This is a genomic window from Phaeobacter italicus (assembly GCF_019801785.1).
GTDB lineage: Bacteria > Pseudomonadota > Alphaproteobacteria > Rhodobacterales > Rhodobacteraceae > Phaeobacter > Phaeobacter italicus.
Genome location: NZ_JAHVIJ010000006.1, coordinates 115,344 through 229,944, shown reverse-complemented (window position 1 = coordinate 229,944; position 114,601 = coordinate 115,344). Strand labels below are relative to the sequence as shown.

Sequence of the window (114,601 nt, the reverse complement as noted above, 5' to 3'; positions counted from 1 at the left end):
CCAGAGGGAGAGCGATTTGTCTTTTTCGACACCGACACACTGATCACCGGCCCGATTGACCAAGTGCCGTTTGAATTTCACCGCCCCTCTGCCTCTCTTCGGCGCGAGGGCACCTGGCCCAAGCCCACGCTGTATGGGCCGGACATGGCAGGCATCTGGCAGGCACTTTACGATCGCTTCGGGCTTGATTTCGAGACAAGCCAGGACACGACCCAGCCGGAAAACTACTGGAAGCGATATCTCTATTTCAACGCGGGTTTCTTTTTTGGGGCATGCCCCCGGGCATTTGGACAGCGTTTTCTGGAATATGCCGTATCCATCCGCGATGATCTGCCCCCTGCCCTGATCGGCCAGAGCCTTGATCCATGGCTGGATCAGATAGCCTTGCCTCTCGTCATTCACAGCTTTGGCGGTGCGCGGGATGTACTGCCCGAGGGGCAGCTGGACGGGGATATCAGCTGCCACTACCGCAGCTTCCCTCTGCTTTACGCCCGTGAAAGCGACGCCGTAGTCGCCGCACTTGAGGAGGTCACCGCGCCAAACAAGATCAAAAAGGTCCTGAAACAGTACGAGCCAATGAAGCGGATGATCTATCAGGGCCGTGGCGCTAAGGTCCGGGCCCTATTTGATCGTGACAACCTGCCAAGGCGTGAACAGGCATTGCGCAACAAGATCAAGTCAGCCGGTTTCTGGATGCGCTAAGCGCCGCACGCCTGCCGACGCAGAAGACAAGCAGGAAAGACAAGGATGGACAAATTGCGCCTTGCCTTACGTGCCGTGGCAGAGTGTTCTGTCTGGCGACGAATTTAGACCACTCAGGGAGCATCACCATGTCTGAAGCGGCAAACTACGGGTTCGACACCCTTCAAATCCATGCTGGCGCCAAGCCAGACCCGGCAACCGGCGCTCGCCAGACCCCCATTTATCAGACAACGGCATATGTATTCCGCGATGCAGATCACGCCGCAGCGCTGTTCAATCTGCAGGAAGTTGGGTTCATCTACTCGCGCCTGACCAACCCGACAGTTGCCGTCCTGCAAGAGCGCATCGCGACGCTCGAAGGGGGTGTTGGCGCCGTGTGCTGCTCCTCCGGTCACGCGGCTCAAATCATGGCGTTGTTTCCGCTGATGGGGCCGGGTTGCAATGTGGTTGCATCGACCCGTCTTTACGGTGGGACGGTCACGCAGTTCAGCCAGACCATCAAGCGCTTTGGCTGGTCCGCAAAATTTGTCGATTTTGACGACCCCGAGGCGGTTGCAGCTGCCATTGATGAAAACACCCGCGCCGTATTTGGCGAGTCGGTCGCAAACCCGGGCGGCTATGTGACCGACATCCGCTCGATTGCGGATGTTGCGGACGCAGCAGGTGTGCCGCTGATCATCGATAATACCTCGGCCACGCCCTATCTTTGCAATCCAATCGCCCATGGGGCGACGTTGGTTGTCCACTCGACCACCAAATACCTGACCGGCAATGGCACCGTGACCGGTGGCGTAATTGTCGATTCCGGCAAGTTTGACTGGTCGGCCAACGACAAGTTCCCGTCCCTGTCCCAACCCGAACCCGCCTATCACGGCCTCAAGTTCCACGAGACCTTTGGCGCGCTGGCCTTCACCTTCCACGGTATTGCGATCGGTCTGCGCGACCTCGGCATGACAATGAACCCGCAGGCAGCGCATTACACGCTGATGGGGATCGAAACCCTGTCCCTGCGGATGGAGCGTCATTGCGAGAACGCCAAAAAGGTTGCGACCTGGCTGGAGCAGGACGAGCGCGTGGACTATGTCACCTACGCCGGCCTGCCGTCCTCGCCCTATTATGATCGCGCAGAGGCGCAATACCCCAAGGGCACGGGCGGTCTGTTCACATTTGCCGTCAAGGGTGGCTACGACGCCTGCGTCAAACTGGTGAACGCGCTGGAAATCTTCAGCCATGTCGCCAACCTTGGCGACACGCGCTCTCTCATCATCCACTCGGCATCGACCACCCACCGCCAGCTGACACCAGAGCAACAGGAAGCCGCAGGCGCCGGTGCAAATGTCGTGCGTGTCTCCATCGGCATCGAGAACGCCGAAGATCTGATCGCGGATTTGGATCAGGCGCTGAGCAAGGCCACGGCCTGAAACGAATAAGCGTGAACAAAAAAGGCCGGGATGTTCCCGGCCTTTTTTATTTCTACCAGAGACTTAGTCAGCGTCTGGCAAAACGATATCGTAAACAACCGAGACGCTGTGACTAAAGCTCAGCTCGCCCGCCTCAATCGGCATCGCGACATCCGCGCGCGCCATCTCCATCGCCATCTTGGGATATCCGCCTCCACCATCTCGGTCGCTGATCACCCGCACCGGGCCAAGCACCACGCCTGCCGCCTCGGCCAGCTGTTCCGCCTTGCGCCGTGCATCCTTGACGGCGGCGCCACGGATCTGGTCCTGCACCTCAGAGGGATTGTCGACCCCAAAGCTGAGACCGCGGAATTCGTTGGCGCCCACCTTCAGCACCTGATCCAGCATCTCGCCGACGCGGTCCAGGTCGCGGATGCGCAAGGACAGCGTGTTGGAGGCCGCAAAACCGGTGATGCGGCTGCGCCCGTCCTCGTAGTTCCGGTTCTGGGACCAAACCGGGTTCAGCGAGACCTGCTGCGTCTGCATGTCCTCGGCCGCAATGCCAGCCGCACGCAAAGCATCGATCACTTCAACCATCTTGGTCGAAACTGCCCGCATCGCAAGGCTAGCCTCCTCGGCTTCTTCGCTCACCCCCAAAACGATGGTCGCAAGGGTTGGCGCCACCGAGATCTGGGCCTGCCCAGAGACAGAAATCTGACGGTCAATCCGGGTTTCATCCGCTCGTGCAACACCTGCGGACACAGCCATTGCCATGACCGCCGCAAGGAAATGTTTTGCTTTCATCGAAATGCTCCTTTTCTAAATGGCAACATGGGGATGGCAAAACCCTGCCTGCAAGGGGGAATAACCGTCTTTTCCTTTCACTCGGCAACTGTCTGCCGTATGGTCTGCACCAAAGCCTCAGCGCAGGGAACAGGCGCAGGCGAAATCGAGTTGAAGGCGCGTTTGCATCATGAAACCGGGGTTTGCACTCTCACTTTCCTCCCTTGGCGTTACCCTGCTGCAGCGGGCAGCGGGCGGATGGCACGAGGTTGGGTTTGTCTCTTTGGATGTCGACGATCTCGCGGCAGCCTTGGCAGAGCTTCGTGAAACCGGTGAGCAGCACGCCAACGGCCCGATTGCCTGCAAGGTCGTCATCCCCAATGATCAGATAAGATATCTGTCGCTCGATGCCTCGGGATCAGAGGCTGACAGACGTGCTGCAGCTGAAATCGCACTGGATGGCGCAACCCCTTACCGCGTGGATGAGCTGGTCTTTGATCTGAGCAATGAGGCCGAGCGCACGCATGTAGCGGCCGTTGCCCGTGAAACCCTGCAGGAAGCTGAAGATTTCGCTGTCATGCACGGCTTCCTGCCTGTCAGTTTCGTTGCAGTCCCGGATGACATGCCCTTTTTGGGAGAACCGTTTTTCGGCCCCTCACAGACGCTTGTTTCATCTGGTGAGGACACGGTGGAGCCGGATGGCATTGCTGTCGTGAACATCGGCCCAGCCGCAGCCCCCCAAAGCGAAGCTCCGGATCGAAAGCCCGACGCGGGCACAAGCGAAGCCGCGAGCAACGAGACATCAGTGCCGGATTTGCCAACGGCTGAGAAGGCTAAGGATCTCTCCGAGCCTGCAGCAGAAGTGGCAACGCACAAACCCGCCGTCACGGCCAAGGACAAGCCTGATGCCGGTGATAGCGACGCCCCTGACAAAGCACTTCAAGACGCAGAACCAGCGGAGACCGAGGCAAAGGACGACGCCTCAGCCGAGCCGAAACTCACGGCCAGCGCCGGTTTCTCCACCCGTCGGCGCAAGGATGCTGGCGTATCCCCAAGCCTGACACCGACCCCACCGACAGAGGGCCTTGCACCAAAGCTCGGCGCAGCAGGTGACAATGGAAAGACGGCGAAAGCGCAGAAGATTGCCCCGCCAGAGCCTGCGAAAGCCGCGACCAGCGCGCCTGTTGTCCCACATGCGGCCTTTGGCGCGATCCCATTGTCGGAGAGCACAAGCGCAGACGCAAAAGCGGCTGGCCCCAAACAGGCCCCTTCCCCTTCCAGCCCCGCACCCATCAAGATCCCCCGTGCACCGCAAGCCCCCGCTCCGACGCCAGTCCTGCCACGGGACGATGGCGATACTCTGGACCTGAGCGACGCACCGAAGGACAAGAAATCCCTCCACGAAGCAGGCAAAGCCAAGCTTCTGGCTGGCGTTTCTCAAGGCAAAGTAGGTGGCAAACCCCGCTTTCTTGGCTTGATGCTGATGGGGGCACTGCTGCTCTTCATGGCCATCGTCGCCGTCTGGGCCATGGCGGTGTCCGGGATCGAAGACGCTGATAACACCGCCCAGCCCACGGCCGAAAACCAGCCGCAGGAGGCTGTTGCGCTCCTTGAAGATGGAACAGAACTGGCACCAGCAGCAGACGATGCGGTCGAGATTGCGCCGCAGGTCAGCGTGATCCCACAGCTCGCTGATGGGGATATTCTGCCAACCGAAGACCCTTCAGAACCGCTCACGGATACGCTGTCCAGCACCGACACCGCTGTTCTTGATGCCCTGCGCGACACGCAAGAGACATCCGATGACACCTTGGCCGAGCCAGAGACAGCGGACGCTGCAAATGGCCCTGATGCCGCCGAACTCTCGGACGAAGGGCCAGAGGAACTGGCCGCAGAGACACCAGCTGATGACCCACTGGCACGCGCCGCCCAATACGCTGCAACCGGAATCTGGCAGGACGCCCCGGCCGTGCCTGAAACACCATTCGCAAATGCGCTTGATGATCTCTACGTGGCATCGATCGATTCCACAGATCTGTCAGAAGACGCGATCGCCCTGCCCGATGCCGATCGATTTCGCACCGACCTCGAACTGGATGTGGTCAGTAACCCGACCGCTGCAGGTCAGCAATTTGACCTTGATGAGCGGGGGCTTGTCCGCGCCACACCCGAAGGAACGCTCAGCCCTGAGGGGGTGATGGTGTTCCTGGGCCGTCCAGAGAAGGTGCCGCCGCCGACACCAAACCGCCCCGATCAGGCTGAAATCGCGGCAGAGGCAGCGCGCCTTGCTGCCCTATCCGAATTGCGCCCCCGCAACCGCCCCACCGATCTGGTCGAACAGAACGAACGCGCGCAACTTGGTGGGCTGAGCCGTGCTGAATTGGGTGCCCTTCGACCCAAGCTGCGCCCCGCAGGCCTGAAGCCCGCTGAAGAAAACAGCCTGCCTGCCACAGCCCAAGCGGTTGCGCTATCGGTCATGCCGCGGGCCAGACCAGCAAATTTCGCCAACATCGTGGACCGCGCGAAACGCAACAGCCAGCGCAACGCCACAGCAAGCATTTCCGAAGCCGTCGCCACGGTTGCCCCCCGCACCGTTACGCCCAACATCCCCTCCAGCGCTTCAGTTGCACGACAGGCCACGCTTGATAACGCCATCAACCTGCGCCGCATGAACCTGATCGGGGTCTACGGCACTCCTTCGAACCGCCGTGCCTTGGTCCTGATGCCAAATGGCCGCTACAAAAAGGTGAAGGTCGGTGATCGTATCGATGGCGGCCGCGTCGTTGCGATCGGAGACAGCCAGCTGCAATATCAAAAGGGTAATCGCAATCACACGCTTAAGATCCCAAGCGGGTAATTTGCAATCGCTTCGTGACACAAAAAAACCGGGCCAAGTGGCCCGGTTTTTTGTTTTGTCCGCTTGGTGGCATTACTCAGCCGCCTGGATCTCTCCGTTTGCGATCTGCTCACGCTCGATGGATTCGAACAGGGCTTTGAAGTTTCCTTCGCCAAAGCCGTCGTCACCTTTGCGCTGGATGAACTCAAAAAAGATCGGCCCGATCACGGTTTTAGAGAAGATCTGCAGCAGGATCTTGGTTTCTCCGCCATCCACAACGCCCTCGCCATCAATCAAAATCCCATGCTTCTGCATGCGCTCCAGGGGTTCTTCGTGGCCGACAACGCGCTCGTGGCTCATCTCGTAGTACGCGGCCGGAGGCGCCGGCATGAACTTGATGCCGCGATCAGAAATCTCGTCGGTGGAGTCATAAATATCTTCGGTGCCAACCGCGATATGTTGAATGCCCTCGCCCTTGTACTTCTTGAGGTAGGACACGATCTGCCCGGTCTCACCACGATCTTCGTTGATCGGGATCCGGATGCGACCACAGGGCGATGTCAGCGCGCGGCTGAGCAGACCTGTGAACTTGCCCTCGATGTCGAAGAAGCGGATTTCCTTGAAGTTGAACAGCTCGCCATAGAACTTGAACCACTTGTCCATGTTGCCTTTGTAGACATTGTGGGTGAGGTGATCGAGATAGTAAAAGCCCACACCGCGCGGCTTGGACTGCTTCAACCACTCGAACTCCTCGTTATAGGGCGAGGTATCGTAATACTGGTCGATGAAGTAGATAAGCGAGCCGCCGATCCCCTTGATGGCGGGCACATCCATCGTCTTGTCATCGCCATCATAGGCTTCGGCACCTTTCGCAATCGCATGCTCGTAAGCCTTTTGCGCATCGACAACCCGCCAGCCCATCGACGGGGCACAGGGGCCGTGTTCGGCAACGAACTTCTCGGCAAAGCTGCCCGCCTCAGCGTTCAGAATATAGGTGATATCGCCCTGCTGCCACAGTTCGATCCCAGGTTTTGCCTTGTGGCGTGCAACCATCTCATAACCCATGCGAGTGAAGAGATCGCGCAGCTCCTGCGGCTCCGGATGGGCAAATTCCACGAATTCGAACCCATCGGTTCCGGCCGGATTTTCAGCGCTGATCACGGACTTTGGTGCGTTATGCGGGAAAGGACCCATCTGGCTTCCTCCAATTGGATGACTGTTTAGCTGCATCCAAAATACCGCATATCCGATGCTTGTTTTGCGCATACTACAGTGCATAATGATGAAACCCCGCGCAGTTCACGCGCATTGGGCGTAATTTTGGGGAAAATCACGCATATGCTGGATGCAACGGATCAAAAGCTGCTCTCTGCCCTGCAAAAGGACGCGCATCTCACCGCGCAACAGCTGGGGGACTTGCTCAACCTTTCCCCCAGCCAAGCAGGACGACGCAGACAACGGCTTGAGACTGAAGGCTATATCAAAGGCTATGCCGCACGACTGGACCCAAACAAGTTGGGGTTGAGCGTGCAAGGATTCGTCCAGGTTCACCTTGGTAGCCACGGACCTGAACAATCAGAACAATTTTCACGACTTGTCCGCACCCGACCCGAGATCACTTCCGCCTGGACGATGACTGGCGAAGCTGACTATCTACTGCGGGTTTTCTGCAGCGATTTGGGGGAGTTAAACCGCCTCCTCCACGAGGTTCTCCTCCCCCATCCGACCGTCGCGCGGGTTCAGAGCCAGATTGTCATGGATCAATTAAAAAGCGACGCGCCGCTTCCGACTTAAGAGTCCGTGAAGGAACATCCTGTAGTTTCAGAGGGCACTGACTTTGAAATAGGATAAAACCGTGTCCTTTGTAGATCGCCGAATTGAAAGCCGTCCTTCCCGGGGGGAGGCACCGTTTGCGCTGAATGAAGTATTCTTTTCGCGGACAGACAGCCGCGGCGTGATCGTGACCGGGAACTATGTGTTCCGCCGGGTTGCCCATTACGAATGGGACGAACTGCTTGGCGCGCCACATAAAATTATAAGGCACCAGGATATGCCGAAAGGTGTATTTCAGGTGTTCTGGGACACCATCAAAAGCGGCAAAACCATCGGCGCCTACGTCAAGAACAAGTCCAAGGACGGTCTGTATTATTGGGTATATGCGGTCGTTGTCCCTTGCGGTGATGGCTACCTGTCGGCCCGCATCAAACCGACAAGCGCCGTTTTTGACACGGTACGCAAGGTCTACGCCGACCTTCTATCCGCCGAGCAGAATGAAGATCTCTCTCCCGAAGAGAGCGCCGAGCGGCTCACCCAGATGATCCAGGATCTGGGATTTGACGACTACACGCAGTTTTCAACCCACGCGTTGAGCGAGGAACTCCTGTCGCGCGACATCGGTCTGAAAAATGAACCCGACCGGAAAATTGCAGGCCTGCGCAAGATGCAGGAAAACGCAAAAACCCTTGTCAAAGAAACCGAAGGTCTGATCCGCGACTTTGACGCCATGCACACCATCCCGCACAACTTGCGTGTGATTGCGTCGCGCATTGAACCGGCAGGTGGCCCTGTCACGGTTCTCTCCCAGAACTACGGCTCCATGTCACGGGCAATGTCCGACTGGTTTGAGGCCCATGTGATGGGCAAGGACAGCAACTTTGCCGTTATCGAAGCCGCGGTAAACACCTCTCTCTTTGTTGACTGCATGGCGCGCATTCTCAAGGAATGCGATATCCAGCTTCAAAAGGAACGCCGTGGCCTTGGCGAGATCGACATGGAATCAGAGCGCCAGGTGCTCGCTGATCTGGTCAAGCAGCAGCTCGACGGTGCGCGCAAAGGCCTGGACCAAGTGGACCGTGAAGCGATGCGCATCACAAATGCCTGTCAGGTCATGCACCGTCATTTCCTCGGCCTCAGCTCCACCCGCGTCTTGTGCAAGATCGAGAGCGCCCGTTTGCCGGAATCTGGGGATACACTGGCCGATATCATCGACCAGCTTGGTGTCTTCCAGGAACGTATCTCACATCGCCTGGAAAAGATCGCCAAGCTGAGCACTGAAATCCGGGCTCTGGAACACTAGAACAGCTGCGCCGCCATCCGCCGGATCAAACCTGTGGTCGGGCGGCGCAACTTTTTCGGGCACATAACAAATGCAGGGCTCGCCATCTCGCAAGACCTGTAACCACTGCCAGTTTAAGATGTTAAAAGTTGCCATCCCGCAATCTGCTTGCGATATCATGGCACCATGGATGCTTTTCTCTATCAGGCGACAATTTACCTCGCCGCCGCTGTAATCGCCGTCCCCATTGCCGCGCGCTTGGGGCTGGGTTCTGTTCTTGGGTATCTGGCCGCCGGCATCATCATTGGCCCGGTTCTGGGGCTGGTCGGAAGCGAAACAGAAGACCTTCGCCACTTCGCCGAATTCGGCGTGGTGATGATGCTTTTCCTGATCGGCCTGGAGCTGGAACCACGCGCGCTATGGGCCATGCGGCACAAGCTCATCGGGCTTGGCGGACTTCAAATCCTTCTCAGTACAATTGCCCTGATGGGCGCCGCGATGCTGGCAGGTGAGACCTGGCAGGTCGGTCTGGCCATCGGTCTGGCCCTCTCCCTGTCTTCGACAGCGATCGTGCTCCAAACCCTATCTGAAAAGGGACTGATGCGAACAGGAGGCGGGCGGGCGACCTTTTCGGTGTTGCTGACCCAGGATATCGCGGTGATCCCGATACTTGCGCTTTTGCCCCTTCTGGCCGTCAAAAATGCGGCGCAGTTCAATGGCGACGGGTCAATCACCCGCGCTGCCGAAGACGGTCATGGCGCCCATGGCCACGCCACCCTGTCACTGGTCGAGGGCCTGCCGGGGTGGGGAGTTACGTTGGTGACCATCGCGGCTGTCGGCGCGATCATTCTGGCCGGTGTTTACCTGACCCGCCCCGTCTTCCGCTTCATTCACGCCTCAAATCTGCGGGAAATGTACACTGCGCTGGCCCTGATGATCGTTGTCGGGATTTCCTTTCTGATGACGCTGGTTGGTCTCTCCCCCGCACTGGGGGCGTTCCTGGCCGGTGTTGTGCTTGCCAACAGCGAATTCCGGCACGAGCTGGAAAGCGACCTCAATCCCTTCAAGGGGCTCCTGCTTGGCCTGTTCTTCATCACCGTCGGCGCTGGCATCAACTACCGGCTCTTTCTTGCAGAACCCGGTGATCTGATCGGTCTTGCCCTTCTTGTGATCGTGGCGAAGGGGGTCGTGCTTTACTTTGTTGGGAAATCCTTTGGCCTCAAGAAACGCGATCACTGGCTGTTCACGTTGGGGCTCGCCCAGGCCGGTGAATTCGGATTTGTCCTGCTGGCCTTCTCCCGCCAGCTGAATGTCGTCCCGCCTGCCCTGTCGGAAAAACTGCTGCTGATCATCGCCCTGTCGATGCTGATCACGCCGCTTCTGTTCATCCTCTATGATCTCCTGTCGAAATACAGCAAAGACACCCCGAAGGAGCATGAGGCAGACGAGATCGACGAGGAAGGCCCCGTTATCATCGCAGGCATTGGTCGCTTTGGGCAGATCGTCAACCGGCTGGTGCGCGCAAGCGGGTTCAATACGGTTGTTCTGGACAGCAACATGGAATCCGTCCAGCTGATGCGCCGCTTCGGCGTGAAGAGTTTCCTGGGCGATCCCACCCGCCCCGAACTGCTAAAGGCGGCGGGCATCTCCAAGGCCCGCGTTCTGGTTGTCGCCCTTGATGACAAAGAGGCCGCGCTGAGGCTGGTGGCGCACGCCCGCCGTGGCCATCCAGACCTTCATATCGTCGCGCGTGCCTATGACCGCAATCATGTCTATGCGCTCTATCAGGCTGGGGCCAATGATATCGTCCGCGAGGTCTTTGATGCCTCCCTGCGTGCCGGACGCTATGTGCTGGAGAACATCGGGCTCAGCGAATACGAGGCGGCAGAAGCGGAACAGACTTTCTATGCCCACGACCGTCAGGCTGTGCGCGAGCTGGCAGGCGTCTGGAAACCGGGTGTGCCGACAGCTGACAATCCCGAATACATTGCCAAGGCTCGCAATCTTGAAAAAGACCTCGAAACTGCGGTCCTTGAAATGATCGAGGCGCGCACCGCGAAGGACAAATCGGCGTAAAGGCAGTACTCAAAAACCACAAAAAAGGGCAGCCCGAAGCTGCCCTTTTTGGTTGGATCATACGTATTCAGATCAGCAGATCAGCCGTCTGCAACACCTGCTTCGGCAAATGTCGCCATGCCGCTGTGGCACGCAATTGCACCACGAACGATCTGGATTGCCAGAGCCGCGCCAGAGCCTTCGCCCAGACGTAGGTCAAGGGACAGGAACGGCGGTTTGCCCAGTTCTTTCAGAAGGGCCGCATGTGCACCTTCAGCGCTTTGGTGTCCCGCGACAGCATGATCAAGCGCATCAGGGTGGGTTTTCATCAGGCAGGCCGCGGCAGCACAGCAGATGAAGCCATCCAGAATAACAGGAATGCGCAGCATCCGCGCCGCAACCATCGCGCCAGCCATCGCCGCGATCTCACGCCCGCCCAAACGGCGCAGCGCCTCGATCCCATCCGTGATATGGTCGTCGTGAAGGGCCACCCCCTCGGCAACAACCCGCGTTTTGATTGCCAGGCCCGCATCGTCCACGCCGGTTCCACGGCCAGTCCAATCGGCTGCCTCTCCACCAAACAGCGCGCAGGCCAGTGCCGCCGCCGGAGTGGTATTGCCGATGCCCATCTCGCCAACGACCAGCAGATCGGCTTGCGGGTCAACCGCGTTCCATCCGGTCTGCAGCGCGGCCAGGAGCTCCTCCTCAGACATGGCTGCGTCTTTGGTGAAATCCTTGGTCGGGCGATCCAGATCCAGGCTGTGCACATCCAAACGCGCGCCCGCCAGCTTGGACAGCTGGTTGATCGCAGCGCCACCGTTCTGGAAGTTCCCAACCATCTGCGCCGTCACCTCACCCGGAAAGGCCGAAACCCCCTGGGCCACAACGCCATGGTTGCCAGCAAAGATGATAACCTGCGGCGCGCTGATCGTCGGACGGGGATTGCCACGCCAGCTGCTGTACCAGATCGCCAGATCTTCAAGGCGGCCCAAAGAACCCGGTGGTTTGGTCAGCTGACCGTTGCGTTCGGCGGCAGCAGTTTCAGCCTGCGCGTCAACGCCAGGTGTCTCGGCCAACTGGGCCCGAAATTGATCAAGTGAAAAGAGCGGTGACAGCATTGCAAAGCCTCATTGCATCGAAGGGGTCGTCGCAGGTAAAGCGGTTTAACCGTATGTACCCGGAACCCCTCATACCGCAAGTCCTGCCAGAGCCCTGCTTATGCGAAAAAACGACATCCTGATTACAGATATCCTGCTCTCACTGGTTTTGTTGACCCGGCTTCCCCTGCCGCACTTGAACAAAACCGACTTTGCCAGACAATCCAAGGCTGTATGGGCCTTCCCTATTGCCGGTTTTGCGGTTGCGCTGGCGGCTTGTCTCGCAGTGTCAGTGACCGTCGGGGCGGGGCTGAGCCCCGCGATTTCAGCGGGAATTGCCATCGGTGTGCAGATCCTCCTGACTGGCGCGATGCATGAGGACGGGCTTGCCGATACAGCTGATGGGTTCTGGGGCGGATTTGAGCGGGCGCGCAGACTTGAGATCATGAAGGACAGCCAGATCGGCACCTACGGCGTTCTTGCGCTTATCCTTGGCATTGGACTGCGCTGGACCGCGCTAAGCACGCTGATTGCTGGCCCGGGCATCTGGGTGCTTGTCCCCCTGGCCATGTTGAGCCGATCAATGATGCCAGTTGTGATGACTGCGCTGCCCAATGCGCGCGGACATGGCCTGTCGCAATCTGTCGGTCGCCCACAAAAGGCGCCCGCTGTGATCGGCGTCCTGAGCGCCCTGTTCGTCGGACTGTTTGTTGCAGGCTGGGCGACGTGGCTGGTGCTGCTGGTCATGGCTGTTGCGACCGGGGGCATTGTCGCCTTCGCCAAGCGCAAGATCGGCGGGCAAACTGGTGATGTACTGGGTGCGACGCAACAGATCAGCGAGATTGCAGGGCTGCTTGCCCTGGTTGCCATATGCTCCTGACGCAAGACACATCTCGCGCATGAGAAAGGGTCGCACCGTCTGGCGCGACCCTTTTTTGTTGGCTGATACGGAAATCAGGCAGCGCGGGAGGTCAGAACCTCATCCACCTGCTTGGCTGCCGAGATCTCGTCACCACCGGACACGGCTGCCACCTCGCGGGTCAGACGCTCCAACGCGGCTTCATACAGCTGACGCTCAGAGTAGCTTTGCTCACGCTGGTCATCCGTGCGGTGCAAATCGCGCACCACCTCAGCAATCGAGATCAGATCACCAGAGTTGATCTTCTGCTCATATTCCTGCGCACGACGGGACCACATGGCGCGCTTGACCTTGGCTTTCCCCTTGAGGGTCGTCATGGCTTTGGCGATCACGTCAGGCGAGCTGAGCGAACGCATCCCGATTTCGGTTGCCTTGTGTGTCGGCACCCGCAGGGTCATCTTGTCCTTTTCGAAGGTGATTACGAAAAGCTCCAGCTTGAAACCGGCCACTTCCTGTTCTTCGATCGAAATGATCTGGCCAACACCGTGGGCCGGATACACAACATAGTCGTCAGGCCGAAACTCTGGCTTCTTCGATTTGGTCATACAGGTCTTTCCTCGCTATGTGTCGGCTCTCCTGCCGACAAGGCCACAACAGCTCTCACGGCGCGTAGATCACGCGATCCGCGTCGTTCGAGATGTCGCAGAAAAGCCGCCAACAAGACCGTGCAGCACAGCGCGCACAGCCGAGGCGGGCATCCGTTGATTGCTCAATTATGAAATTACCATATCATATTTTTCGCCCTGAAAAAAGGCAGTGCCCCGCCAACACCAGCCACGCAGACCCGAAACCAAGGAGCAAATTCCTGTTTTTAGGGCAGATCGGGCAGGTTTCTGCCCAATTGCGCGATATCTGAGCGACCGACAGCACCGCAAACGACTCGGCTGATCACAGCGATCAGCCGCCGAACACGGTGCCGGAATGGCAAAGACCACCCGATTGGGTGGTCCGGAACATTTTCTGATTATCCGCCTTCGCCAGGTGCCTCGGAGAAGTATTTCTCCAGTTTACCCTCTTCGCCATCACGCTCTTCTGCGTCGGGAAGCGGGTCTTTCTTGGACACGATGACAGGCCACATCTCGGAATATTTGCGGTTGAATTCAACCCACTTGTCCATATCCGGCTCTGTGTCGGGACGGATCGCATCTGCCGGGCATTCTGGCTCACAGACGCCACAGTCGATGCATTCATCCGGATGGATGACCAGCGTGTTCTCACCCTCGTAGAAACAATCCACCGGGCAGACTTCGACACAGTCTGTGTATTTGCAGGCGATGCAGTTGTCCGTAACGACGTAGGTCATGGTGGGCGAGTCCCGTAGCTGTTTCGCGAATAGCTAATTCACAAGTCGCCCGGCTTCAAGGTGTCAAAACGCTGTATCTTTGCGACTAAGATCAAGCGCCCTGCGCTCTTTCTTGTCTGGGCGACCTTTTCCCTCGTATCGCGGATTTCGCGGCACAGGATCCTGCTTTTCAGTCAAATCGAAGTACAGCCCCTGGGCCTCTGGGGCGGGCCCACGACGTGTTCCCAAGGCCTCAACGCGCACGGTACGGATGATGTTGCTCTGCGGAAAGGTCAGAACATCACCGATGGTGACGTTCTGAGCCGGTTTTGAGATCTTCGCGCCATTTAGGCGCAAATGGCCGCCGCTGACCAATTTCGAGGACAGGCTCCGGGTCTTGAAGAACCGGGCCTGCCACAGCCATTTGTCGATCCTGATCTTTTCAGACGGCGGCGTCATGAGCGATCAGTCGCCTTGCTTCAGCCCCATGAGAGCCGCTGCAAAGGGGTTGTCCGGATCGATCTGCTTTTCCTTCTTCGGCGGACGGGCCGAATAGGTCTTGCTTCCCTGATCCTGACGCGGACCGCCCTTCTTGCCAGGCTTGCCACCGCGCGGTTTTCCACCTTTGCCACGAGGGCCGTCACCGCCACGCTTCGCGCCACCGCGGCCTTCGCCGTCGCCTGCCTGCTGGCCACGACGACCTGCGCCACGCTGGCCACCTTTGGCATTGCGAGCACGGCCCCAGGTGAAGGTGTAGAAGACTTCCATCTCCTGCTCTTCGACCTTGGCGTCTGCCGCGTCACCCACAGGGGTTTCGATTTCCGCAGTTTCCGGGATCGGATCTGAGGCGGCAGCATCGGCAAGTGTTTCCGCAACCGGAGCAGCGCCGGCATCCACGATGTTGGCGACCCCTGCCGGAACATCGGCCGGGGTCACATCTGCAACAGCGTTATCTTCCGTGACTGCTGCAGTATCGGTTTCATCAGGAGCCGCTGCGGGTGTGTTTTCCGCCTGCTGCGCCGCGTCCATGACCGGAACATCTGCAGCAGGGGTACCCGTTTCAGTGACAACAGCATCAACGGGCTTGGCTTTGACCCGCTCACCTTTGTCAGCGTTATAACCCAGCCCCTGCATCAGATCTGCGAACTGCTCCAGCGTCATGCCAGTGATCGACAGCATGTCGGGCTTCGCTTCGAAACCGCCACGGCTGTCTTCATTGCGCAGCATGTCTGCGAGACGCTCCAGCATGTCGATACGGATCATCCGTTCGCCAGCATTGCGATACCCGCACATGGTATCATAGCCCTCGGGCGCATCGGCGTTCACGGGAACTGTCACCAGACCAGCGGGCGGCGAGTCGGGGAACTCGCTCAGGCCCTGCGACAGCGCCCAAAGCACCAGACGCAGACGCGTTGGCGCGGGCTTGAGCAGAAGCGGCATGAAGATCGTGAACTGGCCAAAGCGGATGCCATGCTTGCGCAGCGCACCACGGGCGTCCTGATCCAGATCCTTGACTTCCTGCGCGACGGCAGCGCGCGGCAGGATGCCCAGTGCCTCGACCATGCGGAAGGCGAAACCACGGGCAAGCCCGGTCAGTTCTTCATCGCGCTGCAGGTTCAAAAGCGGCTCAAACAGCGCATTGATCTTGCGGGAAATAAAATGCTGAAGGCGGCGTTCGACCTTTTGGGCAACGTCAGGGCCTGCGGCCTCGTCCACGAAGACTTCGATCTGCGGGTTCAGCGGGTCTGCGCCGGCGACCAATTTGCCGACCGCATGTTCACCCCACATCAGGCCACCCTGATCGGTAAAGTCGATTTCGGTATCGGGAGCGTTGTAGAAACGATCGGCGCGCAGATGGAATTGCGGTGCGAGCGCTTGCATGGACGCGGACTTCAGCGCCTTGGCTTCGGCGCCTTGGGCGCCTTTGTCCGGCGAGAACCGGAACCCTTCGAGACGACCAACGAATTCACCTTCGACGGTCACTTCACCCTTGTCATTTACTTCGGCCAAAAGGGCCTCCTTCTGTTTGAGCCGGCGCAAAAGCACGGATGTGCGCCGGTCCACAAATCGCTGAGTCAGACGTTCGTGCAAGGCGTCCGACAACCTGTCTTCTACAGCGCGGGTTTCGCCACGCCAATGACTTTCATCACGAACCCACCCGTTGCGTTGCGCAACATAAGTCCAAGTTCGAATAAAGGCCAAACGTTTCGACAATGCGTCAATGTCACCATCAACGCGGTCAATCCGCTTGATCTGGCGGGCCAGCCAATCGTCAGGAACAACCCCAGACCCATGCAGATATTGGAATAGAACACCCAAAAGACCAGAGTGTTCCGATTGGGAAATGCCGCGAAAGTCCGGAACACGGCAAACATCCCACAGCAAGCGGACCGACTGCGCGTTGGTTGTGCGTGCCAGAATCTCGTCCTGCTGAGAAAGGGATTTGAGAGCGATCAAATCATCCGCCTCACGGGCGCGCACCAGCGTTTCGTCCTGCGGCGGTGATTCGAGCGAACGGATCAGCGCCTCTACGGTGCCAAACTGGAGCGCCGAGTTGCGCCAGTTGAGTTTTTTGAGCGGGGTGAACCGATGCTCCATGATGGCTTGGGCCACGCCATCATCAAGCGGCGGGGCGTCACCCGTTACCCCGAAACTGCCATGGCTCATGCCACGACCGGCCCGTCCGGCAATCTGCGCCAGTTCATTGGGGGCGAGCTGACGCATCCGGCGGCCATCGAACTTGCTCAGCGAAGAGAACGCGACATGATCGATATCCAGGTTCAGCCCCATTCCGATGGCATCTGTCGCCACCAGATAATCGACCTCACCATTCTGGTACATGGCGACCTGCGCGTTGCGCGTTCTGGGGCTCAGCGCCCCCATCACGACCGCAGCCCCACCTTTCTGGCGGCGGATCAGCTCCGCAATGGCGTAGACATTGTCGATAGAGAAACCAACGATCGCGGTGCGCGGCGGCATTCGGCTGATTTTCTTGGATCCCGAGTAGACCAGATCCGACATCCGTTCGCGGCGCATGAACTGCACGCCAGGCACAAGCGCAGAGATCGGCCCGCGCATGGTATCAGCGCCAAGGAACAACGTCTCACGGGTGCCACGCGCCCGCAGCAGGCGATCCGTGAACACATGGCCACGCTCTGGGTCGGCGCAGAGTTGAATTTCATCGATTGCCAGAAAATCGCAGCCCATACCCTCAGGCATCGCTTCGACGGTACAGATCCAGTACTGCGCGCGGGGCGGGACGATCCGCTCCTCGCCGGTGACCAGCGCCACAACCGAGGGCCCCCGCGCGGCGACAACCTTGTCATAGACCTCCCTCGCCAGGAGCCGCAGGGGAAAGCCCATAATCCCGGTGCGATAGCCCAACATGCGCTCGATCGCGTAGTGGGTTTTGCCGGTGTTGGTTGGCCCCAGCACCGCAACAATGCGGCGGTCACCGGAAATCTGCGCGCCTGTCATGTCTTATCCTCACACCCGGGCCGAACCGCTGTCCGGCCTCAAAGTTCCTTGCCTTCGACGGTGTCTTTTAACCGCTCAAGGGCGCTGGTTATCTGCTCGTGGTGCGGATGTATAGCCTGCGCACGTTGATAGGCCTCATAGGCCCGGTCGGGGTCGTTGAACTGTTCAAACATCGTCCCCAAGGCAAAGATGGCGTTGTAGTCATTTGGGTTGAGGGTCAGCGCACGCTCCAGATCCGCCACTGCAGGACCAAATAACCCCACAGTGAAATAGGCACGTGCGCGTTCATACCAGCCTTTGGCGAAATCCGGCGCGTGGTCCGTTAGTGCGGTCAGATGCTCCACCGCCATCCGAGGCTCTCCCCGCTCCAGCGCATCAAGCCCGCGCTGCAGCAGGAAATCCATCGCCGGCGATCCACTTTTGCGCCAGATGGCCTGCAATGCGCGGTCGATTGCAACCGCGTCCTTCGGGTCAGCGTCTGCCAACTGGGCAAGCAGATCAGTTTCGGTTTTCGCGACTTGGGCCTCAACTTGCGGCGCAAGCGAAATGAGGGCTGTCAAACACGTTGCCGCCACGATAGCTTTGAGCTTGGAGAATTTTGCAACCATGATGCATTGAGTGTAACCGCGCAGCCGGCGTTTTCCAGAGCAGAGGGCCCTTCCCTCACATAAAATTGCGGGCTGCGATCCAAAATTGAGGACGACCAATGAGCGACACGCTGACACAAGCGGCAGAAACGCTGAATGCAAAGATGGACGGCGGCTTTGACGGCTCCGCCAAATTCGAGATCACCGACATGGGTTCCATCGTGTTGGACCAGAACGGCGCGCGGGTCGGCGATGACGACGCGGATGTTACCATGACCGCAGATGCGGAGACCTTTCAGGCCATCATCGAGGGCGAACTGAACCCGACCGCCGCCTTCATGAGCGGCAAGCTGACCATCGACGGTGACATGGGCACCGCGATGAAGCTGGCGTCGGCGATGGCCTGATGGACGCCCCCCTGATGGAGCCGACCCCCGCCCCGTTCTTTGCCGACATCGCGCAGGGCCCGGCCGGTGGAGCGGCCCATTGGGTAAGAACAAGCGATGGCCTGCGGATACGTGTGGGCCATTGGCGTTCTGACGCGACAACAAAGGGCACAGTCCTGCTGTTTCCCGGTCGCACGGAATACATAGAGAAATACGGGCCAGCTGCCGCCGACTTGGCCGAACGCGGCTATGCCACACTCAGCGTTGATTGGCGCGGCCAAGGGCTTGCGGATCGGATGCTGCCCGATCGACTGCTCGGCCACGTCGAGGCCTTTCTCGACTTTCAGAAAGATGTGGAGGCCGCGGTCCGCCTCGCTGAGCGGCTTGCCCTGCCCAAACCCTGGTATCTTCTTGGTCATTCGATGGGCGGCGCTATCGGGCTGCGGGCGGCAATCAACGGTTTGCCGGTCAACGCCTGCGCCTTTTCGGCCCCCATGTGGGGCATTCAGATCCCCGCCGCGTTGCGCCCCGTTGCCCGGGTTCTCGGCGCACTGGGTCCTCGGTTCGGGCTGGCAAAGCTGCGCACCCCGACAACGACGGTTGAGGCCTATGTCCAAGCCAGCCCCTTTGAGGACAACACGCTGACCAATGATCCGGATATGTACCGCATGATGCAGGATCAACTTGCGGCACAGCCGGATCTGTCGCTGGGTGGGCCAACCGTTCAGTGGCTCACGGAAAGCATGGCCGAATGCGCAAGCCTGGCTGCCAATGCCTCGCCCGCCCTGCCCTGCGTTACCTTTCTCGGCACCAACGAGCAGATCGTGAACACTGCCGCCATCCACGACCGCATGGCCCGCTGGCCTGGCGGCGAACTGGTGATGGTGAATACCGCACAGCATGAGGTGATGATGGAAGGCCCAGACATCCGCAGAGAGGTCTTTGACAGGATGGTTCGGCTGTTTGACCAATACCCAGGCTGACCTTTCTCATTCCAGAAAACCACCATCGCGCGCCGTGGCTCGCTTGTGATCCGTCTGAACGGGCCTTAGATGTTCTGCCATAAACAGAAACAATCGAGGTGCTCAGATGTTCAAAGCCCCCTTCCTTGACCGCGACCTTCTGCGAGACGCAAACGCCAATGCCGCAGGCGGGGCCGGACCGGATGGGCTGGGCAACCTGCCTGAATGGGATCTGAGCGATCTCTACACCTCTGAAGATGCGGCAGAGCTGGACCGCGATCTCGCGTGGCTCGAAAAAGAATGCGCAGCCTTTGCAGCAGACTACGAGGGCAAGCTGGCAGAGCTCGACGCTGACGGTCTGCTGTCCTGTGTGCTGCGCAACGAAAAGATCAACGCGATTGCCGGGCGGATCATGTCGTTCGCGGGCCTGCGCTACTATCAGCTGACCACTGATGCGGGCCGGGCCAAATTCATGTCTGACATGCAGGAGAAGATTACGATCTTCACCACGCCGCTTGTCTTTTTCACTCTTGAAATCAACCGGATCGAGGACAACAAGCTGGAGGCGCATTTCGCCGCCAACAGTGACCTGGCCCGCTACAAGCCGGTTTTTGACCGCATTCGCGCGATGAAGCCTTACCAGCTGTCCGATGAGTTGGAGAAATTCCTGCATGATCTCGGCGTGGTCGGAGATGCGTGGGAACGGCTGTTTGATGAAACCATCGCCGGCCTGTCCTTCACCGTGGATGGCGAAGAGCTCAACATCGAAGGCACGCTGAACCTCTTGACCGAACAGGACCGCAGCAAACGCGAGGCGGCAGCGCGCGAGTTGGCGCATGTATTTGCGGACAACATCAAGATCTTTGCCCGCGTTCACAACACCCAGGCCAAGGAAAAAGAGATCCTGGATCGCTGGCGCGGGATGCCGTCACCACAGATGGGGCGCCATCTATCCAACCATGTCGAGCCCGAAGTTGTCGAGGCGCTCCGCGAAGCAGTTGTTGCGGCCTATCCCAAACTGTCGCACCGCTACTATGAGCTAAAGCGCAAATGGCTCGGCCTTGATCGCATGCAGGTCTGGGACCGAAATGCCCCCTTGCCGATGGAAACCAGCCGGGTGGTCAACTGGACGGAAGCCCGCGACATCGTCATGGAGGCCTACAACGCCTTTGATCCGCGCATGGGTGAGATCGCCGCCCCCTTCTTCAACAAAGGCTGGATTGATGCAGGCGTGAAACCCGGCAAGGCACCGGGCGCATTTGCGCATCCCACGGTGACCGACGTGCACCCCTACGTGATGCTGAACTACCTCGGCAAGCCGCGAGACGTCATGACCCTCGCGCACGAGCTTGGCCACGGCGTGCATCAGGTATTGGCGGCGGAACAGGGCGAGATGCTGTCCTCGACCCCCCTCACTCTTGCTGAAACCGCATCTGTCTTTGGTGAAATGCTGACCTTCCGGAAAATGCTGGAAAAGGCAAAAGACCAGAACGAGCGCAAGATCCTGCTGGCTGGCAAAGTCGAAGACATGATCAACACGGTGGTGCGCCAGATCGCGTTTTATGACTTTGAGTGCAAACTGCACGCTGCCCGCGCTGAGGGAGAGCTGACCCCCGATGACATCAACGCGCTGTGGATGTCTGTTCAGGCAGAGTCACTGGGCGAAGCCTTTGACTTCATGGAAGGCTATGAAACCTTCTGGGCCTATATCCCCCACTTCGTACACTCCCCCTTCTATGTCTACGCCTACGCATTCGGTGACGGTCTGGTGAATGCCCTCTATTCGGTCTACGCCGAAGGGGCCGAAGGCTTTGAAGACAAGTATTTTGACATGTTGAAGGCCGGTGGATCCAAACACCACAAGGAATTGCTGGCCCCCTTCGGGCTTGATGCGTCTGACCCGACATTCTGGGACAAGGGCCTTTCCATGATCTCCGACATGATCGACGAACTGGAGGCGATGGAAAGCTAACTTCTTTACATCCATCGAAAAACGGCCGGGAAGGAAACTTCTCGGCCGTTTTGTTTTCTGCACATGGCTCAGAGCATGGCGCTCACTGTTTGGGGAAATAATCCTCGCAGTCGCCGTCACGATAGACATCCGCAGTGCAGCAGTGCAGACCGCCGCCGAACGCATAGGCGTCACGCAGCTCGACCTCGACCACTTCCATCCCCAGTTTGTCCATCTGCTCGGCCTGATAGACCTCTGACTTCTCGACGCAGACGGTTTTGGGATCCAGCACCAGTACGTTCATCGACAGCCAGGTCGAGGAATAGCACAGCGGCGGCGGGGTGTTGTGGGCGGGCTGGGCTGCGTCCACGATCTCCCAGCCGTTTTTGTTGAACATCTCGCGCTGCTCCTCCGGCAGGCGGCGCTGCGGGTTGTTCAGGATCAGCCCCGGGCGCAGCGGCGTGAAGGTTGCGTCGATATGGATCGGATAGGGATCACCCGGGAAATTCACCGTGTGGACACGGTGGTCCGGGAAGTGGCGGCGCAGCCATTCGATGCCCTTGAGATTGGTGGTAAATCCGTGCTGCACCACCAGATCCTTGCCAAAACGCAGCACATCGGCTGCGTCAAACAGGGGCTCTTCCTCGGTGGTGACGAAAAACTTCTCTGCGGCCCATTCCAGCCGCTTGGCCTCGCCGATTTTGTCGCTGAGATAATCGGGATGATAATCTGCATCCGTCAGGCGCGGTTTGGGTGCTGCCTCGTGGCGGAAATTCGGGTCTTCCTCCCAGTACTGCTTCAGCAACGGGCGGTAATTCAGATACTCAAACCACCGGCAACGATAGGACATAGTGGCTTCGAGCATTTCGTGGCCAACCGTCAACAGCACATCGCGTGGCGGCATGCAGCCGAACTGGCTGTCGGTATGGAAATCCGGGGTGGTCACGGATTGCGAATGATCGATGGAGACCGGACGATCCACCCGGATACCGCGCCCCCGCAGCTGGTCGGCGAAATTGTCCAACAGCTCATTCGCACGGTCGATGGTTTCCTGCGGGCGGCGGCCCCACTGGCCGCGCATATCGCTGTCTTCCGGCACCTTTGCGTCCAGCGCGGGTTCTTCGGGCGGAATATGACAGTCGTCGGCACGCCCCACGATGACGTGGCGCAGCGTGTCCCATTCGTTCCAGCTTTTGACTTCAGTTTTTTCCGGCGACCAGGCCATCTTGGCACCCTCTTGTCGGGGGAGACCAAGGCGGGGCCTTCAATCTCCCGATTGAAAGTCCCGGCGTACAGGATCGTGTTCAGAGGCAGTTAGATCTATCTACGGCGACGCCATCGCCCATGTGCCCGCAAGCGGTATAGCACCCGCCCCGATACCGGGGAAGATGTTTTGCATCAGTAATATGCACAGCGTCGATGGCGATTATTTCAACTGACTATCCTTGGAGCCGCGACGGTTGATACCACCGCGCGCTTGAAAGGCGCTGTCGCGATCTTGTTGGCATTCAATGCAGAGTTTCACACCGGGCACAGCCTTGCGACGGGGTTCCGGGATTGGCTCGTCGCAATCTGCGCAATGAGTGCGGCTCTCTCCCTGAGGGGCCCGGCGTGATTTCATCCGGGCGAGTTCATCGCCAATGGATGCTTCGATTTGTTCGCTGACTGCCCCGTCTCGGGCCCATCCTCCGGCCATGATCTGTCTCCTGCTTCTAAGCAAGCAGCATAGCACGCCGCTCAAATCCACAGGAGACAAACGCCGACATCATCGTCTCTGTTCCGACATCGTGCCGGGAAAACCGCCCACTTGGCCGGGCAAAGGAACAAACGGGCAGTAACCTCAACCCTCCGGCGTCACCGTCAGCGCAGGCGTTGTTCGGTTGCGCCGTCAAAGAAATAGGCATCCGCATCATCGAAATTGATTGCAACCGCGGTGCCTTCGGGCAGCGCCTCATCGCCACGGGTTTCGACGATCAGCTTTTCGCCAGTAGGCGTGGTCAGATAGTCGTAAGACACTCCGCCCAGGCGCTCTCGTAGATCCAATATCAGGCTGCTATCTGCCGCCACGACACTCAGGTGCTGGGGACGCAACCCCACCAGCACTTTGCTGCCCTCTGCAGGCAAGGCAACGGATGTCCCCACACGGCGATTTTCAAGGGCGGGCACAACCACGCCGCCACCCTGCACTGTGCCTTCAAGAAAGTTCATACTGGGTGAGCCGATAAATCCAGCTACAAAACGGTTGTCCGGATCTGAATAAAGATCCATCGGACTGCCGACCTGCTCCACCCGCCCGGCACGCAGCACCACAATCTTGTCGGCAAGAGTCATCGCCTCGACCTGATCGTGGGTGACGTAGATCATGGTCGCCCCAATTTCCTTGTGAAGCCGGGCGATTTCGACCCGCATGTCCACCCGCAGCTCCGCATCGAGGTTGGAGAGCGGTTCATCGAACAAAAACACCTCCGGCCCCCGCACAATCGCGCGACCAATCGCAACTCGCTGACGCTGCCCCCCCGATAGCGCCTTGGGCTTGCGCTTGAGGTACTGGTCCAGCTTCAGGATCCGGCTGGCCTCGGCCACCTTTTCCTTGATCTCACCCTTGGGATGGCCGTTCATCTTGAGACCGAACCCCATGTTTTCCTCAACCGTCATATGCGGGTAGAGCGCATAGGACTGAAACACCATCGCCACGCCGCGGTCAGCAGCATCGAGATCGGTGACATCCCGCGCCCCGATATGAATTTGCCCGCCCGAGGTTTCCTCGAGCCCTGCAATCATCCGCAAAAGCGTGGACTTGCCACAGCCCGACGGGCCAACAAAGACGCAGAACTCGCCGTCCTCGATGGTGAGATCCACATCGTGGATCACCTGCACGTCACCATATTTCTTGACGGCCTTGGCCAATGTGACCCCAGTCATACGTCTTCTCCCTCAGATTAACTCGGAAATTGCCAGGTTTCGGCGGCTGCCGCGATCTCCTTGGCGGTTTTCATCAGTGCCGGACGCAGGGCATCCAGCTCCTCCAGTGACTGGCGCTGCACGGATGACGTGATCGACAGCCCCCCCATGACCTTGCCCGCTTCCGACAGAATCGGAACGGCGATGCAGATGATCCCTGGCTCATGCTCTTCTCGGTCAAATGCCACGCCATCTGCCCGGATCTCTGCCAGCTCAGCCAACAACGCCTCAGGTGTGGCGAGCGTGTTCGGTGTGTGGGCAAAAAAAGCCTGTCGGCGGATCGCATCCTCCTGCGCCTCTTGCGAGAGATGAGCAATCATCGCCTTGCCGACGCCCGTGCAGTAGCCGGGACCAATTTTTCCGGCCTGACTGAACATTTCAATCGGGGTGGCAGCATTGCGTTTATCAACGTAAAGCACTTGTCCGCGGTCAAGCTGCGCCAAGTGAATGGTCTCCCCCACGTCCGCCGACAACTGATCCAGAAAGGGGCGCGCAACCGGTGCCAAGGCACTTTGCCGCCAGGCCGCATGCGCCAAGCGCACAAGGCGCAGACCAGGCGCATAGGTCTGATGGGTTTCGTCATAAGACAGCATCCCCTGATTGGTCAGCGTCTGCATCAACCGATAAAGCGTCGCCTTGGGGTGACTGGACGCGGCCAGCACTTCGCCGAACCGCACAGGGCGGCCTGCTTCCGCGATCTGATCCAGCACTGCCAGCGCCTTGCCAACTGTCCCGTCAGAATCTCGCGTTTGGGGCGCAGGTTTCGTCATCAGTGTCCTTTCTCTGACCGAACCCGGCCGACGTAACTGTTGACATCCTTAGCCGAGCGCGTTCATAGTTTCAATAGTTGGTATTTGGTTCCATTATATGAAACCAAGAGACACACGTCAACAGGGAGGACGTCATGAAGACTTTGAAAGGAACAGTTGCGAGCCTTGCTCTCAGCCTTGGGCTGGCAACGGCAGCACAGGCCGAGCTGAGCGGCACGCTCAAGATTTTCTCGGACATGTCCAATCCTGCGCCGCGCGCAGTGATGGAGGGGATGGCTGCCGAGTTCGACGCCATGCACCCGAACCTGACTGTCGAGCTGACCGTAATCGACCGCGAAGCCTACAAGACGCAGATCCGCAACTTCCTGACGGCCAACGCCCCGGACGTGGCAAACTGGTATGCAGCCAATCGCATGCGGCCCTATGTGTCGGCAGGTCTGTTTGAAGACATCTCCGATCTGTGGGCCGAGCCCGAAATCGCCGACGCGCTGGCCTCGACCAAGGGCGCCATGACGCTCGACGGCAAACAGTGGGGCGTGCCCTATACCTACTACCAGTGGGGCGTCTACTACCGGGAAGACATTTACAATGAACTCGGCCTGGAAGAGCCCAAGGACTGGGAAACCTTCAAATCCAACTGCCAGAAGATTCTCGATTCCGGCCGCAAGTGCTTTACCATCGGCACCAAGTTCCTGTGGACCGCAGGTGGCTGGTTTGACTACCTGAACATGCGCACGAATGGTTATGACTTCCACATGGCGCTGACCAATGGCGAAATCGCCTGGACGGATGACCGCGTCAAGCAGACCTTTGCCAACTGGCGCGAACTGATCGACATGGGTGCTTTCATCGACAACCACCAGTCCTACAGCTGGCAGGAGGCCCTGCCGTTCATGGTCAAGGGGGAGGCCGCGGCCTATCTGATGGGCAACTTCGCGGTGGCACCGCTGCGTGAAGCAGGTCTGGGCACCGACCAACTGGATTTCTATCAGTTCCCGACCATCAATCCCGATGTTGAACTGGCCGAAGACGCGCCAACAGACACCTTCCACATTCCGTCCGGCGCCCAGAACAAGGAAGCCGCTCGCGAATTCCTGCGCTTTGTCGTTTCGGCTGACAATCAGACCAAAATCAACAGCGGGGCGGCCCTGGGCCAGTTGCCGGTGAACTCCAACTCTTCCGTGGATGACGACGAGATGCTCAACCAGGGCTTCGAGATGCTGTCCTCGAACGCGCCCGGCGGCATCGCGCAGTTCTTTGATCGCGATGCCCCCGCAGAAATGGCCTCTGTCGCGATGGAAGGGTTCCAGGAATTCATGGTGTTCCCGGACAATCTGGACGACATCCTGAACCGTTTGGAAAAAACACGCGAGCGGGTCTACTGATCCCAAGCGTCTGACGAACTGCGCGGGGTCGGCCAAACGGCCCGGCCCCGCGCCTTGCCTTTTGGGTTCTGGTTCCGCGTGCCGTCAAAACCGCCTGACCGACCCCTTATAGCCCTTGCGATCCCGCAATCGCACAAACAGACGGAGACCTGTCGTGGCTGAGATGAAACTCGCCCCCGGAAACGGGCCCGAAACCGGATCCGCAACCGCCCTGCGCGGCAGTCAGGACAGCTGGTTGCGCCGCAACAGGCAGACGCTGGCGCCGCTCTTGTTCCTTGCTCCCGGTGTCATCTTTTTCCTGTTCTACGTGATCTTTCCGATCCTGCAGAGCTTTAACCTGTCGTTCTATCGCTGGGACGGTTTGGGGGATCCGCAGTTCATCGGGATGGAGAACTACCGAGAGCTGATGGATGACCGTGCGTTTGAAGTTTCGCTCTGGAACAACCTGAAATGGCTGCTGCTGTATCTTCTGGCGATCCCGGCAGGTCTGTTCATCGCGCTGTTTCTCAATCAGACGGTGACCGGCATTCGCCTTTACAAGTCGCTGTTCTTCTTCCCATTTGTCATCAGTCAGGTCGTCGTTGGCCTGGTTTTCAGTTGGTTCTACGACCCGACTTTCGGCCTTCTCAACCAGGTGCTTGGATGGGTCGGTCTTGGGCCATTGAATGTGCTGGGGGATCCGACCCTTGTGACATACGGCATCATTGCTGCAGGCCTCTGGCCACAGACGGCTTATTGCATGATCCTCTATCTAACAGGTCTGAACGCGGTTGACCCCGAACAGGTCGAGGCCGCGCGCCTGGATGGGGCAAAAGGGGCAAAGATGCTGTGGTATGTGATCATCCCGCAGCTGCGCCCGGCGACCTTTGTGGCCTTTGTGGTGACGATCATCGGCGCGCTGCGCAGTTTTGACCTCATCTCGATCATGACCAACGGCGGCCCGTTCGGCTCCAGCCGGGTGCTGTCGTTCTACATGTTTGAGAAGGCACTCTCCGAATATGGCTTCCGCATGGGCTATGGCGCGGCTATCGCGGTGGTGCTGTTCCTGATCATGCTGTGCTTCATCGCCTATTTCCTGTGGTCCATGTACCAAGACGACAAAGGGGGCCGCTGATGTTTCCCAAACCAATCCAAAACAGCTCGCGTGCGTGGCAGACGACCTATCAGGCACTGGTTCCGGCGGCGCTGGTGATGTGGTTATTGCCACTGATCGCGGTGGCGATCTTCTCGATCAAACCCGAGGCGGATTTCACCACGGGCAATTACTGGGGGGTGCCGTCATCCTTTGAAGGGTTCAGCAACTACGGCCGGGTCTTCTTCGGCTCAGACATGCCGCGCTATCTGCTGAACTCCGTCCTGATTACCGTGCCCACGGTGATTGGCGCGGTCGCGCTGTCCTGCATGACGGGCTTTGCGCTCGGCGTTTATAAATTCCGCGGCAACCTGTTGCTGTTCTTCATGTTTGTTGCAGGCAACTTCGTCCCGTTCCAGATCCTGATGGTCCCGGTCCGCGATCTGACATTGGACATGGGGCTCTATAACACCAAAACCGGCCTGGTTCTGTTTCACATCGCCTTTCAGACCGGCTTCTGCACGCTGTTCATGCGCAACTTTATCCGCGCCCTGCCTTTTGAACTGATCGAAGCGGCCCGCGTCGAAGGGGTCGCGGAGTGGCGGATTTTCTGGTTCGTGGTTTTGCCGCTGATGAAACCTGCGATTGCCGCGCTGAGCGTGCTGATCTTCACCTTCATCTGGAACGACTATTTCTGGGCCGTGGTTCTGACACAGGGCGCCGAGAGCCAGCCGGTGACAGCAGGCATCACATCGTTCAACGCGCAATACCGGGCGGCTTACCACCTGATGAGCGCAGGCAGCATTGTCGCGGCCCTGCCGCCGGTTGCCATGTTCTTCCTGATGCAACGCCATTTCATCGCCGGCCTGACATTGGGGGCGGTGAAGTGAGCAGACGCGAAGATACCCGCTGCTGGGCGCTTGAGGATCAGAGCCAAAGCCTGATCCTTGCCGCCCACGGGGATGATCTGGCCGAGATCGTCTACTGGGGCCCGCGGCTTCCGGAAGGGAGCGACCTGAAGATGATCGCCGCAGCCTCGCGCATGGACGTCACCGGGGGCATGCTGGATGCCGTGCCGCCACTGTCGATCTGCCCCGAGGCCCGCCGCACCTTTCCCGGACAGCCCGGTCTGTCGCTTGCAGATGCTACGGGCAAGGCGCTACTGCCCCGTTTTACCTTTGATCGCGTGGAGGAAAGCAATCAGGCGCTCAGCCTGCACTACCGCGATGCGGAACACGGTCTTCGCTATCAGGCGCAATTCGAGCTGACACCCAAAACCGGCATGATCCGTGCGCAGGCCTCGCTCATTTCTGAGCGGCCTATCAGCGTGAACTGGCTGTCTGCACCGGTCTTTCCGGCCCCTCAGAACGGGCAGGACATGATCGACTTTCATGGCCGCTGGATCGGGGAGTTTCAAACCAGCCGCACACCGTGGAGCGCTGGCGCGCGTCTCAGGGACAATCCCACAGGACGCACCGGGCATGAGTATTTCCCGGGTTTGATCCTGCCCTGTATGGGCGCCACAAACACCCAGGGTTCCGCCTACGCCTTTCACTACGGCTGGTCAGGCGGCCACAAAATGCTGGCGGAAGAGCTGCCAGACGGGCGTCGCCAAATCCAATGGGGCCATGCAACCGGCAGCCGCCGCAATCCAGGCACCAGATTTGAAACTGCACCGCTCTACGCCGTGTTCTCGGATCAGGGGATCAATGGCTGCGCCGTCACCTTCCAGCGCCACCTGCGCGATGAGATCCTGCACCCCCCTGCACCCGCGCGCCCGCGGCCGGTGCACTACAACTGTTGGGAGGCGGTCTATTTCAATCACGACCACGCCACGCTCTGCGATATTGCAAGCCGGGCCGCAGCACTGGGAGCCGAACGGTTCGTGCTGGACGATGGTTGGTTCGGCAAACGCGATGACGACACCAGTTCCCTTGGCGACTGGACAATCGACGCGCGCAAATATCCCGATGGGCTGATGCCGCTGATTGAGCATGTGCATGCTGCGGGGATGACATTCGGAATCTGGTTTGAGCCGGAAATGATCAACCCCGACAGCGATCTGTTTCGCGCCCACCCAGACTGGGTGCTGGGCGATCGGGATCAGGTGCTTGGCCGACAGCAAATGGTTCTGAATATCGCCCTGCCTGAGGTTCAGGCTTATCTCTACGATCACATCTCAGCCGTACTTGCCGACCATCCCATCGACTATGTGAAATGGGATCACAACCGCGTGCTGCCGGAACCGGACAGCGCGCAGGCCGAGGCGGTTTATGCGCTGTTTGACCGGCTGCGCGCAGATTTCCCGCAAGTGGAATTCGAGAGTTGTTCTTCTGGGGGTGGGCGCATTGACTTTGGCATCCTGTCGCGCACCCATCGGGTCTGGCTTTCAGATAGCAATGACCCGATAGAGCGGCAGCGGATCCAGCATGAAGCCGCGCTTTTCCTGCCGATGGTTGTCACTGGCAGCCATGTTGGTCCGCGCACCTGCCACACCTCTGGTCGGGTGACAGATATCCGGCTGCGTGCCTGGGTCGCGGCCCAGCGTCACATGGGGTTTGAAATGGACCCGCGCGAGCTGACAGAAGAAGAAGCTGACATTCTGCGCCAGGTTACCCGTTGGTGGAAAGACAACCGCCACTGGACGGAACGGGCGGATATTCTGCGGCTCGACAGCGATGACCCTGCCGTCATCGCTGAGCTGCAGCGCGCAGAAGATGGCAGCCGCTTTGTCGCCTTTTCCGGCCTGCGCGAGCCAAGCGCGCAAATCCTGCCGCGCCCGCTGCGCCTTGCTGGGCTGGAGCCTGACGCCCACTATCAAATCCGCTTGCTGAACCGCGAGGACGCCCCAGGTCTTTCGCGCGGATCGCCTCTTTTGAAAACCGGGACCGCGACACTCAGCGGCCAATATCTGATGCACCACGGGATCACCCTGCCCTGGACATTCCCACAGTCGATCTGGGTGATTGAAGGAACACGCCTATGACCAAAGACAGACGAAATCGCGCCTGGTATGGCAAATTGGACAAAGACGGCTTCATCCACCGCAGCTGGATGAAAAACCAGGGGTTTCCGGACCATGCCTTTGACGGTCGGCCGATCATCGGGATCTGCAACACCTGGTCAGAGCTGACGCCCTGCAACTCTGGCCTGCGCGATCTCGCCGAGGGGGTAAAGCGCGGCGTCTGGGAGGCCGGTGGATTTCCCGTGGAATTCCCGGTCATGTCGCTGGGTGAGACCCAGATGAAGCCCACGGCAATGCTGTTTCGAAATCTCCTCGCGATGGACGTAGAGGAATCGATACGGGCCTATGGAATTGACGGCGTTGTCCTGCTTGGCGGTTGTGACAAGACCACACCGGGCCAGTTGATGGGGGCTGCCTCTGTTGATCTGCCGGCCATCGTCGTCAGCTCGGGCCCGATGCTGAACGGCAAGTGGCAGGGCAAGGATATCGGCTCAGGTACTGACGTCTGGAAGTTCTCCGAAGCGGTGCGCGCCGGTGAGATGACGCTGCAGGATTTCATGGCGGCTGAATCCGGCATGAGTCGGTCCAAGGGCGTGTGCATGACCATGGGCACGGCCTCCACTATGGCGTCCCTCGTTGAGGCGATGGGGATGAGCCTGCCAACCAATGCCGCCCTGCCCGCAGTGGATGCCCGCCGCATGGCTCTGGCGCATCTGACCGGCAAGCGGATCGTCGAGATGGTTGAGGAAGACCTCAAACCTTCGGACATTCTGACCCGCGACGCTTTCATCAATGCAATCATGGCCAACGCAGCTGTCGGGGGATCCACCAATGCGGTGGTGCACCTTCTGGCCCTCGCCGGGCGTGTCGGGGTTGACCTGTCTCTGGATGATTTCGGCCTTGGCAGTGATATCCCGCTGCTGGTCAACTGCATGCCCTCAGGGAAATACCTGATGGAAGATTTCTGCTATGCCGGCGGTATGCCTGTCGTGTTGAAGCGACTTGCTGACAATGGACACCTGCGCAGCAACACCACTGTTTTGGGCGGTGACATCACGGCCTATGCCGAGGGTGCGGAATGTTTCAACGATGACGTCATCAAGAGCTTTGATAACCCGGTAAAACCTGCCGCCGGCCTGCGTGTTCTGCGCGGCAATCTTGCGCCCAACGGTGCCATCATGAAACCATCGGCCGCGACCGACCATCTGCTGGAACACGAAGGCGTTGCACACGTTTTTGAGACGATTGAAGATCTGAAAGCCAATATCGATCGCGATGATCTGCCCGTCACGAAAGACACCATTCTGGTGCTGAAGGGTGTTGGCCCCAAGGGCTATCCCGGCATGCCGGAGGTCGGCAATATGCCGATCCCCCGCAAACTGGTCCGCGAAGGGGTGCGTGACATGATCCGCATCTCTGATGGCCGCATGTCCGGGACGGCTTTTGGCACCGTGATCCTGCATGTTTCACCTGAATCCCAGGCCGGTGGCCCCCTTGGTCTGGTCCAGACCGGCGACCGCATCCGGGTCAGCGCAAAGAACGGCACCCTTGATCTGCTGGTTTCACAGGAAGAGCTGACAGCACGTCGTGAGGCCTGGCAGCCAGAGCCGCCGCATTACACACGCGGCTACGCCAAACTCTACGTCGACAGCGTCCTTCAGGCAGAGAAAGGGGCTGATCTTGATTTCCTCGTGGGCAAGGATACCCGCCCCGTAACACGGGAGAGCCACTGATGAGCGACACTGCAATCTTTCCGGACCTGAAGGGGGCTTCGGTTTTCATCACCGGCGGCGGTTCCGGCATCGGTGCCGCGCTGAGCGAGGGTTTCCTGCGTCAGGGCGCCAAGGTCGCGTTTGTCGGACGGTCAGATGCTTCTGCTTTTGTTGCGCGCATGGAGGCTGAGACAGGCAACCGTCCCTTGTTCATCCAATGCGACATCACCGATATCCCTGCCCTAAAGTCAGCGATTGAACAGGCGGCAGAGGCGCATGGCCCAATCACCACGCTGGTGAACAACGCCGCCAATGATCAGCGCCACGCGACATTGGATGTGGACGAGGAATTTTGGGACTGGGCGCAGGCGATCAATCTCAAGGCGTATTTCTTTGCCTGTCAGGCGGTGTTGCCAGGGATGCAGGCTGCCGGTGGTGGTTCGATCGTTAACTTCACCTCCATCAGTTACATGATGGGCAACAGCGGCTATCCCGCCTACACGACAGCAAATGCAGGCATCAACGGCATGACACGAAGCCTCGCACGTGAGTTCGGGGCAGATCGGATCCGGGTCAACGCGCTGGCGCCGGGGTGGGTACTGACGGATAAGCAACTCGACAAATGGGCAACGCCAGAGGCGCTTGCGGCCCATCTGGAACGGCAATGCCTGAAGGACCATCTCGCGCCACAGGACATCGTGGGTTCAACGCTCTTTCTCGCCTCGGCGACCAGCCGCATGATCACCGGGCAAACGCTGGTTGTGGATGGCGGGGTTGTGGTGACAGGATGACGGCGCATCCCAATCTTTCCCCTGACACGATGCCCGGCGCCTCCGTGCCTGCGTGGATTGCGGCGGACTGGGGCACCAGTCAACTGCGCCTGTGGGTGATGGATCGCGAGGATACCGTGATCGACCGGATAACCTCGGATCGGGGCATGTCCCGACTGAGCCCGCAAGACTATGAGCCCACGCTTCTGGACCTCTTGGGCGATCACCTCCCAACGGCCGAAAACAGCCCGCTTCCTGTTATCTGCTGCGGAATGGCAGGCTCACGTCAGGGCTGGGCCGAGGCCCCCTATGCCAGCACCCCCTGCCCGCCACCAGGCATTGCAGAGGCCACCCAGCCAGCGACCAAGGATCCACGTCTCGCAGTCTATCTGCTGCCCGGCATCAAAACCACGGACCCAGCAGATGTCATGCGGGGGGAAGAGACCCAGATTGCGGGCTACCTCGCACAAGACAGAGATCCCGCCACCTCGCAAGTCATCTGCCTGCCTGGCACCCACAGCAAATGGGCCAGGCTTGAGCAGGGAGAAGTCACCAGCTTTTCAACCTTCATGACAGGAGAGCTGTTCGCCCTTCTTCAGGGTCAATCCGTCCTGCAGCACTGCGTGTCTGAGGAGGGCTGGGACGAGACCGCATTTGAACAGGCCGTCCGTGAGGCGTTTGCCAATCCAGCTGCGATCGCCGCCCAACTGTTTCGCCTGCGTGCAGATGCGCTTTTGTCTGGGCAAAGCCCCGAAACCGGACGTGCTCGCCTGTCAGGGCTTCTGATCGGGGTTGAGCTCGCAGCGACGCAAGACGACTGGTCGGGGCAACACGTCACCTTGCTGGGCGCGGACCAGCTTGCCCGTCGTTATGAAACGGCCCTGTCTACACAGGGGTGCACCGCCCGCCGCGTTGACGCCGAAACCCTGACGCTTGCAGGCCTCACAGCCGCATATGACCAATTGAAAAAGAGCCAAACGCCATGAGCCGAAACATCATTGCCATCCTGCGTGGTCTGCGCCCGGAAGAGGCGCGTGACATGACCGATGCCCTGATTGATGCGGGCATCACCAAGATCGAAGTCCCGCTGAACTCACCCCAGCCCTTCGACAGTATTGCCACGATGCTGGATCAGGCCAAAGGGCGCGCGACAGTCGGCGCGGGGACCGTTTTGAGCCCCGAGGCAGTGGCTCAGCTATCTGCAATGGGGGCACAGATGGTCGTCTCCCCCGACTGCAACCCGGATGTGATCCGTGCAACAAAATCCGCTGGCATGTTGTCCTATCCGGGGGTCTTCACCGCGTCAGAGTGCTTCTCTGCACTCCGCGCTGGCGCGGACGGGTTGAAGTTTTTTCCCGCATTCAAGCTGGGGCTCGACGGGTTCTCAGCGCTGAAGGCCGTTTTGCCAAAAGATGCAGAAACCTATGCTGTTGGCGGCGTTGGACCAGCGGACTTCGCGGACTGGCAGAAAGCGGGCATTACCGGTTTTGGCATGGGCTCTTCTCTTTATAAACCCGGTCATTCGGCCGAAGAGGTTGCCCGCCTTGCCGCAGAGACGGTCGCAGCCTACGACGAGGCGTTTGATGGCCAGTGACGTGACCACTCACCCCTCCACGGCGGAGATTTTCAGCGAAACCCGCTGCACGTTGGGTGAAGGTCCGCTGTGGCACCCAACCCGCCAGCAGCTATTCTGGTTCGACATCCTCGGACAACAATTGCTCAGTGTTGCAAATGGTAAAGAGATCCGCTGGCAATTTGATGACTGCGTTTCAGCCGCCGGTTGGGTCGATGACCATACCCTCATCATGGCCAGCGCCAGCGCGCTTTGGCGTTTTGACATCGAAACCGGTGTGCGGTCGCATCTGATAGACCTAGAGGCGGACCAGCCTCTAACCCGTTCAAATGACGGGCGCGCGGATCCTTGGGGCGGTTTCTGGATTGGAACCATGGGCTACAACGCCGAAACCGGGCTTGGGGCCATATATCGCTACTACCGGGGCGAGCTGCGCAAGCTGGTTCATTCCCAGACCATCACAAACGCGATCTGCTTTTCTCCGGATGGGTCCTGCGCCTATTTTACGGATACGGCCACTGGCAAAATCATGCGCCAGCCGCTGGCGGAAGACGACGGATGGCCGATTGGCGCACCCTCTGTCTTTCTTGATCTCAGCAGCGAAAACTTTGGCCCCGATGGCGCGGTTGTCGATGTCTCAGGTCGGTTCTGGAACGCCCAATGGGGGGCAAGCCGCGTCGCGGTATATACGCCCTCTGGTGACCTGACCGAGATCTACCCCCTTCCGACCGCGCAGGCCTCCTGCCCTGCCTTTGGGGGCACAGACCTGTCGGATCTGTTTGTGACCACCGCTGCTGACGGGCTGGATGATCCGGCTGCGGGAAAAACCTATCGCATTGAAACACGGGCCGAAGGCCAACGCGAACATCGCGTCATTCTCTGAGGACATCTATGCAGCGCACACTTGGCACCTGCTATTATCCCGAACATTGGCCCGAAGACATCTGGCAACAAGACGCCGCGCGCATGGTTGCGGCTGGCCTCACTTGGGTGCGGATTGGTGAATTTTCGTGGTCCCGGATCGAACCAACCCCCGGCGATCTGCAATGGGACTGGTTGGACCGGGCTATCGACACCCTGGTCTCAGCAGGGCTGAAAGTGGTGCTTGGCACGCCAACCGCAACGCCGCCGCGCTGGATGGTAGACCGGCATCCGGATATGTTCGCGCTTGATCAAGACGGCAAACCCCGGGGATTTGGATCCCGCCGCCACTATTGTTTCAGCCATCAGGGCTACCGCAAGGAGGCCCGACGCATCGTCACCCTTATGGCGGAACGCTATGGACCAGGCGATCGGATCGCCGCCTGGCAGACCGACAACGAATATGGCTGCCACGACACCACGGTCAGCTATTCCGATGCAGCCCGCGCAGCGTTCGTGCGGTGGTTGGAAACACGGTACGGCGGCGACATAGGCGCGTTGAACGCGGCTTGGGGCAATGTCTTTTGGTCGATGGACTACAATCGCTTCGAACAGATCGGCCTGCCCAATCTCACGGTGACAGAGCCGAACCCGGCCCATGCACAGGCGTTCCGGCGGTTTTCCTCAGATCAGGTCGTGAGCTTCAACCGCGATCAGGTTGAGATCCTGCGCGCCCATTCTGATGCACCAATTGCCCATAACTACATGGGGCGGGTGACTGATTTCGATCACTACAAGGTTGGCGAGGATCTCGAAATCGCCAGCTGGGACAGCTACCCCTTGGGCTTTCTAGAGGACAGGGTCGGGGCCAGCCCAGAGAAGCAGCGCCGCTACGCGCGGCAGGGTGATCCAGATTTTCAGGCCTTTCACCACGATCTCTATCGCGCGGTCGGACGCGGTCGCTGGTGGGTGATGGAACAACAGCCCGGCCCGGTAAATTGGGCCCCTTACAACCCTACCCCCCTGCCCGGCATGGTGCGTTTCTGGACTTGGGAGGCCTTTGCCCACGGCGCAGAGGCAGTCTGCTATTTCCGCTGGCGGCAAGCGCCGTTTGCGCAAGAGCAACTGCACGCAGGGATGCTGCGCCCGGACAGCGCCGAAGCACCAGCTATCGTCGAGGCACGCCAGGTTGCTGAGGAACTGGCCAATGCGGGGGACGTTGCCCCATCGCAGGCCCCGGTCGCAATGATCTTTGACTACGATGCAGAATGGGCCTGGCAGGTGCAACCGCATGGTCAAGGGCTTACCTATTTCGATCTTGTCCTAGAACATTACCGCGCTCTGCGTCGCGCCGGTCTGTCGGTGGACATCGTCGCGCCAACCCAAAGCGATTTTTCCGGATATGCGCTGATCCTTGCGCCGGGGCTGATGCATCTGACGGACAGTCTGCGAAAAGCGCTGGCCAAGGCCGAAGGTCAGGTACTTTACGGTCCACGCACCGGTGCGCGCGATGCAGATTTCAAGATCCCGACCAGCCCCCTCCCCCCTGCACTGGATGGGCTGAAGGTTGTTGTCGCAGCCGTAGAGAGCATGCGCCCAGATATGCCCCTGCCCCTTGCCAACGCAGACGGGGCAGTCACCGGGTATCTGGAAACACTGGAAACCGCGGCAGAGGTGCTGGTTGAAACCGCAGCAGGTCAACCCGTCGCTGTTACCGCAGCCAACCAAGTCTATTGCGCGGGTTGGCTTGATGGCGACGGCCTTGACCATCTCGTTGCGACACTCTGTGCACGCGCGGGTCTTGGGATATGCAAGATGCCCAAGGGTGTGCGGCGTCGACAGACCGCTACAGAAGAGTTCTGGTTCAATCATCTTGCCGAACCGGTTGACACCGAGGTGGGCACACTGCCCCCGGCCGGGGTCTTTAGACGCCTGCGAAAAAGCTGAACGCAAAAACCGCCAAAGCCTGCGCTCTGGCGGTTTGTTTCATTGAATATGGTTGGCCTCAGACTGTACCGCCAAGGCTTCCTTCAAGCGTGGCCAGCTCTTGTCCGCCAGCCATCATGTCCTGCAACTCCTCAGCCGAGATTTCGCCGCGCTTTGCCGTTCCGAGGGTCTGACCCCGATTCAACACGGTGAAACGATCTCCAACAGCGAGCGCATGACGGACGTTGTGGGTGATGAAAACCACCGCAACCCCCTGCTTGCGCACCTTGTCGATAGTGGCAAGGACGTTGGCCGTTTGGCGCACGCCAAGGGCTGATGTCGGTTCATCCAGGATCAGAACCTTGGCCCCAAAATGCACCGCACGCGCAATCGCGACGGTCTGACGCTCACCACCAGACAATGTGCCGACCGCCTGTTCCGGCCCCCTCAGATTGATGCCCATCTTGCGCATTTCTTCCATCGTCACACGATTTGCGTAATCGTGGTCAAAGAACCGAAACGGGCCGATCTTGCGCAGGGGTTCGTTCCCCATAAAGAAGTTCCGGCTCACCGACATCAGGGGGATCATCGCGAGGTGCTGATGCACTGTTGCAATTCCTGCCGCAATTGCATCGCGCGGGTCGGCAAAATACATGGGCTGGCCTTCAAAAAGGATGTCCCCTTTTGTTGGTTTGTGAACCCCGGACATGGTCTTGATGAAGGTTGATTTCCCCGCCCCGTTGTCCCCCAAGAGACAGTGGCATTCCCCCGGATAGATATCGACCGAGACCCCCGCCAGCGCAATGACGCTGCCGAAGTGTTTTTCGATGTTCTGCATCCGGATCAAAGGTTGAGACGACGTCATATCAGCGCTCTCCCGTGATGATGCGGCGGATGTAGGTGTTCAGGATCACGGCAAACAGCAGGATCAGACCGAGAAAGACCCGAAACAGCGAGCTTTCGACACCGGCAAAGAACAGACCCTGCTGCACCACGCCAAAAATCAGCGCCCCCAAGGCCGCTCCGATGACAGAGCCATAGCCGCCTGTCAGCAAGGCCCCCCCGATAACCACGGCGATGATCGCCTCGAATTCCTTCAACAACCCACGATCAGAGCCGGCCCCGCCAAACTCCATCACCTGACAGGCTGCAAACACCGTAGCGCAGAAAGCTGTGAACATGAACATGAGGATCTTGACGCGGTTGACCGGTACACCCGAATTGCGCGCCGCCTCTGCATCACCGCCTGCCGCAAAAATCCAGTTCCCGAACCGGGTTTTGGTCAGGATGACGTGACCGACAATGACCAGAACAATTGCCCAGACAACCAGCATCGGCAGACCGTCGACGACAGGCTGCCCCTTGCGTGTTCCACGCTCAAAGACCGCGATCCAGCCGTTGTCACCAAGCCACTGAAACAGCCCCGTCAGGATCTTGCCGCCGAACACTGCCGCCAGCCAATCCCCTTGGGCTGCGTCGGACACGCCACCGATGATGGTTTTGCGTTCGATGGTCTGTGGCAGATAGATTGCAAAGCCCCGCAGGATGAACAAAAACGCAAGCGTCACGATAAAGCTGGGCAGACCTGTGCGCACAACGATGTAACCGTTGAGTGCCCCAATCGCGAGTGCGATCACAAAGGTGACGATGATGGCCATCCAGACAGGCCAACCAAGCGTCACGCTGAAGATTGCAATCAGCATACCTGCAAAGCCGATCATGGAGCCGACCGACAGATCAAACTCTCCGGCGATCATCAGCAGACAGGCGCCCACGGCGATAATCATGAATTGTGCCGAAATCTGCCCCCAGTTCAGCACCCCCTGGCTGTTGAACATCCCGCTGTCTCCAGCGAAAATCAGAAACATGGCAAAGACGAGGATGGTGCCGATGATCCCGCCCAGCTCTGGGCGGATCAGGGCTTCGCGAAAGCGGGAACGATGTTTGATCCGCTCGTCTCCCGCGACCTGAGTTTGTACGTCAGTCATGGTAATCTCTCTGAAAAAAGGCGGCCAATCGGAATCGGCCGCCCAAACAAAAGACAGGTGATCAGCGGTATTCGCCCGCGAATTGTTCAACCTTTTCCAGGCCGTCCTTTGTCACGAAACCGGGGCCGGAGTTGATGTTGTTGCCGGGCAGCACGCCATAGCGGTGGTAGTTGGTCAAAACCACAACCGGCAGATAGGCCTGCAGGAACGGCTGCTGATCAATGCCCCAGTTGATCACACCGGATTTCAGTCCTTTGACGATCTCTTCACCCAGGTCGAAGGTGCCGAAGTAAATGTCACCGGCCATACCGTTTTCTTCCAACGCCAACATGGTCGGATCCGCCGAGGTCGGGCCAAGCGTCAGGATCGCGTCAGTTTCCGGATTGGTGTTGAGATAGGCCAAAACGCGGTTCTTGATCTCTGCCGGATCCTGGCCGCTGTCGATCATCTGATCGCCAAGTTCGATGCCAAGCCCATCGGCAAAGCCCTGGCACCGCTCTGTCGAGGAGGGCGAGCTGATGTAGTGGTTCACACAAAGAAAGCTGCCGACTCCGTCACCCTTTGCACGCACACCCGCGGCATAGCCCGCGTCATATTCGGGCTGACCCACGTACATGAGCGCCCCAACTTCACGGGCCTGATCCGGGGTGCCAGAGTTCATGATGATCACGTCCACGCCGCTGTCGACAGCCGCCTTAATCGGGCCGGACAGGACATCATAGTCGGACAGCGTCGTGATGATCCCATTCGGGCCAGAGGCCGCGGCCTGTTCGATGATGCGGGCCATGTCAGCAAGGTCACCCGTCGGCGGATTGCGGTACTCCACCTCAACATTCATCTGCTCTCCGGCGAGCGCGATGCCGTTCTTGATGGTGTTCCACCAGCTGTCACTGTCGGGCGCATGGCTCACAAGGATGTATTTCTCACCCTCCGCAGAAGCAGCCGTCGCGGCCATCAGCGGCGCTGCGGCAACGGCGGTGGCCATCACAAATGTCTTGATTACGGACGTCATTCTTTCCTCCCAAAGTTTTTGGTCACGATCGCATCGGGCCGTTCCCCGCGCGTCAGCTTAACCAAAACACGAATCGCAAAAATTTGCAACCGGTTGCAAAATGTGCCAAGATTTTCCTGCTGAAATCACTGCAGATCCGCGATAAACAACCTGATCTCAGAATCTGAGAAGATCAAAAAGGCGCTGGCCCGCCGGGACGTCGGGCCGCAGCAAGAGGAAGTCAGAGCAATGGCGGTCACGCTGAAAGATGTTGCAGAACGGGCCAAGGTATCGCGGTCAGCGGTTTCGCGCACCTTCACCGACGGGGCATCGGTTTCTGAAAAAATGCGACGCAAGGTCGAGAAAGCCGCGCAAGAGCTGGGCTATAGCCCAAACGCTCTGGCATCCTCGCTAACAACCGGGCGTACCAAACTGATCGGGCTGGTCTCCAACAACTTCCACAACCCAATTTTTCTGGAGGTCTTTGACCGGTTCACCCGTCGCCTGCAGGACAAGGGGCTGCGCCCGCTTCTGGTCAATCTCAGCGACGAAACCGACCCGGAAAACTCCGTTCGGATGTTGCGGCAGTATTCTGTAGATGGCGTGGTCGTTGCCTCGTCAACCCTGCCAACGGGCTTTGCCAAGGCATTCCGCGACGCCGGCGTCCCTGTTGTGCACAGCTTTGGCCGGGCTTCATCCAGTCCGCAGGTGCATGTTGTGGGCATCGATAACGTCGAAAGCGGAAGGATGGCGGCGCAGACGCTTGTGGCGCGCGGCTACACAGAGGTTGCATTCATGGGCGGGCCGCAAAATGCGACTTCTACCCAGGACCGTTTTGAAGGATTTTGCGCCGAGATGGCGAAACATCCGGATCTGAAACATAGCCACAGCTTTGCGGATGCCTATTCGTTTGAGGCCGGCCGCAAGGAAATGCTGCGCCTATTGGAACACAAGCCAGCCCAGGCCTATTTCTGCGGCGACGATGTTCTGTCCCTTGGCGCGCTGAGCGCCATCAAAGACCGTGGCCTGAAGGTGCCCGAAGACATTGGCATCATCGGGCTAAATGACATGGAAATGGCCCGTTGGGAGAGCAACAGCCTCACCACCATTCACCAGCCGATTGAACAGATCGTCAACTCATCCATCGAACTGGTCGTAGCCATGCTCGACGAACCTGATCGCTACCCCGAGGCGCGGATTTTTCCCTGCCGTGTCGTTGAGCGCAGCACCCTGCGCCCGTTGCCCTCTAGCTAAGCTGGAAAGCCGATCCAGATGCCGGGGGGGCAGCTCAACACTGCCCTCGCGGCACGGATCAGGTCAGCGGAACATCGGTGGGCGGGCATCAACCCAGGCGCCATCTGCCTTGCCGCTTTCAGCAACGGCAAATACCGCAGCCATAGACCGTAGCCCGTCAACGGCACGCGGATAGAGATCCGCGGCCGGATCCATCGCACGCCCCTCTTTATCAGCGCGGATTGCCTCGGCCAGATCACTATAGATATTGGCGAAGGCAAGCGGCATGCCCTCGGCATGGCCGATGGTCACGCGGCTGGTGCGGTCGGCTTCGGGGCTCAGCCCAGCCTCTCCACGTTCGATCACCTGCAACCGGTCCCCAAGGGGCATCCAATAAAGCTGGTTGGGTTGCTCTTGCGCCCACCGCAGGCCCCCCTTTTCTCCAAAGACCTGCAAAGTCAGGCCGTGCTGGCGGCCAATCGCAATCGAAGAGGTCCAGAGCCTGCCAACCGCGCCACCATCGAAACGCAGATTGACCATCGCGTCATCCTCCAGTTCACGGCTGGCAATGCAGCTTACGGTATCGGCAGACAGGCGCTCTGCCTCCTGGCCGATCACAAAACTCGCCATGTGCAGGGCATGGATTCCGCAATCGGCAAACTGTGCCGACACCCCAGCCTGAGCCGGATCATACCGCCAGCGCACACGAGGATTGTCTGCATCTTCCGCATCAGCATGGTGGCCGTGGGCGAATTCTGCCTTGACCATGCGGATCTTTCCCAGATCTCCCCGCGCGACCATCGCTTTCATGTGCCGCACGAGGGAGTAGCCGCTATAGCCATAGTTCACTGCGCAAATCTTGCCCGTGGCTTGTGCGATGCGAACGATGTCTTCGCCCTCCTCCACGGTCATCGTCATCGGCTTTTCGCACAGCACGTGAAAACCCGCTTCGAGAAAGGCCTTGGTTATTTCGAAATGGGTGGCGTTTGGTGTCGCCACCGTCACGAGGTCGACACGATCCTCGCGACTGCGCTCTCCTGCGAGCATTTCTTGCCAGCTGCCATAGGCCCGATCCGCTGCCAGTCCCAACCGCTGGCCGTACACGCGCCCCTCATCAGGGCGATGATCCAAGGCCGCCGCAGCGAATTCAAACGCACCATCCAAGCCAGCACCCAGGCGATGAGCCGGGCCGATCTGGCTCCCCTCTCCGCCGCCGATCATGCCCCATTTCAGTTTCGCCATGATCGCCTCCCTCAATTAAAACCAATAGATTCAAGATATTCACGGTTCAGGCGGGCATCACCCAAAGGATCAGGATCAAGCGTCGGATCGCAATCCTGTTCAACCGTACACCAGCCGGAGAACCCCGCCCCGACAAGCACATCACGAACGGCCGCGAAATCAACATCCCCCTGCCCGAGATTGCAGAAAATCCCCTGCCCGCAGGCATCATAAAACCCTGTCCGCTTGTCGATCACATCGGCCTTCACCTTGGGGTCGATGTCCTTGAAATGCATATAGCTGATCCGCCCGATATGCCGTTTCATAAAGGCGACCGGATCAAACCCCGCATAGGAATGATGACCCGTGTCAAAACAGATCTTCAGGATGCCTTCATCGACCTCGTCCAGCAACCGCTCCAACTCCGGCTCGAAATCCATGAAGCCCGCAGCATGAGCATGTATCCCAACGGTCAGCCCATAGTCCTCTGTTCCGATCCGGGCGATGGTTGCCAGGCGATCACGAAAGGCGCTCCATTCGGCATTGTCCATCTGCTCAGCCTCAGACGCGCGGCCAGCAGTTGGCGCGCGCCGCTCTGAAATAGAGTCGATCAGCACCAGATGCTCTGCACCGTGCGCCCTAAGCGCGGCGCACGTCCGATGGGCCGCATCCAGAACCTCGTCCCATTTCGCAGGATCATGGAACGGGCGAAACACCACGCCGCCAATCAGCTCCAGACCATTCTCCGCAAGCGCCTCTGAGAGCACTGCGGGATCTTCGGGCATAAAGCCGACAGGCCCAAGCTCAATTCCCTTGTAGCCAGCCGCAGCACATTGCTTCAGCACGGTTTGCCAAGACGGATTGCGCGGATCCTGAGCAAACTCCACCCCCCAGGAACAGGGCGCATTGCCAATTCTGATAGTCATTTCGGTGATCTTTCTCGGAAATTTCAGAAATCTGATACGGCCTGCCAAGCGCGCGTTCTGGATGCGGTCATGGCCGCCGTGATGACCTGATTGACCGCCATACCATCTTCGAAGGTCGGCCAAATCGGTTGTCTTGTCTCAATCGCCCTGAGGAAATCCCGCGCTTCGATCAGGATCTGGTCCTGATAACCCGTCCCATGCCCCGGTCCCTGACAAAACGGCAGGTAATCGGGATGCGACGGGCCTGTCAGAATCTTGCGAAAGCCGCGCTGCGCTTCATCGCCCTCGGCGAGATAGAGCCAAATCGCATTCTGATCTTCCTGATCGAACCGAATGGCCCCCTTGGTGCCGGTGATCTCATAGGCATATCCCATCTTGCGACCGGTCGCGATCCGGCTGAAGAACATCTGGCCCATTGCGCCATTGGCGAAACGACACATCATCTGTCCCTGGTCGTCATTCGTGACCGACCCGCCGGGCCGTTCGTGGTGAACCGTCTCGATTTCGGCGATCACCTCCGCAATCGGCCCGATCAACGCCATTGCACCATTGATCATATGCGGCGCCAGATCGCCCATCGTGCCGTTGGCGTCTCCTTGCGTGCGCCAAGTCGCCGGAGCGTCCGGATCGGCATAGAAATCCTCGGTATGCTCGCCCCTGAACCAGGTGATGTCGCCGATCGCCCCCTGCGCGATCAGATGACGGGCATACTGGCTGGCGGGAGTGCGGATATAGTTGAACCCAACCATGTTGGGGCAACCAGATGCGGTTGCGGCGGCCACCATTGCGCGGCTGTCCTCTAGCGACGCCCCCAGCGGTTTTTCGCAGAACACCGGCTTGCCAAGCGCAAAGGCCGCTTCGGCGACCTGCCTATGGGTTTCCTGCGGCGTTGCAATCACGATTGCCTCGACCTTCGGATCCTCAACCAATGCCTGCCAGCGGTCAGTTGCACGAGAAAAGCCATAGGCCAGCCTGTATTTCTCGGCGCTCTCAGGGCTGGAGGCACAGACCATTTCCAACCGCGGGCGCAGTGCCGTGTTGAACACGGCACCGACGGCCGACATGGCCACCGCATGGGCCTTGCCCATATAGCCGCCACCAAGAATTCCGATGCCGATCTCGGTCATCCTTGCCTCTCCCTGTTTGAAATTCAATTTGCAACCGGTTGCAAAACTTGTATCTTGGGATTCGAAATCTCGCAAGACGAAATCGTCGCGAGCACGGATCACCTGCAGGGACACTTTCGAATGACGCCGCCGCCCGAAACACTCAGACTGACGACCGCACAGGCCATTATCCGCTGGCTTTCCAACCAGTTCATCGACATCGACGGCGAAGAATATCGTCTGTGTGGTGGCGGCTTTGGCATCTTTGGCCACGGCAATGTGACCTGCCTCGGCGAAGCGCTGTATCAGGCGCAAGAGGCCCTGCCTCTCTATCGCGGCCAAAACGAACAGAGCATGGGATTTGCGGCTGCCGGATATGCCAAACAGTGGTTGCGGCAACGGTTCATGTTCTGCACCGCCAGCGCCGGGCCGGGCACATCGAACCTGTTGACCTCGGCCGCCCTCGCCCATGCCAACCGTCTGCCGATGCTCATGCTCTGCGGGGATGCGTTTCTGACCCGGCTTCCGGATCCCGTGCTGCAGCAGATGGAGAATTTTGGCGACCCGACCTTTGGCGTCAACGATGCCTTCAAACCGGTCTCACGCTACTGGGACCGGATTACGCACCCTGCCCAGGTCATACAGTCTCTGCCCGCGGCAGTGGCGACCATGCTGGATCCCGGTGACTGCGGCCCTGCCTTTCTGGGGTTGCCGCAGGACGTACAGGGCTGGACCTACGATTACCCGGCTGTCTTCTTTGAAAAGAAAGTACATCGCATCCGGCGCACAACACCAGATGCAGCCGAGATAGACGACGCGGTTGCCTTGCTGCGATCCGCCCAGCGCCCCATGATCATTGCCGGCGGAGGCGTTCAATACAGCCGCGCAGTGCAAGAGCTGACCAAGTTTGCCGAAGACCATCAGATCCCCGTGGTTGAAACCATCGCGGGGCGCGCCAATCTCACCAATGATCACCCGCTCAACATCGGTCCCATCGGCGTCACCGGTTCAGACAGCGCCAACGCAATCGCAGCGCAGGCGGATGTCATCCTGGCCGTCGGCACACGCCTGCAGGATTTCACCACCGGGTCGTGGACTGCATTTGCTCAGGACGCGCGCTTTATCTCGGTGAATGCCGCACGTCATGACGCGGGCAAGCACCGCGCTTTGCCGGTTGTCGGTGACGCCAAATGCGCGATACGTGCCCTCGCAGCCAATCTGGGGGACTACCGCACACCAGAGAATTGGGTACAGCTCGCGCGGCAAGAGCGACGCAAATGGTCCGCCTATGTTGCCGAAAACGTCAGCTATGGGGACAACCGGCCCAATTCCTATGCGCAGGCTATCGGGGTCGTGAATGCCTTGTGCGATCCGCGCGACCGGATCGTCGCCGCCGCTGGCGGGCTGCCCGCTGAGGTCACGGCCAACTGGCGCACGCTGTCCCCTGGCACTGTCGATGTGGAATTCGGTTTTTCCTGTATGGGCTATGAAATTGCCGGGGCCTGGGGCGCCCGCATCGCGCAGTGCGAACAAGAGCCTGGAAATGACACCATCGTTTTTGTTGGTGACGGATCCTACATGCTGATGAATTCCGACATCTACTCAAGCGTTCTGAGCCAGAAGAAACTGATCGTTCTGGTGCTGGATAACGGCGGTTTCGCCGTCATCAACAAGCTTCAGAACAACACCGGCAACGCGAGCTTTAACAACTTGCTGTCCGACTGCCCCACAATCCCGGATCCTTTTGGTGTCGATTTTGCCGCCCACGCCCAAGCGATGGGTGCAGAAACGGAAACGGTTGCCAACCCGACAGAGCTGGCAGCAGCGTTCCAGCGCGCGCAAGCGTGCGAGCGGACATCTGTCATCGTCATGCGGGTTGACGCCTACGAAGGCTGGACCACCGAAGGTCACGCCTGGTGGGAGGTCGGCACCCCGCATATCACCGACGATAAGAACGTGGAGGCTGCCCATCTGGACTGGGAAGAAGGTCGCAGCCGTCAACGGCGGGGGGTGTGATGGCTGATAGCTCCCTCATGCTGAACGCACGTAATATTCTGGTTATTGGCAGGGTCGGGATGGACCTGTCTCCGACACCGCCAGGAACCGCGACAAAAGACGCCACAGAGATGATGGTCGCAATGGGTGGCAGCAGTGCCAATATCGCGGCCGGTCTAGTAAAGCTGGGGTGTCGCACAGCATTGGTCACAAGCGTTTCTGACGATGCGGTTGGCTGGTACTGCCTGAATCAGCTGGATCGCTACGGCGTTGACCGCCGCCACGTGAAACGCATCACAGGCGAGCACCGGACATCCCTTGCAGTCTATGAAACCCGCGTAGAGAACCACCAAAGCGTCATCTACCGCAACAATGCCGCCGATTTTCAGATGACGGTGAAAGACATCGACGCAATCGATCTTTCCCCATTCGACGCCCTGGTCACCGCTGGCACGGTATTTGCCGCAGAGCCGTCACGCGGCGCGGCCTTCCGAGCGTTTGAACGGGCACGCGACGCAGGGATGCCAGTGATCTTCGATGTTGATTACCGCCCCTATAGTTGGCCCTCCGCAGAGGTCGCTGCCGATGTGTTGTCGCGCGCAGGCGCAATGGCAGACATCATCGTGGGCAACGACGAAGAGTTCGGCTTCATGGCTGGCGCCTACGATCAGGGGTTGGGCAAAGCCCGTGCACTCGCAAACGAGAACGCAGCCATTGTTGTCTACAAAATGGGCCACAAGGGCGCGGTCACCTTTGCGGGAGAGGCCGAGATCTCGACCGGCATCTTCCCAGTTGAGGCGCTTAAGCCAACAGGCGCAGGCGACAGTTTCATGGCGGGATTTCTCGCCGGGCTGGCAGAGGGGCGAGACATGAAGGACGCGATCCTGCGCGGCTCCGCCTGCGCCTCGATTGTTGTTTCGAAACCGGGTTGCGCCCCAGCGATGCCAGACACCGCCACCTTGGAGGCGTTTCTCGAAACGCACCCGGGGCCCACAGAAACCTAAGAGGACCGCAATGCACATCGCTCCCCATGACAATCTGAACAAACCCATTGTTGATGCGGATGACGCTCGGGTCCCGCTCAATTACTTCAACATCGTCAAACTGACAAAGGACCAGAGTTTTGAATATCAGGTGCCGGGCTATGAAACATGCATCGTGCCCGCAACCGGCACGGTCACGGTTGAGGTCGAAGGCCTGACTTTCGCCAATCTTGGCAACCGCGGCGCAGACGTCTGGGACGGCGAGCCAGAAGGCGTCTACATTCCCGTGGGTGCAAAGGTGACCATCACCTGCCTCTCGGACAGCACAGAGACCTTTGTGGCCGGCGCGCGCTATGACAAGGTACTGACACCGTTCGAGGTGCGGGCCGATGGTATTGATCTGGTACAATACGGCTCTGACGACACCAAAACCCACCGAAAGATCAAACATATCCTTGGCCAGAAGCAGCACGACAAGGTGGGGCGTCTTCTGGTGTCGGAACTGTTTACAGTCGGTCAGGGGGGCTGGTCTGGTTTCCCCCCCCACAAACACGACACCGACCGGACAGATCCCAACGGCACGATTATCGAAACCCGCCACGACGAAACCTACAACTTTCGCTTTCGCCCCAACCACGGCTCTGCGGTGCAGGTCTTGCAAAGAGAAGAAGGCAAACCCGGCGATGCCTATCAGCTTATGGATGGCTCAACCATGGTGATCGACAAAGGCTATCACCCCTGCGTGGTCATGCCCGGCTATGAGATGTACTATTTCACCATCCTTGGTGGGCTGAGCCAGCGCAGCCTTGTCCAGTTTTTCCAGCCCACCCACGCCTATCAGGTGGAGACTATTCCCGGCATCAAGGACATGGTGGCAAAGTTCAAATGACCCTCGCGACGCTTTCCGATGTCCTCCAGCCCGCCTTGAAGGGCGGCTATGCGGTGGCAGGTCTCGTCACCCTTGGCTGGGAGGATATGCGCGCCTATGTCACCGCCGCGGAGGAAGAGAACGTCCCGGTGATCCTGCAGGCAGGCCCCTCCTGTCGTCTCCACACGCCCCTTCCGATCCTTGGCAAGATGTTCACACATCTGGCAGAGGCCGCATCCGTTCCGGTGGTCGCACACCTCGATCACGGCTACACCGTCGAGGACTGCCGCATCGCGATCGACAGCGGCTTTACCTCGGTTATGTATGACGGCTCGCGCAAACCGCTGGCTGAAAACATCGACGAAACCGCCGCAATCGTCGAAATGGCGAAGGCCGCTGGCGTGTCCTGCGAGGGAGAAATCGGATTTGTCGGCTATTCCGGTGGCGAAGGGTCAGCGGGCACCGATCCAGAGGAAGCCCGCAGGTTTGCAGCAGAAACAGGCGTCGATGCGATGGCGATTTCGGTTGGCAATGTCCATCTGCAACAGGACAAGGAAGGCGGGCTGGACATTGACCGCATCCGCGCCATCGAGGCCGTGACGGATACACCGCTGGTCATTCACGGCGGGTCCGGCGTTCCGATCGCGCAGCGCATGATGCTGGCTCGACACTCAAAGATCTGTAAGTTCAACATCGGGACTGAACTGCGCATGGCATTTGGCGCCGCTCTGCGGCAGGCCGTGAACAAAGATCCCGCGCGGTTTGACAGGGTCAGCATCCTGTCTGAAACGCATGCCCCCCTCGTCTCTGCAACCCGCAAGGTTCTGAAGGCCTTTAAGGGAGAAACACCATGCTAAAGATTGGACTTCTTGGCTGCGGGCGGATCGGGCAGGTTCATGCCCGCTCGGTTGGTCAGCTGGATGACGTGCGCATCACTGCCCTGAGCGATGCGAACCCCGAAGCGGCACAGGCGCTTGCGCTCAAGACCGGAGCCGAGGTGCGCAGCAGCGACGCCGTGATTGCAAGCGAGGATGTCGATGCAGTTGTAATCGGGACGCCAACGGATACCCACTATGACCTGATCCACAAGGCAGCGGCAGCTGGCAAGGCGATCTTTTGCGAAAAACCCGTGGACATGTCCGCCGACCGCATTCGCGATTGTCAAAAGGCGGTTGCCAAGGCAGGCGTGCCCTTTCTGACCGCGCTCAACCGTCGTTTTGATCCCAGCTTCTCCAACTTGCAGAAACGCCTGCGAGCAGGCGAAATCGGAGATGTCGAGATCGTCTCGATCCTGTCGCGCGACCCTGCCCCGCCACCGATCAGCTATATCAAGACATCAGGCGGCCTGTTTCGCGACATGATGATCCATGACCTTGATATGGCGCGGTTTCTGCTGGATGAAGAGCCCGTACTGGTGTTTGCGGTTGGTGCGGCATTGGTTGACCCTGCGATTGGCGCAGCCGGGGACGTGGACACCGCAACGGTCACTCTCACCACGGCCAGCGGCAAGATTTGTCAGATATCAAACTCCCGCAGAGCCACATATGGCTATGACCAGCGGATCGAGGTTCACGGCTCCAAAGGGATGCTGCGGGCAGCGAACGTGCTGGAAAACACCGTGGAAAGCGCAGGCAGCAGCGGCTTTACCACAGCCCCGGCGCAGCATTTCTTCCTCGAACGTTACGAGGCCGCTTACCGTATCGAAATGGCAACCTTCGTGCAGGCCGTGACATCTGGAACCCCGCTCTCTCCCAGCATCGAGGACGGGTTGCGGGCACAGGTCCTCGCGGATGCGGCGGCAAAATCGCTGGAAACAGGCGCGCCTGTCAGGGTCTGATCAAGACCGCCTGAGAGGTTGATCGACTGCGCGACTCAGCTGGTTCGCCCTACCCCGCACTGCAAGGACAGAAGAAACAGACAGCATGGCTTGGCGACAATCCCACCTTTCCTGTCGCTTGTACGCTTTTGCTGCAACGCAACAATTTTCGCCGCCTGCCCTGTCACACGTGTAACCAGATTCTTCCGTGCATCAGCGTCGATTTTCTTTGCCTTCCAAGGCGATCTTGGAAAGCCTTTCAAAAACAGCCAGCAGGGAGAGCGGCATGAAAGTTGGATTTATCGGCCTGGGCAATGTCGGCGGCAAGCTGAGCGGCAGTCTCTTGCGCAATGGAGTGGAGCTGAGTGTCTATGACCTCAATCCAGACTTGGTTGCCAGCTTTGCAGAGCGGGGCGCCACGGCAGCCAGCGGTCCTGCTGAACTGATGCGCGACTGTGATGCTGTCATCACCTGCCTGCCCTCACCGGCCGCCTCTGATCAGGTCATGCAGATGATGCTGCCGGAGGTGCGCGAGGGCAAGATCTGGATGGAGATGTCGACCACGGATGAAGCCGAGATCAAGCGACTTGGTGCGTTGGTTCTGGCCGCAGGAGGCGCAGCGGTGGACTGCCCCGTGTCCGGCGGCTGCCACCGTGCCGACACCGGCAACATCTCAATCTTTGCAGGCTGTGATCGCCCCACCTTCGAACGCATCTTGCCCCTCTTGACCAAAATGGGCCGCCGTATCCTGCATACAGGAGAGATGGGCTCTGCGTCGGTTCTGAAAGTGATCACCAACTACCTGGCAACCGCAAATTTGATCACCTGCTGCGAGGCATTGGTCACGGCAAAAGCCGCGGGCATGGATCTCAACACCACATATGAGGCGATCAAGATTTCATCCGGGACATCCTTTGTTCATGAAACGGAAAGCCAGGTGATTTTGAATGGCTCGCGCGACATCTCTTTCACCATGGACCTCGTGTCCAAGGATATCGGCCTGTTTCAGGCAGTGGCCGATCGCCACAACGTCCCGCTTGAGATGAACCCGCTGATGATCGACATTTTCAAGGACGGTGAAGCCCGGTTTGGCAGTCGGGAACTGTCTCCCAACATCATCAAACGTCTGGAGGAGGCAACCGGCCTCGACATCCGTGCGCCCGGTTTCCCGGCCGAAATGACAGATGATGAACCGGAAGAGCCAGGGTATGAAATCGTGCCGGCCGGGCGCGGCAGCTAGGCCGCGGCCCCGCATCGGATCCGGAACTGACGAATCACCCAACATCACCTCCGAATCGATACGGAGGCTCTCCGAATCGCACGAAACATCCTGTCTCCAGCCTGCAGGGGACGGGTAATTTTCCGTCTTCACCCGCAAATTATGCGATTTGTGCATGGTTAATTCTTCGGAAACATAAGCCTTTCGGGATGCCTCCTTACCCGCTGTGATATACTTCTGGGACACTTCGTCACAGGGGTGACGCAACAATGGGAGGGGCACATGGCCTCAAAAATCGTAGTTGGCTACGACGGCAGCACAAGTGCGCGCTCTGCGCTGGACTTTGCGCTGAATGTGGCACGGGCACAGGGCGGCAGCATAGTCGTTGCGCATGTTCTGGAATGGTCGCCTTATTCGTTTCTGTCTGCTGAAGAGCTGGCTGAACGCCACAAGCGGCGCAGCGAAGAACTTGAGCGCGCAGAGCAGGCACTCATCAAACCGCTGTTGAAAGACATGGAAACAAGCGGTGTCGATGTGACCGCCGAGGTAAAATACGGCAACATCGCAGAGGTGCTGGTGAAAATCGCCAAATCCGAAAACGCCGATCTGATTGTGATCGGCCGCACAGGCCACTCCGCACTTTCATCGCGGCTGTTCGGCTCGGTCGCGGGGACGCTGGCGCAAGCGGCTCCGGTTCCCGTCACCATCGTTCCATAACATTGTCAGGGTTCAACATGGGTACTTTTACCAAATCGGCCACATTGGCCGTGCCGGGTTTGCTTGCAGCATCCGGCCCGCTGATGGCCCAGTCCATCGACCAACAAGTGAACGAGCTGTTTGCCAGCTCCACCGGCTGGTTCGTCAACTTCATCTTCAGCCCCTTCCCCGGCACCAGCTTTCCCTGGATCGTCGCCTGGCTGGTGATCGCGGCAACCATTTTCACGCTGTACTTCGGGCTGATCCAGTTCCGCGCCTTCCCGCATTCGATCGCACTGGTCAAAGGGGACTATTCCGATCCCAATGACGCGGGCGAAGTCAGCCATTTTCAGGCACTGGCAACGGCGCTCTCTGGCACTGTCGGCCTTGGGAATATTGCGGGTGTGGCGGTTGCCGTCAGCATCGGTGGTCCTGGGGCAACCTTCTGGATGATCCTTGCCGGCCTGATGGGCATGGCATCGAAATTCACGGAATGTACGCTCGGCGTAAAATACCGCAACGAATATGACGACGGCACCGTCTCCGGTGGTCCGATGTACTATATGACCAAGGGCTTTGCCGCACGCGGCCTGCCCGGTGGCAAGTTCCTTGCGGTTATGTTCGCGATCTTCTGCATCCTCGGCGCATTTGGCGGCGGCAACATGTTCCAGGCCAACCAGGCACATGCGCAGCTGACCAATGTTCTGGGCGACTATCCGGGCTGGATCACGGGCATCATCTTTGCAACCATCGTGTTTGCCGTGATTGTGGGCGGCCTGAAATCCATCGCGCGCGTCACCGAAAAGGTCGTGCCTTTCATGGGTGTCCTCTATGTGCTGACTGCGCTTGTCATTCTTGCGATGAACGCTGACAAGATCGGCTGGGCCTTTGGTCAGATCTTTGACGGAGCCTTCACCGGGCTGGGCGTCGCAGGCGGCATGGTAGGTGCCCTGATCCAGGGCTTCAAACGGGCAGCGTTCTCAAACGAGGCCGGCGTTGGCTCTGCAGCGATTGCACACTCTGCGGTGCGTACCAAAGAGCCGATCACAGAGGGCTTTGTGTCCTTGCTGGAGCCGTTCATCGACACCGTCGTGATCTGCACGATGACCGCACTGGTGATTATCATCACCGGCCAGCTGATCGCCGATCCGGAAACCGGCCTGTATCTGCTGAACGAATCCGGCAGTGCAATCCAGACTGTTGACGGGAACTCCGGCGTTGCGCTGACGTCTGCGGCCTTCTCCTCTGCCTTTGGTTGGTTCCGCTACGTGCTGGCTGTCGCGGTGATCTTGTTCGCCTTTTCCACCATGATCTCCTGGTCCTACTACGGGCTGAAGGCATGGACTTTCCTCTTTGGCGAAGGCAAGACGACTGAGCTGATCTTCAAGCTCATCTTCTGCTTCTTTGTGGTCGTCGGCGCCGCAGCAAGCCTGGGCCCTGTGATCGACTTCTCTGACGCGGCCATCTTTGCGATGGCGGTGGTCAACATCGTCGCGCTCTACTTCCTGATGCCAATCGTGAAGGCAGAGTTGAACAGCTACCTGGCGCGCCTGAAATCGGGCGAAATCCAGAAGTTCCAATAAAAAAGCATCTCCTGGCGGTCATTGCCGCCGGGAGACCCCACCTGCCCAGTCACGCGAAATCGCGCATTCCCGCAGCAGGCCAATCCCCCGGACATTCAATCGCCAGCCTTACTGCGCCACCGGCCAGTCCTGCGCAGTTCGCGAAAATGCGTCAAGTCAGCGCAAAAAAACCGTGACCTGCGCACAAGACCTGCGGCTAAACTGAACTGGCTGCGACCGGGCATTCCTGTGCGCACCCATCACACCAACAGGGACAGAAAACATGATTCAGGAATTCAAGAATTTCATCGCCAAGGGCAACGTCATGGATATGGCTGTCGGCATCATTATCGGTGCAGCCTTCACGGCCATTGTCAAAAGCATGGTGAGCGATCTGATCAACCCCATCATCGGTCTCTTTACCGGTGGGGTAGATTTCACCAACTCATATCTCGTCCTCGCAGGTGAAGTGCCCGCAGGCGCCAGCCTCGAAGCCGCCCGCGAGGCCGGTGCTGCCGTGTTTGCCCATGGTGCCTTCATCATGGCCGTCATCAACTTTCTCATCATCGCCTTTGTGGTGTTCATGCTGGTCAAGGCCGTCAACAACATCAAAGACGCTGCGATCAAAAAGGAGGCAGAGCTGCCCGCCGAAGAAAAACCCGCAGGTCCGACGGAACTGGATGTCCTGTTGGAAATCCGTGACTCTTTGCGCCGTTGATTGACGCTCTCCGGAAGAGCCCTTTTCCCTCGCGGCCAGTCAGACTAAGCCGCGGGGATCACAGGCCTGTTTGTCTCGCAAGGCCAGCAAAACGACACTGACAAGGAAATTTACGGATCATGGAAGATTTGATCGCACAGGCCGGCCTGCTCTGGCCGCTTGCCATCACGGCAACAAAGGCACTGGTTGTTCTGGTAATCGGCTGGATTGCCACCGGCGTTATCAGCGGCGCGGTTCGTCGTCGGATCAATGCAACCCCGCAACTGGATCAGACCTTGGGTAACTTCGCCGCCAGCGCCGTACGCTGGGTTCTGCTGGCGATCGTACTGGTTGCTGTATTGGGCATCTTTGGCATCCAGGCAACCAGCCTTGTCGCGATGCTTGGCGCTGCGACCCTGGCTATCGGCCTCGCTCTGCAGGGTACGCTAAGCGACCTGGCAGCGGGTTTCATGCTCGTGCTCTTTCGTCCTTACAAGCTTGGCCAGTTTGTCGACATCGGCGGCACATCGGGCACGGTCAAGGATCTGAACCTGTTTTTCACCGAACTGGTCACTGCCGACAACGTACAGATCATCGTTCCCAACGGTCAGGCCTGGGGCGCGATCATCACCAACTTCTCGGCCCACAGTACCCGTCGCGTGGATATCGTGTTCGGCATCGACTATGGCGACGACATCGAAACCGCCAAGGCCGTGATCCTGCGTCTGGCCGAGGCCGACGAGCGGGTACTGCCGGATCCGGCCCCGTGGGTGCGTGTCACCAACCTGGGCGACAGTTCCGTCGACATCACCACGCGCCTGTGGTGCAACGCTGCGGATTACTGGGAACTGAAATTCGCCATGACGCAGGCGGTGAAAGAAGCGTTCGACAAAGAGGGCATTTCCATCCCCTACCCGCACAGCGTGGAAATCAAGAAAGCCGGCTGATCACGGGGCGCGCAGCAAACGCATACGTCCCAAAAACACTCAGGCGCTCCGCAGGTCATGCGGGGCGTTTGTCATTTCTGCAACTCGGGCACCAGCCCGCTAACCAACCCGCTAATCAGGACGAGCGGATTGGCTGGTGCGATTGCTCGCGAGCCGGGCGCGGGCCAGTCGCTCGCGCTCCAGTCCGCGATCTTCAACCTCGACCGGTGGCCAGCCACACGTTCGTTTGTAGCCATCAAGATCGGTGAATGCCCATTGCGCCGCAAGGAGTTGATAGCTCTTCACTTCCCAACCGGAATCATCTCGCTCAAACCGCAACCGCCATGCGCCACGGACCTGCACAGGCAAACGCATACGCCGGATGTTGGCCATCGCTTCATGCCCGTTCGTTGCGGTCCGCACGGCTTGGGCTCGCAGCACTTTCATCCTCTCGACCAGCGCAACCGCCTCGTTCAGGCGACGACCGGCAAAGACGACCTCAATCTCGGCTTCCGGGCGGACAACGCCCTGAACAATCAGGTCACCGCGACTGCTGCGGTTCATGACCGGAATGAGCTCGACCACAACATCGCGTACCTCACGCTTGAACAGCCCGGTATCCTCGATCAGAGGTGTGATTTCTGAAGGTGGTCTGCGCCGATTTGTCATTGGTCTCTCTGGTCCCGACCAAGCAAAGCGGAAATGGTCGCAATTCAACACCGCCAAGAATACCGGAGAAGAAGTTAACAGTCGCTTGCGGGCGCGCGCTGCAAGTCGTGTCCCGCCCACAAAAAAAGGTCGACTATCGGTTGACGTCGCGCCACATGACAAAGGTAGGATCACCCTTGTAGGTGGTCTGCCCATGAGGGCGATAGCCAACTTTTTCTGCCAATCTGCGAGAGGCGTCGTGATCCGGCGCCATGATGCAAGCCGTGGCACTCCAGTTCGTCTCGCAGCTGGCCCAATCGTGCATTCGCTGAACGGCTTCGATCCCAAACCCCTGACCTTGGGCATCGGTCACAAAACCCCAGCCAGCCTCTGGAACGGGCTCAATGGCAGGCTCAAGGCTGCGCTGATAGTCTGCAAAACCAACAGAGCCGAGATAACGCCCGTCCTCCCTGCGCTCGACAGCCCAGTACCCAAATCCCAGCGCGTTCCAATGTCCGATATAACGCAGCAAACGCGCCCAACTGGCCTCTCGATCAGCGGGCGTACCGGTGATATGGCGAACCACCTCCGGATCGCCCCACATCGCTGCCACATCCTCGAAATCATCGACAACATGCGCGCGCAGGATCAATCTAGCTGTTTCAAGCCGCGGGGCGTCCCGATGCTGTGTCTCCCTCACTTTGGCAGGTGACCAGTCAGAACGTACCGCAGAATGTCCACGACCTGACCGGGCTCTTGCGCGACGGCCAGCGCGGCAGCGTGGACCTCTTTCAGGGCGTGTTGATGCTCGTCCTGGGACAACACAATAAGGGATTTCCCCAAAGCGGCAGCATAGCCCGCGTCAAAGGCGGCATTCCACTGCTTGTACTTCTCGCCAAAGCGCACCACGACGACATCGGCCTCTTCGATGCCCTTACGGGTCCGGATTGCGTTGATTTTCGCACCTTTGTGGTCATGCCAGAATTTATTCGGCTCAGCCCCAAGAATGGCCACACCGCAGTCGTCGCTCGCATCGTGATCCGTTACCGGGCTGTCAAATTCCACATCAAGCCCAGCTGCGCCATCGCGGATCTGCTCGCGCCAGTCGGTGTGGATTTCGCCAGAGAGATAAACCTTGAATGTCATGTCGTGTCCTTTCCAGCCGCTTCGCAGATCAGTGTCTGCAGGGCTTCATCAGATGGAGTTGGGCAGAGTATTCACCAGCCAGCCTCTGCCGTCCACCACATGATCGCGCCCTTCAGGCCCGCTTGCGCGCAACCAGATAACGGCTGGGCACATCCACCGGATAATTCCCGGTCTCGATGATCTCAAACCCCGCCTTCTGGATCGCAGCCTCAAGGTCCGCAATCCGGGTGAACTCAACATTGCTGGGGGCTTTGCCAACAAGTTGCATCAGAGGGATCGCAACCTTGAAGAGATAGTATTTCAGGCTCCCACGCGCCTCTCCCAGGCAGGGCGTCTTGGAGATGAACAAGCCACCGGGGCGCAATGCAGCGGCGACAGATTGCAAAACCTCGTCCGTATTGGGCAACAGATGGAGCAGGTTATGAGCAAGGATCGCATCATAAGGGCCATCCGGGATCTGTTCGGCTGGGGCACAGTGGAATTCTATGTTGCTTACCCCCGCATCCCAGGCCCGCTCCTTTCCGACATCCAACATCGCGCTGGACAGATCTGTGGCCACCATCCGGGACACAGCCGGAGCAAGTTCAATCGCAGTCGACCCTGTCCCACAGCCCAGTTCCGCGACGGTGTCCCCGTCCTTCAGATAAGAGCGTGTCCGCTCCAACGTGTAGCGATAGGCAGCTTCGTCGCGGATCGGCGACTTGGCGTATTTCGCGGCAATCTTGTTCCAAAAGCGGGCGTCACTTGTCATCTCAACTCTCCTAACTGGCCCGAGATTAGCCATGCGCAAACCAATGGGAAATTGCCCAAATTCGCAGGGTTGATATACATATCTGCATGAATAGCCCTGACTGGAACCATATCCGCGCGTTTCTTGCCACAGCCGACTCCGGGTCGCTATCGGCGGCCGCGCGCAAACTCGGCCTGACGCAACCGACCTTGTCGCGCCAGGTCGCCGCGCTCGAGACAGAGCTGGGGCTGCTGTTGTTTGAACGTGTCGGCCGGTCACTGGAGCTGACACAGGCCGGACGCGAATTGCTCGATCACAGCCGGACCATGGGGCAGGCAGCAGAGGCCTTGTCCCTTTCCGCAACCGGCCAAGCCCAGTCTATCGACGGGACGATCCGGATCACGGCGAGCGATATGATGTCGGCGTATGTATTGCCCGAGGTGCTGCAACAGCTGCAGCGTCGCGCCCCGCGGCTGACCATCGATGTGGTCGCCACCAATGACATCCGTGACTTGATGCGCCGAGAGGCCGACATCGCCATCCGCCATGTTCGACCTGACCAACCAGATCTGATCGCCCGTCTGGTGCAAGAGGCCTCTGGCCATTTCTACGCCTCCCGCAGCTATCTCGACAAACGGGGCCGACCAGAGCGTTACAGCGATCTCGCCGACCACGACTTTGTCAGCTTTGGCGATACAGACAGAATGATCGAATATCTCGTTCCCATGGGCATTCCGGTCACGGCTGACCAGTTTCGCATTGGATCCAGCAGCGGACTTGTCGCGTGGGAGCTGGTGAAACAGGGCTTTGGCATTACGCCGATGTCAGATGATGTTGCCGCAAAGTGCCCGGAGGTCGAACGCGTGCTTCAGGATGCCGGGCCGATCACTTTTCCCATTTGGCTGACCACCCACAGAGAGCTGCATACCAGCAGACGCATCAGGTTGGTCTATGACATGCTGGCAGAGTTCTTTGCCGCGAAATAGCAAAAACGCGCCTCTCGACCGGGGGCGCGTTTCTTCGTTTGTCCACCGCCATCTGGCAGATGCGATCAGCCGCGAAGGGTGCCGCCGGTCGCTTTGGTGACCTTGGCCACGATCTTGTCGCTCACCGCTTCGATATCCTTTTCGGTGAGCGTCTTGTCCGTCGGCTGAAGCCGCGCTGTGATCGCAAGGGATTTTTTGCCTTCGCCAAGGCTACCGCCGATGAACTCGTCAAAGACGCGGACATCTTCGATGAGCGCCTTATCCGCCCCAGCAGCCGCATTCACGAGAGTGAGCGCCTCAACGGTGTCATCAACAACAAAAGCAAAATCGCGCTCGACGGCCTGCAGGTCGCTCTGAACCAGCGCGCCACGGCTTGCACCTGACTTGCGCGGCATTGGCACTTCGTCCGGCCAGATGGTGAAGGCGACGGCAGCCCCTTTAATCCCCATTTCGCTCAGAACCTTGGGGTGCAGTTCGCCAAAGACGCCCAACACCTTCTTCGGGCCGAGGCAGATCTTGCCGTGGCGACCCGGATGCCACCAGGGCTCTGCGCCGCGCAGGATCTGGACTTTGGCAGGCGCACCGATGGCCGCAAGCACCGCTTCGATATCGGCTTTGGCATCAAAGGTGTCCACAGCGCGGCTTGCGCCATGCACGTCTTTCGGGCCGGTACGCCCCACCAGAAGACCGGAAATCAGGTTGTGCTGTTCCCCCGGCTCGCCGCCGTGGAACGCAGGCCCCACCTCAAACAGCGCCATGTCGGCAAAACCACGCGCCTGGTTGCGCGCTGCCGCCTGCAAGAGACCCGGCAACAAGGCCGGACGCATATGCGACATTTCCGATGAAATCGGGTTGGCAAGCATGGTTGCGTCATCGCCACCACCGAACAGTGCTGCAGAGGCCTGATCGATGAAGGTGTAGCTGACGATTTCATTGTAGCCGAGGCTTGCGCAGGTACGGCGCGCGATCTGCTGGCGGCGCTGCTGCGGTGTCATCACCGGCGCAGGAATGCCATCCGTGAGACGCGGCAGTGGTTTGCCCTGCAATTTGGTCAACGAGGCAATCCGCGCGACTTCTTCGACCAGATCCGCTTCGCCCAGCACGTCGGGACGCCAGCTCGGAACATGGGCCATGTTGCCTTCAAGACGGAAGCCAAGGCGGGTCAGCGTCTGGCGCTGCTCGGCCTCGGGGATTTCCATGCCAACCAGGGACTGCACCCGTTCCGGGTTCAGCTTGTAAGCGCGCGAATGATCAGGCACCGCACCGGCAACCACGACGTTCGATGGCTCACCCCCGCAGAGATCCAGGATCATGCGGGTCGCAAGGTCGAGACCATCACGGGTGAACTCCGGGTCCACGCCGCGCTCAAAGCGGTAGCGCGCGTCCGAGTTGATTTTCAGCGCCCGGCCTGTGGTCGCGATCTGAACATGGTCCCAGAACGCGCTTTCGAGGAAGACATCGACAGTCTCATCGGTGCAGCCGGTCTCGGCGCCGCCCATGATACCTGCGATGCTCTCTGCACCGTTGTCATCGGAAATCACCATCTGACCTGCAGAGAGCGTGTATTCCTTCTCGTCCAGTGCGACCAGGGTCTCGCCGCCAGCAGCACGATGGACACGCAGGTTGCCTGCCACCTTGGCTGCATCGAAAACGTGCAACGGACGATTCAGGTCAAAGGTGAAGTAGTTGGTAATATCCACCAAAGCAGAGATCGGACGCAGACCAATCGCGGTCAGTCGATCCTGCAGCCATTTCGGGCTCGGCCCGTTTTTCACGCCACGGATCAGGCGACCGGTGAACAGCGGGCAGCCATCCAGCGTATCCTCTGCAATCTCGACCTTGATCGGGCTCTCGTAGCCGCCCTCGACAGGATCAACCGTCAGTGGCTTGAGCGTGCCAAGGCCGCGTGCCGCGAGGTCGCGCGCAATGCCACGCACGCCCAGGGCATCAGGCCGGTTCGGCGTGATTGCGATTTCAATCATCGGATCGACCTTGGAGGGGTCGTTTGCCGCCAGCCAATCCACAAATCGGTCACCAACCTCGCCCGACGGCAGTTCGATGATCCCATCGTGCTCGTCCGACAGCTCCAGCTCGCGCTCGGATGCCATCATGCCAAAGCTCTCGACGCCGCGGATCTTGCCGACACCGATCGTGATGTCCAGCCCGGGCACGTACATCCCCGGCTTACACACGACGACGGTGATGCCTTCGCGCGCATTGGGTGCGCCACAGATGATCTGCATTTCACCTTCGTCGGTGTCCACCTTACAGACGCGCAGCTTGTCCGCGTCAGGGTGTTTTTCCGCGTGCTTCACATAGCCCAGAGTAAACTCCTTGAGCCGGTCGGCGGGATTGGACACGCCCTCAACCTCAAGGCCGAGGTCGGTCAGGGTTTCAGTGATTTCCTCGACCGATGCGTCGGTCTCGAGGTGATCTTTCAGCCAAGAAAGAGTGAATTTCATCGGTCCGGTTTCCTATGGCAAGCCATGCATGTTGCAGCAGGCAATGACAAAGATTGCCCCCATGTGCAAGCCTTGCCACCGCTCCGGGCCTAAGGATAACTCGGGGTGAGACCCAAAAGCTCATCCAGCTGCCGACCAATCCAACCGTGTGGAATGAAATGCCCACCCGGATGCAGGTCAAGGATCACGTCCTTCCCCGCGCAACTCCAGCCAGTGCGGGAAAAGGTCAGGAAACTGCGGGCCTGCCAATCACCTTGCGCCCTGCCCTCGCCATTGCAGTCAAACGCCCGCCGCCAGAGCGCAACCGGATAGGTCACATCACCCCCCGGCCCCATCGGAAAATCCATGACTGTATCCGCCAGCCCATGGACATGACGCACCTCTTGCGGGGCCTCAGGGCAGGCTTCGCGCTGGTCGATGCTGCCCGCGACTGCCAGCAACGCGGCGACATCGCTCCCGCTTTGGCAGACATAGCGCCAGGCCATCGCGGATCCATAGGAATAGCCCGATACAAAAATTCGTTCCGGATCAACAGGAAAGCGCTGCGCGACATCCGCAAGGACCGCATCGGTAAAGGGGACGTCCTCTGTGCTGTCATTCCAGAAGTTCCAGCTTTTGCCGCGGCCGTTTGGCGTCACCAGTAAAACACCACGCCGCCGAGCCGAGGCACCGACGCGCTCAGACCGCTGGGCATGGACACCGGTGCGGGACCAGCCATGAAAATGCAAAAGCACCGGCAACGGTGTTTCGCCATCCCAGCCATCAGGCGTCATCACGTGGTAAGAACGCTCCCCCAGTTCGCAGGCGACATCCCCCTCACACGGGACGGCATTGCCTTTCCACGGCCCCATCGCCAGCCCAGATGTGGCTGCCAGAGCCACGGCAACAGTCAGTACAAAACGCATCATGCCCCTGACACTAGCCAAGCCCTCCGCCCTGTCACGTCACATATTTGTGGGCCAAGTGGTGATCCTGCGCACGTCGCCGCTGGACCAAAACGAAAAACGCCCACCTGAAACAGGCGGGCGCTGGTATTTTTTGACTATGCCTTTGGCTTAGCGGCTCAAACCGCCATGCAGCGTGGGCACGTCGAGGCACTGGAAGCCGTAGTGGCGCAGCCAGCGCAGGTCGCTGTCAAAGAACGCCCGCAGATCGGGGATGCCATATTTCAGCATCGCCAGACGGTCGATACCAATGCCAAAGGCAAAACCCTGATAGACCTCCGGATCGATCCCGCCAGCCGCAATCACCTTTGGATGGACCATGCCGGACCCGAGGATTTCAAGCCAGTCGTCGCCTTCGCCGATCTTCAGCGTACCATCTTTCCAGGAGCAGCGAATATCCACCTCTGCCGAGGGTTCGGTGAAGGGGAAATGCGAAGCGCGGAAGCGCAGCTCAACCTCGTCGACCTCAAAGAAGGACTTCACAAACTCTTCCAGCACCCACTTCAGGTTCGCCATGGAAATGTTCTTGTCGAGCGCGAGGCCCTCCACCTGATGGAACATCGGCGTATGGGTCTGGTCGTAGTCCGCGCGATACACACCGCCCGGGCAGATGATGCGCAGCGGTGCGCCCATCTTTTCCATAGAGCGGATCTGGACCGGCGAGGTATGCGTGCGCAACACATGCGGCGGGCGATTGTCACCCTCGGCTCGGTGCATGTAGAACGTATCCATTTCGGCGCGAGCCGGGTGGTGGCCGGGGATGTTCAGGGCATCGAAGTTATACCAATCGGTATCGATGCGCGGGCCTTCCGCGACCGAGAACCCCATTTCCGCAAAGATCGCCGTCAGCTCTTCGCTGGCCTGGCTGATCGGGTGCAGCGTCCCCGTGCGGGTCGGACGCGACGGCAGGGTCACATCCAGCCATTCGGTCCGCAGACGCGCATCCAGCGCGGCATCTGCAAGCGCTGCCTTCTTGGCCGCAAGTGCAGAGTTGATTTCATCTTTCAACGCATTCAGCGCCGGGCCTGCAACCTGACGCTCTTCCGGTGTCATCTTGCCAAGCTCACGCATTTTCAGCGCGACCTCGCCCTTCTTGCCCACTGCGGCGACCCGGATGGTCTCCAGCGCGGATTCGTCGGCGGCGTCTGCAATCTGACCCAGATATTTTGCTTTAAGATCGTCCATGACGGTCCCCTGAATTTGAGCTTAGGCTCTGCTACCACAGCAGCATCTGAAAGCAAGCGTTTGCCGCACCTGCGTGACATTCCGGCACCAACCGCGTCCCCCACGCCGCGCACGTACGACCAGGCAGATGGCAGGCAATTGGCGCGGTGATCTCTCCGGCAGACGAAACTGGCAAACGAAAACGGGCCGCTCGATTGAGCGGCCCGTCCGGAAACTTTGGCGATGCTGGGCTTATGCAGCCAGAGCGTCCTGTGCCTGCTTCACGATTGCACCGAATGCTTCGGGCTCGTGCACGGCCAGGTCGGCCAGAACCTTACGGTCCACTTCGATACCGGCCAGGTTCAGGCCGTTGATGAAGCGGGAGTATGTCAGCGCTTCGTCGTGCGCACGGACAGCAGCGTTGATACGCTGGATCCACAGCGCGCGGAAATTGCGCTTACGGTTCTTACGGTCACGGGTTGCGTACTGGTTCGCCTTGTCGACGGCCTGACGGGCAACCTTGAAGGTATTCTTGCGGCGGCCGTAGTAACCTTTAGCTGCCTTGATGACCTTCTTGTGACGGGCGTGAGTTGTGGTACCACCTTTTACGCGGGACATATCTCAGATCTCCTCTTAGCGGTCGTAGGGCATGAAGCCCTTGACGATCTTTGCGTCCGGTGCGGACAGGGTGGTGGTGCCGCGAGCGTCGCGGATGAACTTCTTGTGACGCTTGATCATGCCGTGGCGCTTGCCGGCCTGACCTGCGAGAACTTTACCGGTCGCGGTCACTTTGAAGCGCTTCTTGGCGCTCGACTTTGTCTTCATTTTGGGCATTTCCGTCTCCTTCAATGCGGGTTCGGTGTATGCGCGACTCGGCATGCCACATCGGGCCGGCCACGCGAACAGGGCTGCCGTTTACGCAAGCACGCCACCAAGGGCAAGCAGATTCTGTCCGGAAATGCCGCAAGACGCCCTGTTTCGGGCTGTCATCTTGCGAATGGCAGGTCCAATTCAGGTAAACCGCCCAATAACCCTGAAAATGGCTTGGGGGATATCATCCAGCTGATAGCCGCCAGGCTTGGCACTAAACGCATAAATCACAAGCCCAAGGGCAAGCAAAAGAAAAACCGCCGACACCCGTGGGGTGCGGCGGTCACTTGCTGCAGAGACAAGAGAGGGGATCGCAAGAAACCCGAGCACAAGTCCAAGAACCAATGCCAGATCCGTATCCATCACCTGCCCCCTTTCCTCAGAAAGCCTTGGGGCAGCTTACTCCGGATCGGTGCTGTAGATCAAACGTTCGTCACAGGGAGCCACCCGCAGAATGTTGGTGGTTCCGGGTACGTTGAACGGCACGCCCGCGGTCACGACGATCTGGTCAGTCTCTCCCGCAAAGCCACCGGAACGGGCGGCGCGGGCCGCACCGACAACAGCCCCCTTAAAGCGATCCTGATCGGTGGTCACGACACAGTTGCACCCCCAGCTCAGAGCGAGACGCCGAGCAGTACGCGCCAGCGGAGTGAGCGCAATGATCGGCACACCAGGACGTTCGCGCGCGGTCAAAAGCGCAGTGGTGCCGCTTTGGGTGTAGCAGCAAATCGCCTTGATCTCGGTCTTTTCAGCGATCTCGCGAGCAGCCGCCACAATGGCATCGGCAACCGTATCCCCTTTGGCAGAACGCGACGCTGCGATGATCTGCACGTAGGTCGGGTCAACCTCAACCTCGGTCGCAACATTGTCCATCGTCTGGACCGCTTCGATCGGGTATTGGCCCGCTGCAGATTCCGCCGACAGCATGATGGCATCTGCACCTTCATAGATCGCAGTCGCCACATCCGACACTTCCGCACGGGTCGGCATCGGGCTTTCGATCATGCTTTCCAACATCTGGGTGGCCACGATCACAGGTTTTGCTGCAGCCCGGCAACGACGCACCAGCCGCTTCTGGATTGGTGGAACCGCCGATACGGGCAGCTCGACACCCAGATCGCCGCGGGCAACCATGATCCCGTCGGATGCGTCCAGGATCTCTTCGAAGTTGTCGACCGCTGCCGGTTTTTCGATCTTGGACAGAACAGCCGCACGACCATCCGCCAGGCCACGGGCCTCAAACACGTCTTTGGCGCGCTGTACAAACGACAGCGCCAGCCAGTCGACGCCCAAGCCGCAGACGAATTCCAGATCTTTGCGATCCTTGTCGGACAGCGCGGCGAGCGGCAGGACCACATCGGGGACATTCACGCCCTTGCGGTTGGAAATGGTGCCACCAGTGGTCACAACGCAATTTGCAAAATCCTCACCGCAGGTTTCCACGCGAAGGCGGATCTTGCCGTCGTTGACCAGAAGATGCGCGCCGGGTTCCAGCGCCTCAAAAATCTCAGGATGGGGCAGACAGACGCGGTTCAGATCACCCTCTGCCTTGTCGAGGTCGAGACGGAATTTCGCGCCCTCCACCAGCTCTTCGGACCCGTTGGCAAAAACACCAACACGCAGTTTCGGGCCCTGAAGATCCGCGAGGATTGCAATGGAGCTGTCGAGATCGGCTTCGACCTTGCGGATAATCCGGTGCTTTTCCGCGATTTCCTCGTGGCTGCCGTGCGACATGTTCAAGCGGAACACATCGGCGCCCGCCTCGTGCAGGGCACGAATGGTCTCGTATGTCTCCGATGCCGGCCCCAAGGTGGCAACGATCTTAACATTGCGCGTTCTTCTCATGGGGGTCATCCTCTTCGTCGTCAGAAACTGTTATCGCAAACATTTGCTGCGGCGCTTATCGCCTAATTCCCATTTCACCGCAACTCCCCTAAACATTCATCACCAAAACGCGACGGACTGATGACATATTTACCCTTTTTCCTGGAAGGCGCTGAGCGCCCTGCGCGCTGGGTGATCAGCTGCGACCATGCCACCAATTTCGTGCCCCCTTTCGTGAACGGCGGAGATCTGGGCCTGCCGTCAGAGGACATGAACCGTCACATTGCCTATGACATCGGAGCATACGGCGTAGCACGCCATCTGGCGCGACTGCTGAATGCACCAGTGGTTGCCTCCAATTTCTCGCGACTGGTGATCGACCCCAACCGTGGTGCGGATGATCCGACCCTCCTTATGAAACTGTACGACGGTTCGATCATTCCGGCAAACCGCCACGCCGATGCAGCCGAGCGTGCGGCCCGGGTGGAGGCATGTTACACCCCTTACCACACTGCGCTGGCCGGATTGCTGAACCGCCCTGACCCCATATTGGTGTCAGTCCATTCCTTTACGCCGCAGCTGCGTGGTCGTGCGCCCCGCCCCTGGCAAATCGGCATTCTCGCGCCGGACGACGAACCCCTGTCGCCCCATATCATCCAAGAGCTGCAACAGGACCGCGACCTCTGCGTCGGGATCAATGAACCCTACACTGGCTATCTGCCGGGTGACAGCATCGACAAACATGCAACCACCAATGGCTATCCGAACACGTTGATCGAGTTGCGCAATGATCTGATCGAGGACGCCCACCAGCAAGAGGCCTGGGCCGAACGATTGGCAGACATCCTGCCGCGCGCACTGGAAAAATCGGGGCTCTAGCCCCACCTCAGATCACAAAGGTCGCAGCAGCCTGCAATCGCGGGGGTGACCGGGGCGGCACAATTGCTGCCAGATGGCCGGCCTGCTAGGCATGGCACAACATTAGTCAGGGAGCCGAACACATGGACAGCCAGACCCAAATCGAACTCGAAGCCGCCGCTTTTCGCCGCCTGCGCAAGCATCTGATGGAAGACCGCACCGATGTACAGAACATCGACATGATGAACCTCGCAGGTTTTTGCCGGAACTGCCTGTCCCGCTGGTATCAGGAAGCCGCAAACGAACGCGGCATCGACATGGGCAAAGTCGAAGCACGCGAGATCTTTTATGGAATGACCATGGACGAGTGGAAGGCGAATTATCAGACCGAGGCCTCCGCCGAGAAACAAGCCGCTTTCCAGGTCGCCTTTGAGGAAAACGTGGGCAAGCAAAACGGCTGACCAATAGCCCCACAGGAAACAGAGGCGCCGGTCTGAGGATCAGACGGCGCCTTTCTTGTCCGCATCCGTTTGGCAGGTTTCATTGCGCAAAGCGCGCAGCTCCAGCCTGCCCCTGTTGCGTTCAGATTACCCCAATCTCGGCCAGCGCCTGCGAGAGCTCTGGCGGCAGTGGCTTTTCGGCCTCTCTTCCCTTTGGCAGATCTGGCGGAGTGTCCTCGACTTTGAGATAGCGCCAGCCCTGAAACGGACGGCGCAGCGCGACCTGAGTGCGGATGATTTCAGGCTCCAGCACAATGGCGCAGCGACGCACACCGTCACCACCCATCACCTCATCAAGACGCAAAATCCGCTGGCGGCACTGGATTTGCCCCTTGATCACCCAATAGATCGACCCACCATTCAAAATCTCGGCCTCACGCTTGGGCCACATGCGTGTCACGTGGCGCGGCAGACCTTCGGGCAGTTGCTTGCGGTACTCCGCCTGCCAGGCCTCCAGCCCTTCAACTGTTTCTGTGCCAACAGAAAGCTTCACGAGGTTGATATACTTATCCACAATGCATCCACAGAGTCGTCCAGATCTTCAACCTCATATTGTAGGTCGAACTAGCCCGACGACAAGGTCTTGTGGTAGAGTGACGAAAAAATTCGATCTCGGCGCGGAAAACGCGTTGAGGATCCGGTCGGCCCTGGTGTAGTCAGGCCGCCACTCAAGACACGAGGGATTCGACAGATGAGCCGTTTTGCCGCCCCGATTGCCGAACAGATCTGGGACATGAAATACCGCTTCAAGCAGGCGGACGGAACCCCCATCGACCAGACGGTCGAGGACAGCTGGCGCCGTATTGCGCGCGATCTGGCACGGGCTGAAAAAGACCAGGACGCCTGGGAAGAGACGTTCTTCAACGCGTTGGAAGACTTCAAATATCTGCCCGCAGGCCGCATCACCGCAGGTGCCGGAACCGCGCGTCAGGTCACGCTGTTCAACTGTTTCGTCATGGGCACAGTGCCGGACAGCATGTCGGGCATCTTCGACATGCTGAAAGAGGCCGCGCTGACAATGCAGCAAGGCGGCGGAATCGGCTATGACTTCTCTACTATCCGCCCGCGTGGCGCAGATGTGAAGGGCGTCGCCGCTGACGCCTCCGGCCCCTTGTCCTTCATGGATGTCTGGGACGCCATGTGCCGCACCATCATGTCCGCAGGCTCCCGCCGCGGTGCGATGATGGCGACAATGCGCTGCGATCACCCCGATATCGAAGCCTTCATCACCGCAAAATCCGATCCCGCCCGCCTGCGCATGTTCAACATGTCTGTTCTGGTCACCGACCCCTTCATGGAAGCCGTGAAGGCGGATGGCTCCTGGGAGCTGATCTTTGACGGCAAGGTCTATCAGACAGTACAGGCGCGTGACCTGTGGAACAAGATCATGCAGGCGACCTATGATTATGCCGAACCGGGCGTGATCTTTATCGATCGCATCAACAAGGCCAACAACCTGTCCTACGTGGAACAGATCGCAGCCACCAACCCTTGTGGCGAACAGCCCCTGCCCCCGTATGGCGCGTGTCTTCTGGGCTCCATCAACCTGGCGCGTCTGGTCAAGAACCCGTTCGAGAAAGAGTCCGAGCTGGACCCGGAAGGCCTGAAAGAGCTGGTCGCCACCGCCGTGCGGATGATGGACAATGTTGTTGACGTGTCCAAGTTCCCACTCGAAGCCCAAGCGCAGGAAGCGCAGAACAAGCGCCGTATCGGTCTTGGGGTGACGGGTCTGGCGGATGCGCTGCTGATGCTTGGCCTGCGCTATGGTTCGGACGAAGCCGCGCGTCAGACCGAGGAGTGGCTGCACGCGATCGCCCGCGCGGCCTATCTGGCGTCGGTGGAGCTCGCCAAGGAAAAAGGGGCGTTCCCATTGTTTGATGCCGAAGCCTATCTGGCGTCCGGCAACATGATGAACATGGACGAGGACGTGCGCGACGCCATCCGCGAACACGGGATCCGCAACGCGCTGCTGACCTCCATCGCACCCACCGGCACGATTTCCCTGTATGCAGGCAACGTGTCGTCCGGCATCGAACCGGTCTTTGCCTACGCCTACACCCGCAAGGTCCTGCAAAAAGACGGCAGCCGCACCGAGGAAGAAGTCGTCGACTACGCAGTGCAGATGTACCGCGAGAAATTCGGCGCGGATGCTGAGCTGCCCGACTACTTCGTGAACGCGCAGACGCTGACCCCGGCAGAGCATGTCAAAATGCAGGCAGCGGCACAGAAATGGATCGACTCGTCGATCTCCAAGACCATCAACTGCCCCGAAGACATTTCCTTTGACAGCTTCAAGGATGTCTACATGCAGGCCTGGGATCTTGGCTGCAAAGGCTGCACCACCTACCGCCCGAACGACGTGACCGGATCTGTCCTTTCCGTGAGCGAAAGCGCGGACACTGCACCTGGTGAGACCGCCGATGCCCCGCATGAGGCAGATGTCAGCGAAACCGGTGCGGCCGAGGTCGTGTACATGTCAGAGCCGCTGGATCGTCCCCAGTCGCTGGAAGGTCATACCTACAAACTGAAGTGGCCCGACAGCGAACACGCGATTTACCTCACCATCAACGACATCATCATCAATGGTCATCGTCGTCCCTTCGAGGTGTTCATCAACTCCAAGAACATGGAGCACTACGCTTGGACGCTGGCCCTCACACGGATGATTTCCGCCGTGTTCCGCCGCGGTGGCGATGTCTCCTTCGTGGTCGAAGAGCTGAAGGCGGTCTTTGACCCCCGTGGTGGTGCTTGGGTGCAGGGCAAATACATTCCCTCCATCCTGGCTGCGATTGGTGGCGTGATCGAAACCCACATGGTGGCGACGGGCTTCCTTGAAGGCGAAGGCATGGGTCTGAAATCGGACCCGAAAGCAGCCATTGTTTCCCTGAACACACCGCGCGGCAAACCCTGCCCGAGCTGTGGTCAGTTCGACATGCAAATGGTCGAAGGCTGCATGACCTGCCGCAGCTGCGGCCACTCCAAATGCGGCTGATCCTTCGGGACAATTAGATGCACAAGACACGAAAGGCCGGGCAAATTGCCCGGCCTTTTTGGTAGTGACATTAAGGTGCCGACTGACCGGCCATGCCCAGTTCAGAGAAGGGCGCGGACCTTTTCCAGCAGGGCGGCATTGACGGCAACGCCATCGCGGGCGGCGCGAATGCGGGCCTGGTTGCGGCCGTCACCGGGCAGACGCGCCCCATCCTGATCCCGGAAAGACGCGATCAGCTCGCTCAGCTTTTCCTGAAACAGCCCTCCCGCGGTTGCCTGCGGGTCTATCGCAATGAAGAACTGGCCAGTCTTCGGCGGCCCGCCTGCGGTTCCGGAGAATGGGCTGGCAACCGCGCCAAGCGTGGCACCCGTCATGGCCGCAGCCATCAGTTCAACCGTAAGCGCGATGCCAACACCCTTGTAGCCGCCAGAGGGCACCATGGAGCCCTTGAGCCCGGCCTCGGGGTCGGTTGTTGGCTGGCCCTCTGCATCCAGAACCCAACCTTCGGGCACCGGGTTGCCTTCGCGGGCGTGTTTCATCACCTCGCTTTTGGCGATGGTGCTGGCGGATTGGTCGATCAGCAGCGCCGCGTTGCCCTCTGCATCGGGAGCGGCAATCGAGAACGGGTTGGTCCCCACGACCGGTTTCGCCCCGCCGGAGGGGGCAATGGAGGCAGGCGCATTGGTGAACCCGATCCCCAGCAATCCTGCCTGTGCCAGTCGCTGGGTGTGAACCCCCAGAACACCGCAGTTATAAGAGTTGTTGATCGCCAGAACCGCCACGCCCATTTCGCGTGCAAGCGGGATCAGCTTTTCAAAACCCGCATCAATCGAGCTGTGGGCAAAGCCTGTGCCGCCATCAACGGTAACCACTGCCGGGCGCGGGGTATCCAGTTTTGGCACGGCCTGGCCATCGACCTTGCCGCATTCTACATGCTGGGCGTAGATCGGGATATAGGCGAGACCGTGGGATGCAACGCCATCCGCTTCTGTCATCGCCGTCGCAACGGCAAGAGGGCGGGCGTTGGCCTCGGATGTGCCTGCGTTTACCAGCGCACGGAAAGCGAGATCTTCGATCTCGGTGAGGGTCAGCGTTTCGGTCGCGGTCATATCAGTCTTTCTGTTTGATGCGATAGGAAGGGGCAGCTCGGGCCAAAGCGCTCTGGCCTGCCCCGGCTCAGTCGTTGTCGCTTACACCTGCCCCGGCGCCTTTGAGGCGGCTTTCTTCCGTCGCCGGAGCAAAGGTGCGGTGGGCAAATTTCTCAAGCTGCGACCAGCTGTCTTCACAGACCTCGGCGCGCAAAAGCGGTTCCTGCTGGCCCGTCATCTCGGCAGGTGCGGAAAACACCAGCGTCGAAGCCTGACGCAGGCGCAGGGCCTCTGGACTGGCCTGAACGCAGAGCCGCTTGCCGTCTGTGGCCAGGCGCGCGCCCTCCCACTCGGCAGCGACCGGCAAACCCAGGCGCAGGGCCGCACCACCCATGAACGGAACCGCAAGCAATGGCAGGCTCACGTTCTCCATCGTGATCTTGCCACGCTCAAGGAGCCGTGCCGCGCAATCGCTGAGAGAGGCGCCCGCAATCAGCGGGCTCATCCGGCGGGCCGGCGCATGCCAGACCTCCGCCCGCAGTGACACCGGAGAAACATCAATGGCGGGAATTCGATCATTCAGGTTCAGCAGCTCAGCCAGAAGCTCGGTGCCGGGAAAGCCAAAGGAGGACAGCCAGCGTGTGCCTTTGGCCGCCTCTTCTGCCAGCCCCCAAGACAGGCCCGCACCGCGCGCTGCCCGTTTGCTCATGGCTTCGATTTCATTCAGCGAATGGCTCACGCGGCGGTCTCCTGCAGATTGGGAAAGACCCAGAATTCAGCGTTCTCAGAGGTCAGTTCAAAAGGAAGGGGGGCATTGCCATACATGCAGATCCGAACCCAGCGGTCAGACCGGGGGTCAAATTGTGTTGCCCCGAAAAAGGACAGTTTGCAGCGCAACATGTCGATGGGCAGCACCCGGTCCGAAATGGTGTTGTCGCGGATTTCGGCGTAGGGCGCGCGCCCGACAATCTGGGCCCGCCGCAGAACGTGGCGGTGTTCGGGATGGCGCAGCAGAAACTCTGCCACTTGCGCCTCGTCCGGCCAATGGGCGAGCGCCCGGTAGAGCATCGCCGCATCCCGCCCCGGTGCGAGGGGTTGTTCGTATTCCTCGATCGGCTCTTCGAACCGTTCACCCAGACGCGGTTCCAGCTTTTCTTCGGAAACATACCAAGCTCGTGCCTTGTTTTGCGGGGCCTGCCAGTCCGTTTCGATGGCCCAGGAATAAATCTCGTGCAAAAGCCCGCGCAGATCACCGATGGTCATGGCCCCGGAAATCCGGAAGGTTGCGGTGTTGTCGGCAGACATTTCTTCGGCATAACCATCAACCAATGCGCCGTAGGGCTCCAGCATCAGCGAGGCGATCCACTCCTGGCCTTCAACTGTCAGCGCGTCTTCGGCCCAGCGGTACAGACCATCCCAAGGGTTCATCCCGGTCAGGGCATGGGCCTCGAGGTAGTGGTCGGTTTTAGCGACATCACTGCGCAATCCCGCCAGTTTTTCGATCTGGATGGGATGGTCGGAGTGCCATTTGGCAATGGTGATTTTGCTGCGTTCGACCAACCCGCGAAACAGGCTGACATCCTCGGGGCTTGCCTCGGCGATGTTGCGCACGGTCTGGATCGCCCGTTCCCGCGCGGCAACCCAGTTGTTGAACAGAACGGGATGGTTCAACAGAAACGGCGCCATGCCAAGACCGGTGGAATTGCCGATCCCCATGGACCTTGCGATCTCGATATCCAGTTTGGTGGCAGTGGTGCCTGTGGCCGCTGCCCGGCAGTTGGCCATATGCTGAACCAGATCCATCACAAACCACCGGGTCAGATAGACAGACAGCATTTCAACCTGGAAAGGCGCACGAAATTCGGGGCGGTCGGCAATCATCTCGCGGTCAGCTGCGCCCAGCTTGCCAGAGCCATAGACCGCCGTCGTCCGCATCAGATAACCCACCGCATCGATCTGCGCGCGATCGGGTTGCACCCCCGATGCCAGGGCCGTGACCACATGTTCCCACAGACGAACCGACCGGTTGGCCCGCGACACGGACAGTTCGTTTCCGCTCACACGGCCTGCTTCCTGCACAGGGATATTGCGGGACAGACGGTCGATATCTTCAGCGGTCGGCACGCCGTCAAACAGGGTGAAGGTGGCATCCCATGCCTCGGCGATCACCCGGTCGGATCGTTTTTCAGGCGGAAGATCATGGGCAAATGCAATCAGGGAATAAGACCGCTCAGGCCCATGCGCGGTATAGACGGCGTGGCCCTGCCCCGTCTCATCAATTTCAAACGCGGTCTGTTCAAATCGCCACTGCTCGCGCGCCAGACGGCGCGTCAGCACCCGCATGAAAGACAAACGCGACTGATGCATAGAGCCAAGACGCGCCAGGCGCATGACGGTATTAGGGTCGCGGCATAGGATCTCGTTCATTCAGGTTTGCCCTTGCTGTCTAGACGTTTCACGATGACCCGCCGACCTGTGCCAGCCGGTCATCGCAGACGATACGCCGGGTGCAGAGACACCCGGCACATTGCTCAGCTTTCTTTGCCTTTCGCCAAGGTGATGCGCAGCGCATCCCAAAGCGACGGCAGCAGGATCAACGACACTGGCACGGCGGTCACGACGATGAAGCTCTGCAATTTCGATACGCCACCCGATCCGACAGAGATCAAAATCACGGCCATCACGCCCATCGCCACGCCCCAGAACACCCGCACAGCGGTGCTTGGGCTGTCGCCTTCGCTCATGGTAGCGGAAATCACGTAGCTCATCGAATCCCCGGTCGTGGCCACAAAGATCGTGGTCAGGATCAGGAACAGGATCGAAATCACAAATCCCATCGGCAGGTTCCCGGTGATCGCCAGCAGGGCCGCAGGCAGGTTGAAGCCTTCAAACGCTGCCGAAATGGTACCGGGCTCGGCCAGTTCCATGGCGATGCCGGTCCCTCCGATGATGGTGAACCAGAAATTGGTCACGATCGGCGCGATGACCGACAGCATGATGACGATCTGACGGATCGACCGCCCCCGCGACACCCGTGCGATGAACATCGCCATCAAAGGACCATACCCCATGAACCAGCCCCAGAAGAACACGGTCCACCAGCCCAGCCACCCCGGCTCGCCAAACAGACCGGCATCGCCACGGTAAAGCGCCATTTCAAAGAAGCTGCCCAGATAGGCGCCAAACCCGGAAAAGAAGGTGCCAAAGATAAAGCCGGTCGGCCCAGCCAGCAGAACGAACATCAAAAGCGCTGCGGCCAGGATCACGTTGATCTTGGACAACAGCTGAATGCCACGGGACAGACCCGTCATGGCCGAAATGGTGTAAATCGCCACGAGCCCCGCGATGACCACTGCTTGGGTCGCAAAAACATCCGGAAGCCCAAAGAGGTCCGACAATCCATAACTCACCTGCAGCCCCAGGAAACCGATGGGGCCAACGGTTCCAGCGACCACTGCAATGATGGACGACGCATCTGCCAGCACACCAATCGGGCCGTTGATCGCCCTGTCGCCAAACACCGGATACAGAAGGGTCCGCGGGGCTAGTGGAAGACCTTTTTCATAGTGGTAATGCATCAGCATCACGGTCGTCAGCGACCCCAAGATAGCCCAGGCAAGAAACCCCCAGTGCATGAAGCTCTGCGCGATTGCGGGCGTGACTGCGGCCTCGCTGCCGCCTTGCGCAGCAAACAAGGGCGGAGAATAAAGAAAATGGGCGATCGGCTCCCCCGCGGCCCAGAACACCCCGCCCCCTGCAAGCAAGGTGCACATGATCATGGAACCCCACTGAAAGGTGGAAAACTCAGGCGCGCTGAGCCCGCCAAGAATGGCGCGGCCACCGGGCAGCACGCAAAGAACAAGTCCGATCAGAAACGTCGCGAGCAGTAGAACCTGCCAGTACAGGCCAAAGTAGGTCGCAGAGACATTGAAGCCCCAATCGACCATCGCAGACAGACCTTCCAGATCGACCAGAGCCGCGGCGCAGAACAGCGCAATGAAACCACCCGACAACAGGAACAGTGGCGTGTTCAGCCCCCTGCCCTTGCTGCTGTGCTGTGTGTTGATAGATGTCTCAGACATCTGAACCTCCCCATCTGACCGGATCATTCTGTCACCGGCCCTGTTGTATGCTGTCGCCCCAGATCAGGTCTTGGGGCCGAAATTCTCCGCAAAGAAGCGATACCAATTGTCCCCCATGACACCGGCCACTTCTTCTTCACTCATTCCCACAGCCCGCAGGCCGTTCTGGATGTTGTCGAAATCACGATTGTCCCTGAACCAGCTGGGCATCTCCGGGAAACCCGGCGCGGCGGCTGATCCTTCGCCGTAGTCGATTTCCTTGGTCCAGCGACCGACGCGCATCCATTCAACGATGCTGTCGGGCTGATCCTGGCAAAGGTCGGTGCCGATCCCGAGATGCTCCACCCCGTATTTGTCGGCAGTGCGTGCGATCATCTCGCAGAAACTCTGCAGGGTGCAGTCGGACTTGTCCTTGAGGTGGTGGGGATAGACCGAAAAGCCCAGCATGCCGCCGTGGCCGGTCACTGCGCGGATCACATCATCCTTCTTGTTGCGCAGCGCGGGCGACCATTCGTGCGGGTTGGCATGGGTGATCGCGATCGGGCGGGTGGACATCTCCGCCGCCTCGATGGTGGAACGGTCGGCGGAATGGCTCATGTCCACGACCAGACCAACCCTGTTCATCTCCTTGATCACCTGCTTGCCCATGCGGGTCAGCCCCATGTCCTCAGCCTCGTAACAGCCGGTCGCCAGCAGCGACTGGTTGTTGTAGGTGAGCTGCATGAAACGGGCGCCGAGGGTGTGCAGGATCTCGACCAGCCCGATGTCGTCCTCTATCGGCGAGGGGTTCTGGAAGCCAAAGAACACCGCGGTGCGCCCGGTTTCGCGGGCCTTGTCGATGTCGCTGGCCCACTGTCCCTTCATGATCAGGTCCGGGTACTGCTCGAACCAGCGGTTCCACTTTTCGAAGTTCAGAACCGTCTCGCGGAAGGTCTCGTGATAGGCAATGGTCACATGGATCGCGTCCACGTTGCCCTCGCGCAGCTGGCGAAAGATCTTTTCCGACCAATTGGCATATTGCAGGCAGTCGATACGGTATCCGGTCATTCTATCCCTCCAATTACGCGGGATGGGCGCAGCTATCGGCGCACGCGCCGATAGCAACCAAGTTCATCTGCCCTTGCATCAGACCGGCTTACCGGCGCTGATGTAGGCGGTCTTGACGGTGGTGTAGAACTCCGCCGCTGCCTTGCCCTGCTCGCGCGGACCATAAGAGCTGTCGCCGCGCCCACCGAAGGGCACGTGATAATCCGTGCCAGCGGTCGGCAGGTTCACGGTCACCACACCGGTGCGCGCGTTGCGGCGGAAGTGGGTGGCGCGGGCCAGCGACTGGGTGACAATGCCCGACGTCAGGCCAAAGTTGGTGTCGTTGACCACCGCCAGCGCCTCGTCATAGCTGCCGACCTTGATCACGCTGGTCAGCGGCGCAAACATTTCCTCGCGGTTGATGCGCATATCGTTGGTGGTGTTCAGGAACACGCCGGGGGACATGTAGAACCCCTGGTGCGGCATCTCCAGACGCAGGCCACCGCAGGCCAGCTCGGCGCCCTCGGTCTTGCCGAGGTCCACATAGGCCAGGTTTTCGTTCAGCTGCTGCTCGCTCACCACCGGGCCCATCTGCACGCCCGCTTCCAGCGCGTGGCCCACTTTCATGGCCTGTGCGCCTGCCACGAGTTTCTCAACAAAGGCATCGTGCACAGCTGCGTGGACCACGAGCCGGGAGGAGGCGGTGCATTTCTGGCCGGTCCCGCCAAAGGCACCGCCCAGCGCCAGGGAGACGGCCAGATCCAGGTCAGCGTCATCCATCACTGCCAGCGCGTTCTTCGATCCCATCTCCATCTGCACCTTGGTCAGGTTCTGGATGGCAGCAGCGGCGATCCCTTTGCCCACCGGCACCGAGCCCGTGAAGGAAATGGCGTTCACCTTGGGGCTTTCGACCAGACGCTGGCCGATCGAACGGCCAGAGCCCATCACCAGCGAGAACAGACCCTTGGGGATGTCCTGACGCGCGATGATTTCGGTCAGGGCAACAGCCGATGCAGGAGTGATGTTGGCAGGCTTCCACACCACCGCGTTGCCATAGCAGAGCGCCGGTGCGATTTTCCACGAAGCCGTTGCGGTCGGGAAGTTCCAGGGCGAGATGATTGCTACCACGCCCGCCGCCTCGCGGCGCACGTCCACTTCGATGTCCGGGCGCACGGAGTCGGCGTTCTCACCAATCTGGCGCAGGCACTCGGCAGCATAGTAGGTAAAGAACTGGCCGGCGCGGTAAACTTCGCCCTTGCCCTCGGCCAGCGGCTTGCCTTCTTCGCGCGACAACAGCGTGCCCAGTTCTTCGGCCCGCGCCATCAGCTCGTTGCCGATGTTCATCAGCACAGCCTGTTTGCGCTCCAGCCCGTAAGCAGCCCATTCGCGCTGCGCCACCTGCGCCTGATCCAAAGTCGCCTCCAGCTGATCGGCGCTGGCTTGGGCGAACATGCCAACCAGATCGCTCAGATCCGACGGGTTGCGGTTTTCGATTTCGCTCTCGCCCGCCAGCCATTCGCCGGCAATCAGGTTTTTCTGGAGATCGGTCATGGATGCATCGCCTCTGACAAATTTGAGTTGCCACGGGTATGGACACTGACCCACCATTCAATCAAACTAAAATTACTGAACCCAATTTCAAGCAAACTGAAGCAAAGAGCGTGACCATCAAAATCGAACTCCTGCGAGGCTTTGCTGTTGTGGCACGCAGCGGAAACCTCAGCGATGCGGCTGACATTCTCGGGCGCACCCCGTCGGCCGTCTCCATGATGCTGAAGCAGTTGGAAACCCACCTCGGGGAGCCGCTGTTTGAAACCGACCGCAAGAACAAACTTACGGCGCTTGGCGCATATGTTCTGGAGCAGGCAGAACGCGAGTTGCAGCAGTTCGACAATATGGTCAAAGCAATCGAAGGCTACGCCAATGCCACCCATGGACATGTGCGTATTGCCACTGTCCCGTCCGTAGCCGGGTCCATCATGCCCGTGGTGTTTTCAAAGTACATCAAGGACTTCAGCAAGATGGACATCGAGTTGCGGGATATGGATTCCAACTCCATTCTGCATGAATTGTCCCGGAACCGTATCGACATTGGCATCGCGACCATGGGGGAAAACAGCGCGGGACTACACAGCCAGCATCTGCTGTCAGATGCCTTCGGTGTTATCTGTCACCCCTCTCATCCCCTTGCGCAGAACCGCGGGCCTGTCGACTGGCAGGCCCTGACGGGAGAGCGACTGATAGCAAACAGTCTCTCTGCGGGTATCGATGTCCCTGCCTGTAAAACACTGCATGCAAATGCCCTGCTGACCGCACAGAACCTGACCTCCATCATGGCGATGGTACATGCCGAAATCGGAATCACGATTCTGCCGGAAATGGCTGCGCGGGCGGCCAATGCGACCGGGCTGATCTTTCGCCCATTGGCCGATTCGCTGGCAAAGCGGCAGATTCACATGCTCCGGAAAAGAGAGGCCGCCCTCTCCCCCGCCGCGCGGCTGGTCGAACAACACATTCTCGCCTGTACTGCAGACATGATCCAAGGACCAACGGCATGACCGATGCCCCTGCCCCCATTTCCCTCGCCATCCTGATCTTTCCCGGATTTCCGATGGCCTGTCTGACCTCCTGCATTGAACCGCTGCGGGCGGCGAATGAAATCTCCGGACAGGAAGCGTTCCGCTGGACCGTCGTCGCCGAAACAGAGGAGCCGGTGGCCTCTTCTGCCGGGGTGACCTTTGCGCCGGACGCAAAATTGTCCGATCTGCAGCCGCACGACTATCTTCTGTTCACCGCAGGCCCGAACGCCCAGTTTGCACATCCCTCGCGGGCCAATGCAGCCCTGCAACGGCTGATGCGCAACAAAACCCGGCTTGGGGCCTTCAGCGGGGGCGTGTTCCCGCTTGCGCGGACCAAAATGATCGACACCAATCCACTGTCTGTCCATTGGTGCTATGAAGCCGCCTTCGAGGCGGAATTCCCCGAATTGGATGCACGCAGCACCGTTATCTGCGATGAAGGCGACTTTCTGACGATCTCTGGCGCATCAGCCGTTTTTGACCACATGCTGACCCTGATCGAAACCCATCTGGACGGCAGTGTCATGGCAGAGGTCGCCTGCTGGTTCCAACACCCCTACGTGCGCAGCGCCACCTCGGCTCAGAAAACCCCTGCCTTCTCCACGGCCAAGAGCATGGATCTGATGCCCAAAAAGGTCGCTCAGGCCATCGAGCATTTCGCCGAACATATCGAAAGCCCGATCCAGATCAGTGATGTCGCGGATGCCATCGGCGTTTCACCACGCTCGCTGGAGCGCAGCTTCAAGGAAGCCACAGGGCAAAGCCCACTGAAGTACTATCGCATGATGCGCATGAACCAAGCCCGTCAGCTGGTGCTTTATTCCAGCACCTCGGTGACGGAAATCGCCTATATGGTCGGCTATGGCACGCCCGGTGCCTTTTTGCGGATCTACCGCGAAACGTTCGGCGTGACGCCGATCAACGACCGGCGCGCCAAGAACTCTCTTCGTGTCAAAAGCGGCGACGCTCTGCCCGCGGGCTGACGCGGGCGCGCCATTCTCAGGCGACGGAACGCGCGGCCGTCACAAGGGCATGATGGAGCGATGCCGCAGAAGAGCGCGGCCCGAGAACCACCATCTGGTCCTCAGCCGTCCGCCAAAGAAAAACGCCCAGATGCTCCACCGTGCTGCGACAGGCGCTGCCAGGGGGCATTGCACGCACATCAGCCTTGGTCAGACGCTCAAACAGATCACACAGCTTCTTCCCGGTGACATCAAAGCGGCACCATGCGTCCGTCTGTTCCACCACCGAGGCCCTATCACCGAGCGTCGCCTTCAGTTGCTGCGCCAGCAGCTCGTGCGTTTCGTGCGGAGCCGCGCACATCCACTGCGACGGGCTGATCCAGAACGCAGCCAGTTCCCCCGCCTGCGCCGCCTTGCCAGCAACCGGCAAATCCAGACCGTGGTTCTGCGCCATTGCCGAGATCACGGCCGCCTCCTGCCCGTTTCGCGCCGCCACTGACGCAAACGCCGTCTCGACGGTCTCGGCGATTTCAAACTGCCCAATCCGGTCAACACGCGGCGTGTGAGACCCAAGCGGTGTCAGTGGTTTCAGTTTATGCACGGAGCTTCTCCCCTTCCGGGTCCACAAAATGGGCGCTGACAATCTCGACCAGCATTTCCTGTTTCTCCAACGGGTTGACCAGACGTAGCTGCTCTCCCAGGCGCTCTGCCCCGCCTTTGACAAACCCAAGCCCAATGGCCGTCCCAAGGGTGGGCGAATAGGCAGCAGAGGTCACATATCCCTGATCATGCGCCGCATCGACAGGGCCCGACGCAGCCATCAGATGCCCCCCGGCAGGGAGGCTCTGTGCTGGGGTCACGGGCTTCAGGCCGACCAAGCGCAGGGCATCATCGGTGTTCATGCCTTCTCGGCGGCTCAGCACGTTGCCGATGCAATCCCTCTTGCCAGATACCATCCGCCCCAGGCCAAGGTTCAGCGCGGTGGTCGTTCCGTTTAGCTCATTGCCCGCGGCATGTCCTTTTTCGATCCGCATGACCCCCAGCGCCTCGGTTCCGTAGGGCGTGACGTCAAACGCCTCGCCTGCGGCCATCATTTCCCGCATGAGCGCATCGCCATACCGGGTCGGCACCGCGATTTCATAGGCCAGCTCACCAGAGAACGAGATCCGGAACAGCCGCGCCCGGCAGCCCCCGCAAACGGTGATTTCACCGCAGGCCATAAAGGGAAAGGCGTCATTGGAGATATCAAACTCAGGATCAACGATCTTTTGCAGGAGTTTGCGCGCATTCGGCCCTGCAACCGCGTATTGCGCCCAGGCTTCGGTGGTTGAAATCAGCTGAACATCCATGTCCGGACACAGACACTGGCGAACGAATTCCATGTTCCGATAGACCAAAACGGCGTTGGCCGTGGTTGTGGTCACAACAAAATGGTCCTCAGCGAGGCGCGCGGCCGTGCCGTCGTCATAGGCAACACCGTCTTCGCGCAGCATCAGACCATAGCGCACCTTGCCAACTGGCAGCTTTGCAAAGCCATTGGCGTACATCATGTTCAAAAAGGCTGCCGCATCCGCCCCCTGCACATCGATTTTTCCCAGCGTAGTGACGTCACAGATCCCGACAGAGCGACGGGTCTGCTGCACCTCGCGATCCACAGACTGGCGCCAATGGGTTTCACCCGGTTTGGGAAACCACTGCGCCCGCAGCCAGTTGCCAACCTCGACAAACACGGCGCCCTGTTCCTCCGCCCAGGCGTGGCTCGGCGTCAGGCGGGTCGGATGGAAATCCTTGCCCACTGCGCGCCCAGCAAGCGCCCCCATGGCAACCGGCGTGTAAGGCGGACGAAAGATCGTGGTTCCCGTCTGGGGAATGGACTTGCCGGTCAGCTCTGCCATCACCGCGAGGGCGCCAACATTGGACGTCTTGCCCTGATCGGTCGCCATCCCAAGCGTGGTATAGCGCTTTAGATGCTCAACCGCGGTAAAGTTCTCCTGGTGGGCCAGCTTGACGTCCTTGACGGTGACGTCGTTCTGAAAGTCGAGCCAAGCGCGCTTGGCGCCCTGCACGTGCCAGAATGGCGTCAGAGACACGGGTGCGTCCTCCGCCTTTGGCAGCTCTGGCGCAGGCACTGTGAACCCCAGATCTGCCAGCGCCTCCCCTGCCTGCTCTGCCCCGCTGCGCAGGGCGGCGTCGGTGGACATGGCCCCCATCGCGGCCCCTGCAACATGCTGGCCAACTGGCAAGTCCTGTCCGGGGACAAAGGCATGGAGATCGCTATCCCAAACCGGGCGCCCTCGCTGATGGCAGGTCAGGCCAAGGTTCGGGTTCCATCCGCCAGACATGGCCAGCGCACCACAGGGGATGATCCGGGTTTGACCATTGGCCATCCGCACCGTGACAGAGCGGAGCCCCAACCGCCCGGCGGTCCCCACGATCTGTGCACCCGCAAGGAGCTCAATTCCGGGGATTTCAGGGGGATCTGGGCGTACGTCGACCACTGCAGGCACATCCACGCCTTTGGCCTGCAGGTCACGCGCAGTTTGATGCGCATCGTCATTGTTGGCAAAAATCACCACCGAAGACGCAGGTGTCACAGCCCAGCGGTTGGCAAAAGAGCGCACCGCCCCAGCCAGCATGATGCCCGGTCGGTCGTTGTTTTCAAACGCAATGGGCCGCTCAATTGCCCCTGTCGCGATGATCGCCCGCTTGGAGTAAATCCGCCAGAGCGTCTGGCGGGGCTTACCCGCATCAGGCGCTGCGACATGATCCGCGTTCCGTTCGACCGCGCCGTAAATCCCATGGTCATATGCCCCAAACACCGTCGTGCGCGGCAGAATGCGGACGTTGTCCATCGCTGCAAGCTCTGCCTGGACCTGACCCGCCCAATCTGCGCCCGCAATGTCCGCCAATGGCTGTGCTTCGCTCAACAGGCGACCACCCAGCAAGAAATCTTCATCTGCCAGGATCACCCGCGCACCCGCCCGGCCCGCCGTCAGCGCCGCCGCCAGCCCCGCAGGCCCAGCCCCGACCACCAAAAGATCACAGTGCAGAAACCCTTTGTCATAGGCATCCGGATCGGCGTCTCCTGTCAGGCGACCCAGCCCTGCTGCCTTGCGAATAATGGGTTCATAGAGTTTCTCCCAAAATGCCTTGGGCCACATGAACGTCTTGTAATAGAACCCGGCGGTCAGGAAATTGGCGAACCGATCATTGATCGCCATCATATCGCGTTCCAGCGAGGGCCAGCGGTTCTGCGACCGCGCGTCCAACCCGTCAAATAGCTCTGCGACCGTGGCACGGGTGTTGGGTTCCTGCCTGCCGCCCGTGCGCAATTCAACCAACGCGTTTGGCTCTTCGCTGCCCGCGCTCAGCAAGCCGCGCGGCCGGTGATATTTGAATGATCGCCCCATCAGGCGCACGCCATTCGCCATCAACGCCGAGGCCAAGGTATCACCACTGCAGCCCTGATAGCTCTGCCCGTCAAAGCGAAATGACAGCGGCTGGCCACGATCTACCAGACCTCCGCTCAGCCGGTTCACCTGCTGCGTTGATACCGCGCTCATTGCGAGGGCTCCTGGGCAAGGTTGGCCGCCTTTTGGGCAAGGGCAACATCCCGGGCCAGCTCGACCTTGAGGATCTCATGGGTGACAGTGTTGCGGGTCACGACCAGCCAGGAGCGATCCCCCTGTTCATGAAACCAAAGTTCACGATGCTCACCAGCCGGATTTTCGCGAAGATACAGATAGTCGTGGAACTGCTGCAGCGCGGTCTCAGACAGCCAGTACGGGCGGTTCATCAGCCCCGCATCGCCGAGATAGGTGAACTCCTGCGCATCGCGCGGCCCCAATAGCGGATGGTTGATAATCATCTCGTCTTGTCCTTAGTGCAGGTTGGGTTGGGCGCCCTGGCCCTTTTCGTCGATCATGTGACCGCTCATGAACCGGTCCAGGCGATAGGCCGTGGCGGTTTCATGGGGGCGGTCGGTTTTCAGGAGATGGGCAAAACAATAGCCCGCGGCAGGGGTGGCCTTGAAACCGCCGTAACACCAACCGCCATTGAAATAGAGCCCTTCGATATCGGTCCGGTCGATGAAGGGAGAGCCATCCATCGACATATCCATGATGCCGCCCCAACTGCGCAGCAGCCGCGCCCGGCCCAGCGCCGGGATCAGGGACATGCCGCTTTCGACCACATCCTCGACCACTGGCAGATTGCCGCGTTGCGCGTAGGAATTGTACATGTCGATGTCGCCGCCAAAGACAAGGCCGCCCTTGTCCGACTGGCTGCAGTAAAAATGCCCCGCGCCGTAGGTGATGACACCGGGAATGAACGGTTTCAGCCCCTCAGAGACAAACGCCTGCAGCACGTGGCTTTCGATGGGCAGACGCATCCCTGCCAAGGCCATCACCCGGCTGGAATTACCCGCAACCGACACGCCGACCTTGCCCGCGCCGATATAGCCACGAGAGGTCTCCACCCCTTGAACCTTGCCGCCCTCGATCCGCAGGCCGGTGACTTCGCAGTTCTGGATAATGTCGACGCCGCGCATGTCGGCGCCGCGGGCGTAGCCCCATGCCACCGCATCATGGCGCACGGTTCCACCCCGGCGGTGCAGCAGCCCACCCTTGATGGGAAAACGCGCATCATCAAAGTTGAGGAACGGGTACATCGCCCGCACCCCTTCCGTATCCAACAGCTCTGCATCCGAGCCGTTCAGGATCATCGCATTGCCGCGTCTGCGCGCTGCATCACGCTGGGCATCGGTGTGAACCAGATTCAGGATGCCGCGTTGGCTCACCATCGCGTTATAGTTCAGATCCTGCTCGAGGTTTTCCCACAGCTTGAGAGAAAACTCATAAAACGGCTCGTTTCCGTCCAGCAGATAGTTCGAGCGGATGATGGTGGTGTTGCGGCCGACATTACCGCCCCCAATCCAGCCCTTTTCCAGCACTGCGATCCGGGCAGCGCCAAACACTTTCGCCAGATAATAGGCCGTTGCCAGACCATGACCGCCGCCACCGATAATCACATAGTCATAGTGCGATTGAGGCGCGACATCCCGCCATTGCGGGCGCCAGCCCTTGTGCCCCGTCAGGGCCTCTTTGATCAGTCCAAGCGCAGAGTACCGCATGCCAGCTCCTGTTCCTTGCAGGAGCATTTGCCCAATAAGCGCGCCGACTGACCGTGGCGGTTCCGGACGAGTTTATATCCGGAACCGACATCGACCACCGATTGTCGCCCTTGGCGTGACGAGCAGTGGCATATGTTGTGCCGCCGCATCCTGTATCAACAAGAGCCCGTCTTAGGCTGAGCGCGCAGAAGTGGCCGGAAATGGAGCTGATTCTACGTGGTATGGCACCGTTTCCGACAGCCCTGCATCAATGGGGTCCACCCCTCCCCGCGCAGCGCCGCCTGCAGAGCTGATCCTGAACTTGTCCACCAGATCCGCAAGTTTCGTAGCATCGCCGTCCAGCATATGTCCGGCGGCAGTCGCTTCCTCCACCATCGCGGCGTTTTGCTGGGTGACCTGATCCAATTGGCTCACGCCGGTGTTGATTTCGTTGAGGCCGGTTGATTGCTCAACCGCCCCTTCGGCGATCTCTGACACCAGTTGCGAGACATGATTGATCCGCTCGACAATGCTGGTGAGGGCATCACCTGCTTTCCCGACCAGCTCAACGCCATGATCGACCTGACGCGAGCTGTCCTCGATAAGCGTCTTGATTTCCATCGCCGCATCAGAGGACCGCTGCGCCAAGGCGCGCACTTCGCTTGCGACCACCGCAAACCCACGCCCCGCCTCGCCTGCACGGGCGGCCTCTACCCCGGCATTGAGAGCCAGAAGATTGGTCTGAAAGGCAATGTCATCGATCACCGAAATGATCTGAGATATCTTGCCTGAGGATTGCTCGATCTCAGTCATGGCAGACACGGCGTTCTGCACCACGACCCCGCTGGTTTCTGCTTCCTGACGGGTTTCGGCCATCGTGTGCTCAACCGTGCGGGTTCGCTCGGCGCCAGAGCGGATGCTGGCGGTCATCTCTTCCAACGCTGCTGCGGTTTCTTCCAGCGTGGCAGCCTGGCTTTCGGTGCGATAAGACAGATCACTGGAAGATTGCCGAATTTCGGCCGCGCCGTTGCGAATACTGGCTGCCGCATCTGCGATCAGCCCGAACGTCGCCCCAAGCGTTGCAAGGGTATCGTTGAAATCGCCGCGCAATCCCTCGAAAGACGGCGGAAAGGGCGTGTCGATGGTTGCTGTCAGATCGCCGTCCGACAGGCGGGTCAAATGCGCCTTCACGGTCTGGAAAACACCTGCCTGTTCTTCCTCTCTTTGTTTCTGGGCCGCCTCCAGGGATTGCGCAGAGGTGCGCATCGCCAGGGACTCGTCCTTGAAACCATCGACCGCGCGCGCCATGCGGCTCAGTTCATCATTGCCGGTCGTCCCCTTGATTTCGACATCAAAGTCACCGCGGGTAAAGGCGTCGACCGCCATGGTCAGGGCACGGATCCGACGGATCATCAGCTCAAAACAGCCGATTGCAAACAGCATGACCGCGATGGAGGCCGCAACCGCAACCATCACGAGGCGATTGAGCGCAGTGCCGCTGCGCACCTCAACCTCGCGGGCGAATTCAACGATGCGGGTGTTGATCTTCTGCTCCTCGGCTCTCAGCAGGTCGATCCAGGCGGAGGATGCCTGAAACCACGCGCTGCCGGAAATATCCGCGGCCTGCCCTTTTTCGTAGTTGGCAACAAGTTGGCGGCGCAGCGTTTCCAGTGTCAGATACTCAGGTGACTGCTGCAAACCAGCAATCCAGCTGCCCTCGTCCAATGCCGCTGAGGCCTCAGCCAGCAGAGCATCCTGCCCCCCGACAAGGGATACAAACCTGTCGTGCAGGGCCAGATCAAATCCTTGCCCAATTCCCACAGCACCCGTTGCACGTTCCAGACCGGCACGTTCTTTGGCGGTGCTCATCAGGAAGCGCGCCTGCAAGAGCGCCTGAAACCGGCTGGAATTGTCCACGCTGATCGCCGCCCGCGACACATGCAGCAGATTGTTGATGATGCCGGTGTAATAAGACGCCATGTCCGGCACCGGAATGGCCAGCCCGTCCACATTGGCCCGCATCACCGACAATTCAGCAAGGGCAGTTTCTGATGTGCGGTAGGCGTCTGGGTGGTCAGCTGCCAAGCGCGACACCTGCCCCAACGTCCGCCCCAGCACGGCGTCGGTCGCTGCGCGTTGGCTTGTCAGATCCGCTGCGAAATTCTGCCCCTTGGAGGACAGAAACCCAGCCGAGAACCCGCGCTCTCGCTGGAGTTCATGGATCAGATCACCGATCAGCCGATCTTCCGCGGTCTTTTCAGCGGCAATGACAGCAACCTGATGGTTTTGTCGCTGATTGTTGATCTCCATCAGCACGAAAACCCCAGCCAGCGCCAAGAGCGGTCCAATTACCAGTAACATTACAAGTCTAAGTCGCATGAAAACACCCAAAACAACCCAAGGATACACGCGCCATCCTGACAATCCTGGATTTACAAATGGTAACCTACACAACCCCTGCATGCTTCTGGTCGGATATCGTCCAAACTGTCCGCAATTGTGGCAAGAGGCGGCAGAACAGGACCAAACCAGAATGGTGATGCGCTCCGGTTCTGAGGGCACCCCTGCGGGATCTGCCCGTTGCCGCGTCACGTTGCCGTGATCGCGCCCACAGATAGAGCCAAATTTTCCCGTCTTTTCAATCACCTGAAAATACGGCGCGCACCCTGCGCGTCCGTTTTTGGCTGGGCCGCCGTGTCAGGGCATCGGCTGCGCTCTTGATTTCCGACAGTGTTAGCGATAACGATGCCGCAAACATCACACTCTAGAGGCCGAAATTCTTTTTGCACCGGCCTGCATAACCCAGTCGGAGTTGCACTTATGACCTTGAAAATTGCGATCAATGGATTTGGCCGGATTGGCCGTGGCGTGATGCGCGCCCTGCTGGAAAACAACGTCGAGGACGTCACCGTTGTTGCGATCAACGACCTGTCCCCGGCAGACACGCTTGCACATCTGCTCAAATACGACAGCGTGCACGGCCGCCTCGCGGCAAAGGTCACGGTCGACGGCGACACCATGCAAGTCGGCAAGCACAGCATTCGACTGACCGCGATCCGCAACCCCGAGGAGCTGCCTTGGCAGGACGTGGACATTGCCTATGAATGCACCGGTCTGTTCACCACACGCGACAGCGCTGCCAAGCACCTGCAGAATGGCTCCAAGCGGGTTCTGATCTCTGCCCCCGGCAAAGAGGTCGACCGCACCGTTGTTTATGGCGTGAACCACGGCGATCTGACCAAGGACGACATTATCGTCTCCAATGCGTCTTGCACCACGAACTGCCTCGCACCGGTTGCCAAGGTTCTGGATGACGCCTTTGGTATCAAGACCGGCTACATGACCACAATTCACGCCTATACAGGCGACCAGCCGACACATGACACCAGCCACAAGGATCTCTATCGGGCGCGCGCTGCGGCGCTGTCGATGATCCCGACCTCGACTGGCGCAGCCCGCGCCATTGCCGAAGTTCTGCCCCACCTCAAGGGCCGCCTCGAAGGCTCTGCGATCCGGGTACCGACACCCAATGTGTCTGTGGTTGACCTGAGCTTTGTGCCGGAAAAAGACGCCACAGTCGAAAGCGTGAATGCCGCGCTCAAGGCCGCGGCCGAGGGCGACTTGGCCGGGATCCTGTCCTACGAAACTGACCCGCTCGTTTCGATCGACTTCAACCATGACCCGCATTCGTCCTGTTTCGCCGCACCGCAGACCGCCGTCACCTCCGAAGGTCTGGTCCGTGTCGTAAGCTGGTACGATAACGAATGGGGCTTCTCCAACCGCATGATCGACACCGGCCGCCATATGGGCAAGGTGATGAACGGCTGATCATAGCCGAGGCGTACAACCGCGCGTCACAATCGAAAAGGGCTGCCAATTGGCAGCCCTTTGTCGTTTCACAGGCCCATTTCCTCACGGGCCCACGGTGTTCAGATCCGAAAGATCGGCTGCAAGAGGCGCGGAACAAGGGAACGGAACCGCAACGCTGCGTCCGTCGCCGCAAGGCAGATGCACGCCACGCCGTCTTCGGCCACCGGGGTATGTTCCAGGTCATCGTCAGCCACCTCCAGATCGCCAACGCCAAAGCGGCCGGTTTCGTCCCGAAACGCGCCCTGCAGGACCAGCGTCAGCTCCAAGCCATTGTGGCCGTGGTCTGGAACGGCTTGCCCTCCGGGGATGTACAAAAGCCGGACACTGCCGCCCTCGTCATGGCTGAGAATGGACTGGCGCACCCCCATGCCGAGGCTCTTCCACTTGGGCGGCAAGCCGCCGAGCGCCTCCATGACCGGTGCGGGAAAGATGCCGGACCGCTCATAGCGCGGGGTCTCGATGACCGGCTCGTCCAACATGTCAAAGACGCGCTGACGCAGCCCGCCGGAGAGATCGGCAGTGCCGCAGCTTTCCAGGATGGATCCCCCAACCGCCTCATGTGCGGTGGCGCGGGCGCGACAGTCATCGCACATGGACAGGTGGGTTGCGACCACCAGCGAATAGGCCTGTGGCAGCGATCCTGACACATAGGCAACCAACAGAGGGTCCGGGATATGATGACGCACACCGGTCATGTCAGTCCTTGTTCCTTCAATTCGTGACGCAGCCGCTCTAGACCGAGACGGATGCGCGATTTTATCGTACCAAGCGGCAATCCGGTCTGGTCCCGGATATCCGAATGAGTGAGCTCCCCAAGGTAGGCCTTTTCGACCATTTCCCGCTGGGCGGGTTTCAGGCGGCGCAACGCGGCGCGCAGTTTCTGTGTTTCCTGATCCAGCGCCAGCACCTGGGCTGCATCTTCCTGTGTCTCTTCCGGCAGCTTCAGCTCTTCCGGGACTGGCCTGCGCTCCTTGCGGATGACGTCGATCTGGCGGTTGCGGGCGATCTGAAAAATCCACGCAGACACCTGCGCACGCTCTGGATCAAACATCGCCGCCTTGCGCCACACGGTCAGCATGACATCCTGCACGACATCCTCTGCCTGACTGGGTGACATGCCAGAGCGGCAAATCACGCCTTTCAGCCGGGGCGCGAAATAATCGAACAGGCGACCAAACGCCACCCGGTCGCGGTTGTCGCGCACCGCCAGCATCCAGACCGTTTGGTCAGATAGGCTTTCCCGTTCCACTTTTTCCCTTTCACGCACAGCACTTGTGTCACGGTCTACCGTAACTGGAGCGTCGAGCGCTGCAAGAGATTGGTCGCTTAGCGAGGTCAGCATACCGGGATTACGGTGCTTTTACGCTTTTGGATCACCGCGCCTGCCACTTTTTTCAAAAATTTTGTCTTCCAGATCATTTCATACGTTCATTTTTGATCCGACGCCCCCAACCCAGCGTAACAAGTTGAAAACACAAATGGAGACAGCATGTCGTTTGATGCATTTTCATCTGCCCGCCAGCGTATCGCGATCGTCGGCGGTGGCATTTCCGGCCTGGCGGCAGCGTGGCTGTTGGCTAAGACGCATAACGTCACCCTATTCGAGGCCGCACCGCGCCTTGGCGGGCATGCCCGTACTGTTCTGGCGGGGCGCAACGGCGATCAGCCGGTTGATACCGGGTTTATTGTCTTCAACTACGTGAACTACCCACATCTGACGTCGATGTTTCGCGATCTGGATGTGCCTGTTGTCAAAAGCGACATGAGTTTCGGAGCCACCATCGGGGACGGCAGCGTCGAATACGGTTTGCGCAACCTCGGTGCCCTCCTCGGGCAAAAACGCAACGCAGCGCGCCCTGCCTTTTACCGAATGGTGCGCGATATCCTTCACTTCAACGCCAAGGCTGTGCAGGCGGCCAACACCGATAGCGTCACAATCGGTGAGCTGGTGAATGAGCTGAAGCTGGGGGACTGGTTCCAACGCTACTACCTGATGCCGATCTGCGGGGCGATCTGGTCGACCCCGCCCGAAGAAATTCGCGATTTCCCGGCCCAGTCCCTGGTTCGTTTCTTCCGCAATCACGCTCTCCTCAGCGCAACGGGCCAGCATCAATGGTGGACCGTGAAAGGAGGCAGCATCGAATATGTCCGCCGCCTGACCGCGCGGCTGGAACAGATGGGGTGCCAATTGCGCCCCGGCACCGCCGTCCGTGGTGTTCAGCGCACCGCCGAAGGTGTGCGCATCCATCTGCCGGACGGCACCGAAGAGGCTTTTGATCAGGTCATCATGGCCTGTCATTCCGATGACAGCCTGCGCCTGCTGACACATCCGACAGAGGACGAAAAGAAAATCCTCGGCGCGATGCGCTATCAGGACAACGAAATGATCCTGCATCATGACGCGCAGCAGATGCCCAAGCGGCGCGCCTGCTGGTCCTCCTGGGTTTATAAGGCCGACCAGCAAGACGATCGCACCGCAATCGGTGTCACCTACTGGATGAACCGGCTGCAGAACATCGACGAACGCGATCCGCTGTTTGTCTCGCTGAACCCCGTCTCGCCGGTGCGCGAGGAGATGATCTACGATCAAAAAACATTCCGCCACCCGGTGTTCGACAAGGCCGCATTGCGAGCGCAGCAACAGATCAAGGACATCCAAGGCGACAATCACACCTGGTTCGCGGGTGCCTACCTGCGCCACGGGTTTCACGAAGACGGGTTTGCCAGCGCCGTTCGCGTCGCACGTGACCTGCAGGCGCGGGATGCCCAGATCCATGAGAGGATCCCCGCATGAGCCATTGGCCCGACCATATCGCAGGCCAGACAACCCACGCGCGCCACGGGCAGATCTCCAACGCGTTTCGCTATGGCGTCGATTACGTGCTGATCGACCCGCGCAGCAGCCACGGCCCTCTTCTGTTTTCGCGCAACCGGTTTAACCTCGCCTCGGTGAGGGACCGCAACCATGGCGGACGCCCCGGCAAGGGATCAGGCGTTGCCTGGGCCGAAAGCGTGTTTGCAAATGCAGGTTTGTCGCTAGAGGGCACCACGATCCGCCTGCTGACACAACCGGGCTACCTCGGCCATGTGTTCAACCCCGTCAGTTTTTGGCTGGCCTTTCGCGGAGACCGCCTGCATGCGGTCATCGCCGAGGTGAACAACACCTTCGGGGATCGGCACAGCTATCTCTGCCACAAGCCTGATTTCACCGCGATCGCCGCCAGTGACCGACTGGTGGCGCAAAAGGTCTTTCACGTCTCTCCCTTTCAGGAGATTGCAGGCGATTACCGCTTCAACTTTGACATAACCCCCCGCCGCATTGCGATCCGCATCGATCACCGCAATGGCAAGGAGGGCGTGATCGCCACCCTCACAGGTCCACGCCGTCCGCTGACAAACCGCGCGCTGCTTTTGGCCAGCCTGCGCCGTCCGGCAGGCACCATGCGCACCGTCGCCCTTATCTACTGGCAGGCGCTGAAACTGAAACTCAAGGGCGCGACGTACCGCCCTCGCCCCACACCACCCGAACACGAGATCAGCTGATGCTTTTTATTACCAAACGCGTAAAACATGACTTTCTTGACAGCTGCACCCGCATTCGCAACGGCAGCCTGCGGCTGACCACGCCAGAGGGCGACACCCACGACTTTGGCAAGGGCGACCCACAGGCGGATCTTCATATCCACGACTGGAGCGCGATCACCGCCACCGCGGCGCGCGGCGATATCGGGCTGGGAGAGACCTATGTGGCGGGGCTTTGGGAAACCTCCAGCATCGAGAATGTCATCAAGGTCGCGCTGCTCAATCTCGATCACCTGTCCGATTTTGCCTATCCCAGTTTCTGGGCAGGCCTGAAGTTTCGCGTTGTCGATCGGTTGCTGCGCGCCAATTCGGTCAAGGGGGCATCGCGCAACATCAAGGCGCACTACGATGTCGGCAATGAATTCTACCAGCTCTGGCTGGACGAAAGCATGACCTATTCCTCCGCGCTCTATGCGCCCGGAGATGATGATCTGGGCCGCGCACAGACCCGCAAATACGACCGCGTGCTCAGCCGTCTCGGGGCGGGGGAGCGGATTCTGGAAATCGGTTGTGGCTGGGGCGGCTTTGCAGAACGCGCCACAGAGACAGGTCGCCATGTCACCGGGCTGACCATTTCACCCAGCCAGTTTGGCTATGCCGACGCCCGAATGGACGGGCGCGCCGATATCCGGCTCTGCGACTATCGCAACAGCGAAGGCACCTACGACAACATCGTCTCCATCGAAATGATCGAGGCGGTGGGCGAACGCTACTGGCCAAGCTATTTTTCGACAGTAAAGAGCCGCCTTGCGGAAAACGGGCGCGCCGTCATTCAGGCCATCACGGTTCAGGACAGCTATTTCGATATCTATCGCAACTCATCGGACTACATCCGCCAATATACCTTCCCCGGCGGGATGCTGCTGTCAGATGCGGTGATTTCCCATCAAGCCCGAAGCGCAGGGCTGAAGGTCAAGAACAGCTTTGCCTTTGGTCCCGACTACGCCCGCACCTGCCGCACCTGGGCAGATCGACTGGTAGATATGTCGCCCAAGATCCAGGGCCTTGGCTATGGCGAAGGCTTCCTGCGCAACTGGCGTTATTACCTTGAGGCCTGCGCGGCCTCCTTTGAGGTGGGGCAGACCGATGTTGTCCAAGTGGAGATTGCTCATGCGTGACATTGCGATACCGATCCTCAGCCGACTGACCGGCGTCATTGCCTCTTGTGCAATCGCTGCCTTTTGCAGTGTCGCCACCCCCTCAAAGGCCGAAATCGGCCTTTCTGCGCCAACCAAGCTGGGTGAAGTCACGTTTCGCTGGCTCGGTCTGCCACTTTACGACGCGAGCCTGTTTCTCGAAGGCGAAGAGCAATTCGACTGGAACACGCCGCTGGCGCTGCGCCTGTCGTACCGCCGGGCCTTTAGCAAGGATCAGCTGATGCGCGCCACCGCCGCGGAAATCGAACGGCTAGAGGGCCAACGCCCGGATCAGGCCCAGTTTCTGCAAAAACTGGACCAGTGCTTTCGGGATGTCGGTGCAGGTGACAGTTTTGTTGCCAGTTCCCCCTCTCGCAACCAGGTGGCGCTATATCTGAACGGCCGACGCACCTGCTCTGTCCGTCACCCTGACGCGCGCAAGCGCTTTCTCAACATCTGGCTGTCCGACAACAGCCGTGCCGCGCGCCTCTCGCGGGAGCTGCGGGGCCAGTAATGCAGGCGCACCGGATCTCTCTCTTTGCGTTGATGCTGGCAGCCGCCGGCCTGCCGCTCTACATCCATCTGCCGCGATTTGCGACGGCGGAACTGGGTGTGAGCCTAGGCACGCTGGCGGTGGTTCTCGCAGGGATCCGGGTGCTTGATTTCGTGCAGGATCCCCTGCTGGGCTGGATCACCGACCGCTGGCCACAAGAAAGAGCAACCTTCGCAGCCCTGGCCGCATTTGGCATGGCAGGCGGTTTCATCCTTCTCTACTCGGCGCGGCCCAATGCCGGTGGCGTGGTGCCCTGGCTGGTTGTGGCGCTGGTGTTGCTGTTTACGGCCTATAGCCTTGGCACTGTCCTGTTTTATGGCCAAAGCACCACATTGGCAGGCAGCCCCGAGGCGCTGATCAAACTGGCAAGCTACCGCGAAGCCGGGACATTGGCAGGCATCATCATCGCAGCCCTCGCCCCTACGGCGCTGGTCGCATTCGGTGCGGCGCAGGGCGGATACCCCGCCTTTGGGTGGGTGCTGGCGTGCCTGTGCGTTCTGGTGTGGTGGATAACCCGTGGACTATGGACCAATGAAGCGCCGCGGGAGGAGCCGCTCTCTCTTGGTGCGCTGCGCGATGCTGGCGGGATCAGGCTGTTGGCGCTTGCGCTGGTAAACAGCCTGCCCGTCGCCATGACCTCGACCCTGTTTCTGTTCTTCGTCGAAGACAAGCTGCTGCTGCCGGATCTCGCCGGGCCCTTTCTGGTTCTGTTTTTCCTGGCGGCCGGCCTGTCCGTACCCCTGTGGAGCCGGGCCGCCGACCGGTTGGGCGCGCAGCAAGTGTTGTTTCCCGCAATGCTGCTTGCGATCCTGTCCTTTGCCGGGGCGGCCTTCCTCCCACAGGGGGCGGGCGTTGGCTTTGCGTTGATTTGCATCGGGTCCGGCGCGGCCCTTGGTGCCGATATGGTCATCCTGCCGGTCTTGTTTTCCCGCACGCTCGCGCGCGCCGGGCTACAGGCAGGTCAGGCATTTGGCCTGTGGTCCTTTGCCGCGAAACTTGCATTGGCTGCGGCGGCTGTCCTTCTTCTTCCTCTCTTGCAAATGAGCGGTTTCCAACCCGGCGCCGAGAACAGCGCAGCGGCGCTTCAGACACTGACCTGGGCCTACGCGGTCATTCCCTGCTGCATCAAACTCATCGCCGTGGCGATGGTTCTCCGACTACCCAGAAAGGTAATCTCCTGATGAAACTCCTGCTTGTAGCGATTATTGCCTTGCTGCTACTGGCGCTTCTTCGGCCCGGTTTCGGCTTTCGCAGTCAACGCCCCCACCACTACGAGGGAACCGACCCCGTCTTTGACATTCGCACCCATCTGAGCGGCGAGATGATCTCGGAAGGGATCATCTATGGCCCGATGGGGCGCGTCGTATCGCGTTTTGTTGCGATGATGAATGGCGAGTGGAGCGATGACACCGGAACGCTGAGCGAGGATTTCGCTTATGCGGGCGGCAATACCCAGGCCCGCAAATGGTATCTCACCATGGGAGAAGACGGCGCATTCACGGCCACCGCGGATGATATCATCGGCGAAGGACAAGGCCAGCAAACTGGCGCGACCGTTCAGCTGCACTACCGCATCCGCCTCCCCGAAAGCGCGGGCGGCCATGTCCTTGACGTCACCGACTGGATGTACCTGATGGAGAACGGCACCATCATGAACCGCTCTGAAATGCGCAAATTCGGCATCAAGGTTGCCGAGCTGGTGGCCACCATTCGCCCGAAAGGCAACTGAGATGTTTGCAGGCAAGACATGGTGGCTCGTCGGGGCGAGCGAGGGGTTGGGCCGCGCCATCGCAGCCAAGATGGACGCAGAAGGCGCGCGCCTGGTTCTGTCAGCCCGCAGCGCAGACAAGCTGGACGACCTGGCAAATGAACTGTCTGACGCCACCGCCCTTCCGTTGGATGTGACAGATCCTGACAGCATCCAGCAGGCGGTGGAGCATATCGGGCAAATTGACGGTGTGCTTTATTGTGCCGGTGCCTACGACCCGATGCCCGCACAGGATTGGGACCCCGAAAAGGTAGAGCTGATCTGCGACGTGAACTTCATGGGGGCCATGCGGGTGGTGGGGCGTGTCATCCCGCAGATGGTAGAGCGCAACAGCGGCCACATCGCCCTGATCGGCTCTCTGGCGGGTCACACTGGTCTGCCCGGCGCGACCGGCTATGGGGCCTCCAAGGCCGCGGTCATGCATATGGCAGAAAACATGCAAGCCGATCTCCATAAGACACCGATCAAGGTGCAGGTCATCAATCCGGGCTTTATCGAAACACGCCTGACCGCCAAGAACGATTTCAACATGCCGATGATCCAGACGCCTCAGGAAGCGGCGGACGCCTGCATGCGCGCCCTGCGCAGCGGGCGGTTTTCAACCAGCTTCCCCGCGCCTTTTTCTTGGGTCTTTACCATTGGCAAACACCTGCCCCGCCGCCTGTTTCTGAAACTGATGGGAAGCTGAGAATGACCCTGCCCCGCAATGTGATCATCTTTGGCGCCTCCGGCGGCATAGGTTCGGCGCTGGTCGACCACTACGCAGCCCAGCCCAATGTCGAAACGCTCCACGCCATTGCGCGCCGCCCCCTGCCCGAGCGGCCAGGCGTGCAAAATCATCGCGTCGACATCACGGACGAGGCCGCACTGGAAACGCTGGCCGGCCAGATCCGACAGTCCAAGGTCCATCCTGATCTGATCGTGGTCGCCACCGGAATTCTATCGGACGAAAATGGCCTGCAGCCAGAAAAGTCCTATCGACAGCAATCCGTTGCTGCCTTTGAACAGGTCTTTGCGATCAACACCTTTGCCCCGGCTATGATTGCGCGCCAATTTCTCGGACTGATGCCACGGAAATCACCCGCTACCTTTGCCGCACTTTCGGCGCGCGTCGGGTCGATCAGTGACAACCAGCTGGGCGGCTGGCACGCCTATCGCGCCTCCAAGGCCGCTCTGAACATGCTGATCCGGAACTATGCCATCGAAATGGGACGCACCCATGAACAGCTGATCTGTGTCGGATTGCACCCCGGCACCGTGCGCACCGACCTGTCTGGCCCGTTTTCCAAGAACGTCCCAGAAGATAAGCTGTTCGACCCGGCGCAGGCTGCAGGGTATCTGGCTGACGTGCTTGCAGGGCTTACCCCCGGCGACAGCGGCGCGGTGTTTGATTGGGCCGGAAAGGCGATCCCCGCCTGACAGGGGCCGACCCCAAGCCCAGCCATCAGGCAAAACACAAGGCGGGTCCGCAAAGGTGGGGCCAGGCCGTTCCTGCCCGGCCTTGCCGCTCTCCCCTTGGGCATGCGACACTGATCTTGTCCGGGCCTGCACCGGTAAACCGAACTGATCAGCCCACGGGACAGCATCGCCTTGAAATCCGTCCGCCTCCGCCTCCTGCTGCTTGCGCTGTTGCCGCTGGCCGTGATGATGCCGCTCTTGCTGGTTGTGGCGATGGCCCGATGGAACGCGGACTATGATGACGTTCTGATCGTCAATGTGGAAAGCGACCTGAAGATCGCGGACCAATATCTGCGGCAGCTGAAAAACGGAACCGGCGATGATCTGGCGGCGATTGCAGGCTCTGCCCGCTTTGCCGAAGTGCTGAGCGACCGCCCCCATCTTCAGCTGGATTTTCTGGATCGTGAACGCGCCCGGTTGCAGCTGGATTTTCTTTATTACCTGCCCATGCGCAGCATAGACCGCGATGCCCGCCGCTGGCCGGTGATCGAACGGGCAAGCACCGGCTTGCTGGCCTCTGAAATCGATATCTTTTCAGCGGCTGATCTTGATGCGATTTCCTCTGAACTGAGCGCCCGCGCCCGCATCCCCCTGATCGAAACCGAAGCCGCCGTTCCCACGACCCGCCCGGCAGAAGATCGCGGCATGGTCATCCACTCGGCCGCGCCGGTAACGGTAGAGGGCGCGCGCGGCGTTCTGGTGGCCGGACGGTTGCTGAACCGTGACCTTGATTTCATCGATACGATCAATGCGCTTGTCTATCTGGGCGACAGCCACAGGATCAGCCGCAAGGGAACCGCAACCCTGTTTCTGGGCGACACCCGTGTGTCAACCAACGTGCGCCTGTTTGAGGATGTCCGTGCCCTTGGCACTCGTGTATCGCGGGCTGTTCGCAATGCGGTGCTGATCGAGGGAGAGACCTGGCTCGACCGGGCCTTTGTGGTCAACGACTGGTATATCTCCGGCTACCTGCCCCTGACCGACAGCTTTGGCGACCGGGTCGGCATGCTTTACGTCGGTTTTCTAGAGGCGCCTTTTGCAGCGGCCAAATTCTCGGCCTATTGGACCGTCGTTCTATCGTTCCTGTCGGTTCTGCTGCTGTCAGCACCGCTATTTCTGTGGCTCGCCAAGGGGATCTTTGCTCCGCTTGAAAAGATGAGCCGTACAATGGGGCGGGTGGAACGGGGCGATCTGACAGCCCGCAACGGGCACATCGGGCGTCAGGATGAGATCGGTCAGGTCTCTGCCCATCTCGACAGCCTGCTGGATCAGGTGCAGGAGCGCGACCAGAAACTGCGCGACTGGGCAGAAGAGCTGAACGAGAGGGTTGACCAGCGCACCGCCGAGCTGCGCGCGGCCAACGAAAAACTGGAAGCAACCTTCAAACAGCTGGTGATGAGCGAAAAGCTCGCCTCTATCGGGGAAATCACTGCCGGGGTCGCGCATGAAATCAACAACCCCGTTGCCGTCATTCAGGGCAATGTCGACGTGGTGCGCATGACACTTCCACCAGAGGCCGGGGCCGAGGTCGCAACAGAGCTGGACCTGATCGACAACCAGATCCTGCGGATCAGCGCCATTGTCGGCAAGCTGCTGCAATTCGCCCGCCCCTCAGAGTTTGGCACCTTCGAGGAAAGCCTGGATATGGCGCCGGTGGTCAGCGACTGTCTGGTTCTGGTCGATCATGTCGTCACCAAACAGGCAATCACTGTTGAGAAGGACTTCGAAACAAGCCCACAGGTGCGGATCGATCCCGGTGAGCTGCAGCAGGTGGTGATCAACCTCATACTCAACGCAGCCCAGGCCATGGGCGGGAGCGGCACGCTCACGCTCACCCTGCGGGAACTGGATCATGACGGGGCCCCCGGTGCATGCCTTACCGTTGCAGACACAGGCCCCGGCATTGCCGAGGATGTGCTGCCTTCGGTGTTCAACCCGTTCTACACCACCCGCCTTGGCGAAGGCACCGGACTGGGCCTGTCGATCAGCCAGACCCTGATTCAGCGGGTCGGCGGATATATCACCGCCGACAACCGCATCGTGGACGGCAGTGTCACAGGGGCCGTTTTCACCATCTGGCTACCGGCAGCACAGGCAGAACAGGCCGCCTGAGACGATCAAACGCCCCAACTTGCGCATTTGCGGTCAATCGTCTTGCGCGAAACACCCAGCCTGCGCGCCGCCTCTGCGCGGTTGCCGTCACAGGCATCCAGCACATGCATGATGTGGCGCTGCATCACCAGATCCAGCGTATCCATCGCAGCACTGCCAGTCACGCTGCCCGTGCCTGCGAACTCCTCCGGGAAGCCCCCAAGGATCACCGATCGTTCGATCAGGTTGCGCAGCTCGCGCACATTGCCGGGCCAGTCGTAGCGGCTGAATTTCAGCAGGGTTTCCGCATCCAGTTCCAAAGCGGGCATCGCCAGGGTGGTCGAAAACTGCTCCATGAACAGTGCGGCCAGCTCAACGATGTCTTCCACCCGTTCTTTGAGCGGCGGCATCTGAATGTTGACCACATTGATCCGGTGATAGAGATCAGCCCGGAAACGCCCCTCTGCCACGGCCTGGTCCAGATCCGCGTTGGTGGCAAACAGAAAGCGCAGGTTGAGCGGAATGTCCCGCTCTGCGCCGACCGGTCTGATCCTCTGATCTTCCAGCACCCGCAAAAGAGCAGCCTGCACCTGTTCCGGCATCTGGGCGACTTCATCCAGGAACAGCGTGCCGCCATCGGCGTACAGGAACAGGCCATCCTGACGACGGTCCTGCGCATCGACCATGCCAAACAGTTCATGCGCGATGCGATCCGGCGCGATCGCCGCGCAGTTGACCGCGACAAAAGGTTTGTCTGCCCGGTCCGACAACGAATGCAGCGTGCGCGCAGCGATTTCCTTGCCGGTTCCGCTCGCACCAGTGAACAGCACGGGCGTCGGCATTGGCGCCAGCCGTGTGATCATGTCTCGTGCGGTCTGGATCGCAGGCGATTTTCCCAGCAGTCGGCCACGTGTTGCGGTCCCTTCTGCAGAGAGGGCATGTTTCAGCAGATAATTCTCGCGCCGCAGATGTTTGCGATCCAATGCCCGCGCCACAGAGTTCAGGATCTGATTGGCCCGAAAGGGTTTCAGAACGAAATCCGCTACCCCGACCCGCAGCGCCTGAATTGCGGTTTCAAGATCCGCATAGGCCGTCACCAGCACCGTATCGGCAAAGAGCCCGACCTTGCGCTGCTCCTGCACCCACTCCAGACCGGTTTTACCGGGCATGATGTTGTCCAGGATCACCAGATCAAAATGGGCCTGATCAAGAATCGCGGACGCCTCGGCAGCCGAGGCCGCCTGCTCTACCCTTTTGCAGCGGGGCGTCAGGATCTTGGTCATGAAATTGCGCATGCCGGGTTCGTCATCAATCACAAGGATCGACGCGCCAGCCAGATTTTCCCCATATTCGTCGCGGGGTGCCTCGGCAGTGGTCAGCACAATCAGTCCAGACGTACAGAGGGGCCGGACAATTTCTCGTCAGAGGCATAGCCTGCCCGATCCAGCGCGAAATTCGCACCGGCAGCAATCACGATGATGGCGGCAAATCCCGTCAACATGGCTTTCATTTGGTTAATTCTCCACCTTGGTTGCGCGCTTCATGAACGCGATCAGATCCAGCCGGTCCTGCGGGTCGGTGATCCGCTGCATCGGCATCTTGGAACCGGGAATATAGTGATCCGGTCCCAGATCGAAGAGGGCATCGATTGTCTTCTCGTCCCAAATTATATCAGATCCATCAAGGATCTCGGAATAGCGATAGCCTGCAAGCGTGCCGGCTTTTCGGCCAAATACCTGATGCAGGCTTGGCCCTGCTTTGCGCCCCTCGTCCGGTGTCAGCGCATGGCAGATTGAACATTTGCGCATGAACTGCCGCTCGCCGTTCGACATGGTTTCAGGATCCCGCAGAAAAGAGCGATTGCCAGCCATTTCCGCCTCCAACTCTCCCATCACTGCGACAGGCCAGCCATAGGCCACATCATCCAATCCCGCCGCCCAGATTGTCTGGCCGTCCAAAGAAAAGGCGAGCGCCCAGACAGGTCCCTGTCTGCTGGCCCGAAAATCGGAATGGATGCGCCAGGCTTTGGTGTCCACAACCATGATATAGCCCTGCCCATCCCCCACGGCGAGCAATCCGCTGTCAGAATGATGCGCCATCGCAAGGACGGGACGGCGATCCAGCGTGAAATCGGCAATCGCTGCGCCTGTTTCGCTGTGGACCACCCGCGTGGCCCCGTCGACCGCACCATAGGCAATCCATTTCTCAACCGGATCATAGATCAGCTGGTTGATGCCAAAGCCCTGCTGGACCAGCCGCTGCGGCGGACTGTCAGGCTGGTCAAAGATCAGGATTTCTCCGGCCATCGTTGCCGCATAGACCGCCCCATCGGTGCCAATCGCCACATCATTGATGCCGCTGCCCACCTTGATTTTGCGCGCCTCTCCCTCGCCAAGGGGCCACAGGCCGATCTCTCCGTCCCAACTGGCAGACGCCAAAAACCTCTGGTCAGGCGCGACAGCCAAGGCACGCACCTTTCCAAGGTGCTGACCGATAGGGGCTGCCTTGGCCTCCCCCTCCTGCCAAAGGTAAAGCGCGAAATCATCACCGGCCGTGGCCAACCGGCCTGCATCAACAAATGCCAGCGCCGTGACGGCTGCTTCGTGGGCCTCCAGCCACTGGGGCGCCCGTCCCGTCCACAGGGCCGCTGCATTGTCGAAACTGCCGGTTGCAACCTGCCCGCTCGGTGACACATCCAATGCCATGACCGGGCCCCCGTGCCCCTTGAGGGTTGTGAATTCCGCGGCCTCTTGGGCTGTGGCTTCCGGCAGTGGCAAGGTCAGGGTGCCACCGCCGTTGTCCTGTGCCATCGCAGCCGCGCCCAGCCATAGAAGACCAAGCCCCGATAGTAGCGCAGCCCGTCCAACCTCTGCCGTGCCACCTGACAGAGGCTGACGCAAAGCGCAGGACAAGGGCCGCAGCGCCATGGGCCTTACTCGGCCGGTGTGGCGCCTTTGGCGCTGGTGCCATCCGCCTTCGTGACTTCGCCCTTTTCGCGCATTTCCTCCAGCCAGATCGAGTGGTGCTGATGCGCCCAGGCCTCGTCCACCTCGCCGGTGCCCATCGCATCAAACGCGCCTTCCATGCCGACAGAGCCGATGTAGATATGGGCCAGGATGATCGCCATCAGGACAAAGCTGACAATCGCATGCCAGGTCTGAGCCAGCTGCATTTCCTCCTGCGGGGCCAGCTCAACAGGCAGCACCCCATAGCCCAGCCACTGGGGCAGACCGGAGTCATTCAGCACCGCAAATGTCTTGGCAAACAGCGGGAGCTCAAACGGGAACAGCAGCGACAGGCCAGATACCGAAATCGATGCGCCAAGCACGATCACTGACCAGAAGATCAGCTTTTGGCCAAAGTTGAACTTTTTCGCAGGCGGGTGCGCCTTGCCAACGATGCCGCCCATCTGACGGATCCAGACAAGGTCCGTCCGGTTCGGGATATTGTGGGCCACCCACATCACAAACACCATGATAAGGGCCAGCATGAAGGCCCATGAGACGTTGTTGTGGACCCATTTGCTCCAAATCAGCAGACCCGCGTTGATGTCTTTGCCGAGATACGGCGCAATCACCATGCGCCCAAAAAGACTGGCAAGTCCGGTCAGGCCCAACAGAATGAATGATCCCGCCAGCACCCAGTGGGCAAAGCGTTCGATGAACTGAAAACGGGTAACCGTGCGACCCGTCGAAGGTTCGTCGATCCGGATCCGCCCGCGAAGAAGATAGAACACCGCAAGCGCGCCCAATGTCCCAAGGAGCAGCCAACCACCGTATTGGCGCAACGGTCCGTCTCGGAAGGTGAGCCAGCGCATGCCGCCATCCTGCACCAAGACAGTGGCAACATCGCCCCCGGCAGAGACACGCAAATTGGCCGCATTATACCGGATCGCACGCCACAACTCCGGATCGGACGCCCCGCCAAGGGTGCCGAGCTGTTCCGTGATCCCTGCGCCGATGGCACCGGCGCCCACATCGTTGCTCCGGAAACTGTCGTCGATCTTTTCGCCACGCTGGCGCGCCAGAATGTCCTCAAGCGTCTGTGCACCGCCGGTGGCGCTGCGATCAGGGGCCGCAGCGGCACCGCTGTCCTGGGCGGTAGCGATCCCGGTCAGCAGGGTCAGCTGCATCAGAATGGCAAAGGCAAGGCGCAGCATGGGCTACACTCCTTTTTGGATTGTCTTGTCATTTGAAATCGAAAATCGGGACGGCCCGCAGCGGCGGGCCATCCCTTTTGGGTGAAGGGGGCCGGATCAGCCGCCCTTCTGTTCGTAGGCGGTTCCCCAGCCCCAGGCACCAGTGCCAAAGCCACGGGCGACCACGCGCTCGCGGTAGACTGCGGACACCACATCGCCGTCACCGGCCAGCAGCGCCTTGGTAGAGCACATCTCGGCACAGATGGGCAGTTTGCCCTCTGCAATCCGGTTGCGGCCGTATTTGGAGAACTCCGCATTGGAATGCGTCTCCTCCGGACCACCGGCGCAGAAGGTGCATTTGTCCATCTTGCCGCGGCTGCCAAAGTTGCCTGCCTGCGGATACTGTGGCGCACCGAAGGGGCACGCATAGAAACAGTAGCCACAGCCGATGCACAGATCCTTGGAGTGCAGGACGACGCCTTCTTCGTTCTGGTAGAAGCAATCCACCGGGCAGACGGCCATGCAGGGCGCGTCGGAACAATGCATACAGGCGACAGAGATCGACCGCTCGCCGGGGGTGCCATCATTGATGGTCACAACACGACGACGATTGATACCCCAGGGCACCTCGTGCTCGTTCTTACAGGCGGTGACGCAGGCGTTGCATTCAATGCAGCGTTCGGCGTCACAGAGAAACTTCGCTCTTGCCATATCTCTTCTCTCCTTATGCTGCGCTGATCTTGCAGAGAGTACACTTCGTCTCCTGCATCTGGGTCACGCTGTCGTAGCCGTAGGTCTGCGCGGTGTTGGAGCTTTCCCCAAGAACATAGGGGTCTGCGCCATCGGGATATTTGTCCCGCAGATCGGCACCCTGGTAGTGGCCGCCAAAGTGGAACGGCATGAAGGCAACGCCCTCCCCGACCCGTTCGGTGACCATGGCCATGACTTTGACCTTGCCGCCTTCGGGACCTTCGACCCAGACCTGTGCGCCGTCCCGCACGCCGATGTTGTTGGCATCACGCGGGTGGATTTCGACGAACATGTCCTGCTGCAGCTCTGCCAGCCATGGATTGGACCGGGTTTCCTCGCCGCCGCCTTCGTACTCGACCAGACGACCGGAAGTCAGAATGATCGGGAACTCCTTGGAGACGTCGTTCTTCTGGATCGACGCATAGAGGGTCGGCAGGCGATAGGCATGACGATCCTCGTATGTCGGGTAGTCTTCGACCAGATCCCGGCGGTTGGTATAAAGCGGCTCGCGGTGGATCGGCACCGGATCCGGGAAGGTCCAGACCACGGCACGGGCCTTGGCGTTGCCAAAGGGCGCACATTCATGCGCAATCGCAACGCGCTGGATCCCGCCGGACAGGTCGGTTTTCCAGTTCACCTTTGCCACCTTGTCATCATAGTCGGACGGGAACGGAGACATGCTCTGCTCGCCGACTTCCTCGGTGTAGTCCGCAAACCCGTCGACACCGGCCGCCTTGGCGATATACGCCCGCTCGTTCGGGGTCAGTTCGGTGTGCCAGCCCAGATCCTTCAGCATCTGGTAGGTGAATTCGGGATAGCCATCCTGAATGTCGGACCCAGCAGAGTAGACACCTTCGGCCAGCAGATTGTCACCGTCCCGCTCAACGCCGAAACGCGCACGGAAGGTCAGACCACCCTCTGAGACAGGCTTGGACATGTCATAGAGGTTCGGCGTGCCGGGGTGGTTCAGCTCTGCATTGCCCCAGCAGGGCCACGGCAGACCGTAGTAATCCCCATCAGCAGGGCCACCAACTGCGCGCAGCGTTGTGCGATCAAAGGTGTGCTGATTGGCCATGTGGGTCTTCAGGCGCTCTGGTGTCTGACCCGTGTAGCCGATGGTCCACATGCCGCGGTTGAATTCGCGGGTCACACTCTCGATATTCGGCGTTTCGGCATCTTCCATCTCGATATTGCGGAAGAGCCGATCGGCCCAGCCAAACTTGTTGGCGAACTTCGCGATGATCACGTGATCCGGCAGGCTTTCGAACAGCGGATCGACGACCTTGTCGCGCCACTGCAAAGAGCGGTTCGACGCGGTGACAGACCCACGGGTTTCGAACTGGGTACAGGCGGGCAGCAGATACACACCATCGGTACGATCATGCAGCACGGCAGAAACGGTGGGATACGGGTCAACAACGACCAGCATGTCCAGTTTCTCCATCGCCGTCTTCATCTCCGTCATACGGGTCTGAGAGTTCGGCGCGTGGCCCCACAGAACCATGGCCCGGACATTGTTGGGCTGGTCCATGTTTTCCTTGTCTTCAAGGATGCCGTCGATCCAGCGGCTGACCGGAATACCCGTCAGGTTCTGCATCGACTTGTCTTTGCCGTCGGCCCCTTTGAGGGTGTCAAACTGGCCAGCAAGCCATTCGCCATCTTCACCCCAGACACGACCCCAATGCGCCCAGGCGCCTTTGGACAGGCCGTAGTAGCCGGGCAATGTGTGGCTCAGAACGCCAAGGTCGGTCGCACCCTGCACGTTGTCGTGGCCACGGAAGATGTTGGTCCCGCCACCCGATGTCCCCATGTTCCCCAGAGCCAGCTGGAGAATACAGTAGGCGCGGGTGTTGTTGTTGCCGGTGGTGTGCTGGGTGCCACCCATACACCAGATCACGGTGCCGGGGCGGTTGTTGGCCAACGTCCGCGCCACACGCTTCAGCTGGCTGCCGGGGGTGCCGGTAACGCGCTCGACCTCTTCCGGGGTCCATTTCGCCACTTCTTCCTTGATCTGGTCCATGCCCCACACGCGGGTGCGGATGAATTCCTGATCTTCCCAACCGTTTTCAAAGATGTGCCACAGGATCCCCCAGACCAGCGCCACATCGGTGCCGGGACGGAAGCGCACATATTCGTCGGCATGGGCTGCCGTGCGGGTAAAGCGCGGATCACACACGATCAGCGGCGCATTGTTCTGCTCTTTGGCTTTCAGCACATGCAAGAGCGACACAGGGTGTGCTTCTGCAGGGTTGCCGCCAATGATAAAGATCGCACGCGAATTGTGGATGTCGTTGTAGCTGTTGGTCATGGCGCCGTAGCCCCATGTGTTCGCAACACCTGCAACAGTGGTCGAGTGACAGATCCGGGCCTGGTGATCCACGTTGTTCGTGCCCCAATAGGCGGCGAACTTGCGGAACAGATAGGCCTGTTCGTTGTTGTGCTTGGCCGAGCCGAGCCAGTAGACGGAATCCGGACCGCTTTCTTCGCGGATCTGCATCATGCCGTCGCCGATCTCGTTGATCGCCTGCTCCCAGCTGATGCGCTTCCACTCACCGCCTTCTTTTTTCATCGGATACTTCAGGCGGCGTTCGCCGTGGGCGTGCTCGCGGACCGAAGCCCCTTTGGCGCAATGGGCACCAAGGTTGAACGGGCTGTCCCAACCGGGTTCCTGACCGGTCCAGACGCCGTTTTGCACCTCTGCCACAACAGTACAGCCGACCGAACAGTGGGTGCAGACAGATTTGATGGTTTCAACAGCACCCGCCGCGGCGGTTGCGGCATTTGCCTTGGTGACAGAGCCACCCGTGGCGCTGATGGCAGCAAGGCCACCGATGGCCAGGCCGGATCCGCGCAGAAACGCGCGGCGGTCAACGGAGCTTTCCGCAACCTTGGACAGGATACTGGTCCGCTGGGGGCGTCGCGCAACCCCGTTGGTCTTTTTCCTAAGCATGTGTTCCTCCCTTGCTTCCCTTTCGGGCTCGCTGGGGTTTCAGGGGCCATTGGCGGTCGGGCGTCACGCAACCAGTTGCCGCAGGCGTTGGCGGATCACCGGTGCGTCAGAACCGGAGACTGTCGTAATAGGCGCGGGTATGCGCGGTATCCTGCATCACCTCAGATGTCAGGTCTGGCTCGGCCGCCTCGGCCGTGCCGCCGGTCGTTGCAACCGCCACCGCCGCAATCGGCGTTGTGGTCGCTGCCAGCTTGAGAAAGTCGCGGCGGCTCTGGGCCTCCTCGGTCTTTCTGGTCATGTGATCCTCCTCCTCAGATAGTTGGTTCACGGGGTTGTGGGACGGCAGGCCGTCCCGGCTCAGGCGGATTGCTCCGCACTCATCCGAAATCCTTCGGCTTCAATGTCCATGAAGACACGGCCCACCGCGCCGACAGCGGCGTAGAGGACCGAATTCTTGGCGGCTTCGAGATCGGAAAAGAAATGACCAGCCCAGGGGCCGATGTGTTTGTTGTAAAACTGTTTCTGATCGCTCAGCGGGGAAGCAGACCCAAAACGCCCTGCAATCAGCGCGCCCATCATCTCCATCAGCGAGGCAATGTTGTCCTCTGGCTCATAGACATTTTCGGCCCGTGTCATGCCCCGCGCGGCCATATCCTGACGCAGCGATGCCAGCGGTTTCTCATTCAGGAAACCGGTGAGATAATAGCTGGCGTAGGGCAGCAGCTCGCCCCGCCCGAGACCGATGAAGAGTTTGTTGAACTCCCGCTCGGCAGCGGCCGGTTTGGTGAGACGGGCGATCTTGGCCAGCGCATTGATCGCTGTGCCCAAATCAGTGTCGTCGCCTGCAAGTCCCGCCACCTGCTCCAGCAGCATCTCATCCGGCGGGCCGGACAGCATAAGCCCCAGAAAGTTGTAGAGATCCGCGCGCAGACGATCCTCATCCTGCGGGATTGCAGGGGCGGCATCCTGTGCGATGGTCTCTGTCTGGGCTTGCTCGGCGGTCATTTAGGTCTCCTCGCGGGTCTTGATCTAGGGCGTTTCAGCGAAGTTTCAGGTGGCGGAAGCGCCGGTATCTGCCTTGGTGTCTGCAGCAAAGGTAAAGCGCATGCGGCGTGGCGCAGCTGGCACCGGCTCCGGCTCGTCCAGAACCACGGGATGTGGCGCCAAAGTCGCCTCAGCCTCCTCGACCGCGTCCAATGGGGACAGCAGGGCCATGGTCGGCGGGCGAACGGTGTCGGATTTCGCGGTTGCGGATTTCGGCGTTTCAGCCTGCGCGATCAGGGGGGCGTTCCCCTCACCATCTGTCGCATCGCAGACGGTCGCCTCCTCAGTGGGCTGGGCATCGCTGTTGTCGGCGGCCTCAGCCGTCGCGACCGCTTCGCCCTCTGTCGCCTCCTGCGCCTGGCGGGCCAGCTCTTCGACATGGGCGGTCATGCCCTTGCCGACTTGATAGGCGGTCTGCAGGTTTTCGATCACCATTGCGCTGTCAGTGAAGTCTTCACCATAGTCCAGCAGCCCGTCCACGTTCGCCAGCACCGGATTGCTGGTCCACAGACGACGCAAGGCGCGGGTACGGATCCGCGCCGGTATGGTCTCTTTCAGGAAGACGCTGAAATCATCGCCCTGCTGCATCTCGTCCGGGTCCGGCAAATCCAGCTCTTCGAGGATCTCGGCGTCGGTCTTTTCCTCCAGCGCCTCCTCTGCAGCCTGACGGGCAGCTGCGGCGACCTCGGCGGCCTCTGCCTCCTGCTCTGCCGCAACACGGGCGCGGCGGCGGGACCAGAAATCATCCCCTCTCATGACAGGCGCGCCTTCTTGAGAGACGGCGAGCGATAGACATCCGTCAGCTGGGAAATCCGTGGATCGCCAATGCCGTCTTCGCTGGCGTCGGTCTTTACGCGGTCACGGCGGCGTTTCTTGAACGGCTCATCCTGATAATGCAGCTTGGCAAAGTCCCGCACCCACGCGATCAGCCCCGCAGGCATCGGCACCTTTTCCACCAGATCCTCGCCATTGTCCGCGTAATCCTGCGCCTCATAGGGGGATGCGGTCACCAACAGCACCTCCAGCGGACAATCCCCTTCCACGCTGTCACGCAATACGACGTAGATGCAGGGTGGTTCGGCTGTCAGGCCATGCAGGTAGGCCTCTGCCTCCGTCCGGTGCAGCTCCAGCGGGAGGGTGGCCGCGTGGAATTCGCTGACCCCATCCTCCTCGCGCAGCAACTGCCAGCGCGCCTCCCCTGCCCCCGGCAGAACCGCCGTCGCCTTCCAGGACCAGCGCGCCCAACGGGTCACCCCCGGCTGACGGCGCATCACAACGCCCAGCGGCATCACAACCGTCTTTGCATTCGGATCGATGGTTTGCGTCACGTTGACCGCCCTGTCGGTTTTGTCGCTTTCCACAAAGAGTGCCGCATCGTGACAGGCTGCCGAAAGATAAGATTTGCTGATTGCTCGATAAACAGGCGGTATCGGTCAATCTGACCAAGCTTTCAGCGACCAACGGGCCCGCCCGGACGAAAAGTCTATCTTGAGCTTTTCAGTCGGAAAAACGCCCGACCGTCAATCGCACGCCGCCAATGCGAATCACTCAACCTCTGGCCGCTACGACCAACAGCAAGCACACCGCGAAATCCGGTTTACGACCTGCGGGAATCATGCCTACTCTAAGGCCCGTTCCGGCGAAAACCCGCCACTTCAGGCAGCACTACAAAGCGCGAGGAAACATGCCTAAGCATATGATTTTATGTGACTGTTCCGGCACTCAGAACCTCGATCAAGAGGCCCTGTCTCAAGCGACCGGCCTACCCTGTTCCAAGGTGCATTCCGCGCTTTGCACCACCCAGATAGAGCAGGCTGCCACGGCGCTTGAAGGCGAAGATGCAATTATTTGTTGTGCCCAGGAACACCGCTTTTTTGATGCTCTGGCAGAGGAGCTGGGCCGCCCCTCGCCTGCCTATCTCGATCTGCGTGACCGGGCAGGATGGACCACGGATCAGGCCTCGACACTGCCCAAAATGTCCGCATTGGTTGCTGAGGCCCTGCTGGAGATCCCCACGAGCAAGACAGTTGATGTCCATTCCGAAGGCCTCTGCCTGATACTTGGGGCACCGGATGTGGCCTTTGCGGCGGCTGAAAAACTGCAGGATACGCTCGCCGTGACCGTGCTTCTTGAGCAGCCAATCGACCCACCGATGACCCGCGCCTACGACGTCATTTCAGGACATCTGCGACGGGCGCAGGGGGCGTTGGGACAATTTGCCGTGACCATCGATCAGCTGCAGCAGCTGGATGTAACGGGCCGCAACTGGACCTGGGATGCTCCGCGCGATGGCGGCCAGTCGATCTGCGACATCATCCTTGATCTGCGCGGCAATCGTCCGCTGTTTCCGGCACCGGAAAAACGTGAAGGCTACGTCCGCGCTGACCCCAAATCCCCCACAGCGTTGGCGGATGCCATCCTGACCGCGAGCCAGTTGATCGGCACCTTCGAAAAACCACTCTACGTGCGCAGCGAGCCGCTCTTGTGTGCCCATTCGCGGGCGGGCCAGACCGGTTGCACCCGCTGTCTGGACGTCTGCCCGACCGGCGCCATCAGCCCGGATGGCGACCACGTCAGCATCGACCCGATGATCTGCGCCGGTTGCGGGTCCTGCGCCTCGCTGTGCCCCTCTGGCGCCATCACCTATGACGCCCCGCCGACCGACGCCCAGATGCGCCGGATCCAGACCTTGGCAAAGGCTTATCTGGACGCAGGCGGCACCTCTCCGCGCCTGCTGGTCGTGGATGCCTACGGGCGGGAGATGATCGAGCTGACCGCTCGACACGGCCGGGGTCTGCCCGCCGACGTGATCCCGCTGTCTGTCGATGCGCTCAACAGTTTTGGTCATGCCGAGGCGCTGGCCGCGCTGACTGCCGGCTTTGCCGAGGTCAACGTCCTTCTCTCGCCCAAGGCCGAACGCGATACGCAGGACCACGAAATTGCGCTGGCGGCAGCGATTGCAGGGGACCACCTGCGCCTGTTGGAGCCTGCCGATCCCGACCAGCTGAGCGAGCAGCTTTTTGCCCCCGCCAAGGGATGCGCTGCCGTGGAAACACCCCAACGGCCAATGGGCACCCGGCGCCAGATCACCCGGCAGGCCGCCAAGGCGCTGATGCCCGATGCGGACATGTTACCCTTGCCCGAGGGCGCGCCATATGGTGCGGTGCTTGTCGCGTCGGACAAATGCACCCTTTGCCTGTCCTGTGTTTCGCTCTGCCCCTCCGGTGCGCTTGGTGACAATCCGGACCTGCCGCAGCTCCGCTTTCAAGAGGACGCCTGCCTGCAATGCGGGCTCTGCGCCAATGTCTGCCCGGAGAATGCGATCAGCTACGAGCCCCGCCTAAACCTCACGTCTGCGGCGCTGTCACAGGTCGTCCTGCACGAAGAAGAGCCCTTTGCCTGCGTCGAATGCGGCACGCCATTCGGGGTAAAATCCACCATCGACAAAATCACCGAAAAGCTTGCAGGGAAACACTCCATGTTTGCCAATCCAGATGCCGCACGGATGATCCAGATGTGTGACGACTGCCGGGTCAACGCGCAGTTCCACCAGCAGAACAATCCTTTTGCCGGTGCTGATCGCCCCCGCGTGCGCACCACCGAGGACTATCTGAGCAAACGCAAGGACCACTAAGTCGCTCGCCCGACCTGCCCAGATCTGCCCCGACCGGGCCGGCGGGCCCACTTTTCACGGAACCTTCACAGCCGACGGCCCCGACGCAAGACGATGACGACCCTATTTCTGTTCCAACGGCGCGCCCAAATCAGCTGGGGCCAGCAGGGCCACATAGGCCATGATGTTTTCCAGCTCCTCCAGCGTCATTTCGACGGGAACGATCGGCGAGGGTCTGGCCTCGTCGAAGGGCGCGGTTACATCTGCGATCTGGGTAAAGGCAGGATGGGGTTTCAACGCATAAAACGCCTGAAAGCGGCCCTCCCAGTCAGACAGCGTTCGCAGAACGAAAAACGATGGCGTAGAGCCGATGCTGTTCATGCGGCCTGCCTCATCGACCGCGTGGCAGCGACCGCAATGAACGCGCGACAGGCTGTAGCCGAGGTCGGCATCGCCATCCCACGACAGTTCGGCCACCTCCGCTTCGCGGACCTCGGGGGCCCGAAACATCGCCACGCCAGCTGGGGCGTAGGCCGCAATGGCGCGCACACCGACATCGGAGGTCAGCCATTTGCGCAGACGTTTGGCCCCGGCATGGTCAGGCGCAATCAGATCAAGATGCCAGGTCGTGTCGGCATCGGAAAACACTGGCGTACCCGCTGCTGTGCCTTCGAGCCGCGCCTCCGCCGCTTCCTCCACGGGAACCACAGCAACGCGGATCTGGGTTTTCAGGGAAAATCGCGGCAGGATGTAAGCCAACAGCCCGGTGTCCACCAGCGCCTGTGGCACAGCCAGGCGGACAAGGCGCGGGGTCTCTTCAGCGCGGAGCGGGCCACCGGGCACAATGCCCCCCGCAAGCAGCAGCACAGCCGCACAAACCGCCAAAAACCGTATCCGAACCCGCAAAAGACTGCATACCAAACCCATACGAAATGCTAGGAAACCACCTACATCTTCGTCAAGGCGTGATCTCGGCCCCGCCGCAGCCGCCCCAAAACTGAAGACAAACAAATAACCAAGGAGCAACCCCGGCGTGTCTCTCTCTCGTGAAACCGTTCTTGAAACGCTCAAGACCATCAAGGATCCGCTCTCCGGCAGCGATATCGTCGCCGCAGGTATCGTGCGTGCGCTGAACATCGAAGAGGGCACTGTCCGCTTTGTTCTGGAAATCGACCCAGCCAAATCCGACGTTTACGCGCCGGTGCGGGACGAAGCGGATGCCAAGGTTGCGGCCCTTCCCGGCGCGGGCAAAGTCTCGGCCATGCTGACCGCCCATTCCGAAAAGGCCCCGCCGGATCTGAAGCCCAAGCAGGCCGCCCAGCCGCAAGGCCCGCAGAAAATCCCCGGCGTAGACCGCATCATCGCTGTTGCTTCGGGCAAGGGAGGCGTCGGCAAATCCACAGTGTCGGCAAATATCGCCTGTGCTCTGGCCGCGCAGGGCCGCCGTGTGGGCCTGCTGGACGCCGATGTCTACGGCCCCTCGCAGCCGCGCATGCTGGGTGTCTCTGGCCGCCCCGCTAGCCCCGATGGCAAAACGATCCTGCCGATGCGCAACCACGGTGTCACCATGATGTCGATTGGTCTCATGACCAATGAAGACCAGGCCGTTGTCTGGCGTGGCCCGATGCTGATGGGGGCCCTTCAGCAGATGATGATGCAAGTGCAGTGGGGGGCGCTGGATGTGCTGATCGTGGACCTGCCACCGGGCACCGGTGACGTGCAAATGACGCTGGCGCAAAAGGCACATGTGGACGGCGCCATCGTGGTCTCCACGCCGCAGGACGTTGCCCTGATCGACGCCCGCAAGGGCATCGACATGTTCCAGAAACTGAACGTGCCGATCATTGGCATGGTAGAAAACATGTCCACGCATATCTGCTCCAACTGCGGGCACGAGGAACATGTCTTTGGCCATGGTGGCGTCGCGGCCGAGGCTGACAAGCTGAACGTGCCGCTGCTCGCA

At 59.9% G+C, this 114,601-nt stretch carries 103 protein-coding genes (2 of these 103 only partly in view); 49 read left to right on the top strand and 54 right to left on the bottom strand.

The genetic code is table 11. The features are described from left to right. Both KUV39_RS15800 and KUV39_RS15795 read left to right on the top strand, forming a co-directional pair. Positions 1–702: the 3' portion of a hypothetical protein gene (locus KUV39_RS15800; RefSeq protein ID WP_222460270.1), read on the top strand. 288 nt of this gene lie to the left of the window's left edge; the window shows 702 of its 990 coding nt (coding positions 289–990); its start codon lies off the left edge, out of view; its stop codon occupies positions 700–702. 128 nt (positions 703–830) lie between these two features. Further along, positions 831–2,123 carry an O-acetylhomoserine aminocarboxypropyltransferase/cysteine synthase family protein gene (locus KUV39_RS15795; RefSeq protein WP_222460269.1) on the top strand — a complete coding sequence of 431 codons (1,293 nt, stop codon included), beginning with the start codon at positions 831–833 and terminating at the stop codon, positions 2,121–2,123. A 63-nt stretch (positions 2,124–2,186) separates the two neighbouring features. Here KUV39_RS15795 and KUV39_RS15790 read toward each other — a convergent pair whose 3' ends face one another. Further along, positions 2,187–2,906 (bottom strand): SIMPL domain-containing protein, encoded by a 720-nt coding sequence (locus KUV39_RS15790; RefSeq protein WP_222460268.1) that lies wholly within the window; start codon positions 2,904–2,906, stop codon positions 2,187–2,189. A gap of 169 nt (positions 2,907–3,075) precedes the next feature. Here KUV39_RS15790 and KUV39_RS15785 point away from each other — a divergent pair, with 169 nt between their 5' ends. Continuing rightward, on the top strand, positions 3,076–5,742 hold the full coding sequence (locus tag KUV39_RS15785) for a hypothetical protein (protein WP_222460267.1): 2,667 nt from the start codon (positions 3,076–3,078) through the stop codon (positions 5,740–5,742). 72 nt (positions 5,743–5,814) lie between these two features. On the opposite strand, the gene hppD is transcribed toward KUV39_RS15785, so the two are convergent. Continuing rightward, positions 5,815–6,915: a 4-hydroxyphenylpyruvate dioxygenase gene (gene hppD, locus KUV39_RS15780; protein WP_008560374.1), complete on the bottom strand. Its 1,101-nt coding sequence runs from the start codon at positions 6,913–6,915 to the stop codon at positions 5,815–5,817. A gap of 144 nt (positions 6,916–7,059) precedes the next feature. Here hppD and KUV39_RS15775 point away from each other — a divergent pair, with 144 nt between their 5' ends. The 3 genes from KUV39_RS15775 to KUV39_RS15765 all read left to right on the top strand — a co-directional run bounded on the left by KUV39_RS15775 (position 7,060) and on the right by KUV39_RS15765 (position 10,852). Next, positions 7,060–7,515: an Lrp/AsnC family transcriptional regulator gene (locus KUV39_RS15775; RefSeq protein WP_046211257.1), complete on the top strand. Its 456-nt coding sequence runs from the start codon at positions 7,060–7,062 to the stop codon at positions 7,513–7,515. A gap of 61 nt (positions 7,516–7,576) precedes the next feature. Further along, positions 7,577–8,797, top strand: a complete 1,221-nt coding sequence (locus KUV39_RS15770) for a PAS domain-containing protein (protein WP_209035654.1) — start codon at positions 7,577–7,579, stop codon at positions 8,795–8,797. A gap of 165 nt (positions 8,798–8,962) precedes the next feature. Then, positions 8,963–10,852, top strand: a complete 1,890-nt coding sequence (locus tag KUV39_RS15765; RefSeq protein WP_222460266.1) for a monovalent cation:proton antiporter-2 (CPA2) family protein — start codon at positions 8,963–8,965, stop codon at positions 10,850–10,852. An 80-nt stretch (positions 10,853–10,932) separates the two neighbouring features. Here KUV39_RS15765 and cobT read toward each other — a convergent pair whose 3' ends face one another. Continuing rightward, on the bottom strand, positions 10,933–11,949 hold the full coding sequence (gene cobT / locus KUV39_RS15760) for a nicotinate-nucleotide--dimethylbenzimidazole phosphoribosyltransferase (RefSeq protein ID WP_008562906.1): 1,017 nt from the start codon (positions 11,947–11,949) through the stop codon (positions 10,933–10,935). Positions 11,950–12,049: 100 nt separating this feature from the next. Here cobT and cobS point away from each other — a divergent pair, with 100 nt between their 5' ends. Continuing rightward, positions 12,050–12,808 (top strand): adenosylcobinamide-GDP ribazoletransferase, encoded by a 759-nt coding sequence (gene cobS, locus KUV39_RS15755; protein ID WP_222460265.1) that lies wholly within the window; start codon positions 12,050–12,052, stop codon positions 12,806–12,808. 74 nt (positions 12,809–12,882) lie between these two features. Here cobS and KUV39_RS15750 read toward each other — a convergent pair whose 3' ends face one another. The 5 genes from KUV39_RS15750 to KUV39_RS15730 all read right to left on the bottom strand — a co-directional run bounded on the left by KUV39_RS15750 (position 12,883) and on the right by KUV39_RS15730 (position 18,214). After that, a complete protein-coding gene (locus tag KUV39_RS15750) occupies positions 12,883–13,392 on the bottom strand; it encodes a CarD family transcriptional regulator (protein WP_008561409.1) in 510 nt (169 codons plus the stop codon). Positions 13,393–13,811: 419 nt separating this feature from the next. After that, the gene (gene fdxA / locus KUV39_RS15745; RefSeq protein WP_008559821.1) at positions 13,812–14,150 is read right to left on the bottom strand and encodes a ferredoxin FdxA; all 339 of its coding nucleotides are present in this window, start codon (positions 14,148–14,150) and stop codon (positions 13,812–13,814) included. A gap of 63 nt (positions 14,151–14,213) precedes the next feature. Continuing rightward, a complete protein-coding gene (locus KUV39_RS15740) occupies positions 14,214–14,588 on the bottom strand; it encodes an RNA-binding S4 domain-containing protein (RefSeq protein WP_222460264.1) in 375 nt (124 codons plus the stop codon). 6 nt (positions 14,589–14,594) lie between these two features. Continuing rightward, positions 14,595–17,606, bottom strand: coding sequence for a helicase-related protein (locus tag KUV39_RS15735; RefSeq protein WP_222460263.1), 3,012 nt, complete (start codon positions 17,604–17,606; stop codon positions 14,595–14,597). A 38-nt stretch (positions 17,607–17,644) separates the two neighbouring features. Further along, positions 17,645–18,214 (bottom strand): tetratricopeptide repeat protein, encoded by a 570-nt coding sequence (locus tag KUV39_RS15730; protein ID WP_046211263.1) that lies wholly within the window; start codon positions 18,212–18,214, stop codon positions 17,645–17,647. Between the two features lie 98 nt (positions 18,215–18,312). Between KUV39_RS15730 and KUV39_RS15725 the strand changes: the two genes are divergently transcribed. The 3 genes from KUV39_RS15725 to KUV39_RS15715 all read left to right on the top strand — a co-directional run bounded on the left by KUV39_RS15725 (position 18,313) and on the right by KUV39_RS15715 (position 21,513). Continuing rightward, entirely contained in the window at positions 18,313–18,600 is a 288-nt protein-coding gene (locus tag KUV39_RS15725; RefSeq protein WP_046211264.1) for an SCP2 sterol-binding domain-containing protein, read from the top strand. Continuing rightward, complete coding sequence (locus KUV39_RS15720) at positions 18,600–19,562, top strand: alpha/beta fold hydrolase (RefSeq protein WP_222460262.1); 963 nt, start codon at positions 18,600–18,602, stop codon at positions 19,560–19,562. The genes KUV39_RS15725 and KUV39_RS15720 overlap by 1 nt, the downstream gene beginning before the upstream one ends. 106 nt (positions 19,563–19,668) lie before the next feature. After that, on the top strand, positions 19,669–21,513 hold the full coding sequence (locus KUV39_RS15715; RefSeq protein ID WP_222460261.1) for a M3 family oligoendopeptidase: 1,845 nt from the start codon (positions 19,669–19,671) through the stop codon (positions 21,511–21,513). Between the two features lie 82 nt (positions 21,514–21,595). On the opposite strand, the gene KUV39_RS15710 is transcribed toward KUV39_RS15715, so the two are convergent. The 4 genes from KUV39_RS15710 to KUV39_RS15695 form a co-directional block, all read right to left on the bottom strand. Further along, entirely contained in the window at positions 21,596–22,717 is a 1,122-nt protein-coding gene (locus KUV39_RS15710; RefSeq protein WP_222460260.1) for a serine/threonine protein kinase, read from the bottom strand. Positions 22,718–22,918: 201 nt separating this feature from the next. Continuing rightward, a complete protein-coding gene (locus KUV39_RS15705) occupies positions 22,919–23,188 on the bottom strand; it encodes a DksA/TraR family C4-type zinc finger protein (RefSeq protein WP_222460259.1) in 270 nt (89 codons plus the stop codon). Positions 23,189–23,352: 164 nt separating this feature from the next. Next, the gene (locus KUV39_RS15700) at positions 23,353–24,414 is read right to left on the bottom strand and encodes an ABC transporter ATP-binding protein (protein WP_222460258.1); all 1,062 of its coding nucleotides are present in this window, start codon (positions 24,412–24,414) and stop codon (positions 23,353–23,355) included. Positions 24,415–24,431: 17 nt separating this feature from the next. Next, a complete protein-coding gene (locus KUV39_RS15695; protein WP_222460257.1) occupies positions 24,432–25,223 on the bottom strand; it encodes an IclR family transcriptional regulator in 792 nt (263 codons plus the stop codon). A gap of 134 nt (positions 25,224–25,357) precedes the next feature. Between KUV39_RS15695 and KUV39_RS15690 the strand changes: the two genes are divergently transcribed. From KUV39_RS15690 to KUV39_RS15645, 10 genes are all read left to right on the top strand, one after another. Then, entirely contained in the window at positions 25,358–26,608 is a 1,251-nt protein-coding gene (locus KUV39_RS15690) for an ABC transporter substrate-binding protein (protein ID WP_008561523.1), read from the top strand. Between the two features lie 163 nt (positions 26,609–26,771). Beyond that, positions 26,772–27,722: a carbohydrate ABC transporter permease gene (locus KUV39_RS15685; protein WP_207383257.1), complete on the top strand. Its 951-nt coding sequence runs from the start codon at positions 26,772–26,774 to the stop codon at positions 27,720–27,722. After that, positions 27,722–28,570 (top strand): carbohydrate ABC transporter permease, encoded by an 849-nt coding sequence (locus tag KUV39_RS15680; protein WP_008562517.1) that lies wholly within the window; start codon positions 27,722–27,724, stop codon positions 28,568–28,570. The genes KUV39_RS15685 and KUV39_RS15680 overlap by 1 nt, the downstream gene beginning before the upstream one ends. Next, the gene (locus tag KUV39_RS15675; protein WP_222460256.1) at positions 28,567–30,666 is read left to right on the top strand and encodes an alpha-galactosidase; all 2,100 of its coding nucleotides are present in this window, start codon (positions 28,567–28,569) and stop codon (positions 30,664–30,666) included. Before KUV39_RS15680 ends, KUV39_RS15675 begins: the two co-directional genes overlap by 4 nt. Then, the gene (locus KUV39_RS15670) at positions 30,663–32,378 is read left to right on the top strand and encodes an IlvD/Edd family dehydratase (protein WP_222460255.1); all 1,716 of its coding nucleotides are present in this window, start codon (positions 30,663–30,665) and stop codon (positions 32,376–32,378) included. The genes KUV39_RS15675 and KUV39_RS15670 overlap by 4 nt, the downstream gene beginning before the upstream one ends. Continuing rightward, positions 32,378–33,148 carry an SDR family NAD(P)-dependent oxidoreductase gene (locus KUV39_RS15665; RefSeq protein WP_046211274.1) on the top strand — a complete coding sequence of 257 codons (771 nt, stop codon included), beginning with the start codon at positions 32,378–32,380 and terminating at the stop codon, positions 33,146–33,148. Before KUV39_RS15670 ends, KUV39_RS15665 begins: the two co-directional genes overlap by 1 nt. Continuing rightward, positions 33,145–34,113, top strand: a complete 969-nt coding sequence (locus tag KUV39_RS15660) for a 2-dehydro-3-deoxygalactonokinase (protein WP_222460254.1) — start codon at positions 33,145–33,147, stop codon at positions 34,111–34,113. Before KUV39_RS15665 ends, KUV39_RS15660 begins: the two co-directional genes overlap by 4 nt. After that, a complete protein-coding gene (locus KUV39_RS15655; protein WP_209035642.1) occupies positions 34,110–34,721 on the top strand; it encodes a 2-dehydro-3-deoxy-6-phosphogalactonate aldolase in 612 nt (203 codons plus the stop codon). The genes KUV39_RS15660 and KUV39_RS15655 overlap by 4 nt, the downstream gene beginning before the upstream one ends. After that, the gene (locus tag KUV39_RS15650; protein ID WP_222460253.1) at positions 34,711–35,583 is read left to right on the top strand and encodes an SMP-30/gluconolactonase/LRE family protein; all 873 of its coding nucleotides are present in this window, start codon (positions 34,711–34,713) and stop codon (positions 35,581–35,583) included. Before KUV39_RS15655 ends, KUV39_RS15650 begins: the two co-directional genes overlap by 11 nt. Positions 35,584–35,591: 8 nt before the next feature. Beyond that, positions 35,592–37,508: a beta-galactosidase gene (locus KUV39_RS15645; RefSeq protein ID WP_222460252.1), complete on the top strand. Its 1,917-nt coding sequence runs from the start codon at positions 35,592–35,594 to the stop codon at positions 37,506–37,508. A 58-nt stretch (positions 37,509–37,566) separates the two neighbouring features. Here the strand turns inward: KUV39_RS15645 and KUV39_RS15640 are convergent, their stop codons facing one another. The 3 genes from KUV39_RS15640 to KUV39_RS15630 form a co-directional block, all read right to left on the bottom strand. Beyond that, a complete protein-coding gene (locus tag KUV39_RS15640; protein ID WP_008559754.1) occupies positions 37,567–38,352 on the bottom strand; it encodes an ATP-binding cassette domain-containing protein in 786 nt (261 codons plus the stop codon). A 1-nt stretch (position 38,353) separates the two neighbouring features. Further along, positions 38,354–39,475, bottom strand: coding sequence for an ABC transporter permease (locus KUV39_RS15635; RefSeq protein ID WP_008560969.1), 1,122 nt, complete (start codon positions 39,473–39,475; stop codon positions 38,354–38,356). 61 nt (positions 39,476–39,536) lie between these two features. Then, positions 39,537–40,487 carry a sugar ABC transporter substrate-binding protein gene (locus tag KUV39_RS15630; RefSeq protein WP_008562773.1) on the bottom strand — a complete coding sequence of 317 codons (951 nt, stop codon included), beginning with the start codon at positions 40,485–40,487 and terminating at the stop codon, positions 39,537–39,539. Positions 40,488–40,715: 228 nt separating this feature from the next. On the opposite strand from KUV39_RS15630, the gene KUV39_RS15625 reads away from it, so the two are divergent. After that, positions 40,716–41,720, top strand: coding sequence for a LacI family DNA-binding transcriptional regulator (locus tag KUV39_RS15625; RefSeq protein ID WP_046211280.1), 1,005 nt, complete (start codon positions 40,716–40,718; stop codon positions 41,718–41,720). A 63-nt stretch (positions 41,721–41,783) separates the two neighbouring features. Here the strand turns inward: KUV39_RS15625 and KUV39_RS15620 are convergent, their stop codons facing one another. From KUV39_RS15620 to KUV39_RS15610, 3 genes are read right to left on the bottom strand one after another with little or no spacing between them, the layout of a single operon-like run. Further along, entirely contained in the window at positions 41,784–42,941 is a 1,158-nt protein-coding gene (locus KUV39_RS15620; protein WP_222460251.1) for a Gfo/Idh/MocA family protein, read from the bottom strand. A gap of 11 nt (positions 42,942–42,952) precedes the next feature. Then, on the bottom strand, positions 42,953–43,846 hold the full coding sequence (locus KUV39_RS15615) for a sugar phosphate isomerase/epimerase family protein (RefSeq protein WP_222460250.1): 894 nt from the start codon (positions 43,844–43,846) through the stop codon (positions 42,953–42,955). A gap of 23 nt (positions 43,847–43,869) precedes the next feature. Beyond that, entirely contained in the window at positions 43,870–44,973 is a 1,104-nt protein-coding gene (locus KUV39_RS15610; protein WP_222460249.1) for a Gfo/Idh/MocA family protein, read from the bottom strand. 120 nt (positions 44,974–45,093) lie between these two features. Between KUV39_RS15610 and iolD the strand changes: the two genes are divergently transcribed. From iolD to KUV39_RS15560, 10 genes are all read left to right on the top strand, one after another. Further along, entirely contained in the window at positions 45,094–46,968 is a 1,875-nt protein-coding gene (gene iolD / locus KUV39_RS15605) for a 3D-(3,5/4)-trihydroxycyclohexane-1,2-dione acylhydrolase (decyclizing) (RefSeq protein ID WP_222460248.1), read from the top strand. Next, positions 46,968–47,951: a 5-dehydro-2-deoxygluconokinase gene (gene iolC, locus KUV39_RS15600; protein ID WP_222460247.1), complete on the top strand. Its 984-nt coding sequence runs from the start codon at positions 46,968–46,970 to the stop codon at positions 47,949–47,951. Before iolD ends, iolC begins: the two co-directional genes overlap by 1 nt. 10 nt (positions 47,952–47,961) lie before the next feature. Then, positions 47,962–48,819 carry a 5-deoxy-glucuronate isomerase gene (locus KUV39_RS15595; RefSeq protein ID WP_222460246.1) on the top strand — a complete coding sequence of 286 codons (858 nt, stop codon included), beginning with the start codon at positions 47,962–47,964 and terminating at the stop codon, positions 48,817–48,819. Next, positions 48,816–49,655, top strand: a complete 840-nt coding sequence (locus tag KUV39_RS15590) for a class II fructose-bisphosphate aldolase (RefSeq protein ID WP_222460245.1) — start codon at positions 48,816–48,818, stop codon at positions 49,653–49,655. The genes KUV39_RS15595 and KUV39_RS15590 overlap by 4 nt, the downstream gene beginning before the upstream one ends. After that, positions 49,649–50,635, top strand: a complete 987-nt coding sequence (gene iolG / locus KUV39_RS15585; RefSeq protein ID WP_222460244.1) for an inositol 2-dehydrogenase — start codon at positions 49,649–49,651, stop codon at positions 50,633–50,635. Before KUV39_RS15590 ends, iolG begins: the two co-directional genes overlap by 7 nt. 208 nt (positions 50,636–50,843) lie before the next feature. Beyond that, positions 50,844–51,854 carry an NAD(P)-dependent oxidoreductase gene (locus KUV39_RS15580; protein WP_110884719.1) on the top strand — a complete coding sequence of 337 codons (1,011 nt, stop codon included), beginning with the start codon at positions 50,844–50,846 and terminating at the stop codon, positions 51,852–51,854. Between the two features lie 261 nt (positions 51,855–52,115). Beyond that, the gene (locus KUV39_RS15575; RefSeq protein ID WP_008562617.1) at positions 52,116–52,550 is read left to right on the top strand and encodes a universal stress protein; all 435 of its coding nucleotides are present in this window, start codon (positions 52,116–52,118) and stop codon (positions 52,548–52,550) included. Positions 52,551–52,567: 17 nt separating this feature from the next. Continuing rightward, positions 52,568–54,112, top strand: a complete 1,545-nt coding sequence (locus KUV39_RS15570; RefSeq protein ID WP_008563175.1) for an alanine/glycine:cation symporter family protein — start codon at positions 52,568–52,570, stop codon at positions 54,110–54,112. A gap of 262 nt (positions 54,113–54,374) precedes the next feature. Next, positions 54,375–54,809, top strand: a complete 435-nt coding sequence (gene mscL, locus KUV39_RS15565) for a large conductance mechanosensitive channel protein MscL (RefSeq protein WP_050673882.1) — start codon at positions 54,375–54,377, stop codon at positions 54,807–54,809. 119 nt (positions 54,810–54,928) lie between these two features. Next, the gene (locus KUV39_RS15560; RefSeq protein ID WP_008561950.1) at positions 54,929–55,735 is read left to right on the top strand and encodes a mechanosensitive ion channel family protein; all 807 of its coding nucleotides are present in this window, start codon (positions 54,929–54,931) and stop codon (positions 55,733–55,735) included. Positions 55,736–55,846: 111 nt separating this feature from the next. Here the strand turns inward: KUV39_RS15560 and KUV39_RS15555 are convergent, their stop codons facing one another. From KUV39_RS15555 to KUV39_RS15540, 4 genes are all read right to left on the bottom strand, one after another. Further along, complete coding sequence (locus KUV39_RS15555; RefSeq protein WP_046211291.1) at positions 55,847–56,383, bottom strand: hypothetical protein; 537 nt, start codon at positions 56,381–56,383, stop codon at positions 55,847–55,849. Between the two features lie 133 nt (positions 56,384–56,516). Further along, on the bottom strand, positions 56,517–57,014 hold the full coding sequence (locus KUV39_RS15550) for a GNAT family N-acetyltransferase (protein WP_222460243.1): 498 nt from the start codon (positions 57,012–57,014) through the stop codon (positions 56,517–56,519). 44 nt (positions 57,015–57,058) lie between these two features. Then, positions 57,059–57,508, bottom strand: coding sequence for a YtoQ family protein (locus KUV39_RS15545; protein ID WP_008559067.1), 450 nt, complete (start codon positions 57,506–57,508; stop codon positions 57,059–57,061). A 112-nt stretch (positions 57,509–57,620) separates the two neighbouring features. After that, the gene (locus tag KUV39_RS15540) at positions 57,621–58,259 is read right to left on the bottom strand and encodes a class I SAM-dependent methyltransferase (RefSeq protein WP_222460242.1); all 639 of its coding nucleotides are present in this window, start codon (positions 58,257–58,259) and stop codon (positions 57,621–57,623) included. Between the two features lie 86 nt (positions 58,260–58,345). On the opposite strand from KUV39_RS15540, the gene KUV39_RS15535 reads away from it, so the two are divergent. Then, positions 58,346–59,224, top strand: a complete 879-nt coding sequence (locus tag KUV39_RS15535) for a LysR family transcriptional regulator (protein ID WP_050673886.1) — start codon at positions 58,346–58,348, stop codon at positions 59,222–59,224. Positions 59,225–59,289: 65 nt separating this feature from the next. Here the strand turns inward: KUV39_RS15535 and pheT are convergent, their stop codons facing one another. The 7 genes from pheT to pyk form a co-directional block, all read right to left on the bottom strand. Continuing rightward, positions 59,290–61,686, bottom strand: coding sequence for a phenylalanine--tRNA ligase subunit beta (pheT, locus tag KUV39_RS15530; RefSeq protein WP_222460241.1), 2,397 nt, complete (start codon positions 61,684–61,686; stop codon positions 59,290–59,292). A gap of 89 nt (positions 61,687–61,775) precedes the next feature. Then, a complete protein-coding gene (locus KUV39_RS15525) occupies positions 61,776–62,594 on the bottom strand; it encodes a CE1 family esterase (protein WP_222460240.1) in 819 nt (272 codons plus the stop codon). Positions 62,595–62,741: 147 nt separating this feature from the next. Next, positions 62,742–63,815: a phenylalanine--tRNA ligase subunit alpha gene (gene pheS, locus KUV39_RS15520; RefSeq protein WP_008562877.1), complete on the bottom strand. Its 1,074-nt coding sequence runs from the start codon at positions 63,813–63,815 to the stop codon at positions 62,742–62,744. A gap of 231 nt (positions 63,816–64,046) precedes the next feature. Further along, a complete protein-coding gene (rplT, locus tag KUV39_RS15515) occupies positions 64,047–64,412 on the bottom strand; it encodes a 50S ribosomal protein L20 (protein ID WP_008559944.1) in 366 nt (121 codons plus the stop codon). A gap of 15 nt (positions 64,413–64,427) precedes the next feature. Beyond that, positions 64,428–64,628 (bottom strand): 50S ribosomal protein L35, encoded by a 201-nt coding sequence (gene rpmI, locus KUV39_RS15510; protein WP_008560811.1) that lies wholly within the window; start codon positions 64,626–64,628, stop codon positions 64,428–64,430. 177 nt (positions 64,629–64,805) lie between these two features. Continuing rightward, entirely contained in the window at positions 64,806–65,027 is a 222-nt protein-coding gene (locus tag KUV39_RS15505) for a hypothetical protein (RefSeq protein ID WP_008562350.1), read from the bottom strand. 36 nt (positions 65,028–65,063) lie between these two features. Further along, positions 65,064–66,509, bottom strand: a complete 1,446-nt coding sequence (gene pyk, locus KUV39_RS15500; protein ID WP_222460239.1) for a pyruvate kinase — start codon at positions 66,507–66,509, stop codon at positions 65,064–65,066. A 120-nt stretch (positions 66,510–66,629) separates the two neighbouring features. Here pyk and KUV39_RS15495 point away from each other — a divergent pair, with 120 nt between their 5' ends. Together KUV39_RS15495 and KUV39_RS15490 are read left to right on the top strand one after the other, a co-directional pair. Continuing rightward, positions 66,630–67,367: an N-formylglutamate amidohydrolase gene (locus tag KUV39_RS15495; protein ID WP_222460238.1), complete on the top strand. Its 738-nt coding sequence runs from the start codon at positions 66,630–66,632 to the stop codon at positions 67,365–67,367. Between the two features lie 122 nt (positions 67,368–67,489). Continuing rightward, complete coding sequence (locus tag KUV39_RS15490; protein ID WP_222460237.1) at positions 67,490–67,807, top strand: DUF1244 domain-containing protein; 318 nt, start codon at positions 67,490–67,492, stop codon at positions 67,805–67,807. Between the two features lie 121 nt (positions 67,808–67,928). Here the strand turns inward: KUV39_RS15490 and KUV39_RS15485 are convergent, their stop codons facing one another. Beyond that, complete coding sequence (locus KUV39_RS15485) at positions 67,929–68,360, bottom strand: DUF1489 family protein (protein WP_050673891.1); 432 nt, start codon at positions 68,358–68,360, stop codon at positions 67,929–67,931. 177 nt (positions 68,361–68,537) lie between these two features. Between KUV39_RS15485 and KUV39_RS15480 the strand changes: the two genes are divergently transcribed. Next, a complete protein-coding gene (locus tag KUV39_RS15480; RefSeq protein WP_222460236.1) occupies positions 68,538–70,838 on the top strand; it encodes an adenosylcobalamin-dependent ribonucleoside-diphosphate reductase in 2,301 nt (766 codons plus the stop codon). A gap of 101 nt (positions 70,839–70,939) precedes the next feature. Here KUV39_RS15480 and KUV39_RS15475 read toward each other — a convergent pair whose 3' ends face one another. The 6 genes from KUV39_RS15475 to KUV39_RS15450 form a co-directional block, all read right to left on the bottom strand. Continuing rightward, on the bottom strand, positions 70,940–71,947 hold the full coding sequence (locus KUV39_RS15475) for an Ldh family oxidoreductase (protein WP_222460235.1): 1,008 nt from the start codon (positions 71,945–71,947) through the stop codon (positions 70,940–70,942). A gap of 67 nt (positions 71,948–72,014) precedes the next feature. Further along, on the bottom strand, positions 72,015–72,665 hold the full coding sequence (locus tag KUV39_RS15470) for a DUF3726 domain-containing protein (RefSeq protein ID WP_050673894.1): 651 nt from the start codon (positions 72,663–72,665) through the stop codon (positions 72,015–72,017). Continuing rightward, a complete protein-coding gene (locus KUV39_RS15465; protein WP_222460234.1) occupies positions 72,662–74,353 on the bottom strand; it encodes a hypothetical protein in 1,692 nt (563 codons plus the stop codon). Before KUV39_RS15465 ends, KUV39_RS15470 begins: the two co-directional genes overlap by 4 nt. Positions 74,354–74,457: 104 nt before the next feature. Then, positions 74,458–76,008, bottom strand: a complete 1,551-nt coding sequence (locus tag KUV39_RS15460) for a BCCT family transporter (protein ID WP_222460233.1) — start codon at positions 76,006–76,008, stop codon at positions 74,458–74,460. Between the two features lie 63 nt (positions 76,009–76,071). Continuing rightward, positions 76,072–77,055, bottom strand: coding sequence for a membrane dipeptidase (locus tag KUV39_RS15455; protein ID WP_222460232.1), 984 nt, complete (start codon positions 77,053–77,055; stop codon positions 76,072–76,074). Between the two features lie 78 nt (positions 77,056–77,133). Next, on the bottom strand, positions 77,134–78,585 hold the full coding sequence (locus tag KUV39_RS15450) for an aldehyde dehydrogenase family protein (protein WP_222460231.1): 1,452 nt from the start codon (positions 78,583–78,585) through the stop codon (positions 77,134–77,136). Between the two features lie 110 nt (positions 78,586–78,695). On the opposite strand from KUV39_RS15450, the gene KUV39_RS15445 reads away from it, so the two are divergent. Beyond that, positions 78,696–79,592 carry a LysR family transcriptional regulator gene (locus tag KUV39_RS15445; RefSeq protein WP_037303095.1) on the top strand — a complete coding sequence of 299 codons (897 nt, stop codon included), beginning with the start codon at positions 78,696–78,698 and terminating at the stop codon, positions 79,590–79,592. Then, positions 79,589–80,596, top strand: coding sequence for a GlxA family transcriptional regulator (locus KUV39_RS15440; RefSeq protein ID WP_046211304.1), 1,008 nt, complete (start codon positions 79,589–79,591; stop codon positions 80,594–80,596). The genes KUV39_RS15445 and KUV39_RS15440 overlap by 4 nt, the downstream gene beginning before the upstream one ends. Before the next feature lie 16 nt (positions 80,597–80,612). Here KUV39_RS15440 and KUV39_RS15435 read toward each other — a convergent pair whose 3' ends face one another. The 5 genes from KUV39_RS15435 to KUV39_RS15415 form a co-directional block, all read right to left on the bottom strand. Continuing rightward, positions 80,613–81,176, bottom strand: a complete 564-nt coding sequence (locus tag KUV39_RS15435; protein ID WP_222460230.1) for a sarcosine oxidase subunit gamma — start codon at positions 81,174–81,176, stop codon at positions 80,613–80,615. Then, a complete protein-coding gene (locus KUV39_RS15430) occupies positions 81,169–84,138 on the bottom strand; it encodes a sarcosine oxidase subunit alpha family protein (protein WP_222460229.1) in 2,970 nt (989 codons plus the stop codon). The genes KUV39_RS15435 and KUV39_RS15430 overlap by 8 nt, the downstream gene beginning before the upstream one ends. Continuing rightward, positions 84,135–84,443, bottom strand: a complete 309-nt coding sequence (locus KUV39_RS15425; protein WP_046211307.1) for a sarcosine oxidase subunit delta — start codon at positions 84,441–84,443, stop codon at positions 84,135–84,137. Before KUV39_RS15425 ends, KUV39_RS15430 begins: the two co-directional genes overlap by 4 nt. Before the next feature lie 12 nt (positions 84,444–84,455). Further along, positions 84,456–85,706: a sarcosine oxidase subunit beta family protein gene (locus KUV39_RS15420; RefSeq protein ID WP_222460228.1), complete on the bottom strand. Its 1,251-nt coding sequence runs from the start codon at positions 85,704–85,706 to the stop codon at positions 84,456–84,458. Between the two features lie 171 nt (positions 85,707–85,877). Next, positions 85,878–88,046, bottom strand: a complete 2,169-nt coding sequence (locus KUV39_RS15415) for a methyl-accepting chemotaxis protein (RefSeq protein ID WP_244998395.1) — start codon at positions 88,044–88,046, stop codon at positions 85,878–85,880. Positions 88,047–88,505: 459 nt separating this feature from the next. Between KUV39_RS15415 and gap the strand changes: the two genes are divergently transcribed. After that, positions 88,506–89,513 (top strand): type I glyceraldehyde-3-phosphate dehydrogenase, encoded by a 1,008-nt coding sequence (gap, locus tag KUV39_RS15410; protein ID WP_008560641.1) that lies wholly within the window; start codon positions 88,506–88,508, stop codon positions 89,511–89,513. 101 nt (positions 89,514–89,614) lie between these two features. Here the strand turns inward: gap and KUV39_RS15405 are convergent, their stop codons facing one another. Continuing rightward, positions 89,615–90,250, bottom strand: coding sequence for a ChrR family anti-sigma-E factor (locus tag KUV39_RS15405; RefSeq protein WP_008559178.1), 636 nt, complete (start codon positions 90,248–90,250; stop codon positions 89,615–89,617). Next, positions 90,247–90,897, bottom strand: a complete 651-nt coding sequence (locus KUV39_RS15400; RefSeq protein WP_046211311.1) for a sigma-70 family RNA polymerase sigma factor — start codon at positions 90,895–90,897, stop codon at positions 90,247–90,249. The genes KUV39_RS15405 and KUV39_RS15400 overlap by 4 nt, the downstream gene beginning before the upstream one ends. 147 nt (positions 90,898–91,044) lie before the next feature. On the opposite strand from KUV39_RS15400, the gene KUV39_RS15395 reads away from it, so the two are divergent. From KUV39_RS15395 to KUV39_RS15355, 9 genes are all read left to right on the top strand, one after another. Continuing rightward, on the top strand, positions 91,045–92,349 hold the full coding sequence (locus tag KUV39_RS15395; RefSeq protein WP_209035400.1) for an NAD(P)/FAD-dependent oxidoreductase: 1,305 nt from the start codon (positions 91,045–91,047) through the stop codon (positions 92,347–92,349). After that, positions 92,346–93,098 carry a DUF1365 domain-containing protein gene (locus KUV39_RS15390; protein WP_222460227.1) on the top strand — a complete coding sequence of 251 codons (753 nt, stop codon included), beginning with the start codon at positions 92,346–92,348 and terminating at the stop codon, positions 93,096–93,098. The genes KUV39_RS15395 and KUV39_RS15390 overlap by 4 nt, the downstream gene beginning before the upstream one ends. Beyond that, positions 93,098–94,255 (top strand): SAM-dependent methyltransferase, encoded by a 1,158-nt coding sequence (locus KUV39_RS15385; RefSeq protein ID WP_209035402.1) that lies wholly within the window; start codon positions 93,098–93,100, stop codon positions 94,253–94,255. Before KUV39_RS15390 ends, KUV39_RS15385 begins: the two co-directional genes overlap by 1 nt. Then, positions 94,248–94,787 carry a chalcone isomerase family protein gene (locus KUV39_RS15380; RefSeq protein ID WP_222460226.1) on the top strand — a complete coding sequence of 180 codons (540 nt, stop codon included), beginning with the start codon at positions 94,248–94,250 and terminating at the stop codon, positions 94,785–94,787. The genes KUV39_RS15385 and KUV39_RS15380 overlap by 8 nt, the downstream gene beginning before the upstream one ends. After that, complete coding sequence (locus tag KUV39_RS15375) at positions 94,787–96,007, top strand: MFS transporter (RefSeq protein ID WP_222460225.1); 1,221 nt, start codon at positions 94,787–94,789, stop codon at positions 96,005–96,007. The genes KUV39_RS15380 and KUV39_RS15375 overlap by 1 nt, the downstream gene beginning before the upstream one ends. Then, the gene (locus tag KUV39_RS15370; protein ID WP_222460224.1) at positions 96,007–96,555 is read left to right on the top strand and encodes a DUF3833 domain-containing protein; all 549 of its coding nucleotides are present in this window, start codon (positions 96,007–96,009) and stop codon (positions 96,553–96,555) included. Before KUV39_RS15375 ends, KUV39_RS15370 begins: the two co-directional genes overlap by 1 nt. 1 nt (position 96,556) lies before the next feature. Next, complete coding sequence (locus KUV39_RS15365; protein WP_222460223.1) at positions 96,557–97,282, top strand: SDR family NAD(P)-dependent oxidoreductase; 726 nt, start codon at positions 96,557–96,559, stop codon at positions 97,280–97,282. A 2-nt stretch (positions 97,283–97,284) separates the two neighbouring features. Continuing rightward, positions 97,285–98,013 (top strand): SDR family NAD(P)-dependent oxidoreductase, encoded by a 729-nt coding sequence (locus KUV39_RS15360; protein WP_222460222.1) that lies wholly within the window; start codon positions 97,285–97,287, stop codon positions 98,011–98,013. Positions 98,014–98,184: 171 nt separating this feature from the next. Beyond that, complete coding sequence (locus tag KUV39_RS15355) at positions 98,185–100,164, top strand: sensor histidine kinase (protein ID WP_008558857.1); 1,980 nt, start codon at positions 98,185–98,187, stop codon at positions 100,162–100,164. A 5-nt stretch (positions 100,165–100,169) separates the two neighbouring features. On the opposite strand, the gene KUV39_RS15350 is transcribed toward KUV39_RS15355, so the two are convergent. From KUV39_RS15350 to KUV39_RS15310, 10 genes are all read right to left on the bottom strand, one after another. After that, positions 100,170–101,531: a sigma-54-dependent transcriptional regulator gene (locus KUV39_RS15350; protein ID WP_037302693.1), complete on the bottom strand. Its 1,362-nt coding sequence runs from the start codon at positions 101,529–101,531 to the stop codon at positions 100,170–100,172. Continuing rightward, complete coding sequence (locus tag KUV39_RS18740) at positions 101,528–101,653, bottom strand: hypothetical protein (RefSeq protein WP_008558747.1); 126 nt, start codon at positions 101,651–101,653, stop codon at positions 101,528–101,530. The genes KUV39_RS15350 and KUV39_RS18740 overlap by 4 nt, the downstream gene beginning before the upstream one ends. 4 nt (positions 101,654–101,657) lie before the next feature. Then, positions 101,658–103,070, bottom strand: a complete 1,413-nt coding sequence (locus tag KUV39_RS15345) for a c-type cytochrome (protein WP_222460221.1) — start codon at positions 103,068–103,070, stop codon at positions 101,658–101,660. A gap of 5 nt (positions 103,071–103,075) precedes the next feature. Next, a complete protein-coding gene (locus tag KUV39_RS15340; RefSeq protein ID WP_008559261.1) occupies positions 103,076–104,302 on the bottom strand; it encodes a formate dehydrogenase subunit gamma in 1,227 nt (408 codons plus the stop codon). Positions 104,303–104,398: 96 nt separating this feature from the next. Then, positions 104,399–104,992, bottom strand: a complete 594-nt coding sequence (fdh3B, locus tag KUV39_RS15335) for a formate dehydrogenase FDH3 subunit beta (RefSeq protein WP_008559327.1) — start codon at positions 104,990–104,992, stop codon at positions 104,399–104,401. Positions 104,993–105,005: 13 nt separating this feature from the next. Next, on the bottom strand, positions 105,006–107,981 hold the full coding sequence (locus KUV39_RS15330) for a formate dehydrogenase subunit alpha (protein WP_222460220.1): 2,976 nt from the start codon (positions 107,979–107,981) through the stop codon (positions 105,006–105,008). Positions 107,982–108,087: 106 nt separating this feature from the next. Further along, a complete protein-coding gene (locus KUV39_RS15325) occupies positions 108,088–108,279 on the bottom strand; it encodes a twin-arginine translocation pathway signal protein (RefSeq protein WP_008562985.1) in 192 nt (63 codons plus the stop codon). A 59-nt stretch (positions 108,280–108,338) separates the two neighbouring features. Then, positions 108,339–108,986: a TorD/DmsD family molecular chaperone gene (locus KUV39_RS15320; RefSeq protein WP_008559540.1), complete on the bottom strand. Its 648-nt coding sequence runs from the start codon at positions 108,984–108,986 to the stop codon at positions 108,339–108,341. Positions 108,987–109,031: 45 nt separating this feature from the next. After that, positions 109,032–109,781 carry a DUF3306 domain-containing protein gene (locus KUV39_RS15315; RefSeq protein WP_222460219.1) on the bottom strand — a complete coding sequence of 250 codons (750 nt, stop codon included), beginning with the start codon at positions 109,779–109,781 and terminating at the stop codon, positions 109,032–109,034. Beyond that, on the bottom strand, positions 109,778–110,314 hold the full coding sequence (locus tag KUV39_RS15310) for a DUF3305 domain-containing protein (protein ID WP_037303090.1): 537 nt from the start codon (positions 110,312–110,314) through the stop codon (positions 109,778–109,780). Before KUV39_RS15310 ends, KUV39_RS15315 begins: the two co-directional genes overlap by 4 nt. 395 nt (positions 110,315–110,709) lie before the next feature. Between KUV39_RS15310 and KUV39_RS15305 the strand changes: the two genes are divergently transcribed. Continuing rightward, the gene (locus tag KUV39_RS15305) at positions 110,710–112,659 is read left to right on the top strand and encodes a 4Fe-4S binding protein (protein WP_222460218.1); all 1,950 of its coding nucleotides are present in this window, start codon (positions 110,710–110,712) and stop codon (positions 112,657–112,659) included. A 102-nt stretch (positions 112,660–112,761) separates the two neighbouring features. Here the strand turns inward: KUV39_RS15305 and KUV39_RS15300 are convergent, their stop codons facing one another. Next, a complete protein-coding gene (locus KUV39_RS15300; protein ID WP_222460217.1) occupies positions 112,762–113,523 on the bottom strand; it encodes a hypothetical protein in 762 nt (253 codons plus the stop codon). A gap of 148 nt (positions 113,524–113,671) precedes the next feature. Between KUV39_RS15300 and apbC the strand changes: the two genes are divergently transcribed. Further along, a protein-coding gene (gene apbC, locus KUV39_RS15295; protein WP_008562157.1) for an iron-sulfur cluster carrier protein ApbC crosses the window boundary here: on the top strand, positions 113,672–114,601 show its 5' portion. The gene runs 135 nt beyond the window's last position; only the first 930 of its 1,065 coding nucleotides appear in the window; its start codon is at positions 113,672–113,674; its stop codon lies beyond the right edge, outside the window.

What these genes read in the sequence shown, in the direction of transcription:
- KUV39_RS15765 (WP_222460266.1), top strand. Translation starts at nt 8,963, where the DNA reads ATGGATGCTTTTCTCTATCAGGCGACAATTTACCTCGCCGCCGCTGTA.
- KUV39_RS15635 (WP_008560969.1), bottom strand. Translation starts at nt 39,475, where the DNA reads ATGACTGACGTACAAACTCAGGTCGCGGGAGACGAGCGGATCAAACAT.
- KUV39_RS15385 (WP_209035402.1), top strand. Translation starts at nt 93,098, where the DNA reads ATGCTTTTTATTACCAAACGCGTAAAACATGACTTTCTTGACAGCTGC.
- KUV39_RS15785 (WP_222460267.1), top strand. Translation starts at nt 3,076, where the DNA reads ATGAAACCGGGGTTTGCACTCTCACTTTCCTCCCTTGGCGTTACCCTG.
- cobT (WP_008562906.1), bottom strand. Translation starts at nt 11,949, where the DNA reads ATGCTGTCACCGCTCTTTTCACTTGATCAATTTCGGGCCCAGTTGGCC.
- KUV39_RS15405 (WP_008559178.1), bottom strand. Translation starts at nt 90,250, where the DNA reads ATGACCGGTGTGCGTCATCATATCCCGGACCCTCTGTTGGTTGCCTAT.
- KUV39_RS15330 (WP_222460220.1), bottom strand. Translation starts at nt 107,981, where the DNA reads ATGCTTAGGAAAAAGACCAACGGGGTTGCGCGACGCCCCCAGCGGACC.
- KUV39_RS18740 (WP_008558747.1), bottom strand. Translation starts at nt 101,653, where the DNA reads ATGAAAGCCATGTTGACGGGATTTGCCGCCATCATCGTGATTGCTGCC.
- KUV39_RS15375 (WP_222460225.1), top strand. Translation starts at nt 94,787, where the DNA reads ATGCAGGCGCACCGGATCTCTCTCTTTGCGTTGATGCTGGCAGCCGCC.
- KUV39_RS15715 (WP_222460261.1), top strand. Translation starts at nt 19,669, where the DNA reads ATGTTCAAAGCCCCCTTCCTTGACCGCGACCTTCTGCGAGACGCAAAC.
- rpmI (WP_008560811.1), bottom strand. Translation starts at nt 64,628, where the DNA reads ATGCCCAAAATGAAGACAAAGTCGAGCGCCAAGAAGCGCTTCAAAGTG.
- KUV39_RS15525 (WP_222460240.1), bottom strand. Translation starts at nt 62,594, where the DNA reads ATGATGCGTTTTGTACTGACTGTTGCCGTGGCTCTGGCAGCCACATCT.
- KUV39_RS15790 (WP_222460268.1), bottom strand. Translation starts at nt 2,906, where the DNA reads ATGAAAGCAAAACATTTCCTTGCGGCGGTCATGGCAATGGCTGTGTCC.
- pheS (WP_008562877.1), bottom strand. Translation starts at nt 63,815, where the DNA reads ATGGACGATCTTAAAGCAAAATATCTGGGTCAGATTGCAGACGCCGCC.
- KUV39_RS15320 (WP_008559540.1), bottom strand. Translation starts at nt 108,986, where the DNA reads ATGACCGCCGAGCAAGCCCAGACAGAGACCATCGCACAGGATGCCGCC.
- KUV39_RS15305 (WP_222460218.1), top strand. Translation starts at nt 110,710, where the DNA reads ATGCCTAAGCATATGATTTTATGTGACTGTTCCGGCACTCAGAACCTC.
- KUV39_RS15505 (WP_008562350.1), bottom strand. Translation starts at nt 65,027, where the DNA reads ATGGATACGGATCTGGCATTGGTTCTTGGACTTGTGCTCGGGTTTCTT.
- KUV39_RS15395 (WP_209035400.1), top strand. Translation starts at nt 91,045, where the DNA reads ATGTCGTTTGATGCATTTTCATCTGCCCGCCAGCGTATCGCGATCGTC.
- pheT (WP_222460241.1), bottom strand. Translation starts at nt 61,686, where the DNA reads ATGAAATTCACTCTTTCTTGGCTGAAAGATCACCTCGAGACCGACGCA.
- hppD (WP_008560374.1), bottom strand. Translation starts at nt 6,915, where the DNA reads ATGGGTCCTTTCCCGCATAACGCACCAAAGTCCGTGATCAGCGCTGAA.
- KUV39_RS15750 (WP_008561409.1), bottom strand. Translation starts at nt 13,392, where the DNA reads ATGACCAAATCGAAGAAGCCAGAGTTTCGGCCTGACGACTATGTTGTG.
- KUV39_RS15310 (WP_037303090.1), bottom strand. Translation starts at nt 110,314, where the DNA reads ATGCCGCTGGGCGTTGTGATGCGCCGTCAGCCGGGGGTGACCCGTTGG.
- KUV39_RS15380 (WP_222460226.1), top strand. Translation starts at nt 94,248, where the DNA reads ATGCGTGACATTGCGATACCGATCCTCAGCCGACTGACCGGCGTCATT.
- KUV39_RS15460 (WP_222460233.1), bottom strand. Translation starts at nt 76,008, where the DNA reads ATGTCTGAGACATCTATCAACACACAGCACAGCAGCAAGGGCAGGGGG.
- KUV39_RS15535 (WP_050673886.1), top strand. Translation starts at nt 58,346, where the DNA reads ATGAATAGCCCTGACTGGAACCATATCCGCGCGTTTCTTGCCACAGCC.
- iolC (WP_222460247.1), top strand. Translation starts at nt 46,968, where the DNA reads ATGGCTGATAGCTCCCTCATGCTGAACGCACGTAATATTCTGGTTATT.
- KUV39_RS15440 (WP_046211304.1), top strand. Translation starts at nt 79,589, where the DNA reads ATGACCGATGCCCCTGCCCCCATTTCCCTCGCCATCCTGATCTTTCCC.
- iolD (WP_222460248.1), top strand. Translation starts at nt 45,094, where the DNA reads ATGACGCCGCCGCCCGAAACACTCAGACTGACGACCGCACAGGCCATT.
- pyk (WP_222460239.1), bottom strand. Translation starts at nt 66,509, where the DNA reads ATGAGAAGAACGCGCAATGTTAAGATCGTTGCCACCTTGGGGCCGGCA.
- KUV39_RS15545 (WP_008559067.1), bottom strand. Translation starts at nt 57,508, where the DNA reads ATGACATTCAAGGTTTATCTCTCTGGCGAAATCCACACCGACTGGCGC.
- KUV39_RS15695 (WP_222460257.1), bottom strand. Translation starts at nt 25,223, where the DNA reads ATGACGAAACCTGCGCCCCAAACGCGAGATTCTGACGGGACAGTTGGC.
- KUV39_RS15370 (WP_222460224.1), top strand. Translation starts at nt 96,007, where the DNA reads ATGAAACTCCTGCTTGTAGCGATTATTGCCTTGCTGCTACTGGCGCTT.
- KUV39_RS15640 (WP_008559754.1), bottom strand. Translation starts at nt 38,352, where the DNA reads ATGACGTCGTCTCAACCTTTGATCCGGATGCAGAACATCGAAAAACAC.
- KUV39_RS15615 (WP_222460250.1), bottom strand. Translation starts at nt 43,846, where the DNA reads ATGACTATCAGAATTGGCAATGCGCCCTGTTCCTGGGGGGTGGAGTTT.
- KUV39_RS15390 (WP_222460227.1), top strand. Translation starts at nt 92,346, where the DNA reads ATGAGCCATTGGCCCGACCATATCGCAGGCCAGACAACCCACGCGCGC.
- KUV39_RS15650 (WP_222460253.1), top strand. Translation starts at nt 34,711, where the DNA reads ATGGCCAGTGACGTGACCACTCACCCCTCCACGGCGGAGATTTTCAGC.
- KUV39_RS15555 (WP_046211291.1), bottom strand. Translation starts at nt 56,383, where the DNA reads ATGACAAATCGGCGCAGACCACCTTCAGAAATCACACCTCTGATCGAG.
- KUV39_RS15425 (WP_046211307.1), bottom strand. Translation starts at nt 84,443, where the DNA reads ATGATTATCAACCATCCGCTATTGGGGCCGCGCGATGCGCAGGAGTTC.
- KUV39_RS15345 (WP_222460221.1), bottom strand. Translation starts at nt 103,070, where the DNA reads ATGGCGCTGCGGCCCTTGTCCTGCGCTTTGCGTCAGCCTCTGTCAGGT.
- KUV39_RS15795 (WP_222460269.1), top strand. Translation starts at nt 831, where the DNA reads ATGTCTGAAGCGGCAAACTACGGGTTCGACACCCTTCAAATCCATGCT.
- KUV39_RS15560 (WP_008561950.1), top strand. Translation starts at nt 54,929, where the DNA reads ATGGAAGATTTGATCGCACAGGCCGGCCTGCTCTGGCCGCTTGCCATC.
- KUV39_RS15720 (WP_222460262.1), top strand. Translation starts at nt 18,600, where the DNA reads ATGGACGCCCCCCTGATGGAGCCGACCCCCGCCCCGTTCTTTGCCGAC.
- KUV39_RS15480 (WP_222460236.1), top strand. Translation starts at nt 68,538, where the DNA reads ATGAGCCGTTTTGCCGCCCCGATTGCCGAACAGATCTGGGACATGAAA.
- KUV39_RS15610 (WP_222460249.1), bottom strand. Translation starts at nt 44,973, where the DNA reads ATGACCGAGATCGGCATCGGAATTCTTGGTGGCGGCTATATGGGCAAG.
- KUV39_RS15455 (WP_222460232.1), bottom strand. Translation starts at nt 77,055, where the DNA reads ATGACCGGATACCGTATCGACTGCCTGCAATATGCCAATTGGTCGGAA.
- KUV39_RS15575 (WP_008562617.1), top strand. Translation starts at nt 52,116, where the DNA reads ATGGCCTCAAAAATCGTAGTTGGCTACGACGGCAGCACAAGTGCGCGC.
- fdh3B (WP_008559327.1), bottom strand. Translation starts at nt 104,992, where the DNA reads ATGGCAAGAGCGAAGTTTCTCTGTGACGCCGAACGCTGCATTGAATGC.
- KUV39_RS15465 (WP_222460234.1), bottom strand. Translation starts at nt 74,353, where the DNA reads ATGAACGAGATCCTATGCCGCGACCCTAATACCGTCATGCGCCTGGCG.
- KUV39_RS15415 (WP_244998395.1), bottom strand. Translation starts at nt 88,046, where the DNA reads ATGTTACTGGTAATTGGACCGCTCTTGGCGCTGGCTGGGGTTTTCGTG.
- KUV39_RS15360 (WP_222460222.1), top strand. Translation starts at nt 97,285, where the DNA reads ATGACCCTGCCCCGCAATGTGATCATCTTTGGCGCCTCCGGCGGCATA.
- KUV39_RS15645 (WP_222460252.1), top strand. Translation starts at nt 35,592, where the DNA reads ATGCAGCGCACACTTGGCACCTGCTATTATCCCGAACATTGGCCCGAA.
- rplT (WP_008559944.1), bottom strand. Translation starts at nt 64,412, where the DNA reads ATGTCCCGCGTAAAAGGTGGTACCACAACTCACGCCCGTCACAAGAAG.
- KUV39_RS15430 (WP_222460229.1), bottom strand. Translation starts at nt 84,138, where the DNA reads ATGAGCGCGGTATCAACGCAGCAGGTGAACCGGCTGAGCGGAGGTCTG.
- KUV39_RS15620 (WP_222460251.1), bottom strand. Translation starts at nt 42,941, where the DNA reads ATGGCGAAACTGAAATGGGGCATGATCGGCGGCGGAGAGGGGAGCCAG.
- KUV39_RS15740 (WP_222460264.1), bottom strand. Translation starts at nt 14,588, where the DNA reads ATGACGCCGCCGTCTGAAAAGATCAGGATCGACAAATGGCTGTGGCAG.
- KUV39_RS15670 (WP_222460255.1), top strand. Translation starts at nt 30,663, where the DNA reads ATGACCAAAGACAGACGAAATCGCGCCTGGTATGGCAAATTGGACAAA.
- KUV39_RS15625 (WP_046211280.1), top strand. Translation starts at nt 40,716, where the DNA reads ATGGCGGTCACGCTGAAAGATGTTGCAGAACGGGCCAAGGTATCGCGG.
- KUV39_RS15325 (WP_008562985.1), bottom strand. Translation starts at nt 108,279, where the DNA reads ATGACCAGAAAGACCGAGGAGGCCCAGAGCCGCCGCGACTTTCTCAAG.
- KUV39_RS15475 (WP_222460235.1), bottom strand. Translation starts at nt 71,947, where the DNA reads ATGACCGCGACCGAAACGCTGACCCTCACCGAGATCGAAGATCTCGCT.
- KUV39_RS15495 (WP_222460238.1), top strand. Translation starts at nt 66,630, where the DNA reads ATGACATATTTACCCTTTTTCCTGGAAGGCGCTGAGCGCCCTGCGCGC.
- KUV39_RS15490 (WP_222460237.1), top strand. Translation starts at nt 67,490, where the DNA reads ATGGACAGCCAGACCCAAATCGAACTCGAAGCCGCCGCTTTTCGCCGC.
- KUV39_RS15730 (WP_046211263.1), bottom strand. Translation starts at nt 18,214, where the DNA reads ATGGTTGCAAAATTCTCCAAGCTCAAAGCTATCGTGGCGGCAACGTGT.
- KUV39_RS15340 (WP_008559261.1), bottom strand. Translation starts at nt 104,302, where the DNA reads ATGCTGCGCCTTGCCTTTGCCATTCTGATGCAGCTGACCCTGCTGACC.
- mscL (WP_050673882.1), top strand. Translation starts at nt 54,375, where the DNA reads ATGATTCAGGAATTCAAGAATTTCATCGCCAAGGGCAACGTCATGGAT.
- KUV39_RS15705 (WP_222460259.1), bottom strand. Translation starts at nt 23,188, where the DNA reads ATGGCCGGAGGATGGGCCCGAGACGGGGCAGTCAGCGAACAAATCGAA.
- KUV39_RS15420 (WP_222460228.1), bottom strand. Translation starts at nt 85,706, where the DNA reads ATGCGGTACTCTGCGCTTGGACTGATCAAAGAGGCCCTGACGGGGCAC.
- KUV39_RS15595 (WP_222460246.1), top strand. Translation starts at nt 47,962, where the DNA reads ATGCACATCGCTCCCCATGACAATCTGAACAAACCCATTGTTGATGCG.
- KUV39_RS15700 (WP_222460258.1), bottom strand. Translation starts at nt 24,414, where the DNA reads ATGACTGGGGTCACATTGGCCAAGGCCGTCAAGAAATATGGTGACGTG.
- cobS (WP_222460265.1), top strand. Translation starts at nt 12,050, where the DNA reads ATGCGAAAAAACGACATCCTGATTACAGATATCCTGCTCTCACTGGTT.
- KUV39_RS15775 (WP_046211257.1), top strand. Translation starts at nt 7,060, where the DNA reads ATGCTGGATGCAACGGATCAAAAGCTGCTCTCTGCCCTGCAAAAGGAC.
- KUV39_RS15400 (WP_046211311.1), bottom strand. Translation starts at nt 90,897, where the DNA reads ATGCTGACCTCGCTAAGCGACCAATCTCTTGCAGCGCTCGACGCTCCA.
- KUV39_RS15450 (WP_222460231.1), bottom strand. Translation starts at nt 78,585, where the DNA reads ATGACCGATCTCCAGAAAAACCTGATTGCCGGCGAATGGCTGGCGGGC.
- KUV39_RS15680 (WP_008562517.1), top strand. Translation starts at nt 27,722, where the DNA reads ATGTTTCCCAAACCAATCCAAAACAGCTCGCGTGCGTGGCAGACGACC.
- KUV39_RS15665 (WP_046211274.1), top strand. Translation starts at nt 32,378, where the DNA reads ATGAGCGACACTGCAATCTTTCCGGACCTGAAGGGGGCTTCGGTTTTC.
- KUV39_RS15590 (WP_222460245.1), top strand. Translation starts at nt 48,816, where the DNA reads ATGACCCTCGCGACGCTTTCCGATGTCCTCCAGCCCGCCTTGAAGGGC.
- KUV39_RS15570 (WP_008563175.1), top strand. Translation starts at nt 52,568, where the DNA reads ATGGGTACTTTTACCAAATCGGCCACATTGGCCGTGCCGGGTTTGCTT.
- KUV39_RS15685 (WP_207383257.1), top strand. Translation starts at nt 26,772, where the DNA reads ATGAAACTCGCCCCCGGAAACGGGCCCGAAACCGGATCCGCAACCGCC.
- KUV39_RS15315 (WP_222460219.1), bottom strand. Translation starts at nt 109,781, where the DNA reads ATGAGAGGGGATGATTTCTGGTCCCGCCGCCGCGCCCGTGTTGCGGCA.
- KUV39_RS15540 (WP_222460242.1), bottom strand. Translation starts at nt 58,259, where the DNA reads ATGACAAGTGACGCCCGCTTTTGGAACAAGATTGCCGCGAAATACGCC.
- KUV39_RS15365 (WP_222460223.1), top strand. Translation starts at nt 96,557, where the DNA reads ATGTTTGCAGGCAAGACATGGTGGCTCGTCGGGGCGAGCGAGGGGTTG.
- KUV39_RS15655 (WP_209035642.1), top strand. Translation starts at nt 34,110, where the DNA reads ATGAGCCGAAACATCATTGCCATCCTGCGTGGTCTGCGCCCGGAAGAG.
- KUV39_RS15735 (WP_222460263.1), bottom strand. Translation starts at nt 17,606, where the DNA reads ATGACAGGCGCGCAGATTTCCGGTGACCGCCGCATTGTTGCGGTGCTG.
- KUV39_RS15690 (WP_008561523.1), top strand. Translation starts at nt 25,358, where the DNA reads ATGAAGACTTTGAAAGGAACAGTTGCGAGCCTTGCTCTCAGCCTTGGG.
- KUV39_RS15630 (WP_008562773.1), bottom strand. Translation starts at nt 40,487, where the DNA reads ATGACGTCCGTAATCAAGACATTTGTGATGGCCACCGCCGTTGCCGCA.
- gap (WP_008560641.1), top strand. Translation starts at nt 88,506, where the DNA reads ATGACCTTGAAAATTGCGATCAATGGATTTGGCCGGATTGGCCGTGGC.
- KUV39_RS15660 (WP_222460254.1), top strand. Translation starts at nt 33,145, where the DNA reads ATGACGGCGCATCCCAATCTTTCCCCTGACACGATGCCCGGCGCCTCC.
- iolG (WP_222460244.1), top strand. Translation starts at nt 49,649, where the DNA reads ATGCTAAAGATTGGACTTCTTGGCTGCGGGCGGATCGGGCAGGTTCAT.
- fdxA (WP_008559821.1), bottom strand. Translation starts at nt 14,150, where the DNA reads ATGACCTACGTCGTTACGGACAACTGCATCGCCTGCAAATACACAGAC.
- KUV39_RS15725 (WP_046211264.1), top strand. Translation starts at nt 18,313, where the DNA reads ATGAGCGACACGCTGACACAAGCGGCAGAAACGCTGAATGCAAAGATG.
- KUV39_RS15710 (WP_222460260.1), bottom strand. Translation starts at nt 22,717, where the DNA reads ATGGCCTGGTCGCCGGAAAAAACTGAAGTCAAAAGCTGGAACGAATGG.